Here is an 82,500-nt window from a genome sequence, read left to right on the forward strand (position 1 = left end):
GCGACTACATCCTGCGGAGTCTGGAGCGCACCGTGCGCTGGCTCGACCGGTGCCTCACCGTCAAGTCGAGGCCGGAACAGGCCCTGTTCGCCATCGTGCAGGGGGGAATCCATCTGGATCTGCGGGAACGCAGCCTGGAACTCACGCTGCCCTTCGACACCCCTGGCTTCGCCATCGGGGGGCTGGCGGTGGGGGAGAGCAAGGCCGAGATGTATCCGGCGGTGGCCTTCACGGCGGCGCGCCTTCCCGAAGCCCGACCCCGTTACCTGATGGGCGTGGGTCACCCGGAAGACCTGATCGCCGGGATCGCGGTTGGCGTGGATATGTTCGACTGCGTCTATCCCACCCGCACGGGCCGCTTCGGCTACGCCTTGACGGACGATGGCCGGCTCAACCTCAATTCCAGCGCGCCGCGGAGTGAACTCCGGCCGATCGACGAGAACTGCGACTGCTACGCCTGCCGTCATTACACGCGCGCCTATCTGGCCCACCTGGTCAAGGCGGAGGAGATGCTAGGGCCCCGGATGCTGTCCCTGCATAACCTGCGCTACCTGCACCGTCTGGTCGAGCGGGCGCGGGAGGCCATCGCCAGCCAGAGTCTGGCCGGTTGGGCCCAGACCTGGGGTGAACGCTATTTCAAGGGGGCAATACCTGAATGGTTCCAGAAGGCCCTGGAAGCAGGGTCGGCTTCATCATAGAGGAAGCTTTCTGCCGCACGGCGCACAGGAAAACCCTTCGATAACCCGGCCCAGAATTCCTTCACAGATCGGTCAGAAATGGGGTTCTGAGCGAAAAATCGCGCATTTATCGGCCTCTCAGGGTTGACCATAGGTTATTCATACGGGTATCATCCGGCTGATCTGACTTCTTCGAAACCATTCGGATTTGAAAGTCAGGTTGCGTGAACGGAACACGAAGCGGCGATCACCACTGGGAGAGGAAACCCGGCAACTCGCCCCAACGTCATGCTCAGCACTGCGGACTGTTCCCCGCGCGCGACATTTTTTGGGGGTTCCATATGAAGAAAAGCCTGCTTGTTCTCACCGCCGCACTGTCGTTCGGCATGGCGTCCGCCCAGACGGATGCTCCCGCCAGCGCGACCCAGGTGCCCTCGCTGACCGACGTTCCCGCCGGTCACTGGGCCAAGGACGCCATCGATAAGCTGGTCAGCCGTGGCATCATCCTCGGCTACCCGGATGGCACCTACCGCGGCACGCAGAACCTGACCCGCTACGAGGCGGCCGTCATCATCGCCCGCCTGCTGGATCAGATCCGCACGGGCGAAGTGCCTGCCAGCGGCATCGACGCCGACACCCTAGCGGCGCTGCAGAACGCTATCCAGGAACTCGCCGCCGACCTCGCCGCCCTGGGCGTGCGCGTCAGCGACCTGGAAGAGAACGCCGTGAGCCGCGACGACTTCACCCGCCTGGAAGAGCGCGTCGAGACCATCGCCGCCTCGCAGGGCGACGCTGAAGCCCTCAACGCCCTGCAGGGCCAGATCGACGAGCTGACCGCCCGCGCCGATGACTACGACACCCTGCGTGCCGATGTCGACGACAGCGCCAGCTCCATCGCGGCCCTGAACGACCTGACCGTGCTGCTGAACCAGGACATCCTGAACCTGCAGGATCGCGTCAGCGCCGTGGAAGCCGCGCAGGCCGATCTGGTCGGCCGCGCCGACTTCGACAACCTCTCCGGCCGCGTGGGCGTCGTGGAAACCAAGGTCACGAGCCTGGACAACCGCGTCACGCAGCTCGAGAAGTACGCCTTCTCCATCAAGCCCAGCCTGGGCGCCACCTACTACGTGGCCCGCAGCACGCGCAACATGGATGTCGACCGCCTCATCGCGGGCACGGTGTTCGGTAAGGGTGACGACGGCGACGGCGACACCAAGGACACTGCGGTCGACTACGCCGACCTGACCAATGGCCGCGTGCTTGTGGTCAACGACGCTGCCAACTACTACGGCTTCAGCGGTGCCGGCAACTACGGCACGACCGCGACCACGGGCAATGCCGTGCGTGTCGAGGGCAAGACCGACATCAGCCTGTCCATCAACTTCAGCAACAGCGGCAAGTTCGGCACGGCGACCAGCGCGACGACGGGCGCCTTTGTCCCCAGTGCTGGCGGCCTGAATGTGAACAGCGTGGATCTGAGCTTCGGCGTGCAGGCGGGCTTCCCCTCCGGCTCGGCGAGCGCAGGCCCGGATGGTGTGTTCGGTACGCCTGACGACGTGCCCGCGACGTCGTTCTATCCTGACGTGCGCGATCCCGACACCAAGAACATCTACCGTCCCCTGTTCTTCTACTTCAACAACGCCACTGCCAACTTCACGGTGGGCAATGCGCCTGTGGTCGTGACCTTCGGCAAGGGCCTGAAGTTCAAGTTTGCCGACTACCTCGGCGATAACGACAAGACGGGTCGCGGCGACGGCTTCAACGTGCTGGTCGACGGCAGCACCGTTCCCGTGATTGGGGCGTTCAAGCCCACCCTGAACTTCGTGTACGGCAGCCGCGGCGGCGCCAATGGCGACAACCTGTACTACCGTGGCGTGCGCGCCACCATCACCCCAGTGGGCACCCTCAAGGCTGGCCTGCAGGTGCTCGAGGAAGGTGCGGACGCCTTCGGTCAACCCGCTGGCACCCCCAACGACGTCACCGCGTTCGGCGCCGACCTGCACGGCACGGTTGCGGGCTGGCAGCTCGACAGCGAATACGCCATGAGCCGTGTGTCTCCCAACCGCTTCGCTGCTACTCCTGCGGTTGAGCAGGAGACCGCTTTCTACGCCAAGACCGCTGGCAGCCTGGGTCCGGTGAAGGTCTACGACCTCAACTACCGCACCATCAGCACCAACTACGACAAGGTCGCGGGCATCTCTGAAGCCAACCCCACGGACGGCGACAACGGCAGCACGGCTCCCTACGCCGCCAACCAGACCGGCTTCGGCTTTAAGGTCGGTGGCAGCCTTGGCCCCGTGGCCGTGGGCGCCTACCTGGATAACAAGGTCGACTTCGGTCTCAGCCCCTTCAGCCCCGCAACGGCTGCCGGCGCGGTCGTGCAGCGTGGCGCCGCGGCCAAGGTCAGCCTGTTCAATCTGGTGACTGTCCGTGGTGGCTATTACGAGCACATGGAGAACGCTCTGGGTCAGGCGGGCGTGCGCTACAACGTGCGCGGCGACGTGACCCCCGGCCTCGGCCTGGCCATCGGCGCGTACTACCGCAACGTGGCTATCAACGGTACGCGCACCCAGAGTGACGCTGGCCTGTTCGCCCGTGGCAAGTACAACAGCAACTTCACGCTGGTGGACAACGAGTTCACTAACCAGGAAGGTTGCGCGGATCAGCACCCATCCATCGCCGGTTCCGATCTGGACGGCGTTGGTGGCGCACTGACCTTCACGCAGCGCAGCTTCACGGACAAGAACTGCTACAGCGAGTTCGGCGTCGAAGTCAGCCATAACGGCAAGGATGCCAACGCGCTGGTGAAGAACCTCGATCTGCGCCTGGGCTACGCCTCGCGCTACCGCAACACTGGCAACAGCTACAGCAACACCTTCTTCTACGGTGACGCCCTGTACAGCGCCAAGTTCGGCGTGGCCAACGTTAATGTGAAGGGTGCTTTCGCGAACGACGGCTACACGGCCGCCGATCTGGCTGCCAACCCCACCGCTTTCAGCAGCACCGCCGCTGCTTTCGGCGTGAAGGTCGTCAGCGATCCGCTGAACGTGATCTTCAAGCCCAGCGTGGAAGCTCAGGTCGGTTACTACACCCGCAGCCATGACTTTGCGGCCGCTGGTGCTGACTACACCTCGACGGGCCTGAAGTACCTGGTCGGCGTGAAGATGAACGAGTTCCTGCTGCCCAACACCAAGCTCGCCGTGTACTACGCTGGCTACAACGGCACGAACCGCGCTTACCGGCCCTACGACTCGGCTTCCAACACCGCTGGCGCGTTCATCGACCAGAACAACGGTGGCGCCACCGTCAGCCAGAACCTGCTGTACGTCGAAGGCAATTACTACGATCTGTCCTTCGGTTACGGCATGGGCAACCTCAGCCTGAACAACGTCACGACTCCGACCAGCGAGCGTGGCTCCGTCTTCAAGATCAACTACAAGGTCAACTTCTAACCCAGGTTCTGACCCACCCGGAGAAGCCCCCGCCACGCGCGGGGGTTTTTCCATGTCCCGGCGCTGTGCCTCTGCCCGTGGTGCCTGTGGGCTGAGAAAGTCGCTAGACTCGGGCCATGTTGCCTGTGTTTGGTCACCTGAATCCCGATACCGACGCGGTCACCTCCGCGCTGGTGTACGCCCGTCTGCTCTCCCGGCAGGGGGTGGAAGCCCAGGCCTACCGTCTGGGCGAACTGAACTTCGAGACGCCCTTCGTGCTGCGCGAGGCGGGTTTGGAGGCGCCGCCACTGCTTCCGGTACTGGCGGCGGGCACCGAGGTGGCGTTGGTGGATCACAACGAAAGTGCCCAGTCGGTGCCGAATCTGGCGGAGCTGGTGGTGACCCGGGTGGTGGATCACCACAAGCTGGGTGACCTGACTACCTCGCAGCCGCCTTACCTGCGCTTCGAGCCGGTGGGCTGCACGGGTACCATTCTGCTGGGGCTCCACCGCGAGGCCGGCCTGAAGGTCGAGCCCACCGACGCGAGGCTGATGCTGAGTGCCATCCTGAGCGACACGCTGCACTTCCGCAGCCCCACGACCACCCAGGCCGACCGCGACGCCGTGGAGTTCCTGGCGCCGGTAGCTGGTGTGCAGGACGTTGAAGCCTACGCCCTCGCCATGTTCGCGGCCAAGAGCGATCTGGGCGATACGCCCGCCGATCAGCTGCTCAGGATGGACTACAAGGTCTTCCCCTTCGGAGACGCGGCCCAGCCCCAGCGCTGGGGGCTGGGGGTCATCGAGACCACCAACCCGGCGTACGTGTTCGGACGTCAGGCCGAACTGCTGGCGGCCATGGATAAGGCGAAAGCCGAGGACGGGCTGAACGGGGTGCTGCTCAGCGTGATCGATATCCTGAACGAGACGAACCGCACGCTGATCCTCAGCGCCACGGAGGACAAGGCCGTGTCGGAGGCGTTCGGAGTGGCCAGTCAGAATCAGGTGGCCGACCTGGGTCACCTGATCAGCCGGAAAAAACAGATCGTGCCCACGCTGGAGGCGCATTTCGCCCCAGTGAGCTGAGGCGAGACCATCAGGGCCGGGCGTGATGTCCGGCCCTTCGTGTCTGTGCTTCTCAGCCGTCTATCCTGCAGGGCGTGACTCTGGACGATCATCTGGGCTGGCTGTTCGCGCGGCAGCGTTTCGGGGTACGGCCCGGTCTGGAACGGGTACGGGCCCTGCTGGCCCGGCTGGGCGACCCGCAGCAGAGCTTCCGGGTCGTCCTGGTCGGTGGAACGAACGGCAAGGGCTCCACCGCCGCGACGCTGGCCGCCATGCTGAGCGCCGACGGTCGGCGGGTGGGCCTCTTCACCAGCCCGCACCTGACGCGCTTCACGGAGCGCTTCCGGGTGGACGGCCAGGAACTGCCAGAGGCCACCGTCGCGGCGGCGCTGGCCCGGCTGCGGCCGGTCGCGGAGGAACTGGAGGCCACCTTCTTCGAGATCGTGACCGTTCTGGGGGCGTTGCTGTTCGCGCAGGCCGGGACGGAGGTGGCGGTCATGGAGGTCGGGCTGGGCGGGCGGCTGGACGCCACGAACGCGCTGGAACCCGTGCTCAGCGTGATCACCACCGTCGATCTGGATCATACCGAGGTGCTGGGGCACACGCTGGAGGCGATCGCCGCCGAGAAGGCGGGCATCCTGCGGGCGGGGCTGCCGGCGGTCACGGGCGTGGACATGACCCTGCTGCCCATCCTGCAGGGGCGCGGCGCCGATCTGTGGGCTCTGGGCTGGCACGTGGGGCTCCAGATCCAGTCGTTCGGCTGGGACGGCTCGGAGCTCAGCCTGAGCCTGCCGCGCCAGACGCTGAGCCTGCACACGCCGCTGATGGGGGAGCACGGGGCCCGCAACGCGGCGCTGGCAGCGGCGGCCGCGTTCAGGCTGGGGGCGTCGCGGGAAGCCATCCGGAAGGGGGCGGCGGCCGTGTCCTGGCCGGGGCGTCTGGAGGTGCTGCCCGGCCCGGGCGGCCGGATCATCCTCGACGGCGCGCACAACCCGGCGGGCGCGCGGGCGCTGGCCGACACGCTGCGGGGCCTGGGGGTGGGCCGGCTGCCGGTGGTGTTCGGCGCGGCGGGCGACAAGGATATCGGGGGGGTGGCGCAGGCGCTGCGGCCCCTGGCGTCGCACGTGATCCTGACCCGGTCGGCCCTCAGCCCACGGGCCGCCGACCTGGCGGCGTTGGCTGAACTGTTCCCCGACGTGCCCGTGAGCCGGACGTCCGGCCCGGCCCAGGCACTGGCGGCGCTGGCAGGCCTGGGTGAGCCGCTGGCCCTCGTCTGCGGCAGCCTGTACCTGATCGGTGAGGTGCGGCCCCTGCTGCTGGGTGAGGCCACCGAGGGGCGCGAGCGCTGGCAATAGCTCCACTGGCAGTCGCCCCCCGGCCCGGCTGAGCCGAATGGCGTAGTCCACTGGCCCCAGCGTGGGCGCGGCGCTACGCTGAGCCCCATGACCATCAGCGAATCCACTGCCAGCGCCCCGGCCCCCAGCGCTCCCGCCCTGACCGACCTCCGGCGCCGTCTGGGGCAGGTGTCCGACCTGCACGCCGCCGAGAGCCTGCTGTCGTGGGAGCAGGAGACGATGATGCCCCAGGAGGCGGCGCGGGTGCGGGGGCTGCAGCTCTCGACCCTGGCGGGGCTGGCCCATGAACTGTTCACCGACCCGCGCACCGGGGAACTGCTGGCCCAGGCGCAGCCCGAGGACGAGGCCGACCGGGCGGTCGTGCGGGTGGCGCAGCGCGATTATGACAAGGCGACCCGCCTGCCCACGAGCTTCGTCGAGGAGCGCTCGCGGGCCCAGAACGAGGCGCACCACGCCTGGCTGGATGCCCGTCAGCGCAGCGATTTCGCTGCCTTCGCCCCGCACCTGAGCACTATGATGGACTTCGCGCGGCGCGAGGCCGACCTGCTGGGCTACGAGGAGCACCCCTACGACGCCCTGCTGGACAGCTACGAGCCGGGGATGCGGGTCTCCCAGGTACGGAGCGTGTTCGCGGATCTGCGTGACCGGACGCTGCCCCTGCTGCGGCGCATCACGGCGGCCGGGGACGCGGCGGACTACTCCGTGCTCACGCGGCCCTTCCCGGGGGAGGCCCAGAAGGCCTTCGCGTGGCGCGTGGCGGGCGAGGCCTTCGGCCTGAAGTCCAGCTTCGCCCGGCAGGACGAGAGCGCGCACCCCTTCCAGTCGAATTTCAGCCGCTCCGACATCCGCATCACCACGCGGGTCGAGGAGTACTGGCCCGCCTGCCTCTTCGGCACCTGGCACGAGGCCGGGCACGCCATGTACGAGCGCGGCGTGCACGAGCTCTGGGAGCGCACCCCCGTGTCGCGCGGCGCCAGCCTGGGGGTGCACGAAAGCCAGTCGCGCATGTTCGAGAACCTGCTGGGCCGCAGCCGCCCCTTCTGGGGACGCTATTTTTCCGAGCTGCAGGGCGCGGCCCCTGAGGTCACCGCCGGCCTGGACGCAGAGACGCTCTACCGCGCCGTGAACCGCGTGAAGCCCAGCCTGATCCGCGTGGAGGCCGACGAGGTCACCTACAACTTCCACATCATGCTGCGCTTCGAGCTGGAGCTGGGCCTGCTGGACGGCACGCTGAAGGTGGCCGAGCTGCCGGAGGCCTGGAACGCGAAGATGCAGGAGTACCTGGGCCTGACACCCCCCAGCGACGCTCAGGGCGTGCTGCAGGACATCCACTGGTCCGCGGGCTTGATCGGCTATTTCCCCACCTACTCGCTGGGCAACCTGCTGAGCGTGCAGCTGCTGGAGGCCGCCAGGCAGGACACGGCGGTGGCGGCCGGCCTTCAGGAGGCCCACTATGGCCCGCTGCTGGCCTGGCTCGCCCAGCACATCCACCAGCACGGCCGCAGCCTGACTCCCGGCGAACTGACCGAGCGGGCCACCGGCCGCCCGCTCAGCGCCGATCCGTACGTCGCCTACCTGCACGAGAAGTACGGGGCCATCTACGGTCTGGAGTGAGCCACAGGAAGTGAGCACGAGCGAGCGGCCCAGAGTCACTGTCTGGGCCGCTCGCTTTCCAGCTGTTCAGGGCAGACGGATCGCCGGTTTCGGGGTGGGGGAGACCGGGCGGGATGAGCAGGCGTCCGTGACCACTGTGACCACGGGCCCTGGGACAGGCGCCGGGTCTGATGGGAAGGCGCGGAGGCCACTGGGCCGCTTCGGGGCGGGCGTCGGCGGGTGGTTCATCCTTGATCCTCCGGCTGGCGCAGTGGGGATGGGGGGGCAGGGCGTCCAGCGAACCCGTGGGCGCCCTGAACCCTCTGCCTTTACACCGCCTGTTTGCGTTCGGCCTGGGTGATCAGGTAGGCGCGGGCGGCGCCGAGCCAAGTCTGGGCCATGTCGCTGTGGGGGTGCTGGCGGTCACGCAGGGCGCTGGTACCCAGGCTGAGCTGGCGCTCGATGCGGCGCACGGCGCCCAGTCCACCCTCGTTCTCGACCTCGATCAGGGTGTTCAGGATGTTGGTGGGGTGGGCATGGCCGAGCCGGATGCTCTGTGCGATGGTGTCCAGGGCGCGCATGGGGGAACTCCTTCCAGCCGGTGGGCTGCGAGGCGGGTGGGGTGCAGATGCGAGACAAATTCCTCTTCTGATTACGATCATAGCAGAGCGTCCGGGTACTTGCAAGAATTCACCCCCCCGCATTCTGTATTGACCGTACTGAAAAGCGGTGTTACACTCCGATCAAGGCTCCCCGATTCTGCCCACAGGCAAACGTCGGACAGAAGGGGTGCCCAGGCAGCACGCCCTCTGAACACAGCGCCCAGCGCGCACTTCAGGAGGTGAGGCCACGCCGCAGCCAAGGAGGTGACACATGAAATTGCACGAACGACTCCGCGAACTCCGTAGCGAACGCGGGCTGCGGCTCAAAGACGTCGCCGAGACCGCCGGGATCAGCGTCCCGTACCTCAGCGACCTCGAACGTGGCCGCACCAACCCCAGTCTGGAAACCCTCCAGACCCTCGCCGGTGCCTACGTGATCACGGTGCACGACCTGCTCGAAGGCGTCGAGTTCTACGGCGCGTCCACCGAGGGCGCCCTGCCCAAGGGTCTGGCCGATCTGGTGGCCGACGCCACGCTGGGCCCGCAGATCACGCCGGACTGGGTTCGCACCCTGTCGCGCATCGAACTGCGCGGCAAGCGTCCCCGCGACAAGCAGGACTGGTACGAAATCTACCTGCACCTGAAACGCATCCTCAACTGATTCCACACCCTCGTCAGCTCGACCGGGCAGGATGGGGTGGAGGATCTGACGAGCTTCCAGTGATGTCCAGCGCATCCCGGACTCAAGGGTTGTTCTGGCACAGCACATACAGATCGACAACATGAAAGAAACGCACTCACTCGTGCGTTTCTTTTCATTGCTCCAGCCCTGCCACGGAGCTTGTCGGCCCAGCGTCTGCATCCCGGCGAACCCCTGGCAGGGGCCAGAGGGGAAGGGCACCGGCTCCTGCCCTTCCTCTGGCCCCCCTCCGCTGACCCCAGGGCACCCCCGGGGTCAGCGCTTTCTGTCAGCCGACCGTGTCAGTCGGTGATGAAGGTGTGCTCGCTGTCGTCCAGCTTGCGGCCGTTGCCCTGATCCCAGGTCATGGAGGTGCGGAAGAGGTCGTCGCCCTTCTGGCTCGCCACGACGCCGAACTCGAAGCCGATGCGCTCGGCGGGCTCCATGTTGTCGACGTGGAAGCGGAAGCTGCGCCGATCGTCGCTGGGCACCACCGTCACGGTGGAATCACCGACGGTGAACGTCCAGGTCGAGGAATCGCGCAGATCGACCTGATGCAGCTGCAGCGAGTTGGTGGGATCCTGGCTCAGGAAGTCCGTCCAGAAGCCGATGTAGATCGACGAGCTGCTGATCAGGTTGGCCATCCGGGGCAGGGCGGCGTCGACGAACACGTTGGTCGCGCTCGTGGTGCCCTCGTTGTCGTAGTACATGTCGTACACGTACTGCGAGCCGACCGGGTAGGCGTCCGTGCCGTTGTCGCGGTCGAATTCCTCGGCGCTCAGGACGTGATCCCACAGGTCACGGCCCCAGGCCGGCTTGCCCACGATATCCACGTAATCGCAGCTTTCGAGGAAGTTGCGGCCCTGGTCGAGGGCGTACTGGCTGGACATGGTGCCCGCCGGCCCTTCGAACTGCAGGTATTCGGACTCGTTGCCCCGGAAGATCTGGTTGAGGTTCCAGCCGAACAGCCGCACGCAGTTGAAGTTGCGGGCGCCCACGACCTCCCCGCGCAGCGCCATCCGGATGGTGCGCGAGGCGCCGATCTGCAGCGTCCCGAGATCCAGGCCGACGCGGCGGTCGTTGGCGTTCACCTGGTCGAGCCGTTCGAGCGGGATGATGTTGCCCTGCTCGTCGCGGGCCACCGGGCCACTGAAGGCGGGGCCGTAGGTGTCCTCGATGCGCGCCTTGTACAGGAAGCCTTCCTGGCTGTACTCGTTCGGGAAGCGGCTCTTGAGCTGAGCGTAGGCCGTGCGGATGCGCGGGTCGAGTTCTCTGGTGGTCGAGCGGTCGAAGTTCGCCACGTTGATCAGGAACTCGGCCTGCTGGTTGGTCACGACTTCCGGATCGAGCGCCGTCTTGGTGATGCGGGCGACCGGGCGCACCACGTTGATGTACTTGTAGGTATCGACTTCGGCCGCGTTGCTCGCCGTGGCCTTGGCGCGGTTCTTGATGTCGTAGGGGTCTTCGTACTCGGTGTTCAGGTTCGCCGAGGTTTCAGGTGGCGTGATGCCGTAGGCGCCCTGCAGGCCGCTCACGGGGTCGGCGTTGCCGTCGCGGTTGTTGTCGTTCCAGGCGTAGCCGGGCTTCTGGCGCGCGTACACGTCGATAGCGATCCGCAGTTCGGCTCCGGCGGCCAGATCACCGATCTCGTTGAAGTCGATGGTGTGCGTGTTCAGGTCGTAGTCGCCGGCCACGGCGCCGGCATTCGCGCCGGCTGCATCGACCAGTCGGGCGCTGCCCAGCACGTAGCCCAGTTCGGCCGGCAGTTCGTCGCGCACCGTGACGTTGCGGGCGGCCGTGCCCGAGGTGTTGCGAACCCGGATCTGGTAGGTGTAGGTCTTGCCGACCGTGAAATTGTCCTCGGTGGTCGCGGTGCGGCTGCCGTCGTCGAGGCGGGGAGGCAGGTTGACGTCATCGGGCGCGTAGGGATCGTGCGCCGGGGTCGGGCGGCTGAAGCCCGTCCAGGTGATGATGCTCGGCCCGGTCTTCTCGATGTCCAGCACGGCGCCGCTGAAGGTCTTCGTGAAGAGGTAGCTCTTGAGCAGGAAGTCGTAGTCGGTGTTGCCGTAGCGGACGCGGTAGTAGTACTCGGCCCGCACGTTCGTCGTGAGCGGCAGCTCCTGGGCCGTCAGGTCGAGGGCCGGGCGCAGATAGACGTTCTGGCCGCCGTTCGCCGTCACCTTGCCTGCCCCGCTGATCGCGCTGGCGTTGGTCGTCAGGAACAGGCGCTGGAGATCCGATTCCTGTCCGGCGACCGGCTCGAGCGTGTACTTCACGTAGCCGGGGAACTGCTCACCGCCCACCGGGTAGGGGCCGGCCTCGGGCTGCTTGGTGAAGGCGACCGTGCCGAAGGTGTGGAGCCGCTGGTTGGTGTTGAACCAGTTGTTCTCGAACGAGCCGACACTGCCGCCCAGGCGCTGCTTGCTGGGGATGGTGTCGCTGGCCCCGAAACTGGTGTCGCCCTGGTAGTAGAGGTGGCTCATGTTGGCGAAGAACATCTTGAATTCCGCGAGCGCGGCGCTGGTGGGCGCGTCGGCGCCGTCGGTCGCGCTCACCACGAACTTCACGGGCGTGCCCTGCGAGGGGGCGCTGGTGGCGTACACCGTGAAGCGCACGATGCCCTCCGCGTCCGAGAAGGCCGTGGCCATCAGCGCCTGGGCCGTGATCCCGGAGGTGGTGGCCGCCGCCCCCGCCTGCACATGCCCCGCCACGACGCTCATCGAGTCGCTGTCGGCCGAGACGCTGACCCGCGCGCCGGCCACGGGCGCACCCGCCGCGTCACGCACGATCATCTGCACCAGCACCGGCTCCTCGGTCTGGGCCGCGTAGAGCATCACGTCCTTGTTGATGTTCGCTTCCTTGACCCCGGGCAGGGCGGCGCCGCTCACGTCCCTCACGGGGGCGTCGCCGCTCAGGGCGATGCTCTTGACCTGTTGTTGGGCGGCCTGGGCGGCGCGGTATTCCAGGGTGACGGCCATATCCTTGTTGGCCGTGCAGTCGAGGCTGACCGACTGCGGCGTGTTGGGCGCCTGGTAGCCCTGCATCTGGTGCCCGATCACGGTGTACTTGCCGGCCAGGAAGGTCGCGGAGAGCTTCTTGCCGGCCACGGCTGTGCCGGAGAAGACCGTCTCGCCCGCCGCGTTCTTCACGCTGACCGGAGCCGCCACCGTGCCCCCCACCGCGGTGACGTTCTGCAGATTGACCGTGAGCGTGGCGCAGCCGGCGACCGGCGTGACCACCGGAGGCTGCGCGACTGGCGGCGGCTTCGAGCCCGACTCCGGGAGCTTGGTCTGGGGCGTGTTGGTGCTGCCACAGGCCGAGAGAACGAGCGCGCCAGTCAGAGCCAGACCGAGATATTTGAAGTGCTGCATAAAGGGCCCCCCCCTCCTCAGCCATGAGAAATCCATGTTGACCCCATGAGTCAACAGAAACGCCACCCAAGAAGGTAGACGTCACTCATGAACTGAGTTATCCAGAATTTCAATACAAGTGAACTAACGAACGACAGACCAATCCTCCACTCCGATTCGAGCGACCGGAGAGGATGGGGTTATCCGGGGGGGAAATTCATATCCACCTCCCTCTGCCAATGTTAAGTTTGTGACAGTACTGTAGGGACTGCCCGATATCCGATGGTGAGAGATTCTTCACAGGATTTCATTTTTCTGCGACACGAATCTCATTCAGTAGGAGGCGGGAGGGGCCAGTAGGGCCATAAATCGTGTTCGGCACGAGAGAAGTTGTCTTAATGAAGATGGGTTCATGAACTCATGGGATGTACTGATGTAGGTACATGTGAAACATCTCAACATTCAACAGATCGGCATGTATCTGTTTGGATACGGCTGGTCACGGACTCCGGTGTGGCGTGCCAGAGGGGTCACCTCCTGGCGACTAGAGGATCTGGGCGACGCGGCCACAGGGACTCTGGCCCCCGGCGCTTCGCAGCGACCGGGAGGCGCCGGTGTCCGGATCGCTCTACCCGCGACGGAAGAGCCGCGCCGTGTATCTCCTCTGAAGGCGGGCGATCATCGGCAGGTCGGCCAGCGGCGCCGTGCCCGTGGGCGTGCAGCACAGAGGGACGGGCCAGACGCGCCGTCCCTTCCCTTGGGGCTCCCCGCGGCTCAGCGTGTCTGCGCTGGTATCCACATGGCGTTTGATCGAGCAGCAGTGCTCAGAGCCAGGACTTCTTGCCCACCACGTAGTCATGCTGGAAATCGGCGTCGGATTTGGTCAGGTAGAGGATGCCCTCGACCAGCCCCAGCAGCCCGATCGCGCCGCTGACCAGGCTGGCCAGGGGAATGGTGACGATCAGGCCCACCCCCAGCGTAACCAGGCCGAGCAGCAGGGCCAGCACCCAGACGCCCACGTTCACGCCCAGCATGATCAGCCCCGGCGTGGTCATGCCCAGGTAGAACTTATGGACGCCCAGGCTGCCCAGGATGATGCCCAGCAGCCCCGCGATCAGCTTCTTCTGGGACACGTCGCTGGAGCCGAGCGAGGTCTGCACCTGCTGCAGGGCGTGGCGCGCCGTGTCGCCCAGCGAGTCCAGTTCGCTGCGCACCGGGCTGGGCGTAACCGCCGGCCCCGTGGGCAGGCTGGGATTTTTCGCCTGGGCGCCCGTGGCGCGCGAGACCCAGTCGTCATCCGCGTAGGCGGTGGGGGCGGCCGGGGCGGGCGCGGGGGCGCGGGCGGCCGGCTCCGGAATCCGCAGATCCTCGGGCCAGCCGGAGGTGGCGGTCGGCTGAGGGGAGGCCGGGGCCACCGTCGGCGCTGGGCTGGCTGCCGGGGGCGGTGGGGGCGTGGGCGCTACAGCCGGGGCCGGCGCGCTGCGGGAGGCCCCCAGCACCTCGTCGACCCAGGAGGGCGCGGCGCTGTTCTGGGACGCGGTGCCCTGAGAAGCCGGGCGATCAGAGCGGGCGGGATCTTCAGGATTCGACATACCCTACAGTACGCCCAGACACAGTACCGGGTTCCGTCCACCAAAAGCGGGAGCCGGCAGCGGGCTGTCCTGCCGACCTCCCGCCCCCGCTCCCGCTCAGTCGCCGCGAACGCCGCGCGCCACCAGCACCGGCACGGGCACGGTATACGGCCCCGAGGCGAACAGGGGCGCGATATCCGCCCGGTGTTCCGCCTGGATCCGGGCCTGCTGGGACGGCGTGAAGGTGGCCAGCGGCTGTCCCTCCAGCCCGGCCTCGATGTCGGCCCAGCGCGCCTGCGGGGAGGCCAGCGTGTAGGGCAGCGCGCTCAGGCTGACACGGATCTGAGCGAAGCCGGCGCTCTGCAGGAGTTCCTGCGCGGCCTCCGGGGTGGGGATACGGCCCAGGGGCGGGGAGCCCGGTGTGACGCCGTACTGGCCCAGCCGCTCCCGCCAGCGCCCTGGCAGGTCACCCATCAGGCCCGGCCCGAAGGACGAGAACACCACCTCGCCGCCCGGCCGCACCAGCCGCCGCCACTCGCGCAGCGCCGCGACCATGTCCGGCACGAAGAACAGGCCCGAGGCGCAGACCACGGCGCCGAAGGAGGCGTCCGCGAAGGGCAGCGAGCAGGCGTCGCCCTGCACGAAGGACAGCTGCTCCAGGCCCGCCGCCTTGGCCCGCGCGACCTCCAGCATCCCGGCCGACAGGTCGGCGCCCACCACCCGGCCGGACGGCCCCACGGCCCCGGCCAGGGCCAGCGCGACGTGGCCCGTGCCGGTCATGACGTCCAGCACGGCGTCTCCAGGCTGCACCTTCACCGCGCCGGCCAGGAACTGCGCCGTCAGGGCCAGAAACCCCATCCGGTCGTACGAGGCCGCCAGGCCATCGAACTGTCGCTGGTTGTGCCGTTCCCGTTCCCCCAGGGTGTCCATGGTTCACTGTACGCCTGCGCCCCGGGCGTACGCTGCAGCCATGAAACACATTCCCAGCCACGCCTTCACGGCCCGCGCCGCGCCCGGTGACTTCTTCACGGGCGAGGTCTGGATGGAGCCCCAGGCGCCGGACATCGTGCGCGTGACCTTCACCCCCGGCGCCCGCACCGCCTGGCACACGCACCCGCAGGGCCAGACCCTGCTGATCCTGGCGGGGCGGGGCCGGGTGCAGCAGCGCGGCGCGGCCGCCTTCGACGTCACGGCCGGCGACGTGGTGCAGATCGACCCCGGCGAGGAACACTGGCACGGCGCCGCGCCCGACGCCCTGATGACCCACCTCGCCATCCAGGCGGGCGAGACGGTCTGGCTCCGGCACGTGACGGACGAGGAATACGGCCCTTAGGCTCCCAGCGTCAGGAACCCAGCACCGCCTGCACCTGTGCGACCCGCTCGCTCACCGTGCCGCGCAGCACCGTATACGGCACCCCGCGCGTGCCCAGCTCCTGCCGGATGAAGGCCTGCTGCACTCCCCGCACCTCCGTGTTCGCCCGCCAGCCGTCCTGCTCGTGCGGAAGATCCGTGTCGCACAGGAAGGTGTGGGCGTAGCGGGCGCGGCACTCGTCGGCCAGGGCGTGTAATTCCGGCAGGGCCGTGCCGGTCAGAAGATACGACCACATCAGGGTGGTGGCGGCGTGGGTGTCGCAGACCACCCAGCGGTTTACGCCGGGCGCGCGGGCGGCCTCGTCCTCCAGCGCCCGGTGCCCGTGGGCGATCTCCAGAAAGTGCTCCGGGCTCAGCATGCCCTGCTCGCGCTCGTACACGTCGCGGCCGTACTCGCGCACCCAGCTCGTGCCCAGGGCCTGCGCCAGAGCGCGGGTCAGGGTGCTCTTGCCGGTGCTCTCGGCGCCCAGGATCACCACGCGCTGCACGAAATGGGCGTAGACGTGCGGATCGAGAAACGCCCGGTGCGCGTGCACATCGGCCCGGAGCCGCGTGCCGCTGATGGGCACGGCCCCGCGCGCCCTGTCCACGCAGACGTGCGCTGCCCCCAGCGACGTCGCGAACGCCTCGCCGTAGTCCTCGGAGGTGTAGACCACATCCGGGCGCACGCTCCAGCCCTCCAGCACGCCGCCCACGTAGGCCCGGTGAACCTCGCCCGGCTCGCTGTTCAGGGGCGGATTCGGGGCGTCGGGGAGCAGATGGAGCCCCGGATACAGCCGCGCCGGGTAGAGGTCGCGGATCCAGCCCCGCCGAACCGGGCTGGGCATGTCCGGAAAGTCCGGGCGCGAGTAGACCCACACGCTGACCTGCCCGCACTCGGCCAGGGCCCGCTCCAGCACCAGCATGTGCCCCCGGTGCAGCGGCGCGAACTTGCCCACGATCAGGCCGTGGCGGCCCTCAGGCAAACGCGACCTCCCGCGCTTCGTCCCGGCGCCACACGCGCCAGCCGTGCAGGCTCATGGCCCCCAGGACGAACTGCAGCACGAACAGCACCCAGTACCCCGTGTGCCAGTAGTACACGGCCTGCACGGCGTTCACCAGCACCCACACCGGCCAGCTCCAGGCCCAGCGGCGCGTGGTGCCGAAATTGGCGATCAGCGACAGCGTGACCGCCGCGAACTGCACCCAGTTCCAGGTCGCCGAGAAGTCCGTGACATACACGGTCAGGGCGAAGATCAGCCCGCTGGCGGCCCAGGTCACGCCGTACCACGCCGCCTCGTTGAATTTCAGCTCGCCCCGGTCGCGGCGTTCCTCCAGCCACCACAGGTACAGCCCGTGCAGGCCGAACAGCAGGTAACAGACCTGCAGCCCCGCCAGCATCCACTCGCCCCCCGCCACGAACAGCAGGAAGTAGGGCAGTACGCTGGCGTTGCTCCAGTGCCAGTACGCGCGGCGCTTGGCGAACAAGAAATACAGCGCCACCAGCACGCACAGGCCGCCCGTGGCGTCCAGCGCCAGGGAAGGGATGGTCAGGCCGAAGAGGGTCATGAGGCCACCTCCAGCAGCCGCTGAGCCGCCGTGTGCCAGGGGCGGGCCTCCAGCACGGGAAAGCCGCGCGCCTGCGCCTCTGCGGCCAGCCACCGCCCGTAGGCCACGCTGACGTCGGCTCGGAGCGCCTGCGGCCCGGCGTCCGGCTCGCGGCCCAGGAAGTTGGCGAGCAGCTGCTCGCGCCCCGGCTCCAGCACCAGCGCGCCCCGCACCCGCCCCGCCTGCACATGCGGCCGCAGTTCCGGCTCGTCCCACAGCTCGGGTGTCAGGTAATTGCCCTCGAGCACGGCAGGCCGACCCCATTCCAGGCGATCCAGAATGACCGCCACCAGCCCACGCCGCAGCGCCCGCGACGATTCGACGGTCACCGCCACGATCTCGTCCACGCTGAGCGAGAAGAAGTCAGGGTGCGTACGCCAGTAGTGCAACGCGGGCTGCTGTTCTGGGGTGGTCAGGTGCTCCAGCAGCACGTCGAAATCGTCCGCCTCGGCCAGTGCCACGCCGAAGTGTCGCGCCAGGGCTCCAGCCACCGACGATTTGCCCACGCCGGACGCGCCGCCGATGAGGAAAACATCCCAGGAGCGGGACGGGAAGGCCGTCACCGGAACGCTCTGCGCCGGCCGAAGTTGCCGTGGGACTGCAGGGCCGCGGAACCGCCACACTGAATACTGAAAGTGGACTTCATAGGAAAACCTCCTGTCGGGCCCCGACACGGTGGCCGGGGCGTGTGCCGGCGAAGGCACCCGCGGGAGTACAGTGGCCCCAGGTGCCCTCCCCAAGGGTCTGGGCGCTGCGTTCGGCGTCGTACGTGCGCTCTTCATTGGCCGGTTCCCGGCACTGGAGGAACCATGACCGCCCACCACCGAATCGCCCGCCCGCTCGGACTGACGCTGATGACGCTCGCCGTCTCCGCCTGCGGGGGCCTGCCCCTGCCCCTCTCGCCCGTCCCGACGGCCACGATCTTCTCCGGGCAGGTCGAGAACGGCACCAACGCCAACCCCCTGCCCACCACCGTTACCATCGTCGGCACGAACCTGCAGGGCGCCACCCTGGATTTCGGTGGGGAAGGGCCCGGCACCGCCCTGAACATCAATTCTGCCGGCACGGTTCTGACCGTCACCGCTCCGCCGAACCGGGCCGGGCGCCGTCCGGTCATCGTGAGCACCCCGAACGGCAAGGTGAATGCCGGGGTGTACACCTTCCGGCAGCCGACTCCCAGGCCCACCGTGTACCTGCTGACCGCCTACCCCACCAGTGGCCTGATCACCGGCGGCACCACCGTCACCCTGGCCTTCGACGGCAACCTGACCTACAACCCGGCCACCCCCGCAGGATTCACCCTGCCCGACGTGTACTTTGGCGCGGCCAGGGCCACCTCGGTCACACCCCCGGTGCAGATCCTCAGCGGCGAGGAACGCTACACCATCACCGCCGTCGCCCCTGCTGGAACCGGGTTCGTGGACGTCACCCTGAGATGCCCGGTCGCCAGTTGCTACACCTTCAGCACCACGAACTCCGTGCCCTTCCGCTACGTGCCGTAGAGAGGAGCGGGGTAGGCGGGGGACGGGGTATTCGGAGTCACGGCCGGGAATGCGGGCTGTCACAGTTCCTCCCCTCCAATCCGGCTGAGCACCGCCACCTGCCGCGCCAGAGCGGTCAGCTTCCAGGCGAAGCCCGATCCAGAGTGGGCGGGCGTCTCCGTCCACTCCCTATCCCGATCTGTCAGCGTCTCCCTGTTCAGCAACCCCAGTTGCCCCAGCCCCAGCAGCGCGGCCCCGAACTCCTGCCGGGTCAGGCCCGCCACGGTCGCGGTGCTGTTTACGGAAATACTGTCTGCATACGGATTGATCGGGTCGAGCAGGTCAAACAGGCCCGCGAGCACGCTTAACTCCCGGTCGGACATGCCCTCGATGATCCGCATGGTCTGGAACTTGTCCAGCGCGGGCGGCGGGAAGCTCAGCACGCACCCGGCCAGCGCCCGCGCGATGAAGCGGAGTTTGTCTTCCGACTCGGCCATCTCGGCGGCGCGAACCGCCTGCACCACGTTCGCCTGGAAGGCATCGGAGGAGAGGTAGGCGTGATCGACCATCTGGGAGAACTCGCGGTGGATGTCCCGGAGTTCAGATTCGAGGTGCCGGGCGAGCCGGGCCGCCTGTTTCTGGTTGGCGTAGGCGTACCAGCCGTGCAGGGATGAAGAAGGCAGGCCCAGCGGTTCGAGGGTCTGGAGGATGGGGAGGAGGGGGGTGAGGGCGTTCATGGATATCTCGCTGGGCGCTTATATGTATCAGACGAATGGGAGAGCGATTGCGGGCAACAAATAAAATATGGTAAATACTGCCCACGACTGCCATTCGCGTGTAGACTTCATCCCTATATTTCCAACCCAAACCCAAACTGGTAGACCTGTCATGGCTACTACGATAAGGAGATACGTAGAGCTCTCCCACGACTTTCCACATATATAATGTGAAGCGAGAAGGGTAAGTGTAGGCGGGACGCCTAATGTAAGAATGATTGGGAGATCAATCGGGGAGCGCATTTTATCCTTTAATGGAGACAGAATCTGTTTTTTCAGATTGCTTGACAATATTGTAGATAATATGAAAATCACCCCCGCCCCCGAATCTCTTCCAACGTGTCCCGCACCAGCATCTCCCCGTCGCGGTACACGGTTCGCATCAGGCTTCCGGGAAAGTCCGTGTCGAAGGTCTTATACGCCTTCGTGACCATGCGGCCGTTCTCCAGCACCAGATCCAGCACGCCGTCTTTACTCCGCTTGCCCGGATCGGTCACGGGGTCTTTGTAGATGCCCCGGTACTCGCCGTCAATCAGGCCCGCGCTGGCCTTGTAGGCGAAGCGCTGGGTGTCGCGGTCGACCTTCTGCAACAGCGCGCCGCCCATGCCAAAACTCACGTTCTCGGCGCTGAAGCCGTCCACGTCCAGGTTGCCCAGAATCTGCCGGATGGTGGCCTCGTCGATCCCGTCGCCCTGAATGACGCGCACGTGCTGGAGCACCTTGTAGCCCCTGGAGTTGGTGGTCGTGCCGAACTTGGCGGCCAGCGCGTTCACGGCGAGGCGCACCATCGCGGGGGGATCGCCACTGTCCGGGCGCACGACCAGGGTGCCGCCCGCGTCGATGACCTGCTGCCTCAACGTGTCGCCCCACAGGACGTTGATGGCGTTCTTCAGGTCGTAGCTGTCGCTGACCACGGCGAACACCGATCCCGGCTTGCTGAAGCGGGCGACCATGTTGCGGTAGGCGTCGACCTCGTGCTCCTTGCCCCAGCTCGTGATCGTGCTGTGTTCGGCGGCGGGGATGGAGAAGGCGGCGATGTCGCTGCCGTAGTGGTTGCGGCCCACGCGCAGGGCCTCCAGCGTGTCGCTGCCCTGGAAATTGATGAGGTGCGCGAGGCCGCCGATGCCGGCGCTTTCGCGGCTGCTCACGCCCCGGCTACCGAAGTCGTGGAGCTTGAAGGGCAGTTCCTCGGCGGCGCGGTCGCTGGACTTCTCCAGCGCGGCGCGGATGATCTCGCGCAGGTGCCAGCTCTGCGTGGCGACCGTGACCGGGTACCACACCCGCATCAGCATGGTCTCGAACCAGCCGACCAGCCAGGGCAGCTCGGGATCGGTGTTGGTCACGCTCATCAGGACGTTGTGGATGGGCACCAGCGTCCCCTCCGGCACGGCACGTACCTCCAGCGGCAGGCGGCCGCCGTGCACGTTGACCACGCGCATCCAGCCCTCGTAGGGGAAGGGCTCGCCGTGCGCCTCGATCAGCGCGCGGGCTTCCTCGACCATCGCGGCGGTCACCCGGCGGGTCAGGTAGCGATCCAGCAGGTACTGCAGCCCGAAGAAGCGCGTGACCGGATAGCGCCCGCCCCGGCTCTCCAGATAGCTGAACAGCCGCGTGGTGCCCGCCGGATACTGCAGGAAGTGGCTGCTCTTGTAGCTGTCGGTGTCGAGGATCAGGTTGTCGTCGCTGAGGAGCGGGGGCTGCGGGGTCTGGAGAGTGGTCATGATGTGCCTCCTAGGATGGCGCCTGCTATGGACTCATAATCCAGAATCTAATTATGAAAACTATGAGCCGCGGCGGTCGATCTTGCTAATCAGGATTCCGATCCATGCCCTCTGACTGCGGGTGAAGGCCGTTCTGGAGCGCGTTCTCATCTCAGGGGTGGTGAGAAGTCCTTCACAGCAGCCGACCCGTCGTTCATTTAGGCTCCCTTCATGACCGTTCCCCGACTTCTGCCTGCAGCGCTCCTGTGCACCCTGCTGCTCAGCTGCGGCGGCACGAACGCCGAGCCCACTACCTCGCCTGCGCCGAAGGGCACGCCCACCCCTGGTTCAGCGCCGTCGCCTGCGCCCAGCCCCACGGCCAACCTGCCGCAGACGAAATGGAGCGACCCGGCCACCTGGGGCGACACGGTGCCCACCGCGGGTCAGAAGGTCACCCTGCCCAGCGGCAGGCGGGTGATCCTCGACGTCTCGCCCCCGGCGCTCGCGGGCCTGACCATTCCAGCGGGAACAGCCCTCGAATTCGCGGATCAGGATCTGACCCTGACCTCCGAGTGGGTGATGGTGCACGGCGAACTGCGGATCGGCAGCGAAGGCAGGCCCTTCACGCACCAGGCCGAGATCGTGATGACCAACACCACTCCCGGCGAGGACGTGATGGGCATGGGCGACCGCGTGCTGGGCGTGATGGACGGCACGCTGGAACTGCACGGCGCCCCGAAGCTGGCCTGGACGCGCCTGGAGAGCACCGCCCCCGCCGGCAGCCGCACCCTGACCCTGCAGCGTGCCCCCGACTGGGCGCCGGGCAGCTCCCTGACGCTGGCGAGCACCGACTTCAATCCGAACCAGACCGAGGAAGTGGTCGTGCAGCGGGTGTCCGGCAGCACGGTCACGCTCGCTACCGGGCTGAAGTACACCCACTGGGCGCAGAGCACCACGCAGGCCGGCCTGACCCTGCACGAACGCGCCGAGGTCGGCCTGCTGACCCGCACTATCCGCATCGGGGCGGGCGAGGACGCCTCCGCGTCGGGCCTGGGCGCGCACGTCATGGTCATGGGGAAGAGTGCGGCGCGTATCGAGAGCACCGAGTTTACGCGGGTCGGGCAGCGCAACACGCTGCGGCGTTACGGCATGCACTTCCACCAGATGGGAGACGCCGCCACGTCGTACTTCCGGGGCAACAGTGTCCACGAGGTCTTCAACCGCTGTGTGGTCGTCCACGGCACCAGTAATCTGCGCGTGCAGGACAACGTGACCCACGACAGCGTGGGCCACTGCCTGTTCCTGGAAGACGGCAACGAGACGGGGAATACCATCAGCGGCAACCTGATCACGCTGGTACGCCGCCCGGACAAGGCGCGCGGCGAGACGCCGCTGCTGGACAGCGATAAGAACCCGTCGGGCTACTGGATCACCAACCCGGCGAACACCGTGAAGGACAACGTGGCGGCGGGCATCCAGGGCACCGGCTTCTGGTACGCGCTGCCCGAACACCCGACCGGGCTGGCGGCGGCCACCGGCGCGGGCATCTGGAACCGCCGCACGCCGCTGGGCGAGTTCTCCGGCAACGTGGCCCACAGCGGCGACCGGGGCCTGAACGTCGACCACGGCGCCCAGGCCGACGGGAGCCACACCGAGACCACGTACTACATGCCCCGCGTGAACCCGGCCGACGAGAAGTCCGCGCCCGCCCCCGCCGCCTTCACGCGCTTCACGGCCTACAAGCAGCGCGATCAGGGCGTGTGGCTGCGCGGCGAGCACCACACCCTGTCCGGCGCCGTGCTGGCCGACAACGCCGTGGGCGCGACCTTCGCCTCGGACACGACTGTCATGAAGGACTCGCTGCTGATCGGCGAGACGGCGAACGTGGGCCAGCCGGAATCGTGGGAGAAGACTGGCGTCGGGGGCCGCTCGCTGCCCCGCCCCTGGGAGGCCGACTTCCCGATCCGCGGCTTCCAGTTCTACGACGGGCACGTCAGCATCCAGACCACCGCCCTGAGCGCCTTCCAGCCCAATGCCGTGCGGCAGGCGAGCGGGCTGGGCTACCTCTACCGCAACGCCTTCGCCCTGAATCCCGGCAACGACGCCCGTGGCCTGACCTGGCTCGACGACTCCCGGCGCGTCTACCTCCCAGACGCCCAGGCCGACAAGGATGGCGACAAGGCCGCGACCTTCCTCGACGCCGACGGCTCGGTGACCGGCACGCCCGGCCTGTCCGTGACCGGCAGCGCCCTGCTGCGGGACGCCCCGGACTGCTCGGCCCGCGCCGAGTGGAACGCCAGCGTCTGCGGGGGGCAGTACGCCCGCTTCTGGCTGGACGACGTGACGGATGGCAGGATCGGCCCGGTGCGCGCCACCAACGTCCGTGGGGCCAGCGTGGAGCTGACGGGCACGCCCGACAACTTCACGTCCTTCCACACCTCGGTGCGCCTGGGCGGCAGCTATGCCTTCGCCCCCGCCGCCGCCTCGCGCCACCTGCGCCTGGGCTTCGGAGACCGCGCACCCGGCGACACCCTGCGCCTGACCCTCCCCGCCAGTGCCGTTGGGACAGGGAGCGAGCCGATCCTCTACCGCGACTGGTGGGTGGACGAGCGCAACCGCCTGAAGAAGGTCGCCCTGGCCGACCTGGACGCCTCCAGCGGCGACGCCTACGCGCTGGAGGGCGGGACGCTGCACCTGAAACTGGTGGTTCAGAAAGACCGCGAATACGCCGTGGTGGACGTCTGCGCGGCGGCGCTGTGCAGGTAGGGGCGACCTACAGATAGATCAGGCAGCCCCGCTGGGTCAGTGCGTGAAAGGCGTCCGGCAGTCGTTCGATACGGTTCCAGCGCAGATCCAGCTTCCGTAGGTTCGGCAACTCTGCCAGTGCGTCGGGCACGCTGCTCAGGGCGTTGGCACGCAGGTCGAGCGACTGCAGGGCGTGCAGGCCCGCGAGACTGTCCGGGAGTTCGGTCAGGCGGTTGAAACGCAGGTCGAGTTCCGTCAGGGCCTGGAGGCCGCCGAGGCTCGCTGGGAGGGCGCTGAGGCGGTTGCTCTGCAGGTTCAGCTTTTCCAGGCGGACGCACGCGCCCAGCGACTCGGGCAGCTCCTCCAGCCGGTTCTTCATGACGTGCAGTTCGCGCAGCTTCGGCAGGTGCCCCAGGCTCTCCGGCAGGGCCGTGAGCGCGTTGGCGTACAGCCGCAGCTCGGTCAGCGAGGGCAGGTCGCCCAGCCATCCCGGCACCTGCTCCAGCGCGTTGTCGGTGACATTCAGGTACTGGAGCGCCCCTAGGCGGCGCATGGACGGCGGCAGGCTGCTCAGGCGGTTGTTGCTCAGGTACAGGAAGGCCAGCCGATCCAGCCCGCCGAACACGTCCGGCAGCGTGCCCAGCGCGTTGTGCCCCAGGTCGAGCATGACGAGCTGCCGGAGGTCGCCCAGCCCGTCCGGCAGCCCTGTGAGCCGGTTGGCCGACAGGTTCAGGGTGGTCAGTTCCGGAAGCGTCCACAGCCAGTCCGGCAGGGAGGTCAGGGCGTTGTCGTAGATGCTGAAGACCTGGATATCACTGTCCGGAATCCGCCCCTCCGGCCACCCGCTCAGGCCCGCCGAGTCGAGGTTGATCCGGCGCAGGCCCGTCCAGTCCTGGCGTTCCAGCAGGTCGGCGCCGCGCGGCCCGGAACCGTGCTGATGGGGGCCGTGCTGATGGGCGGGCAGGGGAGATGGGGAAGGCATGGTTCAGAGTAGCGGGCTGGGCTTGAATGCCTCGCTTCGACTGAGGGGTTTGCCCACCGCTCTACTCCTTCTTCGCCCCTCCCCCCATCTGGCCGAAGCCCATCTGCTGGAACATCTGGTACTGGGGGGCGCCGCCGAGCATGTTCTGGCCGCCGTCCACGGGCAGCACCACGCCGGTGACGTAGCTGGCCGCGTCGGACACCAGGAACAGGGCGGCGTTGGCGATGTCCTGGGGGATGCCGAAGCGGCCCAGCGGCACGGTGCTCATGAAGCGCCCCCGGGTCTGTTCGTCGGGCGCCAGGCGGGCCATGCCCTCGGTGCCGTCGATGGGGCCGGGGATGATGCCGTTCACGCGGATGCCGCGCAGGCCCCATTCCACGGCCAGGGTGCGGGTCAGGGCGTCCACGCCGGCTTTGGCGGCGACCACGTGCGCCTGCATGGGCACCGGAATGCCGTAGGCGGAGATGCTCAGCACGTTCCCGCCGGGGGCCTTCAGGTGCGGCGCGGCGGCCTTGATGGTGTTGTAGGTGCCCAGCAGGTCGATATCCACCACGGTCTTGAAGCCGTTGGGCGAGATGCCGTCCACCGGGGCCGGGAAGTTGCCGGCGGCGCCCGCCAGCACGATATCGAAGTCGCCGTGCGCGGCCACGGCCTGCGCCACCGCCGCCTGCAGCGCCGCGAAGTCGCGCACGTCGGCGCTGACGCCGGTCGCCCGGCCGCCCGCGTCCACGATGCCCCGGGCGGCGTTCTCAGCCTTCTCCAGGTTGCGGCCCAGGATGGTCACGGCGCAGCCGTGCGCGGCGAAGCTCTGCGCGATGCCCAGGTTGATGCCGGAGCCGCCCCCGGTGATCAGCGCGTGCTTGCCGCGCAGCAGGTCGGGACGGAAGGTGGAGTCGGCGGTGCCGGGGAGAAGGGTGCCGAGGGACTGGGGGGGCGTCTGGGTCATGGTGGGCTCCTTGTTCGGGTCTAACAGTCGAACGGTCGAACGGTCTAAAAGAGGCTGGGAGTCGCTGGTGTCGGAAGTGTCAGTCCTGTCGGAACAGTCTGGAGAGGCGAGGTCGTGGACTGACTCCGAGGTCTCGTTCGACGGTTCGACGGCTCGACCCCTTCACTTCTTCAGCGCGCTCTGCAGGCCGTCCAGGGTCATGTGCCGGGCGTTCCAGGCCACGGCGGCCGCGAGGCTCTCGGCGTGCGGCCGCTCGCCCTGCAGGATGCGCTTGGTGCCCTCCAGGGCTTTCGGGGGCAGGGCCGCCAGGTGCGCGGCGAGGGCGTCCGCGCGGGCGAACAGGGCATCCTGGTCGGGCAGCACCTCGGTCACCAGACCCCAGCGCTCGGCGGTGGCCGCGTCGATGGGCTCGCCAGTCAGGGCCAGGTGGGCCGTGCGCCCGTGGCCGATCAGCCGCGGCAGGCGCTGCAGGCCGCCCAGGTCGGCTGTGATGCCCAGCAGCACTTCGGGCAGGCGGAAGCGGGCGTCCCCGCTGCACAGGCGCAGGTCGGCCGCCGCGATCAGCTCCAGCCCCGCGCCGATACACCAGCCGTGGACGGCGGCGATCACCGGGATGGGCAGGGCGGCCAGGCCCTCGATGGCCGCGTGCATCTCGGCCACCACCGCCGCGAAGCCCGCCGGGTCGCCCAGCACGGGCGCGATCTGGGCCGCGTTGGCCTTCACGTCCAGGCCGGCACTGAACACCTGCACGCCGCGCACGATCAGCACCCGGGCGCTGCCCAGCTCGCCCAGGGCCTGGGGCACCTCGCGCCAGAAGGCCGGGCCCATGGAACCCATCTTGGAGGTGATGGTGAGGGTGGCGACCTCACCGCTGCGGGCGAGGCTCACACTTTCAGAGGTCATGTCTGGAGTGTAGCGGGGACGGGACGTGGGTCGGTGCCGTGCCTGTGTGCGGCCCGTGTCTGGAAAATGCCGGAATTCCATCTCTTTTCCAGTGGGCCTTTCATAGAATGGGGGGCACTGTGTCCGTCCCCGCCCCCGATCTGATCCGCAGCGCGGCCCCCGCTCCGCTGCTTCAGGAACGCGGGCCCCAGGACGGGGCTCCCCAGGGGCGTGGCGGGCCGGCGGGCCGGGGGCCGCGATCCGGCGTGCCCCTGCGGGTGATGCTGCTGCGCCCCTTCCTGCTGCCGTTCCTGCTGCTGGTGGGGGTGGGGATGGCGGTGCTGGTGGGGGTGGGCCGCAACACGCAGAGCCGCCTTCTGGTCACCGACTCGCAGACCCGGCTGATCCTGCTGAGCCTGCTGGGGGGCGACCTCTCGGCCATGGAAAACGGCCAGCGCGGCTTTCTCATCACCGGGAACCCGGAGTTCCTGACCCCCTTCACCGATGGTCAGGCGGCCTATCAGGCGCACGTGTTCGCCCTGGAGGACCTGAGCGCCACCCCGCAGCAGCGCGCCAACCTGCAGCGCGTGGAGGAGCTGGTCGCCCGCTGGCGGCAGGAAGAGGCCGAACCCGAGATCGAGGCGCGCCGAACCTCCGCCGAGCGGGCCACGGCGCTGGTCAGCGAGCGGGGCAGCAGGGGACTGCTGGAGGTCGCACGCGGAATCCTCTCGACCATGCAGGGCGACGAGAACACCCGGCTGAGTCAGGCGGTGGTGTCCAGTCAGGACACCCTGAACCGCGTGCGCTGGCTGACCTTCAGCGGGCTGGGACTGAGCATGTTGCTGATCCTGCTGACCGCCTGGCAGGTGGCCCGCTCGGTGTCCAGCAGCCTGGAGAACGTGGCCGAGAGCGCGCGGGAGATCGCGGCCGGGCAGTACCACCGGCGGCTGCCCCCGACCCCGGTGCAGGAACTGGCCGCCCTGGGCCGACAGTTCGACCTGATGGCGGGCGCCGTACAGCAGCGCGAGCAGGAGCTGCGGGTGGCGAACGACAAGCTGGAGCGCTCCAACCGCGAACTCGAACAGTTCGCGTACGTGGCCAGCCACGACCTGCAGGAGCCCCTGCGGACCATCGGCAGCTACACCGAACTGCTCGCCCGGCGCTACCAGGGCCGGCTCGACGAGCGCGCCGACCAGTACATCGCCTTCACGACCGCCGCCACGGCGCGCATGAAGGCCCTGATCCAGGATCTGCTGGCCTACTCCCGCGTGCGCCAGGGCCAGCGGCCGGTCGGCAGCGTGGACACCCGGACGCTGGTGCAGGGCGTCCTGAGCGACCTGGAGGCCCAGGTGCAGGGCAGCGGCGCTCAGGTCGAGGTCGGGCCGCTGCCGACGGTGCCGGGCAATGCCGACCTGCTGCGGCACGTCTTCCAGAACCTGATCGGGAACGCCCTGAAGTTCCACGCGCCGGAGCGCCCCCCACGGGTGCGGATCAGCGCCACCGGTGAGGATCGGCGCTGGGTATTCCACGTGCAGGACAACGGCATCGGCATCGAGCCGCAGTACCACGAGCGGATCTTAGGGGTCTTCCAGCGCCTCCATCCCATGAACGAGTTCCAGGGCAGCGGGATCGGGCTGGCGGTCGCGCGCAGCGCCGTCGAGCAGCAGGGCGGGCAGCTGTGGCTGGAGAGTGTGCCGGGGCAGGGCAGCGTGTTCCACTTCAGTCTGCCGGAGGTGCCCCTTGACCCCCTGCCTGCCGATCCAGGGCCTGTCGATCCAGAACCCACCGATCCGGATGCTCCGGGGTCACGGTGGAGCCTGAGTGGATCGTTGGGGGCAGGGCCGTTCCAGTCAGACCTCCGCCAGTCAGACCCGCAGCCGCCAGCCACCCGTCCAGGCGGGAGTCCGGATCAGGACGCCACAGCGGCCACCCCACAGCCCTCCGGGCCGGAGGAGACCCCATGAAAGCTCTGGAAATCCTGCTGGTCGAGGACAATCCGGCCGATGTGATGCTGACCTGCGAGGCCTTCAGCGAGGCGGACTTCATCCACCATCTGCACCATGTGCGCGACGGGGTGGAGGCCCTGGCCTTCCTGCGTCGCGAGGGCCCGTACGCCGACGCCGTGCGCCCGGACGTGATCCTGATGGATCTCAACATGCCCCGCATGGGCGGGCTGGAGGTGCTGGACGTCCTCAGGATCGACGAGGGGCTGAGGAGCATTCCGGTGATCGTCCTGACGCCCTCGCGCGCCGAGGCGGAGCTCTGGCACAGTTCTGGCCAGCACGCCAGCGCCTCTCTCCCCAAGCCGGTGAGCATCGCGGAGTTCGTGGACGTGGTCCGGACGCTGGGGAACTCCTGATACGGCCTCCGCTCCAGTCCGGAACATCCAGGACAGCACTGGGTGTGCCTCGCTGGCGGTCAACGAAACGGATGGCATTCGGAATTCGCCCGGTTCCTGAAGACCGCCCTGCCCCCCGGCCGCCGCCCCTGACGCCCCTGTCCGGCCCCCTGTCTGGCGGGGTGGGGGGAATCAGAGATTGCTCACGGGAAGCGCCGGGAACGCGTGCTACGCTGCCTGCGTGAGTCTGAGCGCCCCACTGTCCTCCCCGGATTCTCCCGTGGCGGCCCAGGCCGCTGCCCCGCTGCGTCCGGTGCTGCAGGCGCAGGGGCTCGGCAAGAGTTACGGCCGGCGGACGGTGGTGCGCGACGTGAACTTCACCGTGCGGCCCGGCGAGATCGTGGCGCTGTTCGGCCCCAACGGCGCGGGCAAGACCACCACCTTCTACATGGTGGTGGGGTTCATCCGTCCCGGCGGGGGCAGCATCCACCTGGGCGAGCGTGAGCTGACCCGGCTGCCCATGCACGAGCGCGCGCGGCTGGGCCTGGGTTACCTGCCGCAGGAGCCCAGCGCCTTTCGCAAGCTCAGTGCCCGCGACAACCTGCTGGCGATCCTGGAATACCAGAAGCTGCCACGGGGCGAGCAGGAGGCCCGCGCCGACGCGCTGCTGGCCGAGTTCGGCCTGACCCATCTGGCCCATTCCTTCGCGTACCAGCTCTCGGGCGGCGAGCGGCGGCGCCTGGAACTGGCCCGCGCCCTGACCACCGATCCCGATTACCTGCTGCTCGACGAGCCCTTCACCGGGGTCGATCCCAAGAGCATCCGTGAGATCCAGCGCCTGATCCGGGAACTGCGCGACCGCCGGGGTATCGGCGTGTTCATCACGGATCACAACGTCCGCGAGACCATCGCCCTGACCGACCGGGTGTACCTGATGTTCGACGGCGAGGTGAAGTTCGAGGGCACCCCGGCCCAGTTCGCGCAGGACGAGGACGTGCGCCGGCACTACCTGGGCGACGATTTCGAGTTGTAAGCCCCGGCGGCCGGACGGCGGGGGGAGCAGGGTCGGAGGGTCTGGAGCTGAGACTGGATCGACACTGAATTGACGACACTGGGACGGCGGGGAGCTTCGCCGTGAGGGCTGTGAAAGGGGAGAGGTAGGACATGCTGTGGGTATTTCTGGCGTTCGTGGTGATCCTGTCCGGCGTGGTGGCCTACGCCGCCGATACCATTGCCCGCCGGGCCGGGCGCAAGCACATCCGCTGGTTCGGCCTGCGTCCCAAGACCACCGCGCTGGTCGTGGCGGTGCTGTCGGGCATGGCGATCAGCGCGGCCAGCCTGACCGCCTTCCTGCTGCTGAACAAGAACGCCGTGGACGTGATCGCCTCGGCCGATCAGCTGCGGCCGCAGCTGGAGTCGCTGCGCCAGGAGATCAAGGGGGCCCAGACCGCCCTGCGCGCCGCGAACAGCGAACGTGACAAGGCTCAGCAGGAAGCGCAGCGGCTGGGCGAGCTGCAGGCCACGGCCCAGGCCGATCTGCGCCGTGCCCGCAGCGATCTGGACGCGGCCCGGCAGGCCGGTGAACGCCTGAAGGCCCAGGCGGAGGGCCTGCAGACCCGCGTGAAGGGCCTGAGCACCACCATCGCCACGCTGGAGACGCGCGCCAGGGACAACCGGGCCAAGCTGCTGAAATCCGAGACCGCCCTGAAAGCCAGCCAGGACCGGGCCCAGGCCCTCGACGCCCAGGTGCTGGACTTCCGGGCCCGCACGGCGCTCGCGCAGCAGGAAGCCCAGAACGCCCAAGACCGGGCCGCCGACGTGCAGGCCCGCGCGGATCAGGCCGGCCTGCGCGCCACACAGGCGGAGGCCGCCGCGAAGGCCGCCCAGGTACGTGCCCAGCAGGCTCAGGCCAGTGCCCGGCAGGCCCAGGTGCAGGCGGGGGAACAGGTGCGCTCGGCCCAGGCTCAGGTGCGCTCGACCCAGGCCCAGGTACGCTCTACCCAGGCTCAGGTGCGGTCGGCCCAGGCGCAGCTGCAGACCGCCCAGGCCCAGGTGAGCGATCTGCGCGCCCAGGTCGGGCAGCTGGAGACCTCGCGCGAGCTCGCGCAGCAGGATCTGCAGGCGGCCGGAAATGCGCTGGCCGCTGCCCAGACCGCCCGCAGTCAGGCCGAGACCCAGCGACAGGCCGCCCAGAAGGCCCGCGACGCCGCCGCTGCCGAGCGCGACAGGGTGGCCACCGAACGCACCCGGCTGGTGGCCGAGCGCGGCCGGCTGGTCGCGGAGCGAGACCGGATCTCTCAGCAGCGTGACAAGGCCCGCGACGACCTGAACGCCCTGCAGGTGCAGCAGGTCGCGCTCAAGAAGAGCAACGAGGTGCTGTCGAGCGATCTGGCGGTGGCCCGGGCCACGCTGGGCCGCCTGCAGGACGAGTATTCCAGCAGCCGGGCCGAGCTGAACGCCAGCCGCAACACGGACCTCGCCTACCCGAAGAACGAGCTGGTCTACGCGGCCGTGGTGCCCAGCGTCCGCAACCTCGACCGCTTCCTGCAGGACGCTGCGCGGGCGGCCCAGACCCGCGGCGCGCGCGGCACGCCCACGGTGCGCCTGAGCCCGGCGGCGCGCAGCATGCTGGAAACCAAACTGCGCGGCCTGAACGCCAGCACCTTCGTGCAGTGCCGGGCCGCCCAGAACGCCGCCCTGGGCTTTCCGGTCGACCTGTTCTGCGACGCCCGCTCCAACGCGGTGCTGTACCAGGGGGGCGACATCATCCGGCGCACGAGCGTGAACCTCAAGGCCGATCCCCGCGTGATCCAGGATCAGATCAGCGAACTGGTCCGCGACACCATCGTGGACATCACCACGCGCGGCGTGCCGGACGAGTACATCACCAACCAGGGCCTGGACGTGTCCGAGTTCATCGACCTGCTCAGCCGCCTGAATGCCCGCAACGACGCCACCGCCGTGGTCGGGATCGCCGCGCGGGACGACGTGAAGCCCAGCACCCGCGTGGATCTGTACCCGAAGCTGCCCTGAACCACAGTTCCCGAGGGAGTTCAAACCCGCGTCAGGCCCGGCGGCTAGACTCTGGGCCATGCGCCGACTGCTGTCCCTGACCCTGCTTCTGAGCACCTGCGCGCAGGCCGCGCCCCTCCGCGTGGAGTTCTGGCACGCCATGACCGGCGTGAAAGACACCGTGGCCGGCTACGCCCGCGACTTCAACGCCTCCCAGAGCGCCTACGAGATCGTGCCCGTGGCGCAGGGTAATTACCGCGAGCTGCTGCCCCGGCTGGAGGGAGCCCTGAAGGCCGGCCGCGCACCCGCGCTGGTGCAGCTGGAGTTCACGCAGTTCCCGGAACTGGCCGCGCGGGGTGACCTGCTGGATCTCGGCCGCGCGCTGGGCGGCGTGCCGGACGACCTGAAGGACGACATCTATCCGGCGGTGTGGAAGGCCGGGCAGCTGGGCGGCAAGACCTACGGGCTGCCCTGGAACGTGTCGGTGCCGGTACTGATGTACAACGCCGGGGCGCTCAGGAAGTCGGGCGTGACCTTCCCGAACACCTGGACGGGCCTGGAGACGGCCAGCCGCGCGCTCGCCACGGGCGGCCGGCGCCCCCTGATCGCGGCCTCGGACGCCTGGACCTTCGAGGCGAACGTGCTCTCGCGCGGCGGCAGTCTGGTCGAGGGCAACCGGCCCACCCTGAACTCCCCGGACGCCGTGGAGGCCCTGACCCAGCTCGCGCGCATGAGCGCCGCCGGTCAGGCCCAGCCGCGCAGCCTGGGCGAGGCCACCCGCAGCGCCTTCGATTTCGCGCGCGGGCAGAACCTGTTCGTGCTGGCCTCGGTCGCCAACTGGACGGACGCCCGCAAGCTGCCCTTTTTCAACCTGGGGATCGCGCCCTTTCCCTGTGAGAAGCCGGGGGTCTGCACGGTGCCGCTGGGGGGCGCGGTGCTGGGCGTGCCGCGCGGCACCTCTGGGCCCGAGCAGGCCGGGGGGGTGGCCTTCTGGCAGTTCCTGATGGACAGCGGCCGGCTGGCCGGCTGGGTGCAGACCACCGCCTACGCGCCGCCGCGCCGCGCCGTGACCCCACTGCTGGACGGCTGGTACGCCAAAAACCCGCAGCTGCGCGCTGCCCACGCCCAGATGGCCCGCGCCGTGCCGCGCCCCACCACGCCCGACTACGCCCGCTGGGCCGGACTGCTCGAAGAAGCCATCGCCCGCGCGACCGGCGGGAAGCAGAGCGCGAAGGCCGCCCTGGACGACGCCCAGCGGCAGGCCGAGCGCTGAGGCCGGGGCAGGGTACGGGCCGTGTGATCGGTCACCGACCAGGGCCGGGCTGAACGCGGTCGTGTCGTGCTGAACGCCGTGGAGCACCTTCCCGGACGCCCGTTCCGAAATCCTTCGCGGTGCCCAGGGTGACAGGCCGAGGGGTCTCGGATGTCGCAGGATCACTTTCACTTCGTATGAGTTGATGAGCGCTCTCCAGGTTCTTCCAGCCCCACCGAACCCAGTCCCATCAAACCCAGCCCCACCGAATCCAGCCCCGCTACACTGGCGGCCATGTCCGTTCTCTACGTCCTGCTGACCCTGCTCTGTGCGGGAACGCTGCTGCTGTTCCTGGCGCGGCCGGGGCTGGCGCGCCCGCTGGTGGTCTGGGGGCTGGCCGCGCTGCTGCCGCTGCTGGCGGCGCTGGCCTCCGCGCTGGGCACCCAGGCCCGCGCGGCGCGGGTGCTGGCCGCCGGGAATCTCAGCGCCGCGCAGGTCAGCGTGACCACCGGCGCCCGGACGCAGACCCTGACCCTCAGTGCCCAGGACGCCGCCTGCCTGGAACGGGCCCTGAGACTGCGCTCGACGGTCACGCTGGACACGCCGGGCGGCCCGGTCACGGTGCGGCCCGGAACGCGGGTGCAGGGCACGCTGCCGTCCCGGCAGGTGGTCGAAGCCCTGACCCTGCGCGGCGAGCTGCACTGTCCGGCCCTCAGAACCTTGTCCGCGCCGGAGCGCTGATCCGGCCGGCCGGGCGCGCTACTCGCCCAGGAAGCGCCGCAGCTCGTCGAGGTTGTGGCTGGTGCCGATCACGACCAGCCGGTCGTGCGGCTTGACGATGTCCTCGGCGCGCGGCGTGACCTCGATCTTGCCCGCGTGGCTGATGGCGATGATCTGCACGCCGAAGCGGCCGGTCAGGTTCAGGTCGCGCAGGGTGCCTTTCAGGCGCTCGTTGGTCTCGATCTCCACGATGGCGTAGTCGCCGCCCAGATCCAGGGTGTCCACGATGTTCGGGGTGGCGATCTGACGGGCCAGCCGCACGCCCATGTCGTGTTCGGGGCGGATCACCAGATCGGCGCCGATGCGCTCCAGCACGCGCCGGGCCATCTCGTCGATGGCCTTGCTGACCACGTAGGGTGCGCCCAGGCTCTTGGCGTTCATGGTCGCCAGGATGTTCGACTGCACGTCGGTGCCGATGGCGACGACCACCACGTCGAACTCGGCCACGCCGATGGCGCGCAGGGCCCGTTCGTCGCTGGCGTCCACGATGGCGGCGTGGGTCACGAGGTTCATCACCCGCTCGACGTTCTCCTCGTTCTGGTCGATGGCCACGACCTCATGGCCCATCTCGTAGAGGGTGGTGGCGACGGCGGTGCCGAAACGGCCGAGGCCGATCACGAGGCATTGTTTGGTCTTCATAGCGGGCCTCTGCAGGAAGGGATGAGAGAGGAGGGACGAGTGATGAGCCGTGGTGTGGGGCGCTGACCGGGCCAGCCCCCAGACCCCCAGGGCGGCCGCCCTCTTCCCCTCATTCCTCTCGCCTCATCGCTCATCACGTCTTTCCACTCCTTCATCCGATCAGGATGTCGCGGTCCGCCGGGTAGCGCACCAGTTCCTTGCCGCGCGGCCGGCTGAAGGCCACGGCGAAGGTCAGCGGCCCGATGCGCCCCAGGAACATCAGCGCGATCAGGACGAGGTGCTGATCGGGGTTCAGCAGCGGCGTGGTGTTCATGCTCAGGCCCACCGTGCCGAAGGCGCTGACCGCCTCGAAGAAGAGGTTCACGAACAGCACGTCCGGGCGGGTGTTGAAGATCAGCAGCAGCAGGAACATGGCGTTGACCAGCCCGATGCTGAGCAGCCCCACCGTCATGGCCCGCAGGATGGTCTCGGTGTCGATACGGCGGTGGAACAGCGTGGTGTCGCGCCGGCCGCGCACCATGCTCCAGGCGCTGGCCATCATGACGTAGAAGGTGCTCGTCTTGATACCGCCGCCCGTGCCGCCGGGGTTCGCCCCGATGAACATCAGCAGGATCGAGATGAACAGCGTGGCCAGGCCCATCGCGCCGTAGTCCAGGGTGTTGAAGCCGGCGGTGCGGGTGGTCACGCTCTGGAAGAAGCTGGCCAGCAGTTTGGTGCCCAGGGGCAGCGGCCCGAGGGTCTTGGGATTGCTCCACTCCAGCGCCAGGTAGGCCAGCGTGCCGAACACCAGCAGCACGCTCATCATGGTCAGCACCAGTTTGCTGTGCACCATCAGGCGGTGGCGGCGTGGGTGCAGGAGGTGGCCCACCACGTTGAGCTGCACCAGAAAGCCCATACCGCCCAGGATGATCAGCAGGGCCACCACGAGGCTGACCAGCGGGTCGCCCGTGAAATTCATCAGGTTGTTGGAGTACAGCGCGAAGCCCGCGTTGTTGAAGGCGCTGATGGAATGGAACAGCGCGTAGAAGAGCCCCCGTCCCCAGCCCTCCAGCGGCACGAAGCGCAGGGCCAGCAGCGCCGCGCCGGCCAGTTCGATCACGAAGGTATACAGGAAGATGTTGCGGATCAGCGGCAGGACGTCCCCGGCATTCAGGGCGCTGACCTGCTGCGCCAGCCGGATGCGCTCGGAGTAGTTCACCCGCCGGCGCGAGAGCAGCGCGAACGACGTGCCGAAGGTGATGATCCCCAGCCCGCCCAGCTGGATCAGCAGCATGATGGTGACCTGCCCCAGCCGGTTGAAATCCCGCGCCGGGTCGATCACGTTCAGCCCGGTCACGCACAGCGCGCTGGTCGAGGTGAACAGCGCCTGCAGGAAATTCACGGAGCGCCGCGTGCCGTCCGGATTGACGCCGTGCATCACCGGCAGCCACAGCAGCAGCGCGCCCACCAGGATCGCCGTGGCGAAGGAGAGGGCGATCAGCTGCGGCGGGCTCAGCCGCGAGAACAGCGATTTCCGCAGGCGGTTCTCGCCGGCCGGGCTGGCGGAGAGGGGGGCAGGAGGCGGGCGGGTCATAGGAACCTGCGGATTGTACGCCCGCAGACTTCGGGGCGGCTATACTCATCTGTCATGCCCAGAGCCGCCCGCCCCGACCGCCCCCACGCCACCGGGCGCAAATCGAGCCGTCCCAAGGTCGATCACCGCACCCGTCAGAAGGCGCACGAATACGAACTGGACGCCCTGAGCGGCCTGGAGCACGTGGCCGAGACCGAACTCGCAGCGGTGCCGCTGGCCCGCGATGTGCGCGGCCCGCGTTTCTGGTATCCCGGCGACCCCGACCGCCTGACCCGCCTGAAGTCCGTGATCGCCGTGTACCGCGTCCAGAGCTGGGACGTGCCCCGCCCGCGCGGCCTGCTGGGGCACCAGCAGCTCGGGGAACTCACCGACTACCTGAGGAGCGTCGTGGCGGTCGGCGGGCACACCTCCTTCCGGCTGGGCGCGGCGGGCAAGGAGTCCAGCGTCATGCAGCGGCTGGCCGAGGAACTGCAGACCTCGCTGGAGCTGCCCCACGACCCCGAGGCGGGCGAACTGCTGATCCGCCTGCGGCCCCAGGAGGACGGCCCCGGCTGGGACGTGCTGGCGCGTATCACCCCGCGCCCGCTGTCGGCCCGGGCGTGGCGGGTGTGCAACATGGGGGGCGGCCTGAACGCCACCATCGCCTACGCCGTGCACAAGCTGGCCGGGCAACGCGACGTCGACCGGATCTTCAACCCCATGAGCGGCAGCGGCACCCTGCTGGTCGAGCGCGCCCTGATGGGGCCAGCTGACGCGATGGTCGGCGTGGACATCTCGCAGAGCGCGGTGGACTGCGCCCAGCAGAACCTGAAAGCCGCCGGCCGCGAGGTCGAGGTCGCCTGCCTGGACGCCCTGCACACCGGCCTCCCGGCCCGCTCCTTCGACCTGATCACCGCCGACCTGCCCTGGGGCGACGCCATTGGCAGCCACATGGACAACGAGGTGCTGTACCCGGCCTTCCTGAACGAGATGCACCGCCTGACCAGCAGGCAGGGCCGCCTGGCCGTGATCACCCACGAGATCCGGCTGTTCGAGCGCGTGCTGCAGGAGCAGACCAAGTGGGCCGGGCGCGAGATCCTGCAGGTCGCCAGCGGCGGGCACCACCCGAAGGTGTATCTGCTGAACCGGCGCTAGGGGGATGGCGCGGGCACGGTGTGTCGATACGTTCTACCTCGGGACGCCCGGCGCCTGGGCGGTCAGAGTTGCCGACATCCAGGGCGTGATTCGAGTTGGTGACCGAGCGGCGTTTAAGCTCGCGGATATAGAGAGTGGGCCACATGCGGTAGCTGGAATAAGCTCCCCTGGCACTGCACCGATAGGGGCGACGTTTGACCTTCTGATTCGTGGAGGGGATCAGCTCGAGCTTGACCGCTTCATCGGCGGCGCCGTCGAAACCACCGATCTGCCCTAACCTGTTCCCATGACCACCCTCCGCTGGGGCATCCTGGGCGCGGCCCGCATCGCGCAGAGACTCATTCCCGCGATCCGGGAGGCCGGCGGCGAGGTCGTGGCCCTGGGCGTGCGCGATCCCTTGTCGGAGCGGGCCCAGGCCTTCTCGCAGGAGTACGGGGTGCCCCTGGTGGGCGGCTACGCCGACGTGCTGGCCGCAGACATCGACGCGGTGTACAACCCGCTGCCCAACGACCTGCACCACCCCTGGACGCTGGCCGCCCTGCAGGCCGGCAAGCACGCCCTGACCGAGAAGCCCTTCACCCTGGACGCGGCCGAGGCGCTGGAACTGGCCCAGGCAGCGCAGCAAACTGGCCGGGCGCTGCTGGAAGCCTTCGCCCCGCGCTTCCATCCCTACCTGCGGCGCGTGCGCGAGATCGTGCAGAGCGGCGAACTGGGCGAGATCCGCGCCCTGCACGCGGCTTTCGGCTTCGGCCTGGGGAGCCCGGACGACATCCGCTGGGACGCCACGAAGGGCGGTGGGGCGCTGTACGACGTAGGCACCTACTGCGTGAACGCCGCGCGGCTGCTGCTGGGCGAACCCCAGGCCGTCAGCGCCCAGGCCCGCTGGACGCCGGGGGGCGTGGACATGGCCCTGAGCGGCGTGCTGGAGTACCCCGGCGCCCTGGTCAGCCTGGACTGCGGCTTCGACTGGGGCGCGGGCGCCCAGCGCCTGAGCGTGATCGGCACGCGCGGCACGCTCGACACGGACAGGGTCTCCGGCGGGCAGACGGACGAGCCCATCCGCCTGCGGGTCGACGGCTCCGGCGGTCACCGCACCGAGGAGACCCCTCCCTTCAACGCCTACGCCGCCATGGTCGCCCACTTCCAGCGGGTCGCGCTGGGCGAGGAGCCCGCCCTCTATCCTCCGCAGGACGCCGTAGCGCAGGCCCGCGTGCTGGACGCCCTGTACAAGTCCGCTCGGACGGGGGAGCGGGTGGAGGTGGGCCGAGAGCAGCGCCGCGGCTGACGGTCACGGAATCGGCCACCGTATAGTCCCCGACTGGTCGGTGCGCCAGACCTTCACGCCAGCGGCCTGGAGCCTGCCGAGCACGTCTGGATGCGGGTGGCCGTAGGTGTTGCGGCCCACGCTGATCACCGCGTCGGCGGGGGCCGTCTGTTGCAGGAGGGCGTCGCCGGTGCTGAAGCGGCTGCCGTGGTGCGCCGCCTTGAGCAGGTTCAGGTGGCCCAGGCCTATCAGCGCCTCGGCGGGGTCGGGCAGGTCGCCCAGGAGGGCGGTGCTCCAGCCATGCGACTCCAGCTTTATGGCCACAGAGTTGTCGTTGTCGGCGGTGCTCCAGACATGTCCGGGCGGCCACAGCACGGTCAGGGTCGCTCCGGACGCCGTGATCTGATCGCCGCGCCGGACTTCACGCACCCGCACACCCCGTTCCCTGGCCGCCTGCAGCACCGTGTCCAGCACGGGGTCGCCCACCTTGTCGTGCCCGATCCACAGCTCGCCCACGGGTAAGGCCCGCAGCACGCTGCTGACGCCCTCGATGTGGTCGGTATCGGCGTGGGTGGCGATCAGAATGTCGATTCCGTGGATGCCCAGCGCCCGCAGGGCCGGTACCACCGTGCGGCCGCCCACGTCGTAGTCGCTGTTCACCGAGCCCCCGGCATCCGCCAGGACGGTCAGGCCCGGCAGGCGGATCAGCGTGGAATCGCCCTGCCCGACGTCCAGAAAGACCAGTTCGCGGGCCGGACGCAGCAGCGTGGGCAGCGTGGTGAAGGTGGCGCTCGCCAGCACCACGCCCAGCGCCACCGGCGCCCGAATCCGGCCCCGCAGCCACAGCACGCCGGCCAGCGCGCACAGGCCATACGCCAGGAGGCCCGCGGCCGAGACCGTGCCCCAGGTCAGCACCGGGAAGCGGCCTCCCGTGCCGGCGATCCACAGCAGCAGGTCGAGGAGCACGCCGTTGACCTGATTCAGCGGCGCGGCCAGCGGCCCCAGCCACCCCGCCAGGAAGCCCGAGGGCACCAGCACCGCCATCAGGGGCGCGGCCAGCAGGTTGGCGGGCAGGCCCACCAGCGGCAGCTGGCCGAAGGTGCCGGCGATGACCGGCAGGGTCGCGGCCTCGGCCAGCACGGTGGCAGCCAGCGCCAGGCGCAGCCATTGGGGGACTCGCGTGGGCAGCCGCTGCGCGACCTGGCCCGAGAGGGTCAGGCCCAGCACGGCCAGGAACGAGAGCTGGAAGCCGATATCCAGCAGCCACAGCGGGAACAGCAGCAGGCAGACCAGGGCCGTCAGGGCGATCAGGCCGTGGGCATCGACCTTGCCGCGGCCCAGGGCCAGCGCGACCAGGGCCACGCCGCCCATGATCACCGCCCGCATGATGCTGGGCGACAGGCCGACCAGCGCCAGATAGCCGATCAGCAGGGCGGCCGGCACGCCGTAGCGCCAGCCCGGTGTCCAGCCCAGCCAGCCCAGCGCCCAGACCAGCACGAACGTGATCAGCGCGACGTTCTGTCCGGAGAGGGCCATCAGGTGCGCCAGACCGGAGCGGTTGAAGCCGTCCCGCACCGCGTAGCCCTCGGCGAAGTCCTCCCGACCGATATCCGAGCGGTCGCCCAGTTCGATGGCCTGCATCAGCGCCGCCTGCCGCTGGGTCAGCCCGGCGACCAGCCCCCGGCGGAACCAGCCGCGCACGCCGCCCTCACGCGCGCTGGCCCGGACGCGGGCCGCCACCAGCACGGCGGTCGGGGTGGGCAGCAGCAGGCCGCCCTGGGCCCGCAGCCACGCCGCCTGATCGAAGCCGCCGGGGGTGCGCTGTCCATCGGGGGCCACCAGCCGGCCGCTGACGCGCAGGCGCCCCGGCCGGGCCAGCGGTTTGGGGGCCAGCGCCAGCCGGGCGCGCGGGGCCGCCAGGGTCAGGAACTGCCCGTCCCACTGCCCGTCCAGCGTGACCTGGGCGCCGATCCAGGGGGCCAGCGCGTCGGGGCGGGTCACGACCAGCCGCCCCGACGTGAAACCGGCGCCGCCCGCGAGCAGGGTCAGCAGCGCCAGCAGCGGCCGCGCCTCCCACCCGGCCAGCCCGGCGCCCAGCAGCAGGCCCAGCGCGCCCCACCACACCCCCAGGGCCAGCAGGATGCCGCCCATCACGCCCAGCACGGCCGGGATCGGCCACGCCAGCCGGGGGGCCGGTTCCGGGCCCGCCCAGCCGGGCCGGGTCATCAGAATGACACGAGCGGCGAGAGCGCCCGCAGGGTCGCCTCGCCCACGCCCCTGACGCGGTCGAGGTCGGCCACCGAGCGGTAGGGCCGCCCGCCGATGATCCGCAGGGCCAGGCTCGGCCCCACCTTGGGCAGCGCCTCCAGCTGCTCCTGGGTGGCCGTGTTCAGGTTGACCCGGCCCGAGATCAGCGGGGCGATGCTGCCGGTGGTTGCATACCGCGGCGGTTCGGTCGGGGCCGGCCCGGACGACAGCGGCTCGGTCGAGGGCGGAGCGGTGGCGGCCGGCAGCGCGGCCCGGGTCACGGTGGGCACCCGGGGCCGGGGCCACAGCGCCGGGCCCACGGTCAGCGCCCCGACCAGCAGCACGCCCGAGAGCAGGCCCGCTGACCAGACCTGCTCGCTTCTGGGCATGGGGTCATTTTAGGGGCGTGGGGCCACGGCCCGGCTGATCACCCGCCGGGGGGAGGCTGTTATGCTGCGGGCATGGTTTCCGACCGCATTCATGATCACTCGCAAGCGCGGCTGACCTGGGCGCTGATCGTGGTCGCTCTCGGCGCGATCATCGGGATCGGCACGACGGCGGCCCTGCTCGCCCGCAAGGGCCGCCCCCTGCCCGACGACCCCGACGCCCCGCTGTTCATCTAGGCGGCGGCCTGCGAAGGGCGGCAGGCCGGGTCTCACCCTTTAACAGAGAAGAACGCGGCGTCTCGCCTTCTCTTGAACCGTTGGACGGTTAGACCTCCTCTGCCTGCGCGGGTTCCGGCCCCTCTCCGTGTGCGACCTGCAACTTGCGCCACCTCGCCGCCACCTTCGCCTCCCAGCCCTCGCCGGTCGGGGCGTACAGACCGAGCTGCACGCCGCCCGGGAGGTAGTCCTGGGCGAACGAGCCTTCGGGGTCGTCGAAATAGTAGGCGTAGCCCTGGCCGTAGCCCTGCTGGCGCATGAAATGGGTCGGAGCGTTTCGCAGGTGCACCGGCACCGGCAGCGTCTCGCCCTCCTGCACCGCGTCCAGGGCCCGTTTCCAGGCCACGTACACCGAGTTGCTCTTGGGCGCCAGGGCGAGGTACACGACCGCCTGGGCCAGCGCCAGGTCACCCTCCGGGCTGCCCAGGAATTCCACCGTGTCGCGCGCGGCGATGCACAGCCGCAGCGCGTGGGGGTCGGCCAGGCCGATGTCCTCAGCGGCCATGCGAACCACCCGGCGGGCCACGTACAGGGGATCGGCGCCGCCCTCGACCATGCGGGCCAGCCAGTACAGCGCGCCGTCCACATGGCTGCCGCGCACGCTCTTGTGCAGCGCACTGATCAGGTTGTAGAAGTCCTCGCCGTTCTTGTCCATGGCGGGCAGGTGCTTGCCGAACGCTTCGGTGACGGCTTCCGGAGTGACCGGGTCGGCCAGCGTGCTGGCGACCTCCAGGGTGCTCAGGGCGCGGCGGGCGTCGCCCTCGGAGAGCCGGGCGAGCAGTTCCAGCGCGTCCTCCTGCGCGCTCACACCGGGCAGGCCGCGTTCGTCGCTCAGGGCGCGGTTCAGCAGCTCGCGCACCTCCCCCTGGGTCAGGGCCTGCAAGACCAGCGTGCGGGCCCGCGAGCGCAGCGCCGGGTTCACCTCGAAACTGGGGTTCTCGGTGGTCGCGCCGATCAGGGTCAGCAGGCCGGATTCCACATGCGGCAGCAGGGCGTCCTGCTGGGCCTTGTTGAAGCGGTGGATCTCGTCGAGGAACAGGATGGTGCGCTGGCCCCGGCCCCGCAGGCGCTCGGCCTCGGCGGTGGCCTCGCGCACGTCCTTCACGCCGGCACTGACCGCCGAGAGCGCGATGAAGTGCGCCCCGACCTCGCCGGCCAGCAGCCGCGCCAGGGTGGTCTTGCCCACGCCCGGCGGCCCCCACAGGATCAGCGAGCCCAGCCGCCCGCTCTGCAGCACGCGGGTCAGGGGTCTCCCGGGCCCCAGCAGGTGCGACTGCCCCACGACCTCGGCGACCGTGCGGGGGCGCAGGCGCTCGGCCAGGGGGGCGGGCGGGTCGAAGAGGGTCACGCCCGCGAGTGTAGCGGCGGCGCAGGTGAAGCGGCTGGCGCACGCGGCACAATGCCCGCATGGACATGGCGACCTTCCGGCATCAGGTGGAACTCGCGGACTTTCCGGCGGGGGTGGAGGTCAGCGCGCACCCCGAAGGCCAGGGCTGGCGCCTGCGCGCCCAGGGGGGGAGTGGCGGCCTGGAACTGCTGCTCACCGACGGCGCGGCCGACATGTACGGCGATGCCCCGGCGGTCAGCGCCGCCCTCTCGCAGCTTCGCCGGCAGGCGCTGGCCGGACTCCCCGACGCGCACCCCGACGGCACCCTGGAACGGCTGGTGTTCGTGGCGGACTGAGTGGGGCAGGGGGTGTCGGTCTCGGTTGCGTTGCGGACGACCCCTCAGTCACCTCCGGTGCCAGCTCCCCTCAAGGGGAGCCAAGTTCAACCCCCGGCTCCCCTTGAGGGGAGCTGGCCGCGCAGCGGACTGAGGGGTCACTCGCAGCCTCACCGCCCAACGCCACGCCCTCAACGGTGTCCCAGAACCGCTCCAGACCCACGTCCCGACCATGAACGAAGCCGCTGCTCGCCGGCCTGGGCCCGCTCGCCTATCCTGCCCCCATGACTGCGCCGCCTTCCCCCCACGACCCGACTTCCCGAGACCCCGCCGAGGCCTACGTCCGGCTGGCCCACGCCATCGACGCCCACGAGAGCGGCTACGTGGACGGCTACGGCGGCCCGCCGGAGTGGGCCGACCGGCAGTTGGCCGCACCTGCCGAGGTGCACAGCCGCGCCGAGGCGCTGCTGGAGGGCGTGCAGGGGGTGGAATCACCGGAGCGCCGGGCCTTCCTCGACATCCAGGTGCGGGCCATGCTGGTCACGACGGGTCGGCTGTGCGGCGAGGTGCGGCCCTACCGCGACGAGGTGCGCGGCCTCTTCGACATCGAACCGCGGGGGCTCAGCCAGGACGAGCTGGACGCGGCGCTGGACGCCGTGGAGTCGCGGGTGCCCGGCCGCGGGCCTCTGCCGGAGCGGCTGGAGGGTCTGCGCTCCCGGGTGGTCGTGTCGCCGGAGCGGATTCTGGAACTGGCGCAGCCCATCCTGGCCGAGCTGCGGACGCGCACCCGCGAGCGCTTCGGCCTGCCGGGCGGCGAGGACTTCAGCGTGGCGCTGGTCTCCGACCGGCCCTGGGGCGGGTACAACTGGCCGCTGGGCGACCTGAAGAGCCGCATCGACCTGAACACGGATCTGCCGGTCACCCTGACCGCCCTGCCGGATCTGCTGGCCCACGAGGGCTACCCCGGCCACCACACCGAGCACGCCACCAAGGAGGCGCGGCTGGTGCGCGGGCTGGGCTGGCGCGAGCACGGCCTCCAGACCCTCAATACGCCCGAATGCGCGGTGTCGGAGGGCATCGCCATGAACGCCCTGCGGGCCGTGATGAGCCCCCAGGAGGAAGAGGCCTGGCTGTGCGGTGAGCTGGCCGCGCGCGCCGGACTCGACGCCGGGGACGTGCGCGCCTGCCTGGAGGCCGGCCGCGCCCAGGAGAACCTGCGGGCCGTGAACGCCACCGCCGCCCTGAGGCTGCACGAGGAGGGCCAGCCCGAGGCCGAGGTGCTGGCCTTCTTGCAGCGCTACGGCCTGCTCACGCCGGAGCGGGCGCGGCAGTCGCTGCGCTTCCTGACCAGCCCGACCTTCCGGGCCTACATCTTCACGTATTCGGCTGGTCAGGAGCTGGTGCAGGACTTCGTGGACAGCGGCGGTTCCGGCGCCTTCGCGCGGCTGCTGCGCGAGCCCCTGACGCCCGGCGGGCTGCGGGCACAGGCGCAATCCACCCTTTAAGGCCCAGGTGCGGGCGCTAGACTCCAGGGGTATGCCACTGGACGTGGGCGAGAGGCTCGCCGGGCGCTATGACCTGCTGGCCCTGCTGGGCGAGGGGGGCAGCGCCCGTGTGTTCCGCGCCCACGACACCGTGGTGGGCCGGGACGTGGCGGTCAAGCTGATGCACGGCCACGTTCCCGAATCCGATCAGGCCCGCTTTCTGCGCGAGGTGCGGACCCTGGCCCGCCTGACCCATCCGGGCATCGTGCCGGTGCTCGACCTGGGCACCGAGGCGGGCAGCCCGGAGACCGGGGGGGGTCGGCCCTTTTTCACCATGCCCCTGATGACCGGCGGCCTGATCACGGCGCTGGGGCCGCTGGAAGACGCGCCCCTGCCGCTGGCCCGCTTCCTGACCGCGGCGGCCTTCGCCTCGCGGGCGCTGCACTTCATCCACGCCCAGGGCATCACGCACCGCGACCTGACACCGGGCAACGTGCTGCTGGACGACGCCGGCCTGCCGCGCATCATGGATTTCGGGCTGGTGGCGCTGACCGAGCACACCCGGCACCTCACGCGCAGCGGCGTTACGCTGGGCACGCCCGCCTACATGGCGCCGGAGCAGGCCAAAGGGGTGGGGGTCGGCCCGCGCAGCGACCTGTACGCGCTGGGGGCGGTGCTCTACCGGGTGGCCTGCGGCATTCCGCCCTTCGTGGGCGACAGCGACCAGAGCGTGATGTTCCAGCACGTCTACGAGCGCGTGCCCGACCCCCGCGACCTCAACCCGGCGGTGCCCGACGCCGTGGCGCGCGTGCTGCTGGCCCTGCTCGCCAAGCGCCCCGAGGAGCGGCCGGAAGATGGCGAGGCGCTGGCGCACCTGTGGGCGCTGGCGCGCCGCGACGTCTGGACGAACCACGCCCGCGGCCAGTACCGGGGCGGGCGCACCCGCACGGGCGAGCACCCGGACGGCCCCGCCCGCGTCTCGACCCTGCGCGAGGCCTGGAGCGTGCCCCTGCCCGGTGAGGTCACCTGGCCAGCGGCGGTGGTCGGCGAGGGCGATCTGGTGGCGGTGGGCACGCGCGGCGGGCAGCTCGTGCTGACCCATTCCTCGGGGCGGCCCTTCGCCACCTTCGCGGCCAAGGACGAGGTCACGGCGCCCGCCACCTTCCACGGCGGCCACATCCTGTTCGGCGCCTGGGACGGCACCCTGCGGCGGGTGGAGCTGCATTCCGGCGCGGAACTGTGGCGCCATCAGGCGCGCGCCGAGCTGACCGGCGCCCCGACCCTCTGGCAGGGCCGCGTGCTGGCCAGCAGCCGCGACGGCCACCTGCACGCCCTGGACGCCATGACCGGCGAACTGGCCTGGGCCTACCGCGCCGGCGGGCCGGTGGCGGCCAGTCCGCTGATCTGGGCCGGCGCCGCCCTGCTCTTCGACGAGAGCGGCTGGCTGCACGCCCTCGATGCCCACACCGGCCACCCCCTGTGGCGGGTGGAGGTCGGCACCGTCCACGCCACCCCGGCCCTGCTGCCCACCGGCAGCGGCGAGGCCACGCTGGTGGTCGCCACCTGGGAGGGCGAGGTTCATGCCCTGGCGCTGGGCGTGGAGCGCGGCCGGGCGGTGCTGCGCGGGCCTGAACCGACCCTCTGGACCTACGACCTGGAGGACGAGGTCTGGGCGTCCCCGGCCCTCACGCGCAGCGACAGCACCCAGGGCCTGGCGATCCTGGCGGGCTGGGGCGGCACCGTGCGGGCCCTGCGCCTGTCGGACGGCGAGGACGTCTGGTCGCACGCCCTGGAGGGCCGCGTGACGGCCAGCCCGGTGATCAGCGCCGGGCTGGTGTTCCTGGTCTCCGAGTCGGGCGAACTCGCGGCGCTGGATGTCCGCACGGGTGCGCCCCGCTGGCGGCACCGCGAGCGCACCGGCGTCCAGGCCACGCCGCTGGCCGCCGACGGCACGCTGTACGTGGCCTTCATGAACGGCACCCTGCGCGCCTACCGCTGCCCGGTGCTGGAGCCGGGGGCCTGATAGGGCTCCGGCCGCTCCGGAGGACGTCCCCGGTGCGCCGGCCACGGGCGGTTCCCTGGGCAGGTGCATCCTCCTTTCAACTTCCGCTTACCCCTGGGGCCTAGACTCTGGAGAGTTGCTGTGTGTCCCGCCTGCCGGCCCGTCCGGCGCCGCCCCCCAAGGAGTCCACCATGCCCAACCTCGGCCCCGCTGAACTGATCGTCATCCTGATAGTCGCCCTGGTCGTGTTCGGCCCGCGCAAGCTGCCCGAGCTGGGCAAGAGCCTGGGCGCCGGTCTGCGCGAATTCCGCAAGAGTACCCAGGGCCTGCGCGAGGAGCTGGAGGGCAGCATGAAGGCGGCCCCCACGCCGCCCGCGCCCGCCCCGGTGCAGACCATCTCGGCCCAGAGTGTCGCAGCACAGAGTGTTTCAGCACAGGGCGTTGCAGCACAGACCATCCACCCCGCTGCCGCCCCCGACGCTCCGCAGCCGGTGGCCCCGGTGCCCTCCCAGAGCCTGATTCCGCAGGCCGCCGCGCCCCAGCCCGCGCCGCCCCGGAAAGACGAGGCCGATCCTGGCGCCGGCTGAACCCGGAACCCCGGAGCCGCTGCGGCGTGGATCAGCGTGGTCTATGTGGGGAGCGTCCGCCGTTCGGGTGCCTCCGGTTTGACCGGGAGACCCATCACGCCCCCAGGGGTCTCGCGCGAACCGCGCTGGCCGCTGGTGGGAAGAAACAGGAAAAACCCCCGCTGGGCGGGGGTTTTGCTTGGTAGACTCGAGGAGATTTGAACTCCTGACCCCTACAGTGTCAATGTAGTGCTCTACCCCTGAGCTACGAGTCTATGGGTGCCGGGCGGGGCGGGGGCGGTTGCCTGGAACTGTTGCATGGAGCTTTGGAGGCGCTGACCGGACTCGAACCGGTGGTGGAGGTTTTGCAGACCTCTGCCTTACCACTTGGCTACAGCGCCGCTGTCATCCGGCTTGTGCTGTCCCTTGCGGGCGGGGCCTGATGGGCCTTTCCTCTCCAGCGCGTGGCATGTTAGCACGGCCCTGGTGGGCTGTAAACGGGGGGTCGCCGCCAGCCCAGGATCACGGTGGGGGCCGGGCACAGGGGGAGGGCCACCCCCGTCAGGCCGGTTCTAAGGAAACGTTCATGTAACGCTCCGCCGGGCACCCTGTCAGCGTCAGGAAGAACGCCGGGCCAGCCCTGCTCCAGCCCTCCCCACAGGGTCGGCCGCCCGGAAGGATCAGCCACCCCGCACACCCGCCCCCACTCACCTCAGGGAGCACGATGATGACCCCACGCCGTTTCCACCCCCTCTGGCTCATCGGCGCCGCCGCCCTCCTGAACGCCTGTGGCGGCGCCGGGGTGCCGCAGGCGGAGGGCGATCCCTACGCCGGGGCTGATCACCCCTGGACATACAGCGCGCCCGCCGGTCAGCTCGGCGCCCAGAGCCTGACGCCCGGTGACAACAGCCTGAGCTACGAGCGGGTGCTGGACGCCAGCAACGGCTGGGGGCCGGTCGAGGTGAACCGCTCCAACGGCGAGATGGGCGCCTCGGACGGCCGGACGCTGACCCTGAACGGGCAGACCTCCGCGCGCGGCTTCGGCGTTCATGCCGGCAGCTCAATGCGCTTTGGCCTGCAGGGCAGCGGCGCCACCTGCAGCCGCTTCCGGGTCGGCGTGGGCATCGACGACGAGGTGGGCAGCCGGGGCAGCGTGGTCTTCCAGGTGTATCTGGACGGCGTGAAGGCCTTCGACAGTGGCCTGATGACCGGCGCCAGCGCCACGAAGTGGGCCGATCTGGACATCCGGGGCAGGCAGGCGCTCAAGCTGGTCGTGACCGACGGCGGGGACGGCAAGGCGTACGACCACGCCGACTGGGTGCAGCCGACCGTCCGCTGCGCGGCCGTGACCCCCCGGCCCACCCTGACGCTGGGCCAGGATCGCCTGGAGATCTTCCACAAGCACAGCGCCGCCCTGAGCGCCACCTTCGCGGATCTCAGCGGCCCGGTCGGCCTGCGCCTGGAGGTCGCGCCCGGCTTTTCCAGCGGCCTGCAGCTCCGCACCACCAGCCTGACCCTCCCCGCCGCTGCAGGCCCCCAGCGCGTGGTCATCGACGCGCCCGGTCTGCCGGACTTCTACACCGAGACCCAGAGCCTGAGCGCGCCCTACACGCTGGTGGTGAGCCAGGGCGGCCGGGACGTCGCCCGCGCGCCGCTCACCATCCAGCAGAAGCTGCTGGGCGTGCAGGCCAGCGCGGCCCCGGCCCTGCTCCCGGCCCGGCCGGGCTCGGCGGTCACCTTCACCGTCACGGTCAGGCTCACCCCGGGGCTGGAGACCTCGCTGGAGATCGGCAACTCCGGCTGCCCGGTGCAGGGCTGCGAGTACGCGGCCACCCCGGTCTCCGAGACCACCAGCGTCCTCTCCGGGGGCGCGAGCGTGCTGCAGCGCGAGTTCCGGGTCGTCCTGCCCGCAGGGATCTCCCCGACGCAGAACCTCACCCTGGACTACTACGTCGTGGTCGGCGACTTCGCCGGCTACCGCAAGCCCTGGTACGGCAACACCCAGGTCGCCGTCGTCTGGCAGCCGCTGAAGTAGCATTCCCGGACTTGACTCCCAGATCGACCTTCCGGAACCTCGCGAGAGCCACAGGAGCGGCGCCTCGGGGGACAGGCTCGCCCCTGCTAAGCTGCCCGCGTGATCCCTCCTTCTCCGGCCGGTACCGGCTGATGCTGGCCCGCGCGCGCAGCGTGGCCCTGATCGGCGTGGACGCCGTGCCGGTGGATGTAGAGGTCGACGTCTCGCCGGGGCTGCCCGCCTTCACGGTGGTGGGGCTGCCCGATCAGGCGGTGAGCGAGGCGCGCGAGCGGGTGCGGGCGGCGGTGCGCAACGCCGGCCTGCCCTTCCCGGCGGCCCGCATCACGGTCAATCTGGCGCCGGCCGACCTCCGCAAGGAGGGGCCGCTGTACGACCTGCCCATCGCGCTGGGGGTGCTGGCGGCGCAGGGCCTGCTGCCCGCCGGGGCGCTGGCCGGCATCCTGGCGGCGGGGGAACTCGCGCTGGACGGCAGCCTGAGACCGATCGCCGGGGCCGTGAACCTGGCGCTGCTGGCCTCGCAGCTTGAACTGCCCGCCCTGCTGCCCGACGGCAACGCCCAGGAAGCCGCCCTGATCGAGGGCCTGACGGTGTATGGCGCACGCAGCCTGCTGGACGCCGCGCAGCATCTCAGCGGCCGCACCCCTCTGCCCCCCACGGCGCCGCCGGTGGTCGGCGAGCCCGACGCGTCGTTCCTCGATCTGGCGGATCTCAAGGGCCAGAGTGCGGCCCGGCGGGCGCTGGAGATCGCCGTGGCGGGCGGGCACAACCTGCTGCTGGTGGGCTCGCCGGGCAGCGGCAAGACCATGCTGGCCCGCCGCGCCCCGGGCCTGTTGCCGCCCCTGGCCCGCGCCGAGGCCCTGGAGGTCACGCGCATCCATTCGGCCGCCGGGCTGCTGACCGCGCGGGGCGGCCTGAACCTCGCCCCGCCGTACCGGGCGCCCCACCACACCGTCTCCGACGCGGGCCTGATCGGTGGGGGCGGCGTGCCCCGGCCGGGTGAGGTCAGCCTGGCCCACCGGGGAGTGCTGTTTCTCGACGAGTTCCCGGAATTCAGCCGCAAGGCGCTCGAAACCCTGCGCCAGCCCCTGGAGGACGGCACCGTCACCATCAGCCGGGCGCGGGCCACCGTGCAGTACCCGGCCCGCTTCCAGCTCATCGCGGCCATGAATCCGTGTCCCTGCGGCCACCACGGCGATCCGGAGAAGGCCTGCAGCTGTTCCGTGGCCGAGCGGCTGCGCTACGCCTCGCGCATCAGCGGGCCGCTGCTCGACCGGATCGACCTGGTGGTGAAGGTGCCCCGCCTGAGCGTGGAGGAGCTGAGCCGCGCCCCCGAACCCGAAGCGTCGGCGGCGGTGCGTGAGCGCGTGCGGCGGGCGAGGGAGCGGATGCTGGAGCGTCAGGGCGGACGCAACACCGATCTGGCCGGTCAGGCGCTGCGCCGGCACGCGCCCCTCTCAGCCGGCCCGGAAGCCTTCCTCCACGCGGCAGCCCGGCAGCTGAACCTGACCGGCCGGGGCTACGACCGGGTCTTACGGGTCGCGCGCACCTCGGCCGATCTCTCCGGCAGCGAGGACATCCGGGAAGTCCACCTCGCCGAAGCGGTGGGTTACCGGCCCCGCGACCTGCACTGACTGTCCCCGCAGGGCGTCACGTCGGCCGACTTGTTATAGATCTAGTAGGGCCAGGATTATTCGCTGCTGTCGCGGTTCTCACGGGTGGTGCCGTCGTCGGCGCGGCCGCCCCCATCTGTCAGTGCGTCGGGGTTGACGAGGGCCGGAATGCCGGAGGTGTTGCTGTTCACCACGGCGGGCACCACCAGGGTCGTGTCCTCGGCGTGGCGCACGGCCTCACCCTCGACCGGCGAATTGGTCACGTTGCCGGTCTCCTGCTCGATCTCCTCGACGCTCCTGCCCAGAGGCTCACTGCCGTAGCGATTCGAATTGTCGGTCATGGCCGCAGTCTGGCCCGGCCCCCCGCGAACCGGGTGAGGGAGGCCTACAGGCGCCTTCACGGGCCGCAACCGCGGGTGCAGGACGCGGGGCGGCGTCCCTCATGGCGAGTGGGTATGCTGGGCACAGCACGGCCACAGGGAAGACCACGTGGAAGAACCTCACAGGCGATCAGCGGGGGATCAAGGGAGTGACATGACGGAGCGAAGTGCAAGCGAGCGGGCGCTCGGGGTTCTGAAGACGATTGGCATGGACGAGGCGCCCATCACGACCCTGGAGCGCGAGGACGCCCTGTTCGTCCTGACCGGCCAGACCCTGGTCTATCAGGACGGCGGTGGCACCCGGCGGGTCACCCTGCGTGACCTGACCCGCATCCACAGCGACGAGCAGGGGATGCTGCGCGTCGAGACGCCCGCCGGCACCGCCCTGACCGCGAGCCTGCTGGGCTTCGACGTGCCCGGCGTGCAGGCCTTCTTCGCCCAGGTGCGCGACACCACGGCGCGGGCCAAGGAACTGCCCGTCTCGCCGCTGCCCACCCCCGGCGCCCTGAAGACCTTCGGATCGGCCGCCCCGCGCCCCCCGGCGGTGGCTGAGGGCGGGGCCGGGAGCCTGCCCGGGACTGACAGCCCCCCGGAACGCCCGGCGCCCAGCTCACCGGAGCCCACCACCACACCGGAGCCCAGTCGGGAGCGCCCGGACAGCGCTGCCCAGGCGCCGGGCGGCGTGCAGGCCCAGGCTCCCCGGCCCGCTGGCCTTCCCGCCGACGCCCCCCCCGCCAGACCGCCGGCCACCCAGTCCGCCGAGACGAAGCCGGCCCAGACCCAGCCCGCCCAGACCCAAGCCGCCGGGATCCAGCCCGCCGAGATCCCACCGCCCAGGCCGCAGCCACAGGCCAGTGGGCCTGCGGGCGCCGCTCCCTCCACCGCAGATTCAGGCGCCAGGGCGGGCGCGGACACAGGGTCAGCGAGCGCCGCACCGGTCGCCCCCGCTCCCTCTGCCGGGCCTGCAGCTGCGCCCACCAGTGCGCCCACCACGGCGGCGGCCACACCACCGGCTTCGCCCCCGCCGCGGCCGCGACCGGCGCCTGCTGCCCCCGCCACCTCCACGACGGCGCTGCGGCCCACCGCCTCGCCGGAGACATCGGCCGCGCGCCCGGTGGTGATCTCCTCGTCGGCCTTCACGCCCACGTCGGCGCGGGCGGGGGCCACGCCGCCCACCCAGGCTGGCAGCGGGGCGGCACCCAGCGCTCAGCCCACCAGTTCTGGGCCCACCAGCCCAGCTCCGGTCAGCCCAGCGTCGGCCAGTTCAGTTCCGGCCAGTCCGACGCCGGTCACCACTCGAACGTCCACTCCGGCGTCGCCGGTGCCCGCGCCGACCGCCGAGGCCCAGCCGGGCGGCCTGGACGTCTCCAGACTCGACGGCCTGCACCGCACGCTGGCCCGTCAGGCCGATCTGGTCGATGGTCTGGTTGGCCGGCTGCGCTTCCTGGGCGGCGTGCTGTTCGTGGCGGCCCTGCTGCTGGCCCTGGTGCAGTACCTGGCCGGGGGCCGGCTGGACGCCCTCTGGACGCTGCTCTCGGGTGGAGTCGGCACGATCGCGCTGCTGGCGCTGGCGGAACTCGCGCGGCTGCTGGCCCTGCTGGGCCGCTCGGTGGCCCTGGGCAGGGCCCCAGATGCCAGGTGAGCTGAGGCCCCCACAGACGGCGCGGGAACTCCTGATCGGCGCGGTCTCGATTCCCTCGCTGTCCGGGCAGGAAGGGCCGCTGGCCGCCTACCTCGGCAGCTGGATGACCGCCCAGGGCTTCCAGGCCCGCATCGACGAGGCCGGCAACGCGGTGGGCGAGCGGGGCCAGGGGCCGCTGACGGTGGCCTTGCTGGGGCACATGGACACCGTGCCCGGCGAGATTCCGGTGCGGATCGACGAGTCGGGCGTGCTGCACGGGCGCGGCGCGGTGGACGCCAAGGGCCCGCTGTGCGCCTTCCTGGCGGCGGTGGCGGCCCTGCCGGACGAGGCCCTGGCGGCGGCCCGCTTCGTGGTGATCGGCGCCACCGAGGAGGAGGCTCCCAGCAGCCGGGGGGCGCGGCACGTCATGACCACGTTCAGACCCGACGTGGTGCTGATCGGGGAACCGAGCGGCTGGGAGGGCCTGACGCTGGGGTATAAGGGCCGCCTGGTGGCGCGCGTGCAGCTCAGCCGGGAGAACTTCCACACGGCCGGTGAGGGCCAGAGCGCCGCCGACGACCTGGCCGAGGCCTGGTTCCGGGTGCGGGCCTGGGCTGCCCGCACCGCCGAGGGCGCCGGGCTCTTCGACTCGGTGCAGGCGACCATTCAGGAACTGTCGTCCAGCAACGACGGCGTGACCCAGCTGGCGCGCGCCACCTTCGGCCTGCGCCTGCCGCCCCGCATCTCTCCGGCCGAGGCCGAGGCCACCCTGGGGGAACTGCTCGCCGACCTGCCGGGCCTGCAGCTCCGCTTCAGCGGGCACGAATCGGCCGTGCGCCATCCCCGGGACAACGCCCTGACCCGCGCCCTGCGGGTCGTCATCCGCGCGCAGGGGGGCACGCCGGTCTTCAAGGTCAAGACCGGCACCAGCGACATGAACGTGGTGGCCGAACTCTGGCCGGTGCCCACGCTGGCCTACGGGCCGGGCGACAGCTCGCTCGACCACACCCCCGACGAGCGGCTGGAACTGGCGGAATACGACCGCGCGGTGGCCGTGCTCACCGGCGCGCTGACCCGGCTCGCGCTGTCCTGGCCCGTGCCGACCCAGCCAGGCGCGGCGGTGCCTGCGGGAACCTGAGCACCGCCCAGACAGTCAGGGCCGGATGTCCAGGGATGTTTTCAGCGTCCAGCCAGCCCACCGACCTCAGCCACCGCGCCGCAGGACTCGCCCACCGGCACCTCGACTGGATCGAAGACCCCTCCCCCTGACCCTGTTTCCCTGCGACCCCGCTCCACGCCACCGCCGACGCGGCCGCGCCATCCGTCCAACTCTTCCCGCCTCCCCGACGACCCCCTTCTGACCGTCCTGACTGGTCGCCTGGAGACCCATGGAACCTGTCACCCTGATCCTCATCCTGTTCGTGGTGGCCCTGGTGCTGTTCGCCACCGAATGGCTGCCGGTGGACGTCACGGCGCTGGGCCTGCTCTCGGCGCTGCTGGTCTCGGGGCTGATCACCCCCAAGCAGGCCTTCGCGGGCTTCGGCAGCGACACCGTGATCACGCTGGCCTCGCTGTTCATCCTGACCCGCGTGCTGCTGCGGGCCGGCGTGATCGAGTGGATCGGCATGGCGCTGGCCCGCCGGGCGCGCGGCGCCACCAGCCTGCTGCGCGCCATGCTGGGCACGGTGGCGGGGGTCAGCGCCTTTACCAGCAACACCGCCACCACGGCCGTGTTCCTGCCGGTGGTGGCCGGCGTGTCGCGGCGCGCCGGCATTCCGGCCAGCCGCGCGCTGATGCCGCTGGCCTTCGCCAGCATCCTGGGCGGCACGGTCACGATCATCGGCACCAGCACCAACATCGTGGTTTCGGGCGCGCTGCCGGCCAGCGGGCAGGCGCCGCTGGGCTTCTTCGAACTGGCCTGGGTGGGCCTGCCCGCCGCGCTGATCGGGCTGCTCTACCTCTTCTTCATCGCCCCCCGGCTGCTGCCGGCCCGCGACGCCGCCCTGGAGGACTCGCTGCGCGCCTACCTGGCGGACCTGACCGTGGCCCCCGGCAGCCCGCTGAGCGGCCAGAGCCTGCGCGAGAGCGGCCTGGGCCGCGACCACGGCCTGACCGTGGTGGCCGTGCGCCGCGGCGAGCAGACGGTCTACGCGCCGGGCGCGGACTACCGCCTGCAGGAGGGCGACACGTTGGCGGTCGAGGGCCCCACCGAGCGCATCCTGGCCGGCAAGACCACGCTGGGGGTGGTCAGCAAGAGCGAACTCAAGCTGCAGCCCGGCCCGGCCGACGGCGACGTCCGGCTGGTCGAGGCGGTCGTGATGCCCGGCTCGCCGCTGCTGGGCCGCACCCTCAAGGAGGCGCGCTTCCGCGAGCGCTACGGGGCCTCGGTGCTGGCGCTGCACCGCCGCGACAAGCACTTCGAGCGCCTGGGCCGCCTGCGGATTCAGGTCGGCGACGTGCTGCTGGTGCAGGGCGGCGCCACCCGCCTGGACTCGCTGGGCGACTATCTGGTGGTCATGGGCGACCTGACCGAGCACCAGCGCGACCTGCGCCGCGCCCCGCTGGCCCTGCTGCTGTTCATCGGGGCGGTCGTGACCGGCGGCCTGGGCCTGGTGCCGCTGGGGGTGGCCGTGCTGGTCGCCACCGCCCTGAGCCTGACCCTGCGCCTGATCAGCCCGGAGGAGGCCTACCGCTCGGTGGAGTGGCCGATCATCGTGCTGGTCGCCTGCATGCTGGCCTTCGGCACCGCCTTCGAGAGCACCGGGGCCGCGAAGGTGCTGACTGGCGCGCTCTCGGGGGTGCTGGAGCCGCTGGGGCCCTATGGGCTGCTGGGGGCGCTGTTCCTGGTCACGGTCGCCCTGACCCAGCCCATGAGCAACCAGGCGGCCGCGCTGGTCATGCTGCCGCTGGCCATCGGCACCGCGCAGGCGCTGGGCTACGATCCCCGGCCCTTCATCATCGGGATCACGGTGGCGGCCAGCAACTCCTTCATCACGCCGCTGGAGCCCTCGTGCATGCTGGTCTACGGCCCCGGCCGCTACACCTTCCTGGATTTCGTGCGGGTCGGTTCCGGCCTGACCGTGGTCACCTTCACGGTCGCCATGCTGGTCATTCCGCGCGTCTGGCCCTTCGTTTGAGATCGCCCCGCTCTTGCAGACACGTCGAGCGGAGCCGGGGGCGAAAAAAGGGCGTTGCAGGGGGCATGGAGAGATTCCGGCGACCCTCTGGAACCCCGCGACAGGATCTGCGGTTATAGGCTTGCTGGGCTCAGTGCGCGCTCAGCCAGCTCAGCAGATCCGGCAGCGCCAGCGGCGGGCAGATGGCGTAGCCCTGCGCGGCGTCGCAGCCCAGGTCGCGCAGCACGGCCAGCTGTTCCTCGGTCTCCACGCCCACCGCCACCACCTTCAGGCCCAGCCGGTGCGCGAGATCGATGGCGCCCTGCACCAGCGCCAGCGAGCGCGGGTCTTCGGGCAGGCGGGCGGTCAGGGTGGGATGCAGCTTCACGGCGCTCAGGGGAAAGCGGGTGAGGGCCGAGAGGCTGCTGGCGCCCTCGCCGAAATCATCCACGCTCAGGTGGGCGCCCAGCGTCCGCAGCTGCTCCAGCAGGCCCAGGGTCTCCTGGCTGTGGTCGAGCAGGCTGCCGGCCGCGACCTCGATGTCCGGCGCTCCCTGCGCGGCCATCAGCGGCAGCAGTCGGCCCAGGCCCGCGCTGCGGCGCAGTTCCTCCAGGCTCAGGTTCACGCTGACCTGCCACTCCGGGAAGCGCTCCGGCAGCGCCGCGCGCACCGCGCTCCGTCCGCTCATGGCCTGCTGCACCACCCATTCGCTGACCTCGCTGATCAGGTCGCTGTGGCTGGCCAGCGCCAGGAAGTGGCTGGGCGGCAGCACCCCCAGTCCCGGGTGGTTCCAGCGCAGCAGCGCCTCGGCGCCCAGCGCGCGGCCGCTGCCGAGGTCGCTGAGCGGCTGGTACAGCAGCGCGAACTGCCCCGCCGCCGCCGCGCCGCGCAGGGCTTCTTCCAGCTCGAAGGCGCGGGCCACCTGGGCGCGCATCCCGGGGTCGAAGACGCCCACCTGCGCGCGGCCCTGGCGCTTGGCGTGCTGCATGGCGATTTCCGCGTTGTTCAGCGCGGTCTCCGGCTCCTCGCCGCCCTGTAGCGTGACCAGTCCGAGCGCGCACGAGAGGCTCAGGTCGCGCTGACCGGCCCGCAGCGGCGCCAGCAGGAGGGTCTGCAGCGCGGCCGTGGCCTCCGCAGCGCCCGTTCCCGGCAGCAGCAGCGCGAAGGTGTCGTCGGCCAGGCGCGACACGCTGCCGCCCTGGGCCGCCGCCAGGTCGTGCAGCCGGGCCGCCAGCTGGATCAGCACCCGGTCGCAGGCGGTGCGGCCCAGCGCGGCGTTCAGCGGGCCGAAGCCGTCGATATCGAGGCAGGCCACCACGGCCGGGCCGGTCTGCGCCGCCAGGGCCTCGCGCAGCCCTGTGCGGTTGAGCAGCCCGGTCAGCGCGTCGTGGCGGGCGGTGTGGCGCACGCGGGCCTGGGCGCGGCGCAGGGCCGTCAGGTCACGCAGGGTCAGCAGGGCGCCTCCGGCGCCGCTGCTCGGCTCGCCGTCCAGCCCCGAGGCGCGCAGTTCCATGTGCCGCAGGGCGCCGTCCGGCAGGGCCAGCAGCAGCTCGCGGCGCAGGGGCAGGGGCACGTCACGCCACTCGGGCAGCTCCAGCGGGTCGCCCTCGGGGGTGAAGACCCGCACCCCCAGCTCCCCCAGCACCCGCGACAGGCTCAGCCCGACCAGGCGCGCGGCCTCCACCCCCAGCAGCTGGGCGGCGCGTTCACTGACCAGCTGCGCCCGGCCGGACGAATCGATCATCACGGTCGCGTCCTCGCTCTGGGAGAGCATCTGCCCGATCATGCCCGACGGCGCCTGGGTACCGCGCTGCCCCGTCCAGGCCTCCGCCACCAGCAGGCCGGGCTCGGAGGTGCGGCGCACGCTCAGGGGCAGGCGTTCGCCGCTCTCCAGCTCCACGTCGGCGCGGGCGGAGCCGGTGCGGGCGGCCAGCAGCACCAGGTCGCGCACCGCCTCGGAGGGCAGCGACGCGAAACAGGGCCAGGCCCACAGCGGCGCGCCCGCCACCGCCGAGGCGGAGGGCGGCCCCAGGTCCAGCAGCCCCTGGCTGGCGTGCAGCACGGTGCCCGATTCGGTCAGCAGCGCGGCGGGCAGGTCGGTGTCGAGCAGTGCGGCCACGCGCGAGGCCCGCTCGTATTCGCCGCTCACGTCCTGCAGGGTGAGCATCACGCCCGCCGCCGCGCCGCCGAAGTAGGGCCGGGCCTCGCCGCGCGTCCAGATCTGGTGCGGGGCCACCCCGAAGCGTTCGTCGGGCAGACGCACCGACCTGCCGGCCGAGGCCTGCTGCAGCGCCGTGATCATGGCGGGGCGATCCGGGAAGACCTGTTCCAGGCTGCGGCCCGCCACCTCGGCGTCGGTCAGTCCGAAGAGTTCCAGGAAGGGCCGGCTGACCCGCCGGAAGACCAGATCGGCCGTGAACCAGGCGGTCGCCATCGGCAGCTGCGTGACCAGCACCTCCGCCTCGCGGCCCTCGCCGTCCATCCGCGCGGCGGCGAGCAGCATGGTCAGCACCTGGATCGCCGTGTTCGGCACCTGCCCGTCCTCGCTCCAGAGCAGGCCCAGCAGCGCGCCGTCGCGGGTCAGCCAGGTCATCTCGCCACGCTCGAACCAGTCGTCGGGCGGCACCAGATCGGCCCCCACCAGATTCGTGGAGGCGTCGGCGCGCACGCGCACCACCTCCTCACCGACCGACGCGAGCAGGGTCGCCTGCGGGGCGTGCATACGCAGCAGGTCACTCAGGGCAGATTGGAGGGCGGTGGTGGAAGCAAAGGCTGGAATCACTGATCTACCTCGGGGGTTCCGGCACCCAGACGTCCTGGGCTGTGGTTGGGCCATGCTCTCAGGCCAACTCTTACCGCCTTCATGCAAAGGCCGGTATACAAAAGACTGACCCCTGGGCCAGAATCCTGGGCCCTGGTCGAATGTGCGTTCCAGACGGGAACCACCGACCCAGCCGCTCGCCCGTTCCCCCTCCGGGTGCCCCCACCGCCGGGAACCGGATCGGCGCTGCTGGAGGGGTGGCGCCCGCTGCGATCCCAGTTTTCAGGGCTTGGCCGTCAAGGGCCGGGATTCAGGGTCTGGGTGTGGGCCAGCCGCGCGTGGCCCGCGGCGTCCACCGTGTACACCCGGAGGCTCAGGGCCGTGGGCTGCACGTCCAGCCACATGAAGCCCGGCTGCTCATAGGCCTCGAAAGCCGCCGGCCGCCGCCCTACCCGGGGTGAGGACGCCCGGCCAGCCGCGCCCGAGACCAGCGTCCAGGTGCCCGCGCAGCCGGGCTGGGGCGCGAAAAGTTCCAGCGCGTGGTCGTGGCCGCTGAGCAGCAGGTCGGCCTTCCCGCAGGCCACGCCGTACAGCCGCCGCACGGCCTCGCCCCGTTGCAGGGGGGCCGCCGCGTTGTCGTAGCGCCCCGCGTCGCCGTGATTGGAATTGCTGAACAGCGGGTGGTGGCCCAGCACCAGCTTCCAGCGGGCCGGACTGCGGCCCAGCGCGCCCTGCAGCCAGGCCCGCTGGGCCGTGTCCCAGCTGCCGCCGGGGCGCTCGGTCGCCCGCCGGGGGGCCAGATACGCCGCCAGCGGCGAGGTCGCCACCGTGAAGAACTCGACCAGCCGGCCCACGGGCGCACGGTAGGTGCGGGCGGGCATCACCCACTGCGGGTTCAGCCGCGAATACGCGACCTGAACCTCCCCGCCACGGGCGTCGGCACCGTCGCCACCGGCCAGCCAGGACTCGTCGTGGTTGCCGCTGACCATCAGGAACGGCACCTTCAGCGGGCCGTACAGGTCAGCGAAGCGCTCCTTGAAGAGGGGAGACTGCACGTCCTTCGGCCCGGCCGGATAGAAATTGTCCCCCAGGGCCACGCCCAGATCGCAGCCCTCGCGGGCGCAGACCTCGCGCATGGCCGCCGCCACCTGCGCCTGCGTCTGCGAGCCCGTGCCCTGATCCCCCATGACCACGACCCGCACCCGCTGGGGATCGGCGCCGAGCGGCAGCCGGGCCACCGTGTCCGGAAAGGGCTGGGTGACGGCGGTCACGGGCGCGCAGGCGCTGAGCACCAGCGGCAGGGCGAGGATGAAGGCACGCATGATGCCCACAGCCTATGCCACGGCCGCCGGATACACAGTTGAGCCCCACACCCTTGAAGAGTCTCTTAAACTTTTCTCACCGAACATTGGAGGCGAGCCATGAACGACTACCTGAACGTGATCCGCAACAACTACGTCAACTTCTCCAGCCGCGCCCGCCGCCGCGAATACTGGATGTTCGTGCTCAATCAATACGGTCATCTCGGTCATCCTGCAGTTGCCGTTCCAGATTCAGAACCTGGCGTCGCTGGGCGAGGAGTCGGCCGCGATCCCATCCGGAATCGGCCTGATTTCGCTGATTCTGGCCGTCCTGTATGCGCTGGCCGTGTTCGTCCCCAGTCTGGCCGTCACCGTCCGCCGCCTGCACGACACCGGCAAGAGTGGCTGGTGGTATCTGATCGGGCTGATTCCCCTCGTCGGCGGTCTCGTCCTGCTGGTCTTCACGGTGCTGGATTCCGAGCCCGGCAGCAACAGGTGGGGGCCCAACCCCAAGGCCCACGAAGGCGCCACGCCCGCTGCGAACTGGTAGGCGCCCATCCATGACCGCCCCGGCCTGCGCGTCGGGGCGGTGTTCTGCGGGTGCGATGTCTTGTGGGCTTTGCCGCTTGTGGACTTTGCCGTGACCAGATGGTCGATGTGAAACCCCTTGCGGCCTGAAACACTGAATCCATGTCCGCCATCCCGTCGCTTACGATCCGGCCCCTGACCGCCGCCGACCTCTCTCAGACGCTGCCGATGCTGCTCGATATGGGCTTCGTGGAGGATGAGCGGGCGCTGGAAGCGCGTTTTCCCCTCCTGTGTGCCCACCCGGACTGGGTGCTGCTGGGCGCCTTTGACGGCGACACGCTGCTGGGCTACGCGGCGGCGCAGGACTACGGCCCGCATCTGCGCTCCGGAGACTCGCACCGCACCGCCAAACTGCACGACCTCTACACGGCGCCCCCTTCCCGTCGCCGGGGCGTGGGCCGCGCCCTGATGACGGCGATGGAGGCCTGGGCCAGAGCGCGGGGGCTGCGTTCCCTGTTCTGGTACGCCAACCTTCGGGAAGCTACTCCCGCCTACATGGGCATGGGCTACGCCCCCGGCGAGGAAGTGCAGGAGGGCTACCGCTTCTTCGAGATCGATTTCGGTGAGGCGAACACCCGGATACCCCACCCGGAACGGGGCTCGTAAACTGCGGCTAAGCTGGGCCCATGCCCCTCGCCCAGGTCAACGTCGGCCGGATTCTGGCGCCGCTGGACAGCGACACGATGCACGGCTTCACCTCGCGCCTGGACGAGATCAACGCGCTGGCCGACGGCTGGCCGGGCTTCCTGTGGCGGCTGCAGGGCGAGGGGGACAGCGCCACCGACCTGCGCCCCTTCGAGGACGACACCATTCTGGTCAACATGTCCGTCTGGGAAAGCCTGGAGGCGCTGCGCGACTATGTGTACCGCAGCGACCACCTGGCGCTGCTCCGGGCACGCAGGCAGTGGTTCGAGCCCATGACCGAGGCTTTTACGGCGCTGTGGTGGGTGCCGGCCGGCCACATCCCGACGACGGCCGAAGCCTGGGAGCGCATCACGCACCTGCGGGCGCATGGGCCGACGCCGCGGGCGTTCACGTTCAGGCAGGCGTTCGAGGCTCCGCCGGACTGAAGATCGGCGCTCCTGCGAAGGCTGTGATCCGCTCGTCCAGGGTGACCAGCCTTATCCCTTCTTCCAGCGCCTGGGCCACCAGCACATATCACGCCAAAGTCAGGTGCAGCCTTCAGGACACGCCGGACGATCTGCAGTCGGTGGCCGACCCAGTGGGGGTGGTCGTGCAGAACTGGACGCAGGACACCCGGATGCTCACTGTTGAGGAGAGTGTGTGACGGCCCGGCGAGTTCCTCCCCACCAGACAGGCGGGTGAGATCGATTTAGGAATAGCTGCCCATTCAGTACGGGCGACAGAGGCGTTCCTGACAGCGTGGGTCGCCGCACATGCGCAACGGCAGACCGTGTCCTTTCACCTGGGCCTCGCTTCTCCAGTCCTCCATTCCTGAAATCTGACCGCCCAGGTAAGCCCTCTGGCGGGTTGCCCCCCCTGCACCCGACCCGCTATCCTGGCCCTATGAAGCCCTTCGCCCATCACTCCGGTCTGGTGATGCTCGGCGTGTGCTTGCAACGAATGCCTGATCTGTCCGGTCTGGTCACGCGAACTCTGAGCGCCTGAGAACCCCCACGCGGTTTTCAGGCGCTTTGCTGGGTTCACGGCCAGACCGGGTTTTTTTATTGCTGAAGGCAGATGGCTGAAGGCCAAAAGAGGTTGATATGCACGTAGTTCTTCCCGACGGTAAACAACTGGATCTGCAACAGGGCGCGACGGCGCTGGACGCTGCCAAGGCGATCGGCCCCCGGCTCGCCGGTGACGCCCTGGCCGCCACATCCAACGGTGAGCTGGTCGATCTGCTGACCCCGCTGCCCGACGGCGCGGCGATCACGCTGATCACCAAGAAAAATCCGGCCGACGCCGCGCCGCTGTTCCGGCACTCGCTGGGGCATGTCATGAGTCAGGCGGTGGGCGAGTTCTACCGGGCGAAGGGCTACCCAGGCGACGCCATCAAGCGCGGCGTGGGCCCCAGCATCGAGCACGGCTGGTACCAGGACTTCGACCTGCCCGAGCCGCTGCGGGAAGAAGACCTGCCCGAGATCGAGCGGATCATGCGCGAGATCATCGGCCGCAATCTGGAGTTCTCGCGCCGCGAGGTCAGCCGGGCCGAGGGGCTGGTCCAGTTCCCTCACGACCCGTACAAGCAGGAACTTATCGAGGGGCTGCCGGACGGCGAGCCCATCACGCTCTACCAGCAGGGCGACTACATCGACCTGTGCCGGGGGCCGCACTTTCCGAACACGGGTAAGCTGCCGCAGGCGTTCAAGCTGATGAGTACCTCCGGCGCCTACTGGCGTGGCAACGAGAAGAACCCCATCCTGCAGCGGGTGTACGGGGTGGCCTTCGCCACGCAGAAGGAGCTGGACGAGTACCTGCACGCACTGGAGGAAGCCAGGAGGCGCGACCACCGCAAGCTGGGCAAGGAGCTGGAGCTGTTCATCATCGACCCCATGGTGGGCAAGGGCCTGCCGCTGTGGCTGCCCAACGGCACGGTGCTGCGCGAGGAGCTGAGCACCTTCCTCAAGGAGCAGCAGTTCAAGCGCGGCTACCAGGGCGTGATCACGCCCAACATCGGCAATCTGGAACTGTACCGCACCTCCGGGCACTACCCGTACTACGCCGAGTCGCAGTTCAACCCGATCGAGGTCGACGACGAGCAGTACATGCTCAAACCGATGAACTGCCCGCACCACGTCCGCATCTACGACGCCAAGCCGCGTTCCTACCGCGACCTGCCGGTGCGCCTCGCGGAGTTCGGCACGGTCTACCGCTACGAGCAGTCCGGCGAACTGAACGGCCTGACCCGCGTGCGCGGCTTCACGCAGGACGACGCCCACATCTTCTGCCGCCCGGATCAGCTGAAAAAAGAGTTTCTGGACGTGCTCGACCTGACCGTGCTGGTGCTGGGCACCTTCGGAATGAATGACGTGCGTTTCCGCGTGGGCGTGCGTGAAAGCGGCAGCGACAAGTACGTGGGCGACGAGGCCAACTGGGATCTGGCCGAGCGGCAGATCATCGAGGCGGTCGAGGAGGTCGGGCTGCCGTATACGGTCGAACCCGGCGACGCCGCCTTCTACGGCCCCAAACTGGACTTCGTGGTCAAGGACGTGCTGGGCCGCGAGTGGCAGCTGGGCACCATCCAGGTGGATTACAACCTGCCTGAGCGCTTCGACATCCACTACACGGGCGAGGACGGCCAGGAACACCGCCCCGTGATGATCCACCGCGCGCCGTTCGGCTCCGTCGAGCGCTTCACGGGCATCCTGATCGAGCACTACGGGGGCGATTTCCCGCTGTGGCTGGCGCCCCGGCAGATCATGATCATCCCCATCGCCGACCGCCACAACGCCTACGCTGAATCTCTGCGCCAGGAGCTGCACGACGCCGGCCTGCGCGCCGAGGTCGACGACTCCAGCAACCGGATGCAGGCCAAAGTCCGCACCGCCGAGCTGAGCAAGATCCCGGTGATGCTGGTCGTCGGCGATCAGGAGGAGGCCGGGCGGCAGGTCAGCGTCCGCGAGCGCAGCCCGGAAGGCCACAGGGAGCGCAAGGGCGTGGGCTTCGACGAGCTCAGGGGTGAACTGCTGGAGCGGTACAAGACGAGGGGCTGAAACAGAATCGATGCGAAGGGCGACCGGTCAATGGTCGCCCTGTTTGCTCTCTCCGATTAAAGCATTTGTCAAAAGAGCTGTTCACTTTTGACCGAACGGAGTGAGTGAATTTGATGGAGTATTTGGGAGAATGGAAGCATCAGACGCAGTTTGTCTGATGCTGTAATTCGGACAAATGCTCTAGTCTTCCAGCGGTACCCTCTGCCCCACGGCATATGGCGGCGCGAACACCGGTGGGGGCTGCTGACGCTGAACGGTTTCGGGCACCTGAAGCACGAGCGTGGGGAATTCATCGTCCGATACGGCCTGCCGACCCCAGGCCCCCAGGTCGCCCATGAGGAGCAGGTGGGCGCCTCTGTACTGCGTGCCCCGCCCCGCAAGCGTGTGCGAGAGCGGAAAAGTGACCTCACCGTCAGCATCCGCTCCGTGAGGAGTGGAGGTGAGGAGGTCGGAGCTTCCATTTGCCGCCCGGTCTGGGTCGCGTGTCGGGAGGCGGGTAACGAGTACGTACCGTGCGCCGGGCCGCGCTCCTTTCAGGCTAAGCCTCCGGGTCACGGGTGCCCAGGGACCTTCCAGAGGCTCGAACATCGGAAATTTGGAACTGTTCGTTCCCTTTTCCCAGGGCATACCCACCTTCTCGCGCGTGGCTGAGCCCAGATGCAGCCACGCGGCCGTCACGGTCAGATCGGCCGCGACGGTCGGCAGCGAGCGGATATCTCCCGGAGCCGTGGGGGGCAGGGCCTGCCCGGCCAGGGATACCCGCCCGGTGTCCACCTGCACGGGCCACCCCAGTCGGAAGGCCCGCATCGCCAGATTCGACGTGTTCAGAAAGGGGCCGCGTACCCGCACGAACCCGGTCATGAATGCTGGAATGGTGGGTCTCATCGGCCCGCCCGGCGATCCGCTGAAGCGATCCTGGTAGGGCATCAGTTCTTGCGTGAAGAGGATCAGGGGCCGGTCGGAACGGGGCCCGCCCGTCAGGGGAACAGGCGGCCAGCCTACAGAGGTCAGGACGGGCTGAGCGCCGGACGTGCTCACCGTCAGCCCGTCCGGAAGGTCTTTTGCCCAGTCCTCAAGACGAACGCCGTCGCCGAACCTGCCCACGAAGCCCACCGAGCCATACCGTTCCCTCTGCGGCCCGCCGTAGTAGCTTCGCCCCGTCTGCACGTCCCGCAGGTTCCACCCCGTCCAGAGTGTCAATATGACCAGCCCTGTCCACCACAGCAGATGCAGCGGCGGATGCGCCCCCCACAGAGAGCGGCGGATCGTGGCCGAGTGCCCGAGTTCCTGCATGGCCTGGGCGCTCGCCTGCGCTCCCGGCACGCCCTCCAGCCGGAGCTGCTGCACCCGTTCGTGCAGGTGGGAGCGGAGTTCGGCCTGGGCGTCCAGACGGGCCCGGCGGGCCAGGCCCCGGGTGGCGGCGCGCACAAACCGCTCCTCGGCGTTCACGCGAACTCCAGATAGGGGCGCAGGGCGGCGGCGTGGGCGCGTTGTTCGTCTCGCTGGCGCCCGAGTTCCTTCAGGCCGCTGTCGGTCAGGTGGTAGTACTTGCGGGGCGGCCCGCCGGAGTCGCTGGGGCGCGTCTCGGCGCGAATCAGCCCCCGCTGCTCCAGGCGGTGCAGGGCCGGGTACAGCGTGCCTTCCTTGAAGCTGAAGTGGCCGTTCGTGGTGGCCTGCACGTCCTGAATGATCCGCAGCCCGTACAGCGGGCCGGCTTCCAGGCTGGCGAGCAGCAGGAAGTCCAGCGTGCCGCGCAACAGGTTCCCGTCCCCGCCTCTCCTGTGCATGGCTACATAGTGAGTCTAGAGAGTGAGGGAGTCAAGGTGGTCTGCCCAGACGGTCAGCTCAGCGGAACAGCCCCAGCCGGGCGTCGATCACGCTGGCGGCGCTGGGCGTGGCCCGCGTGACGGCCCGGATCCGCGCCACCTCGGCGGGGCTGGCGTAGTTGCCCATCTTCACGCCGTTCAGGAACACGGTCGGCGTGCCCTGAACCCCGACTGCCAGCCCCGCCCTCACCTGCGCCTCGACCGAGGCTTTGAAGGTATGGGCGTTGAGGCAGCTCGTGAAGGCGGCGGTCTTGAGCCCGGCGCTTCCGGCGTACCCGCCGAATTTCAGGGCGGTGTCGGCCGCCCTCAGCGGCGTCCAGCGGTCGAACTCCCGGAACAGGGTGTCGGCGTAGGGCCAGAACCTGCCCTGCGCCCCCGCGCACTCGCTGGCCTCGGCGGCCGCGAAGGCGTTGGGGTGCTTGTCTAGTGGAAACTGGTAGTGGGACACCCGGAACTGCTCCGGGCGGGCCTCCCAGCCCTGCGCGGCGCTGTCCCACATCTCCCGGCAGTAGGGGCACTGGAAGTCGCTGAAGATCCTCACCACGTCGGGCGCCGCGGCCGACCCCGTGACGTTGCGGGTGGCCGGGAAGGCGCTGTCCGGCCAGATCTTCAGGGCGACGTAGGCCGCGTAGCGGGTCGCCGAACCCTCGCCCCGGAGTTTCAGGGCGATCAACCCGCTGCCGTCCTCGTCCGCCGTCTCCACGAAGCCGCGCCGGGCGGCGGCCTGCAGCTGCGGCGACCCCAGGTTCCTTTGCAGGGCGGCCAGGTCGGTCTCCGCCAGACCCCAGGCCACGCCCAGCCCGCGCGCCACGTCGGCCGCCGTGCCCGCCTCGACCAGCACGCCCACGACCAGGTTGCCGGCGACGTCCAGCGTGATGGTGGCGTCTCCGCGCGTCAGGACGGTCTGCCGGGCCGTGAACCCTTTCAGGATGGTCTGGGCGGCGGTCGCCTTGGGAGTGTCCCAGAGCTGGGCCTGGGCGGCGCCGGCCAGCAGGGAGAGCGTGCAGACCAGCGGGCGGGCCAGTGTGGGGGCCAGTGTGCGGAGGAGGAGCTTCACCCGGGCAGTCTAGGGGGCCGCCGACCCTCCCCCAATGGGGGCAGCGGCCCCGGCGAGCGCTACCTCCCGCGCCCCAGCACCGTCTTCAGCAGGTCGGGCCGGTTGGTGATGATTCCGTCCACGCCCAGGCCGATCAGCCGGCGCATCTCGCTTTCCTCGTCGATCGTCCAGACCTGCACGGCCACGCCGCGGGCGTGCATGGCGCGCACGAACCCGGGGGTCACGACCTCGATGCCCCCGGCCTGCACCGGCACCTGGGCGACCTTTCCCGGCAGCGGCGCCAGTCCGGCGAGCCCCACCTTGCTCAGCAGCACCAGCGGGCGCAGCTCCTTCTCGGTCATGGAGGTCGTCACCTCGGGGCAGGCGGCGCGGAACTCGTTCAGGGCGGCGTCGCTGAAGGAGGCCACGATCACGCGGGGCGTGGCCCCGGCGTCCCGCAGCGCCTTGCAGAAGGGCGCCGCGAGACTGGGCTGCGCCTGCTTGATCTCGATGGTCATGGGAGTCGTCGGAAACGCCGCGAGCACCTCCGAAAGCTGGGCCACCCGCACGCCCTGGCCCCGGTAGGGATAGGTCTGCCCGCCGTCGGGCGTGAAGGCGTAGCCGGCGTCGGCCCGCCGCACCTCGTCCAGCGTCATCCCGGCGATGGCCCCCTTCGTGTCCGTCAGGCGATCCAGGGTGGCGTCGTGCGAGAGCACCAGCGCGCCGTCCCGGGTCGCGTGCATGTCCATCTCCAGCATGTCCACGCCCAGGGACACCGCGTTGCGGTACGCCAGCAGGGTGTTGCTGGGCCGGATCAGTTCCCCTCCCTGGTGCGCGATGTTCCAGGGGCGGCCCGTGATGAAGGGGTTGGCGGCCGGCGTCCCGCTGCAGGACACGAAGAGGGCCGCGAGCACGGGAAACCACAGTCTGGGCATGGCTGTACTGTACCCACCAGCCAGCCACATCCACCAGCCAGTCACATCCACCAGACAGCCACCGGACGGGCGCCACCTGACATCCACACCCGCCCGACACCCGTGCCGACCCACGTCCGGCCACCCGCACGGAGTCCGCCGGGAGGTAGGCACAGCGCGCTGCAGGCCACTCGCGGGTACGGCTGGGCGCCCTCTCCCTGGCCTCGACCGGTGCCGGCCGCACGCCGCTCTGGCCCGGGCCCGATTCCCGGTTTTGGCGAATTTTCAGCATGGACGGCCCGAACTGTCAGAGCGTTGCACGAGGCGGATCATTAAGTTCGGGACACGCCCGGAGGGCCGACCATGCTCACCACCCTGTTCCTGAATTTCTGTGTGCTGGCCACCTGCAGCTATCTGCTCAGCCTGACCTACCGGAGCTGGCCCACCGAGCGCTCGGGGCTCTGGTACGTGCTGCGGCTCGCGGCCCTGGCGACCATCGGCATCCTGCTGATGTCCTTCCCGGCGGCCCTGGCCCCCGGCGTGATCGCCGACCTGCGCGCGGTGCCCTTCGTGTTCGCCCTGCTGCGCTACGGGCCGGTGGCCGCCGTGGGGGTCGCCCTGCCCATGGCGCTGTACCGGCTGGAACTGGGCGGGCCGGGCGCGCTGGTGTCCCTGATCAGTTTCGGCGCCATGTGGCTGGTCGGCACGGCGGCGTGGTTCTGGCTGCGAAGCCGCGCCCAGAGGTCAGTGCCGCGCCCCCCTCAGGCGCCGTGGGGCGAGTCGCTGCGGCAGCGACTGACCAGCCGGGTCGCCCTGCGCCGGGGGCTGGCAACCCTGTTCACCCTGGCTCCCAATGGGGTGGCGCTGCTGCTGCTGCCCGGCGGTCAGGGCCTGTTCAGCCGCGCCTACTTCCCGGTGCTGGCCCTGGGCCTCTTCGGTTCGGCCATCCTGAGTTCCATCGTGTCCGGCCGTATCCGACACCTGCAGGTCATGCAGCGCTGGCAGACCCAGGCCCTGCTCGACCCCCTGACCGGCATCGCCAACCGCCGGCAGTTCGACCACGACCTGCTGTCGCTGGCCCCCGACGACGCGGTGGTGCTGATCGACATCGACCATTTCAAGCGGGTCAACGACACCCACGGCCACGCGGTGGGCGATCTGGTGCTGCGCGACGTGGCGCAGACCCTGTACGGCCAGCTGCGGAGCCACGACCAGGCCTACCGCATAGGCGGCGAGGAATTCGCGGTGATCCTGCGCGGCGTCACCGAGGAGCACGGCCGGGGCGTGGCCGAGCGGCTGCGGCGCACCGTGGCAGGCCGCCCCATGGCGGGCGAGCACATTACGGTCAGCCTGGGGGTCAGCCTGGTGGGGGAGAGCGCCGCCCAGGACGTGCTGGAGCAGGTCGATGTGGCCCTCTACCGCGCCAAGCAGCGCGGGCGCAACCGCACCTGCGTCTGGAAGGCCGGGCAGCTGACCCTGCTGGAAACGGCCCGGACACTGGCCGGCTCGGGCTGAGCCAGGGCGGGACGGCGTCTGCTCATACGGATTCCGAATGCCATCCGTTCTGTTTTCGGAATCAATCCGGGGCGGAGGGAGAAGGAAAAGATACGGATTTCGCGGTATGGACTCGTCGAGCTCCGCAGGAGAGGAACATCCGGCGCTTTCCCGGATGTTACGGAATGGAGCGGCAGTCCGTATCAGGTCTCCAGATCGGTGCGGGCCCGCTCCCAGTCGCTGACCCGGCTGATCTCCCCCACGTCCTCCGGGCTCAGGGTCACGTCCAGCGTGCCCAGCAGTTCCTGAAGCTGTTCCACCGTGTTCGCCCCGATGATCGGCGCGGTCAGGGCGGGCTGCTCCAGCATCCAGGCCAGGGCGACCTGCGCGGGCCGGGCACCGTGGCGTCCGGCCACCGTTTCCAGGGTCTCCACCACGTCGAAGGTGCGGTCGCTGAAGCGCCGCGCTGCGTTCTCGTCGGCGCGCACGGACTCCGGCAGGGGCTGGCCGCGCCGGTACTTGCCGGTCAGCACACCGCCGCCCAGGGGGCTCCAGGGAATCACGCCCAGGCCGTATTCCACGCACACCTTCTGCAGCTCGCGCTCGAAGTTCGCGCGGGTGGGCGAGAGCAGGCTGTACTCCGGCTGGATGCTCACGAAACTCTCCAGGCCGCGCCGGTCGCTCTCCCACAGGGCCTGCATCAGTCGCCACGCGCTGTAGTTGCTGCAGCCGATATACCGCACGTAGCCGCGCTGCACCAGTTCCGTGAAGGCCGCGAGCGTCTCCTCGATGGGCGTCTGGTTGTCGATCCAGTGGGCCTGATACAGATCGATGTGGTCGGTCTGCAGCCGCCGCAGGCTGTCCTCGCAGGCCCGCAGGATCCAGCGCCGCGAGAGCCCCTCGCGCTGGTGGATGGTCGAGCGGCCCTGCGCGCCCCCCTCGCCCATGGCGCCGCGCACCTTGGTGGCGATCACCATGTCGTCGCGGTTACCGCGCGCCTTCATCCAGCGGCCCATGATCTCCTCGGACACGCCGCCGGGATTGCCCGGTGTCCACATGGTGTAGATGTCGGCGGTGTCCAGAAAGTTGCCGCCGGCCGCCGCGTAGGTGTCCATGAGTTCGAAGGCCCTGGCCTCGTCGGCCGTCCAGCCGAACTGCATGGTGCCCAGGCCGATGGGGAAGAGGTGCAGGCCGCTGCGGCCCAGCTTGCGGTACGTGGTCATGGGAACCTCCGGTGGAACAAGGGGGACGCGGGCTGCGGCCTGCATGATGCTACGGGATTTACAGAGGAAGGCGGCCCGGTCGTGGATGACCGGGCCGCCTTTTCGAACGTTCCGGTGCCTTATTCCACCGTCACGCTCTTCGCCAGGTTGCGGGGTTTATCGACGTCCTTGCCAAGCGCCGTGGCCGTGAAGTACGCCAGGAGCTGCATGGCGACCGCGTTCACCACCGGGCTCACCATCTCGTGGGCGCGCGGCAGGTAGATCACGTCGTCGCCGTGGCGGGCGTTCTCGGTGTCGCCGTCCGAGAGGAAGAGGATCACCTTGCCGGCGCGGGCGCGCACTTCCTGCACGTTGCTGATGGTCTTTTCCAGCAGGCGGCTCTCGGTGGCGATCACCGCGACGGGCAGCTGGTCGTCGATCAGGGCGATCGGGCCGTGCTTCATCTCGCCGGCCGCGTAGGCCTCAGCGTGGATGTAGGAGATCTCCTTGAGCTTCAGCGCGCCCTCGTAGGCGGTCGGGCTGTTCACGCCGCGCCCCAGGAACAGGTAGTCGCGGGCGTGGGCGTACTTCTCGGCGACCTCCTTGATGCGCGCCACGCGCTCGGGCGCCAGCGCCTCCTCGACCAGCCGGGGCAGGGCGCGGGCGGCGTGCAGCAGTTCGGCGCCCTCCTGCGGGCTCAGCGTGCCGCGCGCCCGGCCCAGCCACAGCGCCAGCATGACGAAGGCGCTGACCATCGAGGTATACGCCTTGGTGCTCGCCACGCCGATCTCGGGGCCGGCGTGGATGTACAGCGTGTCGTCCAGCTCGCGGGTCATCGAGGAGCCCTTGGCGTTGATCACGCCCAGGGTCTTGGCGCCGAACTTCTTGGCCTCGCGCAGCGCTTCCAGGGTGTCGATGGTCTCGCCGCTCTGGCTGACCACGATGGCCAGGGTGTGCTCGCTGACCAGCGGGTTGCGGTAGCGGTACTCGCTGGCCACGTCCACCTCGACCGGGATACGGGCCAGCTGCTCGATCAGGTATTCGCCGACCAGTCCGGCGTAGAAGGCCGTGCCGCAGGCGATGATCGAGATGCGCTTGAAGCTGGCCGGATCGAGGTCGATATCCAGGTTCACCTCGCCGGTGTCGTCGTGCAGGCGGCCGATCAGGGTGTTCGTCAGGGCCTGGGGCTGCTCGTAGATCTCCTTGAGCATGTAGGTGTCGAAGCCGCCCTTCTCGGCCGCCTCGGCGTCCCACTCGATGTGCTCGATGGTGCGCTGCTGCGCGTTGCCCGCCAGGTCGGTGACCCGGAAGCCGTCGTCGTGCAGCACGACCATGTCGCCGTCGTGCAGGAAGACCATGTTGCGGGTGTAGGCCAGCAGGGCGGGCACGTCCGAGGCCAGGAACATCTCGCCCTCGCCCACGCCCATCACCAGGGGGCTGACCGTGCGGGCCGCGACGATCTCGCGGTGATCCACATGGGTCACGACAATCCCGTAGGCGCCGCGCACCTGCCCCAGCGCCGTGCGGACGGCCGCTTCCAGATCGCCGCTGTAGGCTTCCTCGATCAGGTGGGCCAGCACCTCAGAGTCGGTCTCGGACTTGAACTGGTGGCCGCGCGCTTGCAGGCCCTCCTTGAGCTTGAGGTAGTTCTCGATGATGCCGTTGTGGATGATCACGATCCGCCCGTCCTCGGTAGCGTGCGGGTGGGCGTTGGTGTCGTTGGGCAGGCCGTGGGTGGCCCAGCGCGTGTGCCCGATCCCCAGCGTGCCGCCCATGGGCTGGCCCTCGAGCAGCGTGCTCAGGTTGGCGAGCTTGCCCGCCTTCTTCCTCACGTCGATCTGGCCCCCACTGTTGATGGCGATGCCCGCGCTGTCATAGCCGCGGTATTCCAGTTTGGCGAGTCCGGAGATGAGGACGTCCTGCGCCTGCCGTGGGCCGATGTATCCGACGATTCCGCACATGGTTGCTCCAGCCCGCGCCGCGCCCCCGGGCTCCGGCAGCGCGGGGCTGTCCGGCCTGGGGGGCGGTCGCGGGAGGTGTCTGTGATGTCATCGTATCCGGCCTTATCTCCGTGTTGCCACGGGGCTTATCGCTGGATTTCCCACACCCGCCTGATCTGGCTGCCAGAACCTGCGGGCGTGTCGGGTAGGCGTCGATGCTCGCCTGGAGGCATCCGCAGAATGCTCGCTGACCTCCACCTCGTCTCCCCAGTGCGGCCTGTCGCCGCGCCTGGGGCCTTGCGCTGCCCTGTTTGTGTGAACCGGACACCAACGGTTCACCCGGCAGCATAGCACCCCCCGGAGCCTCAGGTGAGCACGATACTCAAGGAATGTTCAAGATCAGGTCATCCGGCGGCGCTCAGACGCCCTGTCCAGGCCCCTGGCCCTTGATAGGATGGGCGCCGGACGCCCGATCCGGGCGGGCCCGCCCCGGCGTGCTGGAGCGGCCGACACCGCCTGACCGGGCGTTCACTGTCAGCGTCCAAGAGGATCACACCCATGCCCACGTACCTGTATAAAAACATCGAAACCGGCGAAATCTACGAACTGCGGCAGAGTATGCGCGACGACGCCTACGCCGCCCACCCCGAGACCGGCGTGCCGGTCAAGCGCATCCTGGCGCGTCCTGGCATCGCCTTCAAGGGCAGCGGCTTCTACGTCAACGATTCCCGCTCTGGCGGCGAGGGCGCGGCGGGCAGCTCCTCCAAGGACTCTGCTTCCAGAGAGTCCAAGGGGGCAGCCCCCACTTCAGCCCAGTCAGGTTCGGCTCAGTCGGGCGGCGGCAAAGGCGGCGAGTGAAGCGCGCCCGTGTGCTGTGGGCGACCCTGCTGCTCGCCGGAGCGGTCACGGGCGCCTACGTCACGGGCCGGGTCACCGCTCAGCGCGCCCTGGTCACCCCCGATGAGATCAACACCGTGGAGGTGGCCCAGAAGGCCGTGCAGGCCGTGGTGCGGATCGACAACCGACTGCAGCGCGACCAGCTGCAGGCCGGCGACGATCCGGTGGAGGTCGGCACCGGCTTCTTCTACAAGAAAGACCTGATCGTCACCAACTACCATGTCGTGCAGTACCAGGAATCGCTGACGGTCACCCTCTGGAACGGCCGGCGCGTCCAGGCCAAGATCGAGGGCGTCGATCCGGGCATCGACATCGCCATCCTGCGGGTCTCCGGGGTCACCGCGCCCAAGACGCTGGGCTTCGGCCAGAGCGCGCGCCTGATTCCAGGGCAGAAGCTGATCACCATCGGCACGCCCTACCGTATCCAGAACTTCATCGGCAGCGGCGTGTTCAGCGTGCTCGCCAGCGCGCCCGACGTGCCGCGCAACGACAACCTGGGCGTGGAGATCGGGCAGTACCTGATGACCACGGCGAGCATCCAGCAGGGCAACAGCGGCGGCCCGGTGCTGGATTCGCGGGGCGCCGTGGTGGGCGTCTCAGACCTGAACGCCGCGCCCAACGGCCTGATTCCGGGCATCATCGGCATCGCCATTCCGGGCGACCTGGTCAAGCAGAGCCTAGACGACCTGGAGAAGATCGGGGTACCGCAGCGCGGCACGCTGGGGGCCACCCTGCGCGACCTGGGCTCGCTGGAGCCGGCCCTGCGCCAGCTCGCGGGCCTGACCAGCGCCGAGGGCGCCCTGGTCATGGACGTGGCGGCCGGCAGCGCGGCGGCCCGCTCGGGCCTGCGCGGCAGCATCCGCAACAACAGCGACCAGCTGGTGGCGCCGCTGGGCGACGTGATCGTGGCCGTGGACGGCGTGCGCGTGCAGAACGCCTTCGACGTGACCCGGCTGGTCGCCGCCAAGCGCCCGGGCCAGACCGTGACCCTGCGGGTCTGGCGCAACAAGAAGAGCGTGGACGTGAAGGTCACGCTGCTCAAGCGCACCCTGCAGTAGCGCGCGCCGGAGGGCAGGACAGACAGGATGGGGCCGGGGCAGACGCTCTGGCCCCGTTCTCATGCACCTGTTCGTATCAATGTGATATCACTCTGATCGGAGAGTGATGCTATGAGCAAACTGGAATCTGTTCCCCCCACCGTCGGCCCGGAAGGCGGCATTTCGACCCGCAGCGGCGTGGCCAGCGTGGAGCGCCCCGCCTTCGGGCTGCCGGGCGTGCCGCTCTTCCTGGCGTGGCTGGCGCTGGTCGCCCTGAACATCTGGAGTTTCACCCAGGAACGGTTCGTGCTGAGCAGCGTGCTGACCCTGTTCGTCATCTTCATCGTGGTCGGCTTTTTCATCGTGCAGCCCAACCAGGCCAAGGTGCTGACCCTCTTCGGCCGCTACGTGGGCACCGAGCGGCGCAACGGCGTGTACTGGACGAATCCCCTGACCGTTCGCAAGAACATCAGCCTGCGGATCCGCAACTTCAACTCCGAGCGTCTGAAGGTCAACGACCTGATGGGCAACCCCATCGAGATCGCCGCCGTGATCGTCTGGCGGGTCGTGGACAGCGCCCGCGCGGCCTTCGATGTCGAGGACTACCGGGAGTTCGTCGCCATCCAGGCCGAGACGGCGCTGCGCCACCTCGCCTCGCAGTACCCCTACGACGACTATGCGGAGGGCAGCATGAGCCTGCGCGGCAACGCCGACGAGGTCAGCGAGGCGCTGCGCCGTGAACTCGGCGTGCGGCTGCAGCACGCGGGCGTGGAGGTGCTCGAGGCCCGGCTCTCGCACCTGGCCTACGCCCCCGAGATCGCCGGGGCCATGCTGCAGCGCCAGCAGGCCAGCGCGATCATCGCCGCGCGCTCCCAGATCGTGCAGGGCGCCGTGGGCATGGTGCAGATGGCCCTGCAGCAGCTCAGTGAACAGGACATCGTGCAGCTCGACGAGGAGCGCAAGGCGCAGATGGTCAGCAACCTGCTGGTGGTGCTCACCAGCGAGCGCGGCACCCAGCCCATCGTGAATGCCGGCAGCCTGTACTGAGCGCACAGCGGGGCGCCCGGGTCTTCGCCGGGGAGGGCGCCCCCCGGCCCCCTCCTCCAGGAACACGCCATGACCAGACGGAACCCATGACCAGAAAGAACTTTCCCCTGCGGATCAGCCCCGACCTGTACGCCGCCCTGGAGCGCTGGGCCGCCGACGACCTGCGGAGCGTGAACGCCCAGATCGAGTACCTGCTGACCCAGGCCGCGCGGCAGTCCGGGCGGCTCAAGGCGCCGCCCGGCAAGCCGCCCGAGCCCGGGGAGCCCACCGGATAGGGCCTCCGCTTCAGGCGAATGGGGGCAGGGGGGGCCCGGTTTTGCCCGGCTTCTCTCTGCCCCATTCCCGCTTCTCCGCGTCTGCAGCCCCGCCCCGCCGTCAAGCCCGCCACATCCCTTTGTTCCCGCGGCCGGGCGCTATGCTCTGTCACGGTTATGTACATCGTGGTCGAAGGCCCAATCGGGGTCGGAAAAACGAGCCTCGCGGGGCGACTCGCCGCGCGCTACGGCGCCGAGCTGAATCTGGAGATCGTCGAGGAGAATCCCTTCCTGGCACGCTTCTACGAACAGCCGGAGACGTATTCGTTCCAGGTGCAGGTGTTCTTCCTGCTCTCGCGCTTCAAGCAGCTCTCGGCCTTGTCGCAGCCGGGTCTGTTTGCGGGGGGCGTGGTCAGCGACTACCTCTTCGACAAGGATTTCATCTTCGCGGCGATGAACCTGAAAGACGCTGAATTCTCGCTGTACGAGGATTTGTACAGCCACCTCTCGCCGCGCCTGCCGACCCCCGATCTAGTGGTGTACCTGCGCGCCGATACCGGGGAACTCCTGCGCCGCATCGCCAAGCGTGGCCGGCCCTTCGAGCAGGGCATGCAGGCCGAGTACCTGGCCGACCTGACCGCCCGCTACGACGAGTATTTCCGCTCCTATCCCCACCCGCTGCTGACCGTCCAGGCGGCCGGCTACGACTTCGTGGCCTCGCCCGACGACGAGGAGCGCCTCCTGACGCAGATCCACGAGGCCCTGAACGCCCAGAGCGCCGCCGACTGATGGCCTGCCTCTTGGTGCCTGACCTTCCGCCTTCTGCCTTCTGCCCTCTGCGGCGCGGAGCCCTCTGATGTACCTCGCCGTCTCGGGCAACATCGGCAGCGGCAAGAGCACCCTGACGCGGATGCTCGCAGAGCGCTATGGGCTGCGGCCGGTCTACGAGCCCTACGCCGACAACCCGTATCTGGAGGACTTCTACCGCGACATGCGGCGCTACTCCTTCCACAGCCAGATCTACTTTCTGAGCCGCCGGCTGGAGCAGCACCTGAACCTCGTGACCGGCGCCCGCTACGTCATCCAGGACCGCACGGTGTTCGAGGATGCCAACATCTTCGCCCGCAACCTCTATGAGGGCGGGCAGATGGAGACGCGCGACTGGGAGACCTACTGGGGGCTGTACCAGGGCATCCTGCCGGCCCTGCGCGTGCCGGATCTGCTGATCCATCTGGATGCCAGCCTGCCCACCCTCCGGCGCCGCATCGCCGCGCGCGGCCGGGCCTACGAACAGGACATCCCCGACGAATATCTGGCTGGCCTCAACCGCCTGTACGACGCCTGGGTCTCCAGTTTCGACGCCTGTCCGGTGATCCGCGTCAACGGCGACGAGCTGGATTTCGTGGCCGACCCCGGCGCCTTCGAGTGGGTCTGCCAGCGCGTCCAGGGCCAGGGCTTCGGCCTGCCGCTGCTGCGCTGAGCCGGCTGCGCCGCGCCCCACGCTCCCCCGACGGGGAGGGGGGGAGGACGCGGCACCGGGAAGTCCTCTACACTGAAGTCTGAGAACAAAGTGAGCCGACGCCTGGCGGCGGGGCCAGGAAGGTCGGCCGCCCAGCCGGCGGGCCTGGGCCCAGCCCACGACCGGAACGGAGGAGGCAGGATGCTACACAAGGTAGGGCAGCGACCGGTGGAAGCCGACGACCTTGCGCCCGGCCTCACCAGCCAGCCTGGGCACAGCGAGTTCGTGTGGCCGGTGCGCGGGTCGCGCGTGGTCGCCAGCCTGCTGGCCCTGACGGCGGCCTTCCTGGCACTCAGCGTGCTGGGGCAGCTGCTCCTGCGCCTGCAGCCGGACTCGGCCCCCCTGCAGAGCGTCATGCGGGCCACCAACGTAGACATCGAGGGCAACCTGCCGTCCCTGTTCAATGCCCTGCTGCTGCTGGCGCCGGCCCTCCTGCTGGGCCTGATCGCCCGCGCCACCGCTCCGGCCCGGCGGGTCATGCGCCGGGGCTGGGGGCTGCTGTCGCTGGTGTTCCTGTACCTCAGCGCCGACGAATACCTGCATCTCCACGAACTGCTGATGGCGCCCGTGCGGACGGCGCTGCATGTGGACGGCTTCCTGCATTACGCCTGGGTCGTCCCGTACGCTGCGCTGTGTGCCGCGCTGCTCGCGCTGCTGGTGCCGTTCCTGAGGCGCCTGCCCCGGCGCACCCTGCTCGCCTTCGTGAAGGCCGGCGCGCTGTATCTCACGGGCGTCATGGGGCTGGAACTGGTGAGCGGCCGGCTGGATGTCGATCTGGGCGTCCAGAACGCGCTGGTGCTCCCGCTCACCACCCTGGAGGAGGGCCTGGAGATGGTCGGCCTGAGCCTGTTCATCGGAGCGCTGCTGAGCTATCTGCGCGACGACCTGCCGGGCGTGCGGCTCGGCGTTCACTTTTCACCCCCCGTCCCAGGCCCCGCCGATGACCGGTCAGCCTGAGGCGGTGCCCGCTGGGGGCTGGCCCAGCGGAGCCCGCACTGCCTATGCTGAGGACGTGGCCCCACCGACATTCACGGTCTTCACTGCCACCTACAACCGCGCCCACACGCTGGGGCGGGTGTACCACAGCCTTCAGGCCCAGACCCTGCGTGATTTCGAGTGGCTGATCGTCGACGACGGCAGCACCGATGGCACGGCCGCACTGGTCGCCGGCTGGAGGGCCCAGGCCGAGTTCCCGATCCGCATCCTGTACCAGCCCAATGCCGGGAAGGCGGCGGCCTTCAACCGGGGCGTGCAGGAAGCCCGTGGCGAACTCTTCCTCAACCTCGACTCCGACGACGCCTGTATCCACACGGCGCTGGAGCGGCTGCTCCACCACTGGGAAGCCATCCCCGCCCCACAGCGGGAGTCGTTCACTGGGGTCACCAGCCTGTGCGTGGATCAGCGGGGTCTGATCCAGGGGCCACTCTTTCCGCACACGATCCTGGACTCCGATTCCCTGGAGGTGGCCTTCCGCTACCGCGACGAGGGGGAGCGGTGGGGCTTTCACCGCACCGAGGTGCTGCGCGCCTTTCCCTTCCCCGTCGACCGGGAGAGCCGCTTCGTCAGCGAGAGCGTGGTGTGGTTCGCCATCGCCCGCCACTACAAGACCCGTTTCGTCAATGAACCGCTGCGCCTCTATTTCAGACCGGACGGTGCCGGGGATCATCTCTCGGAGCTGAGCCCGGGAGCGGCGCGCGGGCGGCTGCCCTACCACCTGATGGTGCTCAACGAACTGCTGGAGTGGCTGCCGGTGGCGCCGCAGGAATTTCTCCGCAGCGCCCTGGCGTACAGCCGCTACTCGTTCTGTCTGGGCACCGGGCTCCGGCAGCAGCTGGGGCAGATCCAGGCCCGTTCCATGAAGGTGCTGATCGTGCTGGTCTCGCCCGTGGGCTGGCTGTACGGACGGCGGGATCGGCGCCGGTTTTCGTAGCTGTCCCGCGCGGCCGAGCCCAGGGCATGACGGCCACGCTCCCGCCCTTGAGGTAAGCCTGGTTCCGGCGTTCCGGGCATCGAGCGCTGCGCCGGGGTTCCGGGGGCCAGGAGCGGCGTCTGGAGCCGGCCCCCTCCGGGCCCCTCTGCTACCCTCGCCCCATGCGCCTGCCCGAGCTTGCCGCCGCCCTGCACCTGCTCCCCTCCGATCCGCCCCCGACCGATCCGGCGCCCACGGGCCTGCCGGACGCCCCGGTCGGCGGCGTGACCCACAACGCCGAGTGGGTGCAGCCCGGCGACGTCTTCGTGGCGATCCGGGGAGCGCGCTTCGACGGGCACGCCTTTCTGGCGCAGGTGGCGGCGGCCGGGGCGGTGGCCGTGCTGGGCGAGGGCCTGCCGCCCGGCGCGGTGTCCACCCTGCCGTACCTGCGGGTACCCCACGCCCGCGCCGCCCTGGCCGACGCCGCCGCGGCCCTGGCCGGGCATCCCAGCCGCGAACTGCATGTGGTCGGCGTGACCGGCACGGACGGCAAGACCACCACCAGCTGGCTGGCCCGCCACCTCCTGCGTGCGGCCGGACTATCCACAGGGCTGCTCAGCACGGTCGGCTACGAGCTGCCGGACGGCGCGCTGCGGCATTTTCCCGCGCACTTCACCACGCCCGAGGCGCCCCAGGTGCAGCGCACCCTGCGCCAGATGGTCACGGCGGGCGCCCGGGCGGTCGTGCTGGAGGCCAGTTCGCATGCCCTGGCGCTGGAGCGCGTGCGCGGCGTGGACTGGGACGTGGCGGTCTGGACGCACCTGAGCCGTGAACATCTGGATTTCCACGGCACCGTCGAGAACTACTTCGCGGAGAAGCGCAAACTGGTGGAGCGCGCCCGCTTCGCCGTCCTGAACGCCGACGACCCCTGGACGGCCCGGTTGCGCGGCCTCGCGCCGGACGAGACCACCTACAGCACCGAGGGCTACAGCAGCGAGGGCGGGGCGGCCGACTGGTCGGCGCAGGACATCGGGGAACGGGCGACCGGGCTGCACTTCGCGGTCACGTCGCCCCTGGGAAGCTTCCAGGCCGCGCTGCCCATGATCGGCCGCTTCAACGTGGCGAACGCGCTGGCGGCCATGGCGGCGGCCGCCCACCTGGGCGCCACGCAGGCGCAGCTGGTGGCCGGGCTGGCGTCCTTCCGGGGTGTGCCCGGGCGCATGGAACTCGTGCCGGGGCCTGGGGACGGCCCACGGGTGATCGTGGACTTCGCGCACACCCCGCCCAGCCTGGAAAAAGCCCTGAGCACCCTGCGGGCCACGACGGGCGGGCAGCTGCGGGTGCTGCTCGGCTCGGCCGGCGGCCCCCGTGACCCCTCCAAACGGGCGCCGCTGGGCGAGGTCGCCACGCGCCTCGCCGACCACGCGGTCTTCACCGAGGAAGATCACCGCGACACGCCCCTGGCCGACATCCTGCGGGAAATGGAGCGCGGCGCCGGCCCCCGGACGAACTTCACGAGCATTCCGGATCGGCGCGAGGCCATCCGCCAGATCATCCGCTCCGCGCAGCCGGGCGACACCGTGCTACTGGCGGGCAAGGGCCCCGAGGACACCCTGGAACGCGGCCAGGAGACCCTGCCCTGGAACGAGGTGCAGGAGGCGCGGGAGGCGCTGGCCAGCCGGTTGGGGTAATTCTCCGGTCTGCAAGATGGCCGCGCCCAGTGGCGGTATGACCGTCAGAGCCCAGCGTCGGCATACGGCCCCAGCAGTAAGCCAGTGCTGCGCCATTGTGCCGATAGCCGGGGCGCGGCGCCTCGGGCACAGTGGGACGGGCAGAGAGACGGGAGGTGGGAGAGCATGCGAGGACGCGAGAGGAATGACCAGAGCGACCATGACAGCGAGGCAGCCGATTTGAGCGACCGATGCGGCGTCCCGCCCGCGGTCTTTCCCTGTAGACACAGACACTGAAGGACACCATGAACGGAAAGCACATCACCAAACTGGGCTTTGAGAAAAAAGCGGTCGGTCTGGCGCTGGCGGCCGCGACGCTGCGCGAAAAAGCGGGGCTGGAACGCGACGAGATTCTGGCCGAGCTGCGGCAGGTGCAGGCCAATCCGGCGGGCTACACGGGGGGCGTCTACGAGGCCCTGGCGGCCGAACTGAGCGCCCAGCGCGCCGAACTGGATCTGAAGGCCAGCGCGGCCCTGCGTCCCGCCCCCCTGCCCTATGGCGTCTGGGGCGCCGACCTGATCGAGCCCGGGGCCCGCAGTCAGATGGACGTGGCCATGCGCCTGCCGGTCACCCGCGCCGGCGCCCTGATGCCCGACGCCCACGTGGGCTACGGTCTGCCCATCGGCGGCGTGCTGGCGACCGAGAACGCGGTCATCCCCTACGGCGTGGGGGTGGACATCGGCTGCTCGATGATGCTCAGCGCCCTGCCGGTGCCCGTGGGCCAGCTCGGCGTGGAGGAGGCCAGGGCGCTGCTGCTCCGGCACACGCGTTTCGGCGCGGGCGTCGGCTTCGAGGGGCGCGACCGTGAGGATCATCCCGTGCTGCACGAGTCCGTCTGGGGCGAGCAGCCCCTGCTGCGCCACCTGCACGACAAGGCGGTGGCCCAGGTCGGTACCAGCGGCAGTGGCAACCATTTCGTGGAGTTCGGCACCCTGAGGCTCGCTGAGGCTGACCTCGGCCTGGAGGCGGGAGAGTACCTGGCGGTGTTGTCGCACAGCGGCTCGCGCGGCTTCGGGGCACAGGTCGCGAACCACTTCACGACCCTCGCCCAGCGGCTGCACCCCACCATCGACCCGGCGGCCAAGAAACTGGCCTGGCTGCCCCTGGACGGCGAGGACGGGCAGGCGTACTGGCAGGCCATGAACCTGGCGGGCCGCTACGCCCTGGCCAACCACGACCTGATCCACGCCCGCCTGGCGCGG

The 82,500-nt window shown here is 69.8% G+C and carries 67 protein-coding genes, 2 tRNA genes and 1 pseudogene (2 of these 70 only partly in view); 42 read left to right on the plus strand and 28 right to left on the minus strand.

Going from position 1 to position 82,500, the window contains the following annotated elements; all coding sequences use genetic code 11:
* From tgt to CVO96_RS10835, 5 genes are all read left to right on the plus strand, one after another.
* Positions 1-698, plus strand: partial view of a tRNA guanosine(34) transglycosylase Tgt gene (gene tgt / locus CVO96_RS10815; protein ID WP_165795274.1) — the 3' portion only. Its footprint begins 457 nt before the window's first position; the window shows 698 of its 1,155 coding nt (coding positions 458-1,155); the start codon falls outside the window, past its left edge; its stop codon occupies positions 696-698.
* A 320-nt stretch (positions 699-1,018) separates the two neighbouring features.
* The gene (locus CVO96_RS10820) at positions 1,019-4,129 is read left to right on the plus strand and encodes an S-layer homology domain-containing protein (RefSeq protein ID WP_103312245.1); all 3,111 of its coding nucleotides are present in this window, start codon (positions 1,019-1,021) and stop codon (positions 4,127-4,129) included.
* A 116-nt stretch (positions 4,130-4,245) separates the two neighbouring features.
* Positions 4,246-5,190 (plus strand): manganese-dependent inorganic pyrophosphatase, encoded by a 945-nt coding sequence (locus tag CVO96_RS10825; RefSeq protein ID WP_103312246.1) that lies wholly within the window; start codon positions 4,246-4,248, stop codon positions 5,188-5,190.
* An 80-nt stretch (positions 5,191-5,270) separates the two neighbouring features.
* Entirely contained in the window at positions 5,271-6,524 is a 1,254-nt protein-coding gene (locus CVO96_RS10830) for a bifunctional folylpolyglutamate synthase/dihydrofolate synthase (RefSeq protein ID WP_103313425.1), read from the plus strand.
* A gap of 87 nt (positions 6,525-6,611) precedes the next feature.
* Positions 6,612-8,138: a carboxypeptidase M32 gene (locus CVO96_RS10835; RefSeq protein ID WP_103312247.1), complete on the plus strand. Its 1,527-nt coding sequence runs from the start codon at positions 6,612-6,614 to the stop codon at positions 8,136-8,138.
* 308 nt (positions 8,139-8,446) lie between these two features.
* Here CVO96_RS10835 and CVO96_RS10840 read toward each other — a convergent pair whose 3' ends face one another.
* Positions 8,447-8,698, minus strand: a complete 252-nt coding sequence (locus CVO96_RS10840; RefSeq protein WP_103312248.1) for a hypothetical protein — start codon at positions 8,696-8,698, stop codon at positions 8,447-8,449.
* Between the two features lie 292 nt (positions 8,699-8,990).
* Between CVO96_RS10840 and CVO96_RS10845 the strand changes: the two genes are divergently transcribed.
* Positions 8,991-9,380, plus strand: a complete 390-nt coding sequence (locus CVO96_RS10845) for a helix-turn-helix domain-containing protein (RefSeq protein ID WP_103312249.1) — start codon at positions 8,991-8,993, stop codon at positions 9,378-9,380.
* Positions 9,381-9,700: 320 nt separating this feature from the next.
* Here the strand turns inward: CVO96_RS10845 and CVO96_RS10850 are convergent, their stop codons facing one another.
* The 3 genes from CVO96_RS10850 to CVO96_RS10860 form a co-directional block, all read right to left on the minus strand.
* Positions 9,701-12,769 (minus strand): DUF11 domain-containing protein, encoded by a 3,069-nt coding sequence (locus tag CVO96_RS10850; protein WP_103312250.1) that lies wholly within the window; start codon positions 12,767-12,769, stop codon positions 9,701-9,703.
* A gap of 803 nt (positions 12,770-13,572) precedes the next feature.
* Positions 13,573-14,340 carry a TM2 domain-containing protein gene (locus CVO96_RS10855; protein WP_103312251.1) on the minus strand — a complete coding sequence of 256 codons (768 nt, stop codon included), beginning with the start codon at positions 14,338-14,340 and terminating at the stop codon, positions 13,573-13,575.
* A gap of 96 nt (positions 14,341-14,436) precedes the next feature.
* On the minus strand, positions 14,437-15,249 hold the full coding sequence (locus CVO96_RS10860) for a class I SAM-dependent methyltransferase (protein ID WP_103312252.1): 813 nt from the start codon (positions 15,247-15,249) through the stop codon (positions 14,437-14,439).
* Between the two features lie 40 nt (positions 15,250-15,289).
* Between CVO96_RS10860 and CVO96_RS10865 the strand changes: the two genes are divergently transcribed.
* A complete protein-coding gene (locus CVO96_RS10865) occupies positions 15,290-15,652 on the plus strand; it encodes a cupin domain-containing protein (protein ID WP_103312253.1) in 363 nt (120 codons plus the stop codon).
* A gap of 10 nt (positions 15,653-15,662) precedes the next feature.
* On the opposite strand, the gene CVO96_RS10870 is transcribed toward CVO96_RS10865, so the two are convergent.
* The 3 genes from CVO96_RS10870 to CVO96_RS21095 are packed head-to-tail and all read right to left on the minus strand — an operon-like array spanning position 15,663 to position 17,738.
* Positions 15,663-16,655 carry an AAA family ATPase gene (locus CVO96_RS10870; RefSeq protein WP_243398296.1) on the minus strand — a complete coding sequence of 331 codons (993 nt, stop codon included), beginning with the start codon at positions 16,653-16,655 and terminating at the stop codon, positions 15,663-15,665.
* Entirely contained in the window at positions 16,648-17,238 is a 591-nt protein-coding gene (locus CVO96_RS10875) for a nicotinamide mononucleotide transporter family protein (protein WP_103312254.1), read from the minus strand. The genes CVO96_RS10870 and CVO96_RS10875 overlap by 8 nt, the downstream gene beginning before the upstream one ends.
* Positions 17,235-17,738 (minus strand): hypothetical protein, encoded by a 504-nt coding sequence (locus tag CVO96_RS21095; RefSeq protein WP_165795275.1) that lies wholly within the window; start codon positions 17,736-17,738, stop codon positions 17,235-17,237. The genes CVO96_RS10875 and CVO96_RS21095 overlap by 4 nt, the downstream gene beginning before the upstream one ends.
* Positions 17,739-18,086: 348 nt before the next feature.
* On the opposite strand from CVO96_RS21095, the gene CVO96_RS10885 reads away from it, so the two are divergent.
* Positions 18,087-18,779, plus strand: a complete 693-nt coding sequence (locus tag CVO96_RS10885; RefSeq protein WP_103312255.1) for a hypothetical protein — start codon at positions 18,087-18,089, stop codon at positions 18,777-18,779.
* A 59-nt stretch (positions 18,780-18,838) separates the two neighbouring features.
* On the opposite strand, the gene CVO96_RS10890 is transcribed toward CVO96_RS10885, so the two are convergent.
* Both CVO96_RS10890 and CVO96_RS10895 read right to left on the minus strand, forming a co-directional pair.
* Positions 18,839-19,495: a hypothetical protein gene (locus tag CVO96_RS10890; protein ID WP_103312256.1), complete on the minus strand. Its 657-nt coding sequence runs from the start codon at positions 19,493-19,495 to the stop codon at positions 18,839-18,841.
* Between the two features lie 350 nt (positions 19,496-19,845).
* A complete protein-coding gene (locus CVO96_RS10895; RefSeq protein WP_103312257.1) occupies positions 19,846-21,255 on the minus strand; it encodes a nicotinate phosphoribosyltransferase in 1,410 nt (469 codons plus the stop codon).
* Between the two features lie 210 nt (positions 21,256-21,465).
* Between CVO96_RS10895 and CVO96_RS10900 the strand changes: the two genes are divergently transcribed.
* Complete coding sequence (locus tag CVO96_RS10900; protein WP_103312258.1) at positions 21,466-24,000, plus strand: G8 domain-containing protein; 2,535 nt, start codon at positions 21,466-21,468, stop codon at positions 23,998-24,000.
* Between the two features lie 7 nt (positions 24,001-24,007).
* Here the strand turns inward: CVO96_RS10900 and CVO96_RS10905 are convergent, their stop codons facing one another.
* The 3 genes from CVO96_RS10905 to CVO96_RS10915 form a co-directional block, all read right to left on the minus strand.
* Positions 24,008-24,961 carry a leucine-rich repeat domain-containing protein gene (locus tag CVO96_RS10905; protein WP_103312259.1) on the minus strand — a complete coding sequence of 318 codons (954 nt, stop codon included), beginning with the start codon at positions 24,959-24,961 and terminating at the stop codon, positions 24,008-24,010.
* 61 nt (positions 24,962-25,022) lie between these two features.
* The gene (locus CVO96_RS10910) at positions 25,023-25,907 is read right to left on the minus strand and encodes an SDR family oxidoreductase (RefSeq protein WP_103312260.1); all 885 of its coding nucleotides are present in this window, start codon (positions 25,905-25,907) and stop codon (positions 25,023-25,025) included.
* 162 nt (positions 25,908-26,069) lie between these two features.
* On the minus strand, positions 26,070-26,810 hold the full coding sequence (locus tag CVO96_RS10915; RefSeq protein ID WP_103312261.1) for an enoyl-CoA hydratase-related protein: 741 nt from the start codon (positions 26,808-26,810) through the stop codon (positions 26,070-26,072).
* Positions 26,811-26,929: 119 nt separating this feature from the next.
* On the opposite strand from CVO96_RS10915, the gene CVO96_RS10920 reads away from it, so the two are divergent.
* The 6 genes from CVO96_RS10920 to CVO96_RS10945 all read left to right on the plus strand — a co-directional run bounded on the left by CVO96_RS10920 (position 26,930) and on the right by CVO96_RS10945 (position 34,132).
* Entirely contained in the window at positions 26,930-28,753 is a 1,824-nt protein-coding gene (locus tag CVO96_RS10920; RefSeq protein WP_243398297.1) for a sensor histidine kinase, read from the plus strand.
* Complete coding sequence (locus CVO96_RS10925; protein ID WP_103312262.1) at positions 28,750-29,148, plus strand: response regulator; 399 nt, start codon at positions 28,750-28,752, stop codon at positions 29,146-29,148. The genes CVO96_RS10920 and CVO96_RS10925 overlap by 4 nt, the downstream gene beginning before the upstream one ends.
* A 226-nt stretch (positions 29,149-29,374) precedes the next feature.
* The gene (gene lptB, locus CVO96_RS10930) at positions 29,375-30,160 is read left to right on the plus strand and encodes an LPS export ABC transporter ATP-binding protein (RefSeq protein ID WP_243398459.1); all 786 of its coding nucleotides are present in this window, start codon (positions 29,375-29,377) and stop codon (positions 30,158-30,160) included.
* A 131-nt stretch (positions 30,161-30,291) separates the two neighbouring features.
* Positions 30,292-32,160 (plus strand): DUF3084 domain-containing protein, encoded by a 1,869-nt coding sequence (locus CVO96_RS10935; protein ID WP_103312263.1) that lies wholly within the window; start codon positions 30,292-30,294, stop codon positions 32,158-32,160.
* A 58-nt stretch (positions 32,161-32,218) separates the two neighbouring features.
* On the plus strand, positions 32,219-33,412 hold the full coding sequence (locus tag CVO96_RS10940; protein ID WP_103312264.1) for an ABC transporter substrate-binding protein: 1,194 nt from the start codon (positions 32,219-32,221) through the stop codon (positions 33,410-33,412).
* Between the two features lie 273 nt (positions 33,413-33,685).
* On the plus strand, positions 33,686-34,132 hold the full coding sequence (locus CVO96_RS10945) for a hypothetical protein (protein WP_103312265.1): 447 nt from the start codon (positions 33,686-33,688) through the stop codon (positions 34,130-34,132).
* Between the two features lie 18 nt (positions 34,133-34,150).
* Here CVO96_RS10945 and CVO96_RS10950 read toward each other — a convergent pair whose 3' ends face one another.
* Entirely contained in the window at positions 34,151-34,810 is a 660-nt protein-coding gene (locus tag CVO96_RS10950; RefSeq protein ID WP_103312266.1) for a potassium channel family protein, read from the minus strand.
* Positions 34,811-34,961: 151 nt separating this feature from the next.
* Positions 34,962-36,383: a TrkH family potassium uptake protein gene (locus CVO96_RS10955; RefSeq protein WP_103312267.1), complete on the minus strand. Its 1,422-nt coding sequence runs from the start codon at positions 36,381-36,383 to the stop codon at positions 34,962-34,964.
* Positions 36,384-36,437: 54 nt separating this feature from the next.
* On the opposite strand from CVO96_RS10955, the gene CVO96_RS10960 reads away from it, so the two are divergent.
* Complete coding sequence (locus tag CVO96_RS10960; RefSeq protein ID WP_103312268.1) at positions 36,438-37,517, plus strand: methyltransferase domain-containing protein; 1,080 nt, start codon at positions 36,438-36,440, stop codon at positions 37,515-37,517.
* A 286-nt stretch (positions 37,518-37,803) separates the two neighbouring features.
* Complete coding sequence (locus CVO96_RS10965; protein WP_103312269.1) at positions 37,804-38,802, plus strand: Gfo/Idh/MocA family protein; 999 nt, start codon at positions 37,804-37,806, stop codon at positions 38,800-38,802.
* A gap of 3 nt (positions 38,803-38,805) precedes the next feature.
* Here the strand turns inward: CVO96_RS10965 and CVO96_RS10970 are convergent, their stop codons facing one another.
* Positions 38,806-41,007, minus strand: coding sequence for a DNA internalization-related competence protein ComEC/Rec2 (locus CVO96_RS10970; protein WP_103312270.1), 2,202 nt, complete (start codon positions 41,005-41,007; stop codon positions 38,806-38,808).
* Positions 41,007-41,417, minus strand: coding sequence for a ComEA family DNA-binding protein (locus CVO96_RS10975; protein WP_103312271.1), 411 nt, complete (start codon positions 41,415-41,417; stop codon positions 41,007-41,009). Before CVO96_RS10975 ends, CVO96_RS10970 begins: the two co-directional genes overlap by 1 nt.
* A gap of 72 nt (positions 41,418-41,489) precedes the next feature.
* Between CVO96_RS10975 and CVO96_RS21100 the strand changes: the two genes are divergently transcribed.
* Positions 41,490-41,651, plus strand: coding sequence for a hypothetical protein (locus tag CVO96_RS21100; RefSeq protein ID WP_165795276.1), 162 nt, complete (start codon positions 41,490-41,492; stop codon positions 41,649-41,651).
* Positions 41,652-41,739: 88 nt separating this feature from the next.
* Here the strand turns inward: CVO96_RS21100 and CVO96_RS10980 are convergent, their stop codons facing one another.
* Positions 41,740-43,038: a replication-associated recombination protein A gene (locus CVO96_RS10980; RefSeq protein WP_103312272.1), complete on the minus strand. Its 1,299-nt coding sequence runs from the start codon at positions 43,036-43,038 to the stop codon at positions 41,740-41,742.
* Between the two features lie 59 nt (positions 43,039-43,097).
* Here CVO96_RS10980 and CVO96_RS10985 point away from each other — a divergent pair, with 59 nt between their 5' ends.
* The 4 genes from CVO96_RS10985 (at position 43,098) to CVO96_RS21605 (ending at position 47,425) form a co-directional block, all read left to right on the plus strand.
* Positions 43,098-43,373 carry a hypothetical protein gene (locus tag CVO96_RS10985; RefSeq protein ID WP_103312273.1) on the plus strand — a complete coding sequence of 92 codons (276 nt, stop codon included), beginning with the start codon at positions 43,098-43,100 and terminating at the stop codon, positions 43,371-43,373.
* Positions 43,374-43,636: 263 nt separating this feature from the next.
* Positions 43,637-44,857, plus strand: coding sequence for a DUF885 domain-containing protein (locus tag CVO96_RS10990; protein ID WP_103312274.1), 1,221 nt, complete (start codon positions 43,637-43,639; stop codon positions 44,855-44,857).
* A gap of 31 nt (positions 44,858-44,888) precedes the next feature.
* Complete coding sequence (locus CVO96_RS10995; RefSeq protein WP_103312275.1) at positions 44,889-46,859, plus strand: serine/threonine-protein kinase; 1,971 nt, start codon at positions 44,889-44,891, stop codon at positions 46,857-46,859.
* A 122-nt stretch (positions 46,860-46,981) separates the two neighbouring features.
* On the plus strand, positions 46,982-47,425 hold the full coding sequence (locus CVO96_RS21605) for a Sec-independent protein translocase subunit TatA/TatB (protein ID WP_279327007.1): 444 nt from the start codon (positions 46,982-46,984) through the stop codon (positions 47,423-47,425).
* Positions 47,426-47,604: 179 nt separating this feature from the next.
* Here the strand turns inward: CVO96_RS21605 and CVO96_RS11005 are convergent.
* Positions 47,605-47,679, minus strand: a tRNA-Val gene (locus tag CVO96_RS11005).
* Between the two features lie 52 nt (positions 47,680-47,731).
* A tRNA-Cys gene (locus CVO96_RS11010) sits at positions 47,732-47,805 on the minus strand.
* Between the two features lie 326 nt (positions 47,806-48,131).
* On the opposite strand from CVO96_RS11010, the gene CVO96_RS11015 reads away from it, so the two are divergent.
* Together CVO96_RS11015 and CVO96_RS11020 are read left to right on the plus strand one after the other, a co-directional pair.
* The gene (locus CVO96_RS11015) at positions 48,132-49,439 is read left to right on the plus strand and encodes an NPCBM/NEW2 domain-containing protein (protein ID WP_103313429.1); all 1,308 of its coding nucleotides are present in this window, start codon (positions 48,132-48,134) and stop codon (positions 49,437-49,439) included.
* Positions 49,440-49,570: 131 nt separating this feature from the next.
* On the plus strand, positions 49,571-51,070 hold the full coding sequence (locus tag CVO96_RS11020; protein ID WP_103312277.1) for a YifB family Mg chelatase-like AAA ATPase: 1,500 nt from the start codon (positions 49,571-49,573) through the stop codon (positions 51,068-51,070).
* Positions 51,071-51,126: 56 nt separating this feature from the next.
* Here the strand turns inward: CVO96_RS11020 and CVO96_RS11025 are convergent, their stop codons facing one another.
* Entirely contained in the window at positions 51,127-51,390 is a 264-nt protein-coding gene (locus CVO96_RS11025; RefSeq protein WP_103312278.1) for a hypothetical protein, read from the minus strand.
* A gap of 193 nt (positions 51,391-51,583) precedes the next feature.
* Here CVO96_RS11025 and CVO96_RS11030 point away from each other — a divergent pair, with 193 nt between their 5' ends.
* From CVO96_RS11030 to CVO96_RS11040, 3 genes are all read left to right on the plus strand, one after another.
* On the plus strand, positions 51,584-53,071 hold the full coding sequence (locus CVO96_RS11030; RefSeq protein WP_133161790.1) for a hypothetical protein: 1,488 nt from the start codon (positions 51,584-51,586) through the stop codon (positions 53,069-53,071).
* Positions 53,061-54,188, plus strand: a complete 1,128-nt coding sequence (locus CVO96_RS11035) for a [LysW]-lysine hydrolase (RefSeq protein WP_103312280.1) — start codon at positions 53,061-53,063, stop codon at positions 54,186-54,188. The genes CVO96_RS11030 and CVO96_RS11035 overlap by 11 nt, the downstream gene beginning before the upstream one ends.
* A gap of 250 nt (positions 54,189-54,438) precedes the next feature.
* Positions 54,439-56,187 carry an SLC13 family permease gene (locus tag CVO96_RS11040; protein ID WP_103312281.1) on the plus strand — a complete coding sequence of 583 codons (1,749 nt, stop codon included), beginning with the start codon at positions 54,439-54,441 and terminating at the stop codon, positions 56,185-56,187.
* A 130-nt stretch (positions 56,188-56,317) separates the two neighbouring features.
* Here CVO96_RS11040 and CVO96_RS11045 read toward each other — a convergent pair whose 3' ends face one another.
* On the minus strand, positions 56,318-58,948 hold the full coding sequence (locus CVO96_RS11045) for a sensor domain-containing protein (RefSeq protein WP_243398299.1): 2,631 nt from the start codon (positions 58,946-58,948) through the stop codon (positions 56,318-56,320).
* A 275-nt stretch (positions 58,949-59,223) separates the two neighbouring features.
* Positions 59,224-60,249, minus strand: coding sequence for a metallophosphoesterase (locus CVO96_RS11050; protein WP_103313430.1), 1,026 nt, complete (start codon positions 60,247-60,249; stop codon positions 59,224-59,226).
* Positions 60,250-60,466: 217 nt separating this feature from the next.
* Here CVO96_RS11050 and CVO96_RS11055 point away from each other — a divergent pair, with 217 nt between their 5' ends.
* From CVO96_RS11055 to thrS, 4 genes are all read left to right on the plus strand, one after another.
* Positions 60,467-60,778, plus strand: coding sequence for a DUF805 domain-containing protein (locus CVO96_RS11055; protein WP_243398301.1), 312 nt, complete (start codon positions 60,467-60,469; stop codon positions 60,776-60,778).
* Between the two features lie 140 nt (positions 60,779-60,918).
* Entirely contained in the window at positions 60,919-61,422 is a 504-nt protein-coding gene (locus tag CVO96_RS11060) for a GNAT family N-acetyltransferase (RefSeq protein ID WP_103312283.1), read from the plus strand.
* Positions 61,423-61,442: 20 nt separating this feature from the next.
* Positions 61,443-61,886 (plus strand): DUF3291 domain-containing protein, encoded by a 444-nt coding sequence (locus CVO96_RS11065; protein WP_103312284.1) that lies wholly within the window; start codon positions 61,443-61,445, stop codon positions 61,884-61,886.
* Between the two features lie 657 nt (positions 61,887-62,543).
* Positions 62,544-64,493 (plus strand): threonine--tRNA ligase, encoded by a 1,950-nt coding sequence (gene thrS, locus CVO96_RS11075; RefSeq protein ID WP_103312286.1) that lies wholly within the window; start codon positions 62,544-62,546, stop codon positions 64,491-64,493.
* Positions 64,494-64,673: 180 nt separating this feature from the next.
* Here the strand turns inward: thrS and CVO96_RS11080 are convergent, their stop codons facing one another.
* The 4 genes from CVO96_RS11080 to CVO96_RS11095 are packed head-to-tail and all read right to left on the minus strand — an operon-like array spanning position 64,674 to position 68,290.
* Positions 64,674-65,942, minus strand: a complete 1,269-nt coding sequence (locus CVO96_RS11080; RefSeq protein ID WP_103312287.1) for a permease prefix domain 1-containing protein — start codon at positions 65,940-65,942, stop codon at positions 64,674-64,676.
* Entirely contained in the window at positions 65,939-66,280 is a 342-nt protein-coding gene (locus tag CVO96_RS11085; RefSeq protein WP_103312288.1) for a PadR family transcriptional regulator, read from the minus strand. Before CVO96_RS11085 ends, CVO96_RS11080 begins: the two co-directional genes overlap by 4 nt.
* 58 nt (positions 66,281-66,338) lie before the next feature.
* Positions 66,339-67,376 (minus strand): DsbA family protein, encoded by a 1,038-nt coding sequence (locus tag CVO96_RS11090; protein WP_243398303.1) that lies wholly within the window; start codon positions 67,374-67,376, stop codon positions 66,339-66,341.
* Between the two features lie 59 nt (positions 67,377-67,435).
* Positions 67,436-68,290 carry a glycerophosphodiester phosphodiesterase family protein gene (locus CVO96_RS11095; protein ID WP_103312289.1) on the minus strand — a complete coding sequence of 285 codons (855 nt, stop codon included), beginning with the start codon at positions 68,288-68,290 and terminating at the stop codon, positions 67,436-67,438.
* 342 nt (positions 68,291-68,632) lie between these two features.
* Here CVO96_RS11095 and CVO96_RS11100 point away from each other — a divergent pair, with 342 nt between their 5' ends.
* On the plus strand, positions 68,633-69,784 hold the full coding sequence (locus CVO96_RS11100) for a GGDEF domain-containing protein (protein WP_103312290.1): 1,152 nt from the start codon (positions 68,633-68,635) through the stop codon (positions 69,782-69,784).
* 182 nt (positions 69,785-69,966) lie between these two features.
* Here CVO96_RS11100 and CVO96_RS11105 read toward each other — a convergent pair whose 3' ends face one another.
* Together CVO96_RS11105 and glmS are read right to left on the minus strand one after the other, a co-directional pair.
* Positions 69,967-70,986, minus strand: a complete 1,020-nt coding sequence (locus tag CVO96_RS11105; RefSeq protein WP_103312291.1) for an aldo/keto reductase — start codon at positions 70,984-70,986, stop codon at positions 69,967-69,969.
* A 119-nt stretch (positions 70,987-71,105) separates the two neighbouring features.
* Positions 71,106-72,926 (minus strand): glutamine--fructose-6-phosphate transaminase (isomerizing), encoded by a 1,821-nt coding sequence (gene glmS / locus CVO96_RS11110; RefSeq protein WP_103312292.1) that lies wholly within the window; start codon positions 72,924-72,926, stop codon positions 71,106-71,108.
* Positions 72,927-73,463: 537 nt separating this feature from the next.
* On the opposite strand from glmS, the pseudogene CVO96_RS11115 reads away from it, so the two are divergent.
* The 10 genes and pseudogenes from CVO96_RS11115 to CVO96_RS11160 form a co-directional block, all read left to right on the plus strand.
* Positions 73,464-73,664, plus strand: a pseudogene (locus tag CVO96_RS11115) (FmdB family zinc ribbon protein); the annotation flags it as partial.
* Between the two features lie 95 nt (positions 73,665-73,759).
* Positions 73,760-74,860, plus strand: coding sequence for a S1C family serine protease (locus CVO96_RS11120; protein ID WP_103312293.1), 1,101 nt, complete (start codon positions 73,760-73,762; stop codon positions 74,858-74,860).
* Between the two features lie 111 nt (positions 74,861-74,971).
* The gene (locus CVO96_RS11125; protein ID WP_103312294.1) at positions 74,972-75,886 is read left to right on the plus strand and encodes an SPFH domain-containing protein; all 915 of its coding nucleotides are present in this window, start codon (positions 74,972-74,974) and stop codon (positions 75,884-75,886) included.
* Between the two features lie 86 nt (positions 75,887-75,972).
* Complete coding sequence (locus CVO96_RS11130) at positions 75,973-76,161, plus strand: type II toxin-antitoxin system antitoxin (protein ID WP_103312295.1); 189 nt, start codon at positions 75,973-75,975, stop codon at positions 76,159-76,161.
* A 156-nt stretch (positions 76,162-76,317) separates the two neighbouring features.
* Positions 76,318-76,929, plus strand: a complete 612-nt coding sequence (locus CVO96_RS11135; RefSeq protein ID WP_103312296.1) for a deoxynucleoside kinase — start codon at positions 76,318-76,320, stop codon at positions 76,927-76,929.
* Between the two features lie 67 nt (positions 76,930-76,996).
* On the plus strand, positions 76,997-77,620 hold the full coding sequence (locus tag CVO96_RS11140; protein ID WP_103312297.1) for a deoxynucleoside kinase: 624 nt from the start codon (positions 76,997-76,999) through the stop codon (positions 77,618-77,620).
* Positions 77,621-77,800: 180 nt separating this feature from the next.
* Entirely contained in the window at positions 77,801-78,616 is an 816-nt protein-coding gene (locus CVO96_RS11145; protein WP_133161791.1) for a hypothetical protein, read from the plus strand.
* A gap of 55 nt (positions 78,617-78,671) precedes the next feature.
* A complete protein-coding gene (locus tag CVO96_RS11150) occupies positions 78,672-79,589 on the plus strand; it encodes a glycosyltransferase family A protein (protein WP_165795277.1) in 918 nt (305 codons plus the stop codon).
* 161 nt (positions 79,590-79,750) lie between these two features.
* Entirely contained in the window at positions 79,751-81,259 is a 1,509-nt protein-coding gene (locus CVO96_RS11155; protein WP_103312300.1) for a UDP-N-acetylmuramoyl-L-alanyl-D-glutamate--2,6-diaminopimelate ligase, read from the plus strand.
* A 284-nt stretch (positions 81,260-81,543) separates the two neighbouring features.
* On the plus strand, positions 81,544-82,500 hold the 5' portion of the coding sequence (locus tag CVO96_RS11160; protein WP_103312301.1) for an RtcB family protein. 444 nt of this gene lie beyond the right edge of the window; only the first 957 of its 1,401 coding nucleotides appear in the window; its start codon is at positions 81,544-81,546; the stop codon falls past the right edge of the window.

It is taken from the genome of Deinococcus koreensis, assembly GCF_002901445.1.
Taxonomy (GTDB): Bacteria; Deinococcota; Deinococci; order Deinococcales; family Deinococcaceae; genus Deinococcus; species Deinococcus koreensis.

Coding starts and splice junctions, on each gene's coding strand:
- CVO96_RS10945 (WP_103312265.1), top strand. CDS start 33,686: ATGTCCGTTCTCTACGTCCTGCTGACCCTGCTCTGTGCGGGAACGCTG.
- CVO96_RS10935 (WP_103312263.1), top strand. CDS start 30,292: ATGCTGTGGGTATTTCTGGCGTTCGTGGTGATCCTGTCCGGCGTGGTG.
- CVO96_RS11085 (WP_103312288.1), bottom strand. CDS start 66,280: ATGCACAGGAGAGGCGGGGACGGGAACCTGTTGCGCGGCACGCTGGAC.
- CVO96_RS11050 (WP_103313430.1), bottom strand. CDS start 60,249: ATGCGTGCCTTCATCCTCGCCCTGCCGCTGGTGCTCAGCGCCTGCGCG.
- CVO96_RS10835 (WP_103312247.1), top strand. CDS start 6,612: ATGACCATCAGCGAATCCACTGCCAGCGCCCCGGCCCCCAGCGCTCCC.
- CVO96_RS10820 (WP_103312245.1), top strand. CDS start 1,019: ATGAAGAAAAGCCTGCTTGTTCTCACCGCCGCACTGTCGTTCGGCATG.
- CVO96_RS10960 (WP_103312268.1), top strand. CDS start 36,438: ATGCCCAGAGCCGCCCGCCCCGACCGCCCCCACGCCACCGGGCGCAAA.
- CVO96_RS11040 (WP_103312281.1), top strand. CDS start 54,439: ATGGAACCTGTCACCCTGATCCTCATCCTGTTCGTGGTGGCCCTGGTG.
- CVO96_RS10885 (WP_103312255.1), top strand. CDS start 18,087: ATGACCGCCCACCACCGAATCGCCCGCCCGCTCGGACTGACGCTGATG.
- CVO96_RS10840 (WP_103312248.1), bottom strand. CDS start 8,698: ATGCGCGCCCTGGACACCATCGCACAGAGCATCCGGCTCGGCCATGCC.
- CVO96_RS10845 (WP_103312249.1), top strand. CDS start 8,991: ATGAAATTGCACGAACGACTCCGCGAACTCCGTAGCGAACGCGGGCTG.
- CVO96_RS10915 (WP_103312261.1), bottom strand. CDS start 26,810: ATGACCTCTGAAAGTGTGAGCCTCGCCCGCAGCGGTGAGGTCGCCACC.
- CVO96_RS10970 (WP_103312270.1), bottom strand. CDS start 41,007: ATGACCCGGCCCGGCTGGGCGGGCCCGGAACCGGCCCCCCGGCTGGCG.
- CVO96_RS11140 (WP_103312297.1), top strand. CDS start 76,997: ATGTACCTCGCCGTCTCGGGCAACATCGGCAGCGGCAAGAGCACCCTG.
- CVO96_RS11105 (WP_103312291.1), bottom strand. CDS start 70,986: ATGACCACGTACCGCAAGCTGGGCCGCAGCGGCCTGCACCTCTTCCCC.
- CVO96_RS11035 (WP_103312280.1), top strand. CDS start 53,061: ATGCCAGGTGAGCTGAGGCCCCCACAGACGGCGCGGGAACTCCTGATC.
- CVO96_RS10855 (WP_103312251.1), bottom strand. CDS start 14,340: ATGTCGAATCCTGAAGATCCCGCCCGCTCTGATCGCCCGGCTTCTCAG.
- CVO96_RS11025 (WP_103312278.1), bottom strand. CDS start 51,390: ATGACCGACAATTCGAATCGCTACGGCAGTGAGCCTCTGGGCAGGAGC.
- CVO96_RS10925 (WP_103312262.1), top strand. CDS start 28,750: ATGAAAGCTCTGGAAATCCTGCTGGTCGAGGACAATCCGGCCGATGTG.
- CVO96_RS10860 (WP_103312252.1), bottom strand. CDS start 15,249: ATGGACACCCTGGGGGAACGGGAACGGCACAACCAGCGACAGTTCGAT.
- CVO96_RS10905 (WP_103312259.1), bottom strand. CDS start 24,961: ATGCCTTCCCCATCTCCCCTGCCCGCCCATCAGCACGGCCCCCATCAG.
- CVO96_RS10875 (WP_103312254.1), bottom strand. CDS start 17,238: ATGACCCTCTTCGGCCTGACCATCCCTTCCCTGGCGCTGGACGCCACG.
- CVO96_RS11125 (WP_103312294.1), top strand. CDS start 74,972: ATGAGCAAACTGGAATCTGTTCCCCCCACCGTCGGCCCGGAAGGCGGC.
- CVO96_RS10825 (WP_103312246.1), top strand. CDS start 4,246: ATGTTGCCTGTGTTTGGTCACCTGAATCCCGATACCGACGCGGTCACC.
- CVO96_RS10890 (WP_103312256.1), bottom strand. CDS start 19,495: ATGAACGCCCTCACCCCCCTCCTCCCCATCCTCCAGACCCTCGAACCG.
- CVO96_RS10975 (WP_103312271.1), bottom strand. CDS start 41,417: ATGCCCAGAAGCGAGCAGGTCTGGTCAGCGGGCCTGCTCTCGGGCGTG.
- CVO96_RS10955 (WP_103312267.1), bottom strand. CDS start 36,383: ATGACCCGCCCGCCTCCTGCCCCCCTCTCCGCCAGCCCGGCCGGCGAG.
- CVO96_RS10900 (WP_103312258.1), top strand. CDS start 21,466: ATGACCGTTCCCCGACTTCTGCCTGCAGCGCTCCTGTGCACCCTGCTG.
- CVO96_RS21100 (WP_165795276.1), top strand. CDS start 41,490: ATGGTTTCCGACCGCATTCATGATCACTCGCAAGCGCGGCTGACCTGG.
- CVO96_RS10950 (WP_103312266.1), bottom strand. CDS start 34,810: ATGAAGACCAAACAATGCCTCGTGATCGGCCTCGGCCGTTTCGGCACC.
- CVO96_RS11100 (WP_103312290.1), top strand. CDS start 68,633: ATGCTCACCACCCTGTTCCTGAATTTCTGTGTGCTGGCCACCTGCAGC.
- CVO96_RS11145 (WP_133161791.1), top strand. CDS start 77,801: ATGCTACACAAGGTAGGGCAGCGACCGGTGGAAGCCGACGACCTTGCG.
- CVO96_RS10865 (WP_103312253.1), top strand. CDS start 15,290: ATGAAACACATTCCCAGCCACGCCTTCACGGCCCGCGCCGCGCCCGGT.
- CVO96_RS11020 (WP_103312277.1), top strand. CDS start 49,571: ATGCTGGCCCGCGCGCGCAGCGTGGCCCTGATCGGCGTGGACGCCGTG.
- CVO96_RS10850 (WP_103312250.1), bottom strand. CDS start 12,769: ATGCAGCACTTCAAATATCTCGGTCTGGCTCTGACTGGCGCGCTCGTT.
- CVO96_RS11015 (WP_103313429.1), top strand. CDS start 48,132: ATGACCCCACGCCGTTTCCACCCCCTCTGGCTCATCGGCGCCGCCGCC.
- glmS (WP_103312292.1), bottom strand. CDS start 72,926: ATGTGCGGAATCGTCGGATACATCGGCCCACGGCAGGCGCAGGACGTC.
- CVO96_RS10910 (WP_103312260.1), bottom strand. CDS start 25,907: ATGACCCAGACGCCCCCCCAGTCCCTCGGCACCCTTCTCCCCGGCACC.
- CVO96_RS11060 (WP_103312283.1), top strand. CDS start 60,919: ATGTCCGCCATCCCGTCGCTTACGATCCGGCCCCTGACCGCCGCCGAC.
- thrS (WP_103312286.1), top strand. CDS start 62,544: ATGCACGTAGTTCTTCCCGACGGTAAACAACTGGATCTGCAACAGGGC.
- CVO96_RS10895 (WP_103312257.1), bottom strand. CDS start 21,255: ATGACCACTCTCCAGACCCCGCAGCCCCCGCTCCTCAGCGACGACAAC.
- CVO96_RS11095 (WP_103312289.1), bottom strand. CDS start 68,290: ATGCCCAGACTGTGGTTTCCCGTGCTCGCGGCCCTCTTCGTGTCCTGC.
- CVO96_RS11030 (WP_133161790.1), top strand. CDS start 51,584: ATGACGGAGCGAAGTGCAAGCGAGCGGGCGCTCGGGGTTCTGAAGACG.
- CVO96_RS11135 (WP_103312296.1), top strand. CDS start 76,318: ATGTACATCGTGGTCGAAGGCCCAATCGGGGTCGGAAAAACGAGCCTC.
- CVO96_RS10965 (WP_103312269.1), top strand. CDS start 37,804: ATGACCACCCTCCGCTGGGGCATCCTGGGCGCGGCCCGCATCGCGCAG.
- CVO96_RS10940 (WP_103312264.1), top strand. CDS start 32,219: ATGCGCCGACTGCTGTCCCTGACCCTGCTTCTGAGCACCTGCGCGCAG.
- CVO96_RS10985 (WP_103312273.1), top strand. CDS start 43,098: ATGGACATGGCGACCTTCCGGCATCAGGTGGAACTCGCGGACTTTCCG.
- CVO96_RS11130 (WP_103312295.1), top strand. CDS start 75,973: ATGACCAGAAAGAACTTTCCCCTGCGGATCAGCCCCGACCTGTACGCC.
- CVO96_RS10995 (WP_103312275.1), top strand. CDS start 44,889: ATGCCACTGGACGTGGGCGAGAGGCTCGCCGGGCGCTATGACCTGCTG.
- CVO96_RS11155 (WP_103312300.1), top strand. CDS start 79,751: ATGCGCCTGCCCGAGCTTGCCGCCGCCCTGCACCTGCTCCCCTCCGAT.
- CVO96_RS10990 (WP_103312274.1), top strand. CDS start 43,637: ATGACTGCGCCGCCTTCCCCCCACGACCCGACTTCCCGAGACCCCGCC.
- CVO96_RS11065 (WP_103312284.1), top strand. CDS start 61,443: ATGCCCCTCGCCCAGGTCAACGTCGGCCGGATTCTGGCGCCGCTGGAC.